Source organism: Blattabacterium cuenoti (genome assembly GCF_014251715.1).
Taxonomy (GTDB): Bacteria; Bacteroidota; Bacteroidia; order Flavobacteriales; family Blattabacteriaceae; genus Blattabacterium; species Blattabacterium cuenoti_M.
The window spans coordinates 495757-611099 of sequence record NZ_CP059198.1; the positions used below are offsets into that span (position 1 = coordinate 495757).

Genomic DNA, 115343 nt, shown 5'->3' on the forward strand with positions numbered 1-115343 from the left:
TTACCTTTAGAAAGAAAACCTGTAAAAACTATACATTTTTGGAATTATAATAGAAATCAAGCTTTTGATATAATAAAAAATCAAATTTCAAAGGGAAGACAAATATATGTTGTATATCCCACTATAAATAATTCTTCAAGAAGTAGAAATAAAAATTTAATAAAGGGATATCAAGAAATAAAAGAAAAATTTAAAAATTTAAAAATTGGAATTTTACATGGAGAAATGAATTGTCAAGAAAAAAATATGCAAATGAATCAATTTTTATGTGGAAAAACTAAAATTTTGATAGCTACTACAATCATAGAAGTGGGAGTAGATGTTCCTAATGCATCAGTAATTTTAATAGAAAATGCAGATTTTTTTGGATTATCTCAATTACATCAATTAAGAGGAAGAGTAGGAAGAGGAAAACATAAAAGCTATTGTATTATGATTACTGATCATAATAAAATAAGTACAGAAGGTTATTTTAGAATTAAAAAAATGTGTGATATTAATCAAGGGTTAGAAATAGCTAAAGAAGATCTTAAATTACGTGGTGGGGGAGATTTAATAGGAACTAAACAAAGTGGAAAAAATTATTTTCGTATTATAAATCTTATAAAGGATTATAAACTTATAAAAGATGTTTTTCCAATTGCTAAAATTTTTTTTAAAAAAAATCCTAATTATTTAAAATATACAAAATATATATATAAATATTACAAAAAATATAAATAATAAAAAACTAAATAAAAAGAAAGTTAATTTATATTTATGTCTTTAAATAGCAATCAACGTAAAATCATAGAAACCATTAATGGTCCTATCCTTGTTCTTGCTGGAGCAGGATCAGGAAAAACTCGTGTTATTACACATCGTATTGTTCATATGATTCAAAACGTAGGAATAAATCCTTCTAATATTTTAGCTTTAACTTTTACTAAAAAAGCTTCTATAGAAATGAAAAATCGTATTTCTAATATGTTAGATAAAAAGGATTTAGATAAAATTACATTGGGGACTTTTCATTCTATATTTTCTATAATTTTGAGAAAAGAATCTCATTGGATAGGATACAGATATAATTATTCTATTTATGATCATAAAGATTCAGAAAATGTGATTAAAAGAATATTAGAGGATATAAATTTTGATATATCCTTAAAACCTAAAGAAATAAGAATAAAAATATCTGAATACAAAAATAATTTATACAATAAAAATTTAAAAATTAAAAAATCAGAATGCTTTATTAAAATATATGAATCTTATATAAAACGTTGTTTTCAAGCAGATGCATTAGATTTTGATGATATTTTACTTAAAACTAATGATTTATTTTTTTATTTTCCAAAAATTCTTAAAAAATATCAAAAAAAATTTAAATATATATTAATTGATGAATATCAAGATACTAATTCATCTCAAAACTCTATTGTGAAATATTTAGCATCTTATCATAATAATATTTTTGTAGTAGGAGATGATTCTCAAAGTATTTATGCTTTTCGTGGCGCAAATATTTCAAATATTTTAAATTTTCATATTGATTATAATAATGCTAAAATTTTTCGTTTAGAACAAAATTATCGTTCCACAAATTATATAGTTCAGGCATCCAATAATATTATTTCTTTTAATAAAAATCAAATTTTTAAAAAAATATGGACAAAAAATGAAAAAGGAGAAAAATTAAAAATATATTGTGCTTTTTCTGAAAAAGAAGAAGCACAATATATTGCTTCTTTTATTCTTTCAATAAAAAAAAAAACAAAATTTGAGTATAAAAATTTTGCTATTCTATATAGAGCAAACATGCAATCGCATGTTATAGAATATGCTTTAAAAGAAAAAAATATTCCATATAAAATATATGGATCTATTTCATTTGAAAAAAGAAAAGAAATTAGAGATTTTTTGGCTTATTTAAGAGTTATTACTAATCCAAAAGATGAAGAATCTTTATTACGTATTATTAAAAAAATAAATACAAGAATTGTAAAAACTATATTAAACTTATCTAAAAAAATAGAAATTCAAATTTATGAAATTATAAAAAATATTGATAATTATCAATTTTCGTTGAGTATAAATAAAAATACAAAAAAACAATTTAACAAACTTTTTTTAAAAATAGAAAAATGGAGAACGAAACTGGGGAAAATAAATGCATATATAATAGCAAAAAAAGTTGTTAATTTTTTGTTAGAAATAGATTCAAAAAATTACAGTAATGAAGATTTTAAATATATACTTGATAATATCTTTCATTATGTACATGAACAAGAAAAATTAAAAAATGGAGATATTAGCTTATTTGGATTTTTGCAATATTTTTATTTGGAAATAAATGAAAATATTAATGAAAAAAATGAAGAAAATAAGGTTTCATTAATGACGGTTCATCTATCCAAAGGATTAGAATTTTCTATTGTTTTTATTGCAGGATTAGAAGAAAATTTATTTCCTGCAAAATCAAGTTTAGATGATCCATTACAAATAGAAGAAGAACGTCGTTTATTCTATGTCGCTTTAACCAGAGCACAAAAAATAGCTGTGCTAACTTATACAAAATATAGATATTTATGGGGGAAAAGAAAAGTAAATATTCCCAGTCGTTTTATTAATGAACTTAATAGAAATTTTATTGAAATAAAAAATAAAAATAATCTATGCTTAGAAAAAAAAATAATAAATTATTTCAATTAAAATTAGCTAAACTTATTTCTGTTTAATAAAATTACACTGGGTTCTTATGGAGGATTCAAAAAAAATTAAATTAAATTTTGGGTTACAAAAAATAATTTTTTTTGTAGCTATTGTTTTATTTTTTATTAAGTTAATAACTTGGTATATTACTTCTTCACTTTCTATATTTAGTGATGCAATAGAAAGTTTTATAAACATAATTAGTGGTTTTATAGGATTATGTAGTTTTTATATCTCTTCTTTACCTAAAGATAATAATCATCCATATGGTCATGGAAAAATAGAATTTATATCAACAGCAATAGAAGGATTTTTAATTTTTTTTGTTGGAATCACTATTTTTATAAACACTTTTATACGTGTTAAATATCATATGTATGGAATTTTTTTACCAAAATTAGATTATGGAATATTTTTAATGTCTTTTACTGCGATTATTAATTATTTTTTAGGTTTTTTAGCATGCAAAATAGGACATAAAAATGGGGCTTTGACGTTAATAGCCAGTGGAAAACATCTTAAAATAGACACTTATTCAACTTTAGGAATAGTTATAGGATTAATATTATTAAATATTACCAAATGTATATGGATTGATCCTATTATTTCTATTATTTTTTCATCCGTAATTTTGTATACAGGATTAAAATTATTAAGAAATGCGATAGCTGGAATTATGGATGAATACGATAAAAAACTTTTAAAAAAATTATCATTATATCTTAATGAAAAAAAAGATATTTATTGGATTGATCTTCATCATTTAAAAGTTATTAAATATGGAAGTGCTTTGCATGTTGATTGTCATCTAACTGTTCCATGGTTTTTTAATATAAAAGAAGCTAATCACGAAGTTAAAAAATTAACCCAATTTACTGAAGAAAAATTTGGATCTAAAGTAGAGTTATCTGTACATGTAGATGCTTGTTCCAATAATCATTGTATCTTTTGTTTAAATCATTTCTGTCAAGGAAGAAAAAAATTTTTTCCTAAAAAAATTTTTTGGACTTTAGATAAAATATCTAATTCCAAGAAGAATACCCCTATTAAGGTAGATTGACTTAAATATTATTAAAAAAAAATATAAAATGGAATATAACATTAATCGTTTAAAATTGGTAATCCCAGAATATGGAAGAAATATTCATAAAATGATAGATTATGCTATACAAATAAAAAATAGAAAAAAAAGAAATCGCTGTGCATGGGGCATTATAAAATTAATGACAGATTCTACTAATCCTAGATTTAATAAATCTATTCCTTATTTCCAGCATAAATTATGGAATCAATTATTTATTATGTCAAAATATCAATTGGACATAGATCCCCCTTTTCCAAAACCAAATCCAGAAAAAATACAAGTTAGTTATTTTAATAAAAAAATAGTGTATCCAGAATATTTAAATAATTTTAGATATTATGGTAAAATAATAAGAAACATGATTCATGTTGCAGTACATTGTAAAAATAAACAAAAAAAAGAAGGATTATTTTATGCTATAGCTAATACAATGAAAAAAAATTATTTAAGATGGAATAAAAATATAGTAGAAGATGATATTATATTTCAAGATTTAAAAAAACTTTCAAAAGGTAAAATTTGTTTAATTAATACAGATCCATTATTACAATGTTCTCATATTTTAAGATACAAAAAAAAAAATTTTTCTAGAATAGAAAAAAGTATGAAATGGGGATATTTAAAATAAAAGGAGGTTTCCCTTTAAAAGGAGAAATAAAACCACAAGGTTCTAAAAATGAATCTTTACAGGTTTTGTGTGCCGTATTATTAACTACAGAAAAATTAAGAATAAAAAATATTCCAGATATAGGAGATATTAAATGTTTGATGAAAATACTTAGAGATATAGGGGTTTTAATAAAAAAAAATGGGGTTGGAGATTATACTTTTCAAGCTAAAAATATTGATATTGAATATTTAAATACGAAAAAATTTAGAGAATATGGAAAATCAATTAGAGGCTCTATTATGATTGCTGGACCACTACTAACTAGATTTAGAAAAGTTTGTATACCTATTCCTGGAGGAGATAGGATAGGAAGAAGACGTTTAGATGCTCATTTAACAGGATTAAAATTATTAGGAAGTTATATATCTTATGATAAAGAATCTCAATATTTTGTTTTACATACAAAAAATAATAACAGTTTAATAGGAGAATATATTTTAATGGAAGAGGCTTCTATTACGGGAACAGCTAATGTAATTATGGCTGCAACCTTGGCTAAAGGAAAAACTACTGTTTACAATGCTGCTTGTGAACCATACATTCAACAATTATGCAAATTGTTAAAAAAAATGGGGGCAAAAATAAGAGGAATAGGATCTAATTTAATTCATATAACTGGAGTAAAAGAGTTAGGGAGTGCTACACATACTGTATTACCTGACATGGTTGAAATAGGAAGTTGGATAGGATTATCTGCTATTACTTGTTCAGAAATACGAATTAAAAATGTTAGTTGGGATAATTTAGGAATAATCCCAAATACATTCCAAAAAATGGGAATACAATTAGAAAAAGAAAAAGATGATATTTATATTCCATCAAAAAAATATTATGAAATTAAAAAATTATTAAATAATGCAATATTAACAATATCTGACGCTCCATGGCCTGGATTAACGCCAGATTTATTAAGTATTTTAACTGTAGTCGCTACTCAAGCTAAAGGAAGTATCTTAATTCATCAAAAAATGTTCGAAAGTAGATTATTTTTTGTAGATAAACTTATTGAAATGGGTGCGCAAATTATATTATGTGACCCTCATAGAGCTACTATTATTGGTTTAAATCATAAATCTCATCTTCGTGGAACTATATTAAATTCTCCAGATATAAGAGCTGGAATTTCTCTTCTTATAGCCGCTCTTTCTGCTCAAGGAACTAGTATAATAAAAAATATAGAACAAATAGATAGAGGATATGAAAATATAGATCAAAGATTACGTTTTTTAGGGGCAAAAATCGTAAGAATGGAATAAAAAAGTATTTTTTTTTAATTTTTTTAAAAAACCTACAATACTATTTTATACAAAATTTTTATAAAAATTGTTTCGTTTTTTTTTACATAAAACGGATAAATTTATGGAATAACTATATCAATAATTATTATTTTCTATAATGAAACAAAAACACAAAAATTTGTAATTTTAATGAATCTAAAGATTCAACCAAAAAAAAATAAATATTTTTTTTTCTGTATGAAAAACAAATAAGGTATTATTTATACTTTATAAATATAATAATATGAATAAAAATATAAAAATGATAAATTATGGAAAAATTTGAATACATAACCAAAGAAGGATTAAAAAAATTACAAAAAAAAATAGAAAGGTTAGAAAATATAGAACGTCCAAAAATATCTATGCAAATAGCAGAAGCTAGAGATAAAGGAGATCTTTCAGAAAATGCAGAATATGATGCAATAAAAGAAGCACAAGGATTTTTGGAAATGAATATAGCTAAATTAAAAAAAAAATTATCTAACGCACGTATTATAGACGGTTCGCAAATAAATAGAACTAGAGTTTCTATTCTTTCTACAGTAAGAGTGAAAAATCTAACTTATGGAGGAGAACAAATATATACTTTAGTACCAGAGGGAGAAGCTGATTTAAAATCAGGAAAAATTTCCATAAATACACCTATATCTACAGGATTATTAGGAAAACAAGTAGGACAAATTGCTCATATAAAGTTACCTAACAAAATGATACTTGATTATGAAATTTTAGAAATAGCGTTTAATGAATAATAACATTTTTCATAAAATAATAAAAAACGAGGTTTCTGCTTATAAAGTAGCAGAAAATTCTGATCATTTAGCTTTTTTAGATATTTATCCTATAAAAATAGGACATACTTTAGTAATACCAAAAAAAAGCAATAGAGATAAAATCTTTTCTCTTTCGGAAAAAGATTTTATCTCTATTATGTTTTTTACAAGAAAAGTAGCTATAGGTATAAAAAAAATAATTCCTTGTAATCGTATAGGAATATTTGTTATTGGATTTGAAATACCTCATGTTCACATTCACCTTATTCCTATGGATCAAGAAAGTGATGGAAATTTTTCAAAAAAAAGAATCGTTTTATCTGAAAAAAATTTTCAAATTTTATCTGAAAAAATAAAAAAAACTATAAAAATATAACTTGTTTTTAATGATTCCAATGAAATAAAATTTTTAATCCTTTTATTGTATGTAGTTTATCTTTAAAATGAATTTTTTTTGTTAAAGGGGTATATATATGAGATAATCCCCCAGTTGCAATAACAAAACAATTTGTTTTTAACTCTTTATTAACTCTATAGATCAACCCTTCTACCATACTTAAATATCCATATATAATTCCACTTTGAATACATGTTTCAGTATATTTTCCTAGTATATTGGGAGGTTTTTTTAATTCTATTTGTGACAATTGAGCTGTATTTCTAATTAACGCTGTTAAAGAACTATTTATTCCTGGAGCAATAATAATACCTTGAATAACACCATATTTATCAATACAAGTTAAGCTTAATGCTGTACCAAAATCTACAACTAAAGTTGTATTTTTATTATATAATGTATATGCAGCTATTGCATTAGCATATAAATCCGTTCCTAATTGATGAGAATCATGTTTAATAGAAGATGATGAGTATCTATCAACTATGATAGGTTTAATTTCATGTATTTCATATAAAGATTGTTCTACAATATTTGTTAAAGAAGGGACCACAGATCCAATGACGATATTATGTATTAATTTTGAAGAAATACCATACTGTTGATATATATTTCTAAATAATAAAACATATTCATCTAATGATCTATGTGGATTGCTATTAATAATCCATGAGTAATTACATTTTAAATTATAATTATTGTTAAATAGTCCAAAACGAATACTGTAATTTCCAATATTTATCGTTAACAACATGACTCACTTCATTCTTTAATAAGAAAAAACGTAATTTGAATTACAAATTTTTTTTACAATTTACTTGATATTTACATCATATATTTAGGTATATACATATATGGATTATAATAAAATAAATTTTAAAATAGAAGGGGAAGGAGTTCCAATAGTGTTATTACACGGATTTATGGAAAGCTTGGAAATTTGGAATGATATATATTCCGATATTACTAAAAAATATAAAGTACTTTCAATTGATTTTCCAGGTCATGGTAAAAGCATCTTTACTACTAAAAAAAATATTTTTACTATGGAAAGTATTGCAGAAATGGTTAAAATAATTATGGATAAAAAAAATATGCAAAAAGCTATTTTTGTAGGTCATTCTATGGGAGGATATGTAGCTTTAGCTCTTGCGGAAAAATATCCAGAAATTTTTTTAGGATTATGCTTGCTTCATTCTACAGCAGAATCAGATTCAATTGAAAAAAAAAAACATAGATTGCAATCAATTCAATTAGCAATAAAAAATTATCCTTTATTTGTATCCATAAGTATGAATAAATTATTTCATCCTAAAAAATTATATTCTTTGCAAGAAAAAATTACTTTTGTTAAAAAAATAGCTTTTTCTACTTCTATTAATAGTGTAATTTCTTTTTTAAAAGGAATGTTAATTAGAAAAAATAGAACTTTTTTGCTAAAAAATACTTCAATTCCTAAATTATATATAATTGGATTATACGATTTAATACTAGATGCAAAAAAAATTCGTGAAGAAGCAAAAAGTGGAAATAGTACTAATTTTATTGAAATAGATACAGGTCATATGGGGCATATAGAAAAACCAAAAAAAATAATAAAAATATTAGAAAATTTTATAGATTCTATTAGAAAATGAATAAACAAAAATTACGTGATAAATATTTTTCTTATAGGAAATCCATATCTAAAAAAAAAGTTATTCAAATGAGTCATGAAATTTTTTCCCAGATAAAAAATATATTTTTTATCTGGGAAAAAACATATTACCATATTTTTTTACCTATACAAGAGTATAAAGAAGTAGATACATTTATTATTATTGATTTTCTTTTAAAAAAAAAAATATATAACAATTCCCTATTCTAATTTTCATTCATTTACCATAGAAAATTGTTTTTTCAATAAAAATACTTTCTTAAAAAAGAATAAATATGGAATTTTAGAACCTATTTCTACGCACAAACATGTTATTTCTGCTTCTCTTATTGAAGTCATATTTATTCCACTATTAATATTTGATTTAAAAGGTTATCGCATAGGTTACGGTAAAGGTTTTTATGATAGATTTATTTCTTTATGCAGCAAAAATGTTATTAAAATAGGGTTAAGTTTTTTTCCTCCTATAAAAAAAATAATAAATATTCATAAAAACGATTTATCAATAGATATAGGAATTACAACCGATCATGTTTTTTTTTTGATAAAAAATTTAAAAAATAAAAACTTTGAATATATCCCAAATAACGATAAACATCATAATTAAACTTATTACTATAAATCCAAAAATAGTGCAACGTTCAATAATTTCTTCATTTATTTTCTTTTTTGTTATCATTTCTATTACAATAAATAATATATAACCTCCATCTAATGATGGAATGGGAAATAAATTTAAAAAAGCTAACCAAATGGATAAAGTTGCAGTTAAGGTCAAAAAAATATCCCAATTCCATTTAGAAGGAAATTCTTTAGCCATAGAAAAAAAACTTCCTATTTGTTTATAAGCTTTAGTTTCTATATGAAAAATATTTTTTAAAAAAAATATTTGATTTTTTAAAACATTCCAAGCTTTTTTTATTCCATGAGGAATACTTTCAAAAAAGGAATAATTTTTTTTTTCAAATAAAAAAATATAATCCAAATCCATAAAATTCTTTAAGTAAATCCCCAAAATTCCTTTTGAATTTATAAAAACTTTTTTTTGAATAAATTTTCCACTTCTATTGATGGACATAAAAATGTTCTCATTTTTATATTTTAATAAAAAATCTTTTAATTGATCGGAAAATAAAATTAATTCAGAATTGATAGCTAAGATTTCATCATTATTTTTTAATCCATATTTTTCAGCTTCAGAATTTTTAATTACGTAATTTATAATAGGAGGAACACGAGGTTTAATAAAAAAACTTAATTTCTTTTTATCAAAAAAAAATCTTTTTTTATTACTTAATGATAAATTAATAATTTTACCCATACGATCTACAGTAACGGAATTTCCAAAAATAATTGCTTTAGGTATCTCATTGAAGTATGGAACATATTTATTGTTAACAAATAAAATTTTGTCTCCATTCCTTAATCCTATTTCTTTTCCTAAAGAATCTACTTCGATCCCATATTTAACATTTTTTGTAGGAAGATAAGTTTCTCCATACTTGAATAATAAACAAGTAAAAATGAAAATAGATAATAATATGTTGAAAATAATTCCTCCAGAAATAATTAATAATCTTTTTATTGCTGATTTTGAACGAAATTCCCAATCTTTTACCTGATACGTATTTTTATCTGATCCATTTTTATCGTTTATCATCATTCCAGATATTTTAATATATCCTCCTAAAGGCAACCATCCTATTCCATAAATAGTATGTCCTATTTTTTTTTTAAAAATAGAAAACCAAGGATCAAAAAATAAAAAAAATTTTTCTACTCGAACTTTAAATATTTGAGCTAGAATAAAATGACCTAATTCATGAATAACGATTAATATAGAGATGCTAAGTAAAAATTGTATAGATCTAATCAAAATAGATGTCATTTATAATAATAAAAAAAGATAAATTTAAACCTTTATTTCATTTTTTTTAAAAAAATATAAATTTTGAATTTATCTAATCTTAAAAAAGGAGAAAAAGGAATTATTAAAGGATATAAAAATGATGATTTTCCTATTAAATTATTAGAATTAGGAGTATTGCCTGGAGTAGAATTTGAAATACTTTTTGTTTCCATTTTTTATGATCCATTATGTATAAGTTACGATCAATCTTGTTTAGCTTTACGTAAAAAAGAAGCTGAAAACATTATAATAGAACCTTATTCATGCAAAAAAAAACAATAAAATTAGCACTTATTGGAAATCCAAATGTAGGAAAAACTTCTTTATTTAATAAATTAACTGGATTAAATCAAAAAATAGGTAATTATTTAGGAGTTACAGTAGACAAAAAAATAGGATATTTTAATGATGATAATACATATTATCAAATTATAGATCTTCCTGGAACTTATAGCATTTATCCTTCATCTGATGATGAAGAAGTGGTTAGTAAATTACTAAACAATATAGATGATTTGGATTATCCAGACAAAATTATGGTAGTAGCAGATTCATCTAATATAAAAAAAAGTATTCTTTTATTAAGACAAATACAAGATTTAGGTTTTCCCGTTTTATTCATATTAAATATGTTGGATGAAGCAAAGAAAAAGGGAATATTCATTAATACAAAAAAATTAAAACAATTTCTTGCAACAGAAATTGTTTTAATAAATGCAAGAAAAGGTATAGGATTGGAAAAAATAAAAAAAGAAATAAAAAATTTAAATAAAAAAATAAAAAAAGTACATTTTTTCAATCCAGGATTACGTTATTCTATTGCTATTAATGATGTAAAAAATTATTACAAAGTAAATACTTATAAAGCTTGGTATTATTTAGCCTGTAATAGAAAATTTTTTAAAAAAAATTATTTACTAAAAATAAAAAATAAACACAATATTATATCCAAAAGATTACAAATAAAGGAAACATTAGATAGATATGAAGAAATAGGAGTAATTGTATCCAATACAGTTTATAAATTTATTTCTGAGAAAGAAAAAAATTATTTAGAATTTTATAAAAAAATAGATAATGCTTTAATTGTACATCCTTTTTGGGGATATTTTATTTTTTTATTTTTTTTATTTTTCATTTTTCAATGTGTGTTTTTTTGTTCAGAAATTTCTAAAAAATTCATAGAATTTTTTTTTTCTTTTATTAAAATAAAATTAGAAAATGTTTATCCAGGTCCTTTAAACCATTTTTTATTGCAAGGAATATTTCCTGGAATTATTACCATAATTACTTTTATTCCCCAAATTTTTATTTTATTATTTTTTATTCTTCTTATGGAAGAAAGTGGATACATAAGCAGAGTAATTTTTTTAATGGATAGAATCATGCGCCCTTTTGGATTAAATGGGAAAAGTGTAGTTCCTCTTATTTCTAGCATGTCTTGTTCCATTCCAGCAATAATGTCATCTAGACATATTGAAAATGCAAGAGTTCGTTTGATCACTATTTTATCTAGTCCTTTTATGACTTGTTCGGCTAGATTACCTGTTTATACTTTAATTATATCTATCATTATTCCTGATAAAAAATGGTATTTAATACAATTAAAAGGAATCGTTCTCATGGCTATGTATTTTTTAGGAGTGATATCTGCTTTAGGTATTTCAATGATTTTACACAAATTTTTGAAAAAAAATTATGAAAATTATCTTATAATGGAAATTCCTACCTATAAAATACCTCTATTTAGGAATATATTGATGAACCTATGGATTAATCTTAAATCATTTATTTTAAGCGCTGGAAAAATTATTTTTATTATTAATATAATAATATATGTTTTAGGTACTTATGGTCCGTCTTTTAATAAAAAAAAATTAAATAAAAACATTAAAAAATATATTAGTATAGAAAAAAAAAAATTATCTGAATCATATTTAGGTATCATTGGTAAAAAAATGGAACCTATTATTCATCCATTAGGATACGATTGGAAAATTGGAATTGGTTTGTTATCTTCTCTTGTAGCAAGAGAAGCTTTTGTTAGTACAATGGCTTCTGTCTATAGTATAGAAAAAAAAGAAAATTTTTTAAAAGAAAAAATGAAAAAAGAACTACATCATAGTACAAAAAAACCTGTTTATAATATAGCAACAGGAATTTCTTTACTATTTTTTTATGCATTTTCTATGCAATGCATGAGTACCTTATCCATAATAAAAAAGGAAACAAAATCTTGGAAATGGCCAATAATACAATTTATTTTCATGACTATACTAGCTTATAGTACTTCGTTTTTAACATATCAAATTTTAAAATAAAATGTGGCAATATTTAATAATAGGGATATTATTTTTGTATTCAGTTATTTATTTATTAAAAAAATTTTTTAATTTTTTTTTAAAAAAAAAATTTGTAAAAAAAAATGCCATTGTAAATTGTAGATAAGATTATATTCTGTTTTTCATTTTTTCATATATAGCATTTTTAAATAAATCAGATAAAGAAATACCTGCTACTTTTAATTGTTTTGGAAAAATGCTTTCTTTTGAAAGACCAGGAATCGTATTTATTTCTAAAAAGTAAGGGGTTTCATTAATAATTATATATTCTGCCCTTGATATTCCTGATAAATTTAAAATTTTATATACTTTTTTTGCTATTTTTTTTACTTTACTTTCTACATTTGGAAGTAATTTTGCTGGGGTAATTTCTTTAGATTTTCCAGAATATTTTGATTCAAAATCAAAAAAATCATTTTTACTAATTATTTCTGTTATAGGCAAAACAATAACTTCGTTTTTAAATGAAAAAACCCCTACAGAAACCTCTCTTCCTTTAAGAAAGGATTCTATAATAATTTCTTCATCTTCTTTAAAAGCTTTTTCTACTGCATTAAATAAATCTTTATCTTCATAAATTTTACTTATTCCTAAACTAGATCCAGATCGATTAGGTTTTACAAAACAAGGAAGACCTACTTTTTTTAAAATTTTGTCTTTACAAAAAATTTGATTTTTATTTATAAAAAAAGATGCAGCGGTATTAATACCAAAATATTTTAATAAAGTTAAACAATATTTTTTATTAAAAGTAATATTAGCATGATGAAAATGACATCCAGTATAAGGAATTTGTAATAATTCAAAATAAGCTTGTAAAATTCCATCTTCTCCTGGAGATCCATGAATTGCATTAAATATACAATCAAACTGTATATTTTTTATACCAAATTCCATACAAACAGTAAAATTATATTTATTGATAGGATACTCCTTATTTTTTTCATCTTTCATAAACCATCTTTCTTTAAAAAGATAAATACGATAAGGATCAAATTCTTTTCTGCATAAATTATCATAAACCACTTCTCCACTTTTTAGTGATACAATAGATTCTTTTGTGAATCCACCCATAATAACAGCAATTTTTTTCATGATTTATCTTTATTTTTATTGGTTTTAATGAATTTATTTTTTTGCTATGAACTATTCAAAATATTTTGTAATATTCATCATAAATTTATTAGTATCTATATTTATTTTATATAAGATCACTAAAATTGCATTAAAATGGGTGGAAAATTACACAAAACATGGATCTTATGTTGTAGTTCCAAATTTGCGCTATTTAACTTTATCTCAATCTATATCCATTTTGAAAAAATTAAGATTAAAATATGATATAGATACATCACGTTATGATCCTAATTTAAATCCAAACCAAATCATTTCTTTTTCTCCAGAAGCTGGAGATCATGTAAAAGAAGGAAGAACTATATATATACAGGTAAATTACCAATCTTATACAAATACTGTTTTACCCAATATTATAAATAAAAATAAACATGAAGCTCTCCAATTACTTCATGCTAATCATATAGCTATTAAAAAAATAAAATATATTAATGATCTTTCCAAAGATACAGTTTTAAAGGTTTTTTATAAAAAAAAATCAATTCAATCTGGATATATTTTTCCTTCTCATCAGGATGGAATCACTTTGATAATTGGAAAAGTATATGAAAAAAATAATTTGATAGTCCCCAATGTTATTGGAATGTCATTACATGATGCTACTTCTACTTTAAAAAATAAATTATTTCATGTAATTAATTTTTATTGTGATCATACAATAATAAATGATCCAGATAATAATGCAAAAGTATATCGTCAAAAACCTTATCCTGGAAAAATACAAGATAAAAATAAATCCATTGAACTTTGGTTAACTTCAAAAGAATTATTGGATAATTTAATACAAATAGAAGAAAAAAATTTTGAAAAAAAAACAGAAAAAAAAAATATAATATCTAATGAACAAACATAAATATCAAATTTTTTCAGATAAAAATCAAAAAGAAATTCGTATTGATAAATTTTTGAAAAAGTATATTCCAAATATCAGTAGGAATCAAATTCAAAAAATTTTTTTTTCAGAAAAAGTTTTAGTTAACCAATGTATTGTAAAAAAAAATTATAAAATCAAGCCTTTAGATTTTGTAGAAATAGAAATTATTACTACACCTAGTTTAGATCATTTAGAATATAAAAATATTATTGCAGAAAAAATAAATCTTGATATTATTCATGAAGATGAAGATGTAATCGTGGTAAATAAACCTGCAGGAATGGTAGTACATCCCGGTTTTGGAAATAAAAAAGGAACATTAATTCATGGAATTAAATATCATTTAATAAATTCTAATTTTAATAATTTCAATCTATATAGAGGGGGATTGGTCCACCGATTAGACAAAGATACATCTGGTTTATTAGTTTTAGCTAAAAATGAATATTCTCAAAAATGCTTATTTAAACAATTTCATTATAGAACTATAAAAAGAAAATATATAGCTTTAATATGGGGAAATTTATTGGAAGAAAAAGGAATCATTACTGGTTTTATTGGAAGAGATCCTAAAAATAGAAAAAGAATGACTATTTTTAAAAATGAAGAATGCAATAAAGGAAAACATTCAGTAACACACTACAAAGTATTAGAAAGATTTAAACATTTAACATATGTTTCTTGCAATATTAAAACAGGAAAAACACATCAAATTAGAGCTCATTTTAAATATTTAGGACATCCATTATTTCATGATTCTATTTATGGTGGAAATAAAATAATTAAAAAAAAATATTCTAATCAAAACATAAAATTTCTTAATTTTTGTCTAAAAATTTTACAAAGACAAGCTTTACACGCAATTTCTCTTTCTTTTATTCATCCAAAAAATGGAAAATGTCATTTTTATTGTCCAATTCCTGAAGATTTTAAAATAGTTCTACAAAACTGCAGAAATAAATTTTTACAACAAAATTCCATGTAATAAAATATAAGATGTAGAAAAATATATAATTAATCCTATAACATCCACTAGTGTAGCGACAAAAGGAGCAGAAGAACTAGCCGGATCTCCTCTAAATTTTTTTATTATAAAAGGTAACATAGATCCGCTAAATGTTCCCCATAATACAACTCCAATTAAAGATAAAAAAACTGTTAATCCTACTAATATCCAATGAGTTCCATAATTAAAAAAATTAATTTTATGCCAAGCTATAACACGTATAAAACCTGTAATTCCTAGAATACTACCTAAAAAAAAACCACAAACAATTTCTCTTTTCATCACTATCCACCAATCTTTTATTTTTACCTCTCCCAAAGCCATTGCTTGAATAATTATACTTGCGGCTTGAGCTCCACTATTTCCTCCACTTGAAACAACTAAAGGAATAAATAAAGCTAGTACCACTGCTTTCTCTATAACACTTGAAAATCTTTGCATAACTGTTGTTGTTAACATTTCTCCTATAAATAACAAAATTAACCATCCAGCTCTTTTTTTAATTAATTTATATAAAGGAACATTAAGATAAGATTGATTTAAGGGGTCAACTATTTTTTTAACATTTTCTTTTTCTCTATAATTTTCATTTAAAAACCATAAAATATCGTACATTTTTACTATTCCTAATAAAAAATTATTATCATCAATTACTGGAAGTGTAACTCTATTATTCATAGAAAATATTTTAAGAGTTTCTTTCTCTGTATCTGTAACATTTAAAGCGGCTGTATATTGTCCATTCATTAAATCAAATACTTTTGTTTTTGGATCTACTAACAAAAATTCTCGTATTTTTATATCATCTATCAATTTACCTTTTTGATCAATTATATATACAATTTCGAGAATATCACTATTTTTTACTTCTTTTCGAATATAATCCAAAACGTTTTGTACGCTCCAAGTTTTTTTAACGGCAATATAATATGGGATAATTATCCGACCTACACTATTTTCAGGATATCCTAAAGAAACTAAAATTCTACATTTTTCTTCAGTACTTAAATATTTAATTAAATCTTTTAAAATATTTTTTGGAATTTTATCTAAAAAAGAAACACGATCATCTTTTGACAAATTATTTAATAATTCCATTCTTTTAATCGAATACATTTCTTCCATTATTTTTTTTTTAATAGAAAAATCCAATAGTCTAAAAAGAGATATAGCCTTACATAATTTTAATAAACTAAATATTTTTACAACATCATTTTTATGATGATGAATGATTTTTAGTAAACTACTAATAGTTTGATTATTTAAAAATTTATCATTGTTAAAATAATCTGGATGTTCATTAAACATTTTTTCTTTTTTTTTGTAGAAACTTTTTTTTGAATATTTATATTTATAATTATTTGATTCTTTCTTTGTAGAAAGAATTAAAATTACGTAATAAAATCATTGTAATTTTTAAAAAAAAATGGAATATAATTTTCGTGAAATAGAAAAACGTTGGCAAACGTACTGGAAAAAAAATAATATTTTTCATACTAAGGAAAATAAAAAACAAAAATATTATATTTTGAATATGTTCCCTTATCCTTCTGGATCAGGTCTTCATGTAGGACATTGTTTAGGTTATATCACCTCAGATATTTATACTAGATACAAACGTGCAAAAGGATATAATGTTTTAAATCCTATAGGATTTGACTCTTTTGGATTACCTGCAGAACAATATGCGATACAAACTGGAAAACATCCTAATGATACTACTCGTGAAAATTCAAAAAAGTATAAAAATCAAATGAAAAAAATAGGGTTATCCTTTGACTGGAGTAGAGAATTTTGTACGAGTAATCCTACTTATTATCGTTGGACTCAATGGATGTTTGTTCAAATTTTTAATTCTTGGTATGATAAAGATTGTGAAAAAGCGAAATCTATAGATATTTTGATTGAAGAATTTAATAAGAATGGAAATTATTGTATACATGCAAGCACTTCCTATAAGGATAAATTTGATTCAAAAACATGGAAAAAATTAAGTTGTTATGAAAAAAAATCTATTCTTTTAGATTATCGTTTAGCTTATTTATGTAATAATATAGTTAATTGGTGTCCAGACTTAAATACCGTTTTAGCTAATGATGAAATAAAAAATGGAAAAAGTCAAAGAGGAGGATATCCAGTTTATAAAAAAAAAATGTTACAATGGCACATAAGAATTAGTGCATACGCTGAAAGACTTGTAGAAGGGTTAAAATTAATTGAATGTTCAAAATTTTTAAAAAAATTACAAATAAATTGGATAGGAAAATCTATGGGAGCTACTATTTTATTAGAAATAGTATATCCTATTAATAAAATAAAAAAAATTGAATTATTTATTTCTCGTCCAGAAATGATATTTGGAATGACTTTCATTATTTTATCTACAGATCATCCATTGATAGATAAAATCAGTATTTCACCACATAAAAAAAATGTTTTAGAATATCTTTCACAAGATTTTTCTGCATATGAAAAAAATACAAAAAATATTTCTGGTATTTTTACAGGAAACTATGTATTCCATCCTTTTATTAAAAACAAAAAAATTCCCATTTATATTAGTAATTTTTTTACCGTAGATCATCAAACCAAATCCATGATAGGAATTCCAGGAAATGAAAAAAAAAGTAAAAAATTTTCTCAAAAATTTGGTTTAGAAATTATTACTGTATTAAAAAAAATAAGTAAAAATAATGAAATATGTATTAATTCTGAATTTTTAAATAATTTAAATCGGAAACAAGCAAAAGAAAAAGTAATACAAATATTTATAACAAAAAAAATAGGAAAAGAGCAAACAAGTTACAAAATACGTGATGCTATTTTTTCTAGACAAAGATATTGGGGAGAACCAATTCCTATTTATTTTAAAAATAAAATTCCAAAAACAATTCCTAATGATAAACTTCCTATTATTCTTCCAAAAATAGATAATTATCATCCTATAAATGGGAAATCTCCATTAGATAGAGTAAAAAATTGGGCATGGGATGAAAAAAATATGAAAATAGTTTCAAATAAACTAATTGATTATAAACATGTATTTCCAATAGAAACTAATACCATGCCATCTTGGGCAGGATCTAGTTGGTATTTTCTTAGATATATGGATGTTCATAACCATGAATTTTTTCTTAATAAGAAAAAAGAAAATTATTGGAAAAATGTTAATTTATATATTGGAGGATCTGAACATAGTACAGGACATTTAATTTATGCAAGGTTTTGGCATAAATTTTTAAAAGATAGAGGATGGATAACGACTGAAGAACCTTTTCAAAAAATATTAAATCAAGGAATGATCCTAAGTTATTCTGCTACTATACTAAAAGTTATAGGAAAAAATATATTTGTATCTTCTGGATTAAAAGATCATAAAAACGAACATTTTTCATTTCAAGAAATATATATAGATCTTTTTTTCATAAAAAAAAATAATCAATTAGATATAGAAAAATTTAAAAAGTATAAACAAGAATTTTCAAACGCTACTTTTTTATTAGAAAAAGATGTTTTTTTTTGCAAAAGAAAATTGGAAAAAATGTCCAAATCCAAATATAATGTTATCAATCCTGATGATATTTCTGAAAAGTATGGAGCAGATATATTTAGACTTTATGAAATTTCTTTAGGTCCTATTACTCAATCTAAACCATGGGACGATGAAAAAATAAATGGAGTAAAAAATTTTATGAATAAATTTTGGAGGCTATTTCATAAAAATGGAGAGTTTAAAATAAGTGAAATCACTCCAACATTTCAAGAATTACACATTTTACATCATACTATAAAAAAAATACAAGATAAAATGCAATCTTTTTCTTGTAATACATGTATTAGTACATTTATGATTATTGTTAATAAATTAACTATGTTAAAATGCAATAAAAGAAAAATACTAGAAATTTTAGTTCAATTAATAGCTCCATTCGCTCCTCATATAGCTGAGGAATTATGGTATAAATTAGGAAAAAGAAAATCTATTATTTATTATTCTATACCTGCTTTTAATCCAAAGTATATGATAGAAAATAAAATAACATATCCGATTATGTTTAATGGAAAATTCAAATTTTTAGAAAAATTCGATTCTTCTATTGAAATAGAAAAAATAAAAAATAACATTTTAAATCATCCTAAAACAAAATTTTTTTTAAAAGAAAAAATTTTAAAAAAAATAATTATAATACCAAAAAAAATAATAAATATTTTATTTTAAAAAAGACAAATGATTTTATTTTATGTTCAAATGGATTAGATATTACATAAAATGTAGATTTGTATTCAATAAACATTTGTTTTTGTATTTTTTCTAAAGAAATATATAAAAACTTTTTTATGTCAAAAAACAACAAAAATAAAACTGGTGCATATAGTTTTTTTAATTGTATAAAAAAAAATTTTGATAAAGCTGCACGATTTATTTCTATTGAAAAAGGTCTTTTAGAACAAATAAAAGCTTGTAATGCTGTATATAGTATGCATTTTCCTGTAAAAATAGGAAAAGAAATAAAAGTTATTGAAGCGTACAGAGTTCAACATTCTCATCATAAATTACCTTGTAAAGGAGGAATTCGATATAGCATAAAAGTAAATCAAGATGAAGTTATGACTTTAGCTGCTTTAATGACTTATAAATGTGCTATAGTTGATGTTCCTTTCGGAGGAGCTAAAGGTGGAATTAAAATAGATCCACAAACTATGTCAGAAAAAAATATAGAGAAAATAACTCGTCGTTATACTTCTGAATTAATTAAAAAAAATTTTATTGGTCCAGGAATAGATGTTCCTGCTCCTGATTATGGAACTGGAGAGAGAGAAATGAGTTGGATTTTAGATACTTTTTTATCTATTAGTCCTGGAGATGTAGATGCATTAGCTTGTGTTACAGGAAAACCTATTTCTCAAGGAGGAGTTAGAGGAAGAAAAGAAGCTACAGGATTAGGAGTTTTTTATGGTATTAGAGAGTTATGTAGTATGAAAGAAGATATGTTTTCTGTAGGTCTTGATGTTGGATTAGTTGGAAAAAAAATAATCATACAAGGATTAGGAAACGTTGGATATCATGCTGCTACTTTTTTTCATGAAGCTGGGGCTATCATTGTCGCTTTAGCAGAAAGAGAAGGAGCTATTTACAATAAAAAAGGATTAAATGTTTCCAAAGTTATTCTACATTTAAAAAATACTGGATCTATATTAAATTTTCCAGAAGCAATAAATATTGAAAATACAGAAAATGCTTTAGAATTAGAATGTGATATTTTAATTCCAGCAGCATTAGAAAATGTAATACATAAGAACAATGTTAATCGTATTAAAGCTAAAATTATTGGAGAAGCTGCCAATGGTCCTATAACTCCAGAAGCAGATGAAATATTGGAAAAAAAAGGAGTAATTATACTTCCAGATATTTATTTAAATGCTGGAGGAGTAACTGTCTCTTATTTTGAATGGTTGAAAAATTTAAGTCATGTACGTTATGGACGCATGGAAAAAAGATTTAGTGAAAATATGAACGCAGAATTATTACAGGTCATAGAAAGGATTTGTAGTAAAAAAATATCAACAGAAAAAAAGAAAATTATATTGAGAGGAGCAAGAGAAATAGATTTAGTTCGTAGTGGATTAGAAGATACCATGATTAGTGGATTTCATAAAATCCGTAATTTGAAAAATTCATCAAAAATAGAAAACATGCGTACTGCAGCGTTTGTACTTGCTATAAATAAAATTATAGATTCTTATGAAAAATTAGGAATTTTTCCATAATATCATTTCCTTTTTCGATTTATAAAAAAATGCTAAAAAATATATTTTTGAATAAATATCTTTTTCATGAAGTACAAAAGATCATTATTGAAATTAAGCGGAGAAGCTCTTATGGGTAACAACGAATTTGGACTTCATTCTACTCGTCTTCAACAATATGCTGAAGAAGTTAAAAAAGTCGTAGATATGGGCGCTCAAGTTGCTATAGTTATTGGAGGAGGAAATATATTTAGAGGATTTTCTAGAATAAAGGAAAAAACCATAAATCGTATAGAAGGAGATTACATGGGAATGTTGGCTACCGTAATAAATGGAATAGCTTTTCAATCGTATTTAGAAAATATAGGAATATGCGCTTATATACAAACAGCTATTAAAATGGATCAAATAGCAGAACCGTTTGGGAAAGATAGAGCTATTCACCATTTAGAAAAAGGAAGAGTAGTGATATTTGTAGCCGGATTAGGAAATCCTTATTTTACAACAGACACTGCTGCTGTTTTACGTGCTATAGAAATAAAAGCTGATGTTTTATTAAAAGGAACTAGAGTGGATGGAATTTATACAACAGATCCAGAAAAAGATAAATATGCTAAAAAACTTAAAAATATATCTTTTGACATGGCATATAAAATGGGAATTAAAGTTATGGATCAAACTGCTTTTATTTTGGGAGACGAAAACGATTTGCCAATTATTATTTTTGATATTAATAGAAAAGGAAATTTCAAAAAAGTCATTTCTGGAGAGAAAATAGGAACTCTAGTTTTCAAAAAAAAATAAAATTATGGATGAATATAACGATATTTTTTTTTCTTGTAAAAAAGATATGGAAAAAATTTTTAAACAACTAAAAGAAGAAATTCATCGTGTTCGATTAGGTAGTAAATCTATAGCTTCTTTTTTAGGAAAAATACAAATAAAGTGTTATGGATCCTATTCCCCACTTATAGAAGTGTCCAATATTACCGTAATAGATCACATGAATATAACTATTCATCCTTGGGATTCTTCTCTTATTTCACATATAGATAAAGCTATTATAGATGCTAATCTTGGCTTCATGCCAACTAATAAAGGAGAATCTATTCATATACATATTCCCATAATTACGGAAGAAGAAAGAAAAAATTTTGTAAAAAAAATTAAATTACAAACAGAACATGCAAAAATACTCATAAGAAATGTAAGAAAAAAAAATAATCAACATATAAAAAAATTAAAAATATCTGAAGATTTTTTAAAATCAGGAGAAAACCGTATACAAAAAATAACGAGTGAATATATTCAAAAAATAGAATATTTTTTTCTTTGTAAAGAAAAAGAAATATTGAGAATATAAAAAAATGATAAAAAAATATTCAATTAAGGAATTATTAGATAGAGGAAAATTTTTTATAAATAAAAAAGTATTGGTTGAGGGATGGATTCGTTCTTTTCGTTATTCTATTTTCATTACTTTAAATGATGGATCTACAATTAAAAATTTACAAATCATTTTATCCAAAAAATTAGAAAAAAAAATAACAATTGGAACTTCAATTAAAGTTATAGGAATTATAAAAAAAAGTATTGGAAAAAAACAATACATAGAACTGCAATCTTTAAATATCACTATATATGGATATTCCGATCCATATTTTCTTCAAAAATCTATTTTGCAACCTAAAAAACATAGTTTGGAAAAACTTCGATCACAGTCTCACTTACGTTTTCGAACAAGCATTTTTAGCTGTGTCATGCGAATTCGTCATCATATAGCTTTTTGTATACATCAATATTTTCATGAAAATGGATTTTTTTACCTTCATACTCCAATTATTACTACTTCAAATTGTGAAGGTTCTGGAGAAATGTTTCAGATTACTACTATGGATTTAAAAAAAAATTCAATAGATTATACAAAAGATTTTTTTAAACGTAAAACCTATTTAAGTGTATCTGGACAATTAGAAGCAGAAACTGCTGCTTTAGGATTAGGAAAAGTATATACCTTTGGTCCTGTATTTCGTGCAGAAAATTCCAATACTTCACGACATTTATCTGAATTTTGGATGATAGAACCAGAAATTGCTTTTTATCATTTAGAAGAAAATATAAATTTAGCTGAAGATTTTTTAAAATATATTATAAAATATATTCTTGATAAAAGTATGGAAGATTTATCCTTTTTAAATGAAAATTTTAAAAAATATAAATGTAGTAAAAAGGAAACTAATTCACTTTCCCTTTTTGAAAGATTAGAACTTATTTTAAAATTTCCGTTTAAAAGGATTAGTTATACAGAAGTTATTAAAATTCTTGATAAAGAAGAAAAAAAACAAAATATAAAATTTTTTCATTCAATTATTTGGGGAATGAATTTACAATCGGAACATGAACAATATTTGGTAAATAAATATTTTAAAATTCCTGTAATTGTATTTGATTATCCTTCTTGTATTAAGGCTTTTTATATGCGTATAAATAATGATGGAAAAACTGTAAAAGCTATGGATATTTTATTACCAGAAATAGGAGAAGTTATTGGAGGTTCTCAAAGAGAAGAACGTTATGAAATATTATTACAACGCATAAAAGATACAAATACGGATAAAAATAAACTTTGGTGGTATTTAGATACACGTCGTTTTGGTTCTGTTCCTCATAGTGGATTTGGTTTGGGTTTTGATCGTTTAGTTCAATTTGTCACAGGTATGAATAATATTCGAGATGTTATTCCATATCCTAGAACTCCAAATAATGCAGAATTTTAAAACATATTATGTTAAAACAGCAGTTATTACAAAAAGGACAACATAAACTTTCTCCACAACAAATAAAATTAATGAAATTAGTTCAATTATCTACTTTAGATTTTGAGCAAAGAGTAAAACAAGAATTGGAAGAAAATCCAGCTTTAGAAGAAGATAATTGTTCTGATTTAGAAGAAAATATATCAGAAAATGATTTTGATGAAACAGAAGAACAAAATCAATCTATAGATATTGATGAAATAGATGAATATCTAAATGATGATGAATTGGAGGATTTTAAGAGTAATGTACAAAATCAAAATTTTTGTGAATATATTCCTATTATTTCTGGAATTTCTTTTCAAGAAAATCTAAAAAGTCAATTACATACTTTTCGTTTAAATAAAAAAGATTTTTTGATAGCAGATTTTATATTAGGGAATATCGATGATGATGGTTATATAAGAAGAAAAATAACATCTATAGTAGATGATATTCTTTTAATACTTGGAATATCTGTCACTACAGAAAAAATTGAAAAACTACTTTTAAATTATATACAAAAATTAGATCCTATAGGGGTAGGATCTAGAAATTTACAAGAATGTCTTCTAATTCAATTAGAAAAAAAAAAAATTAATAAAGAAATTTTCTTAGCAAAAAAAATTATACAATATAATTTTGAATCTTTTGTAAAAAAACATTATCATAAACTACAAAAAAAATTAGGAATAACAAAAAAAAATTTACGGAAGGCTATTTCTATAATAGAGAAATTAAATCCAAAACCAGGAAAAATTTATTCTGAAAATACTAAAAATTTAGATAACATTATTCCAGATTTCACTATTTGTATCTTAGACGAAAATTTAGAACTTACTTTAAATCAAAGAAATATTCCAGAATTAAAAGTTTCATCTTTATATTTAGATATGTTGAAATCTTATAAGTCTTCAAAAGAAAAAAATTTAAAAAAAAATGAAAATACTATTATTTTTTTAAAACAAAAAATAGATTCAGCTAAATGGTTTGTAGATGCTATTAAACAACGTCAAAATACGTTAATGTTAACGATGAATGCTATTATGAATTATCAAAAAGAATATTTTTTAACTGGAGATCCAGTTAAAATTAAACCTATGATTTTAAAAAATATTTCACAAAAAATTGGAGTTGGTATTTCTACCGTTTCACGTGTAGCTAATAGTAAATATGTAAATACACCATACGGTACTTTTTTGATTAAAAGTTTTTTTTCTGAAAAAATGATTAACAAAGAAGGAAAAGAAATTTCCTCTATAGAAATAAAAAAACTTTTAGGAGAATCTATTGCTAAAGAAAATAAAAAAAAACCTCTTACAGACGAAAAATTATCTAAAATACTAGAAAAAAAAGGCTATTTAATAGCTAGAAGAACTGTTGCTAAATATAGAGATCAAATGCATATTCCTGTTGCAAGAATGCGAAAAAATTTATAATTTTTTTATGATAATAGTTTTACAATTAGAAAATTCTTGGAGAGATAAAGTAGATAGTTCTCTACCATATCCAGATTTTTTTACTCCACCAAAAGGAAAACGAGGATCGGATTTAACAATATCATTAATAAATACCATTCCAGTATCTATTTTTCTAGATAATTTTTCTGCTTTTTCTAAATTTTTTGTCCAAATAGATACTCCTAATCCGTAACATGTATTGTTTACAATATCAGGAATATCTTCTTCTTTAGAAAAGACAGAAATGATTCCTATTGGCCCAAATATTTCTTCTTTTTTTACTATAAAATTATCATTTTCTATCCTTAATAAGGATGGAGAAAAAAAATTTCCATTTTTATTAGTTTCTAAACATATTTTACCTCCATTTAATATAATATCCTTATATTGTTGATATAATTTTTCAGATAAATCAGAACGAGAAATATAACCAATTTTAGTTGATTCATTATATAAATCATCTTTATGATATTTCTTCATTTCTTGAATGACTAAATCTATAAAATCATTTACAATAGATTCATCTACAATAAATCTTTTTGCTGAAATACATGTTTGTCCTGTATTATTTAATCTAGATTCCGTAGCTAATATTGCTGTATTTTTTATATTTTCAACATCTTTCATAACGACAAAAGCATCATTTCCTCCTAACTCTAAAACAGATTTTTTAATATATTTACCAGCTAACGCCCCTATAATACTTCCAGATAAAGAACTTCCTGTAAAGGAAACTCCTTGTACTACTGGATTAGCTATAACGGATTCTATTTTTGTGACATCAATTAATAGTACTTGAAATACTCCTTTAGGAAAACCAGATTCTATAAATATTTTTTCCAAAATAAGAGAACATCCTGCTGTATTAATAGCTGGTTTAATAAGAAGAACATTTCCTAACAATAAATTAGGAATAGTAGACCTTATAGTTTGCCAAATCGGATAATTCCAAGGCATGATTCCTAATATAGCGCCTATAGATTCAAATTTAATATAAGATTTATGATATTCAGAAGATATTTTTTTACAAAAAATGGATTCTTTTAATTCGCAATAATACTTGCATAAATTGATACTTTTATTTATTTCTGCACGAGATTGAGATATAGGTTTACCCATTTCTTGAGTAATCAAATATGCTATAATATCCATGGTTTTTTGCATACAAGAATATAATTTTTTTAAACATAAAACCTTATTATAAAATGAATAATTATTCCATTTTTTGTATGCATGAAATGCTACAGATAATTTATTATTAATCTCTTTTTCAGATAAAAAATAATAAGTATTTAAAATATTATTGTTAACAGGATTAATGGTTTGAAACATTTCATTTTTTTTTAAATTTTACTTTTTTCATTCAACCCTACAGAAATTTTAGCATTAAAAGCTATGGCATAAAATTTTATTTTTTTTAAAAATAAAAGTATGCCATTAGCTCTAATAGGAGATAAGAATGTTTGAAATCCTATTTCATAAATAAAATCGGCGTTTGAATAAATAATTTCAAAAGGAAAAAGTCCTGAATATACACGAATCATTAGGGCTGCCATTCCTCTAGGTAATAAAGCATCACTATCTGCGTTAAAAAAAACACGTAATCCTTTTAATTTAGCTTCTAACCAAACTCTAGATTGACAACCATTAATTAATTTATCTTTTGATCTAAATTTATCCGATTTTTTTGGTAATTTATTTCCCAAATCTATTAAATATTCATATTTTTCTTCCCAATTATTCAATATATAAAACTCTTTTTTTATTATTTCTTCTTTTTTCTGTAAAGTCATCTATAAATTTTTACACAAATATAGAAGAAATATATTCTTTTATGAAAAAGACTTATTTATAAGTTTTATTCTAGCCATTTTTGCTGCTTTTGTCATATTTTTAAGAGATTCCAATACTTCTTCCCATTTTCTAGTTTTTAATCCACAATCTGGATTAACCCAAATATTTTTTATAGGCAACTTTTTTGAAGCTTTTTTTATTAAATTAAAAATTTCTTCTACAGTAGGAATTCTTGGAGAATGAATGTCATATACTCCTGGACCTATTTCATTTGGATAAGAAAATATTGAAAAAGCTTGTAATAATTCCATTTTAGATCTAGAAGTTTCCATAGTAATAACATCTGCATCTAGATCAGCAATATGTTCAAAAATATCGTTAAATTCACTGTAACACATATGTGTATGTATTTGGGTTTCATCTTTTACTCCACTTGAAGAAAGACGAAAAGCTTTTATCGACCAATTAAAATAAAACTTCCAATCCTTTTTTTTTAAAGGTAATCCTTCTCTAATCGCTGGTTCATCTATTTGAATAATTTTAATTCCAGATTTTTCTAAAGATAAAACTTCTTCTCTCATAGCCCAAGCTATTTGATAGGCAGTATGATAAATAGGTTGATCATCTCTAACAAAAGACCATTGTAAAATAGTAACTGGTCCAGTTACCATTCCTTTCATTAATTTTTTTGTTTTCGATTGAGCAAAAGATATCCAATCAACAGTAATATTTCCATTACGGCTAACGTCTCCATAAATAATAGGAGGTTTCACACATCTGCTTCCATAACTTTGAACCCAACCATTTTCAGTAGATAGTATTCCTTTTAGTTTATATGAAAAATATTCTACCATATCAGTTCTTTCAAATTCTCCATGAACAAGAACGTCTAAATCTATTTTTTCTTGTTTTCTAATAACATCTACAATAAAAAATTTAATTTTTTTATAATATTCTTCTTTGCTTAATTCTTTTTTTCTAAACTTATTTCTCAAACTACGTATTTCTTTTGTTTGAGGAAAAGATCCTATAGTAGTAGTTGGAAAAATAGGAAGACAAAATTTTTTTTTCTGTTTTTTTTGACGAATAGAAAAAGAATTTTCTCTTTTTATGTCTTTATCTGTTATTTGTATAGCTCTTTCTTTTACTTTTTGATTATGAATAATAGAGGATTTTTTTGTTTTTTCTAATAAAAAAAAATTATTCGATAAAATATTTTTATTTCCTTTTATGATATTTTCTAAATCATTTAATTCATAAATTTTTTGTTTAGCAAAAGACATTCTATTTTTTACATCAATATGAATAGAATGTTCAGATTCTATATCTATCGGAACATGTAAAAGAGAACAATTTGGAGCTATCATCACACGATTCTCTCCTATAACTTCTATTGTTTTTTCAATTTTTTTAATAGAATTACTGTAATTATTTTTCCATATATTTCTTCCATCAATAATTCCTAATGATAATAACATTTTTGATTCTCTGAAAAAATTTAATATTTTTTTTAATTGATTTGAATCTTCGATCAAATCAATATGTAAAGCTTTTACAAAAAAATCTTTAAAAAGAGAGATATTTTCTGATATACCATCAAAATAAGAAGCTAATAATATATTTATTCCTAAACAAGATTTAGATATTTTTTTATAAGCATATTGAAAAGCTTCTTTTTCTTTATCAGACATATCTAAAACTAAAATAGGTTCATCTAATTGAATCCAATGAACTCCTTTATTTTTTAATTTATTGATGATTTGTATATAAACAGGAACAAGGTTTTCAATTAAATCCATTCTATGAAAATATTTGTTTTTCTCTTTTCCTAGAAATAAATAAGATATAGGTCCTATTAATACAGGTTTAATTTTTTTTATTAAATTCAACAATCTTTTTGATTCTTCAAATTCATCAAAAATTTTATTTGAATAAATAGAAAATTTTTGATTTTTATTAAATTCTGGAACTATATAATGATAATTAGTATTAAACCATTTAGTCATTTCCATAGCTTTTATATCCCATCCATTTTTTTGAAATCCTCTTGCCATAGAAAAATATAAATCAATATTATTCATAGGTATTGATAGATAAGATTCCGGTATTACCCCTAATAATAAGGACATATCTAGTACATGATCATAAAAACTGAAATCATTACATGGAATCAAATCTAAGTTCGCACGCTCTTGCATTTTCCAATTTTCTTTTCTTATTTTTTTTCCTACTTCAAACAAATTATTTGAATCAATTTTGTTTGACCAATAAGCTTCACAAGCTTTTTTTAACTCTCGTTGGATTCCTATGCGAGGATAACCTAAATTATGTTTCAGCATAAAAAAAATTTTTTTTTATTTTAATTTAAATCTATTCTAATTTCTATATATTTAATAATTGATACAAATATTCTAAAATTTTTTTGTCTACTATAGAAAAAATAACATTTCTTCTATTCATTACTATTTTAGCAGTTTCACAAACTCTATCAAAAGAAATTTTTTTACTATTTTGTATTCCTCCCAAAGAAAAAGAAGGAATATATCTAGGTGGAAATCCATATCCAAAAATATTAGTATTTACCCCAACTGTTGTTGCTGTATTAAATTGAGTATTTATTGCTGATTTTGAATGATCTCCCATTATAAGTCCAAAAAATTGGAGATTTATAGGAATAAAGTTTTTTTTTTCATAATTCCAAACTGTTATTTTTCGATAATCATTTCTTAAATTAGAAATGTTAGTCCCAGCACCTAAATTACACCAAGTCCCCAAAATAGCATTTCCTAAAAAGCCATCATGAGCTTTATTAGAATAGGAAAAAATTATGGAATTTATTATTTCTCCACCTACTTTACAAAAAGAACCAATACTCGTTCCTCCATATATTTTTGAACCTATATTTAATGTCGCTTTTTTTCCAATAGATACTGGTCCTCTTATTACAGATCCTTCCATTATATCAACTCCTTTTTCAATATATATTGGTCCTAATTGAGCATTTAATACTATATTATTTGCTATTATATCTTCCTCCAAAAAAATTTTTTCTTTGCAAAGAATATTATTATTTTTTCCCAATAAAGAAAAAGATTTTTTACCTTTTGTAAAAAACATGAAATCTTTTTTTAATACAGATTCATTATTTATAAAAATATCCCATGTATGTTGAATATGTACAATATTTTTAATATTATATATTTTTTTATAGTTTTTTTCTTTTAAAGAGATAATATTTTCTTTATAAGAGAAAAAACTTTTTTTTATAACTACAATTTTTTTTTTAAAAAAAATAGCCTCATTTTCTTTTAATGAAAGAATTATCTTTATTAACTCTTCATTTGGAAGAAATGAAGAATTGATTAATAAAATATTTGTGAAATACTCTTTTTTGACTAATGAATATTTTTTTGAAAGAAATGGTTGTGTAATAATATCTACTGCTTTTACTCCAATATATTTTTCCCACCTTTCTTTTATTGTAAATAATCCCAAACGAATTTCTGATACAGGTCTAGTTAACGTTATAGGAAATAAATTTTTCCATTCTATTCCATCATATAATATGAAATTCATATTAAAACATTTATATTAAAATTTTTTATATTTTTCATACTTTTTCTTAAACTTTTCTGCAGGTCCAGTTTTTCCTAAAAATCTTTTTTCTCCAGTAAAAAATGGATGAGAATAACTGGATATTTCCATTTTATATAACGGATAATCGCATCCATCTATTTGAATAAAATCTTTTGTTTTTACTGTAGATCTGCAAATAAAAATTTTTTCATTATTAATATCTTTAAAAACAACAGGTCTATAATTTTCTGGATGTATTTTTTTTTTCATAACAATATTTTTTTTTTGGAAAACGATAAATCATTCCATTTATATTCATTCCAGCTCCTAAAGAAGCCATTAATATGGTATCTCCTGGTTTTATTTCATGAGGAGGCATTCTACCTTGTATAATTAAATCTAATAAAGTAGGAACTGTAGCTACAGAAGAATTTCCAAATTTTTGTATAGTCATAGGCATGATTTTTTTATAAAAATCCTTACTTAAAGATGTCCAATTATACAATTTCAATAATCTTTTTAAGATAGCATAATCCATTTTTGCATTAGCTTGATGAATGATAATTTTTTTTATATCTTTTAAATGCAAATCAGCGTGATCAAGTATATTTTTTAACATATTTGGAACTTCTGTTAGTGCATATTCATAAATCCTTCTTCCATTCATTTTAATATTAACTAAAGACTTTTTATAATTAGGATTTAAAGAAGGACCATTAGTTAAATAATGTAACTCATCATTATTATTACATTGAGTATCATAATGTATAATTCCATTTTTTTCATTTTCTAAATATTCTATAGATGATAAAACAGCAGCTCCTGCTCCATCCGAAAAAATCATAGCATTTCTATCGTGTGGATCTATTACTTTTGATAAAGTTTCGGAACTGGTAATTAATATATTCTTAGCATATTTAGATCGTAATAATTGATCGGCAAGAATCATTCCTTCGATCCATCCTGGACAACCAAAAATCATATCATATGGCCTACATTTTTTATTTTTTATTTGAAGTTTATTTTTTACTCTAGCAGCTATAGAAGGCATAAAATCAGATTGATAAGAAACAGGATGAATATCTCCATAATTATGAGCTGATATAATATAATCTATTTTCTCTTTATTAATTTTAGAATTAATTAAAGCTCTTTTTGCTGCAATTGTCGCAATATCAGAATTCAATAAATCTTTATTTATATATCTTCTTTCCTCTATTTCTGTAATTTTTTGAAATTTTTCAATAATCTCTTCATTAGATTTTAAAATTTTTCCATTTTTATCGTAAAATTTATGTTTAAAAAAATGATCACTTTTTATAATTTTATTTGGTAAATAATGCCCAGTCCCTGTAATGATTGATCGAATCATTTTTATTAAATTAATAATAAAGTAAAAAATAAAATTTTTTAAAAGAATAAAATAACCATTTTTTCTTCATAATTTATGAAGTAAATTATCATGTTATGAATAAATATTCTCTTTCTTCAAGAGAAAAAAAAATAAAAAATATGTTTGATCATATTTCTTGTAAATATGATTTAATTAATCATATATTGTCTTTTGGAATAGATTTTTTTTGGAGAAAAAAAGTCATTCATTTACTAGATAAGTTTAGTGAAAAAAAAAAAGTTAAAAATATACTTGATTTGGCTACTGGAACTGGAGATTTAGCTATTTTATTGGCAAAAAAATTTGATCATGCTCGTATTATCGGATTGGATCCATCTAAAAACATGCTAAAAATAGCAGAAAAAAAAATAAAAAATAACAATTTTGAAAAAAGAGTAAAAGTAATTCAAGGATATTCTCAAAATATTCCATTTAAAAATGAAATTTTTGATATGGTTACTATTGCTTTTGGAATAAGAAATTTTCAATATATTCATCTTTCTCTTAGAGAAATATATAGAATACTGAAACCTTTAGGAATATTAGTAATATTAGAATTTTCTACCCCATCTAATTATTGTATAAAAAAAATATATCATTTTTATTCTCATTTTATAATGAATAAAATAGGAAATTTTTTATCAAAAAATAACTTTGCCTACAATTATTTAAATGAATCTGTTCAATCTTTTTCCTATTGTTATGAAAAAAAAATGAATAAACTATTAAAATATCATCAACTTACTTTAATATACATAAAGAAATTGACTTTTGAAATTGCTACTATTTACTTTTCAAAGAAAAATACTTGAAAAAGTTATTTTTTCTTCATATTCATCTATTCTAAATTTTTAACTAAAATTTTTTCATGATGATAAAGTATTTATCTGGATATTTTACCCCTTCTTTTCTTAAAAAAAGAATTAAAAATATAGAATTTTTTATGCGTTACCCAATAGAAATACAAAATAAATTGATTGGTCAATTGATTTTGTATGCAAAAAATACTGAATTTGGAAAAAAATATAGATTTCATGAAATAAAAAAATATCAACAATTTTCCGAAAGAATTCCTTTATGTAAATATGCAAATTTAAAATCTGTAATTAAAAGAATTAGAAAAGGAGAAAAAAATATATTGTGGCCAGGATCAGTGAAATGGTTCGCTAAATCTTCTGGTACTACAAATACAAGAAGTAAATACATTCCTGTTACTCCATCTTCTATGAATGAATGCCATTATAAAGCAGGAAAAGATATGTTATCTATTTATATACATAATCATCCAAAAACAAAAATATTTTTTGGAAAAGCTGTTCGTTTAGGAGGAAGTCACGAGTTATATAAAAATTATAATACATTTTATGGTGATTTATCTTCTATTTTAATAAAAAATATGCCTTTTTGGGCTGAATATATTTGTATTCCTAGAAAAAAAATAGCTTTGATGAGTGAATGGGAAAAAAAATTGGAAACTCTCATAAAAGAAACATGTGGGAAAGATGTTCGTATTTTATTGGGAGTTTGTTCTTGGTTATTAATATTTTTAAATAGATTATTAAAAAAATTTGATAAAAAAAAAATTAATGAAATATGGCCAAACATTGAAGTAATATTTCATGGAGGAGTAAGTTTGAATTCTTATATTCATCAATATAATAATTTATTCGAAAAATCTATTAATTATTATGATGTATATAGTGCCTCAGAAGGTTTTTTTGCTATTCAATATCAAAAAAATGTTAAAGATCTTTTGCTTTTATTAAATCATGGAATTTTTTATGAATTTATTCCAGTAGAAGAAATAGATAATATAAATCCAAAAATTTTATCCCTTGATAAGGTAGAATTAAATAAAAATTATGCACTAGTTATTTCTACTAACGCTGGACTATGGAGATATATAGTTGGAGATACAGTTAAGTTTACAAGTTTATCTCCATATAAAATTTCTATTTCAGGAAGAACAACACATTATATTAATTCTTTTGGCGAAGAATTAATTATTGAAAATGCAGAAAAAGCTTTAAATATAACTTGCTTAAAAACAGATTCTATTATTCATGAATATACGGCAGGACCCGTTTATATGAATAAAAAGAATTCTGGAGCTCATGAATGGATTATAGAATTTAAAAAACATCCAAAAAATTTATGCAATTTTAGAGATATTTTAGATAATGAATTAAAATACCTTAATTCAGATTATGAAATTAAACGATATAAAAATATGGTTTTAGGTCCTCCTATTATATATGTAGCTAGAAATGGTTTATTTTATGATTGGTTAAAAAAACATAAAAAATTAGGTGGACAAAACAAAATTCCTCGTTTATCTAATGATAGAAAGTATATAGATTCCATTCTTAATATGGAAAATCTAAAAAATAAATAAAAAATATTTTTAACTTTATAGTTTATGTTATCTGCAGAAAAAAAAAAAGAAATCTTCAAAAATTATGGAAAATCTGTTGATGATACAGGATCTTCTAAAGTACAAGTTGCTTTATTTACTTATCGTATTAATCATTTAAGCAATCATCTAAAAAATAATAAAAAAGATTTTAATACGGAAAGAGCTTTGGTAAAATTAGTAGGAAGAAGAAAAAAATTATTAAGATATATAGAAAAACGTGATATAAATAGTTATAAAAATATAATTAAACATTTAGGATTAAGAAAATGATCAAACTAATATATGCCATATATATATGACAGATATAGTAAAAGAAACCATATCTATGAAAGATGGTCGGACTATCGTTTTAGAAACAGGTTTATTAGCTAAACAAGCAGATGGATCTGCCATAGTCCGTGTAAAAGATACAATGCTATTAGCTACTGTTGTTATTTCCAACGAAATAAAAAATGAAACAAATTTTTTCCCTTTAACAGTAGATTATAGAGAAAAGTATTCTGCTGGTGGAAAAATTCCTGGGGGATTTATAAAAAGAGAAGGACGTCCTTCAAATGAAGAAATATTAACAATGAGATTGGTAGATCGTGTTATAAGACCAACATTTCCAGAATGGTTTAAAAAAGAAATACAAATTATGATTTCTTTATTATCATATGATCAAACAGTTTTACCAGATGGATTAGCTGGATTAGCTGCATCAACAGCTTTATCTGTAGCAGGAGTTCCTTTTCATGGGCCAATATCAGAAATACGTATTATTCGTTTAAAAGGAAAATTTATTATTAATCCTAGTTTAGATCAATTAAAAGAAGCAGATATTGATATGATCGTAGGAGCTTCTAGTAATTCTATTATTATGATAGAAGGAGAAATGAAGGAAATAAAAGAAAGTGAATTTTTGGAATCTATCATGATGGCTCATGAAGCTATTAAACCTCAAATAGAAGCTCAAATCCGTTTATCCAATAAATTATCATTATCAAAAAAATATCATTTTTTCGATGAAGATAAAGAATCAATAAATGAAAAAGAGAATGAATCTTTTAAAAAAAAACTTTTTTCCTTTTCATATGAAAAAATAGATAAAATTTATAGTAATTTTTTAGATAAAAAAACTAGATCTATTCAAGAAAAAATTATATTAAACAATTTCAAAAAAAATTATTTAACAGAAAAAGAAATTGAAAAAAAAGAAGTTATTATTGATCAATTTTATGAAAAAATAAAAAAGAAAGTAACCAGGAGTTTTCTTTTAAAAAAAGGAATTCGATTAGATGGAAGAACAAACAAACAAATTCGTTCAATATATAGTATTGTAGATTATTTACCAGGAGTACACGGTTCTGCTTTATTTTCAAGAGGAGAAACTCAATCTTTAACCACAGTAACATTAGGATCATCTTTAGATGCTAATAGAATTAATAATGTTATTATGGAAAATCAGGAAAAATTTTATTTACATTACAATTTTCCCCCTTTTTCAACAGGAGAAATTCGTTTTTTAAGAGGGGTCTCTAGACGTGAAGTAGGTCATGGTAATTTAGCTCAACGTGCATTAAAAAATGTTATACCTAATAATCCATATACGATTCGTGTAGTATCGGATATTTTAGAATCTAATGGATCTTCTTCTATGGCTACAGTTTGCGCATCTAGTTTAGCTTTAATGGATGCGGGCATTCCTATTAAAAATCCTGTTTCTGGCATTGCTATGGGATTGTTTATGGAAAATGAACAAAAAATCATTATATCAGATATAATAGGAGAGGAAGATCATTTTGGAGATATAGATTTAAAAATAACAGGAACAAAATATGGAATTACAGCTTGTCAAATGGATGTAAAAAAAATACAAGGATTAACATATGATCTTTTAAATGAAATTTTAATGCAAGCTTTAGAAGGTCGTATTTTTATTTTAAAAAAAATGCTAGAAACATTACCTAAATACAGAAAAAAAATGAAACCTAATACTCCAAAAATATATACTTTTAATATTCCAAAAGATTTTATTGGTTCAGTTATAGGAACTGGTGGAAAAGTCATTCAAGAAATACAATCGTGTACAAATACGAATATCTTAATTGAAGAAAAAGGGGAATTTGGTTATATTGAAATTATAGGAAAAGATGATCAAAAAATAGAAAAAGCTATTGATAGAATTAAACAAATAGCTTTTGTTCCTGAATTAGGAAAAGTTTATAAAGCAAAGGTAAAATCTATAAAAGATTTTGGAGCTTTTGTAGAAATATCTAAAGGAGTAGAAGGATTGCTACATATTTCAGAAATAGGATGGAAAAGATTAAAAAACATAAAAGAAGAATTGGATATAGGTGATATTATTGATGTAAAATTCATGGGTATGGATGAAAAAAATAAAAAAATGAAACTTTCTAGAAAAGTACTTTTACCTCGTCCAGGTAAAAAAAATGAAAATTAAAAAAAAAATATGAGACAACTAAAAATAACTAAACAAGTAACAAACCGTGAATCTGAATCGTTAGATAAATATCTTCATGAAATAGGTAAAATTCCATTATTAACACCAGAGGAGGAGGTTGAATATGCTCGTAGAGCAAGAGAAGGGGATGCTTCTGCTATAGATAAACTTGTAAATGCAAATTTACGTTTTGTTGTTTCTGTAGCTAAACAATATCAAAATCAAGGATTAAGTTTATGTGATTTAATTAATGAAGGAAATTTAGGATTGATAAAAGGAATATTACGTTTTGATGAAACTAGAGGATTTAAATGTATATCTTATGTTGTTTGGTGGATAAGACAAGCTATTTTACAGGCAATAGCTGAACAATCACGTTCTATAAGACAACCTACAAATAAATTAGCTTTACTTAACAAAATATTAAAAACTCTCGCCCTATTGGAGCAAGAATTACAAAGAACTCCTTCTGCAAGAGAAATAGCAGAGTATCTAAATATGAATGAAAAAGATGTAGAAGAATCTATAAAAAATTCAGGTAGACATGTTTCTATGGATGCTCCTTTAATAGAAGGAGAAGATTCAAATTTGTATGATTTAGTTAGATCTAATGAATCTCCTCGTCCAGATGAACATTTAGAAAAAGAATCTCTACGTAAAGATATAAAAAGAATTTTAGAAACTTTAAGTGAAAGAGAACGTCGTGTCATTATTTTACATTTTGGACTAAATGGATCACCACCAATGACTTTAGAAGAAGTCGGTCAATCTTGCGATTTAACAAGAGAACGTGTTAGACAAATAGAAAGCATAGCTTTGAAAAGATTAAAACATTCTTCTAGAAGCAAAATTCTTAAACCTTATTTAGGATAATAAACACGACCTCGAAGGGATTCGAACCCATACCCTTCTGATCCGTAGTCAGATGCTCTATCCAATTAAGCTACGAGGCCTATTAATTGTACAAATATACAGATTAGGATTGAACAATTTTTATAAATTTTTCTAGTTCAAGGGAAGAGTTTCCTATAAGACCTCCATCTATATCTTTTTGTAAAAAAAAATCTTTTGCATTATTTTCATTTATACTTCCTCCATACAAAATAGAAAGATTTATCCCGTATTTTTCTAAGAATAAAGAACGAATAAATTGATGCATTTTTTGAACTTGTTCAAAGGTAGCCGTTTTTCCTGTTCCAATAGCCCAAATGGGTTCATAAGCAATATAAAAAGATCTAATATCATTTAAAGAACAATGAAAAACAGTCTCTTTTAATTGATTTTTTACTACGTTAAATTGTTGATTTTTATTTCTTTCAATATCCGTTTCTCCTACACAAAAAATAATATGAAAACCATATTTTAATGCTATTTTTATTTTTTTTAGCAAAATATCATTTTTTTCATAAAAAAATTCTCTACGTTCGCTATGTCCTAATATAACTTTTTGTATTCCTATAGATTTTAACATAGAAACTGAGACTTCTCCTGTATATGAACCTTTTTCCATATAATGAATATTTTGAGCAGCAACATGTAAAATAGTTCCTTGCAAAATTTGATTTGAAATATGTAAAAAAGGAAAAGAAGGAGCAATAATTATTTCCTTATTATGATTTATTTTTTTTTCAAAAATAATTCTCAAAAAACTCCTAAGAAAAGAAGTTGTTTCATAAAAATCATGATTCATTTTCCAATTTGCAATAACGATCTTTTTTCTCATTTTATTTTTTTTAAAAAAATATTAAAATATAATTTTTTTATCAATAATTTTTTTTTAATAAAAAAATGGTTTTAGTTAACATTTTAAAACAAAATTTTTCTAATTTTTTTAATGAAATTTTTTTTTCATTTTTTTTCAAGTATAAAATTTTTTCAAAAATATAATTAATGGATTTATACTTAAAATTTTCATTTATATTTAAATTTTTTATTTTATCCAATTTTTTATTATAAATAAAAATAACATCATCATGTGATATAATGTTAAAATTTAATACAAAAAAAACATCTAATTTAATTAATATTATTATTATATAATTTATAATATCTATATATGTATCTGTAATTTTTTCTTCTTTTACTTTTTGAAATCCTTTAAACTGAATATTTTTTATTCTAACTACTTTTATTAAAATTTGATCTATAATAGAGGAAATTTTCAAAAATTTCCATGAAATATCATAATCTTTTAATTTTATTAAAAATAATTTTCTACATTTTTGAATAAAAAAATCAATAGAAGTATGATTCATCTCATTTTATTTAATTTATATGTTATAAAAATAGTTTTTTAATGATAATTAATTGTGCAGGTTCCTTATTACATTTTAAAGAACCAAAAGTTATGGGAATTATAAATTTAACCCCTGATTCTTTTTACGATGGAGGAAAATTTAATTCTGAATCTAATATATTACAACATGTAGAAACTTTATTAAATGAAGGATCTGATTTTATAGATATTGGAGGTTGTTCAACAAGGCCAGGTGCAAAATTAATTACAGAAGAGGAAGAAATAAAAAGAGTAATAAAACCTATTCGTTTCATTATAAAAAATTTTCCAAATACTAGAATATCCATAGACACTTTTCGTAGTAAAGTAGCAAAATTAGCTGTAGAAGAAGGGGTTGTGATGATAAATGATATATCAGGAGGAGAATTGGATAACAATATGTTTTCTTTGTTGGGAAGACTTAAAATACCATATATATTGAATCATATGAAAGGAATTCCTAAAAATATGCAAAAAAATCCATTTTATAGAAAAAATATCATTACAGAAATAAACAATTTTTTTTCTAAAAAAATTTACTATTTAAAAAAATATGGAATTCAAGATATTATTTTGGATCCTGGATTTGGTTTCGGAAAAACATTGAAACAAAATTTTCAATTATTAAAGCATTTACCTTTATTAGGATTTAAAGATCATTTAATTTTAGTGGGAATTTCTAGAAAATCTATAATAAAAGATCTTTTAAATGTTTCTCCCAAAGAATCCCTACATGCCACTTCTCTCATTCATACCATAGCACTTTTGAATGGGTCTAAATTATTACGTGTACATGACGTAAAAGAAGCTATAGAATGCATTAAATTAGTACAATATTATAGAAAAATTTTCTAATTCACTAATACTTATTTTTTTGTGCATCAAGCATTTTTTTTATACTTATTAAAAATTTCTTTCATTGATATTTTAGATATATTTTTAGTAACTATTATTTTTTCCCAGGTATATAGACTGGTTTATAATACCGCTGCTTTAAATATTTTTTACGGAATCATTGCTACTTTTATTTTCTGGAAAATAGTAGAGATCTATGAAATGAAACTTCTTAGTATAGTTATTAGTGCTTTTTTCAAAGGAGGTTTTTTGGCTTTAATTATTGTATTTCAACCAGAAATTAGAAAATTTCTTCTTATAGTAGGAAGTAGATTTTTTTTTAAAAAGTTTATTTTTTTTATTTTCAGAAAATCAGTAGTTTCTATAAAAGCTGAAACTATAGATAGCATAGTAAAAGCTTGTGCTATTTTTTCAGGAGATAAAACAGGAATTTTAATAGTGATTCAATTACATCAAGATTTAAAAGAATTTATACAAAATGGAGATGAGATGAACGCTAAAGTTAACGTTCCTATTCTAGAAAGTATTTTTTATAAAAACAGTCCTTTACATGATGGAGCCGTTGTAGTTATAGAAGATAGAATAGTAAAAACAAGAGCAATTCTTCCTGTATCTTATAATAAAGAAATTCCATCTCGTCTAGGATTACGTCATAGAGCTGCTATTGGTTTATCAGAAAAAACAGATGCTATCTGTATTGTTATTTCTGAAGAAACAGGTTATATATCTTATATTAAAGATCAAAAAAGAACTGTAATTCACAATATTAATAACTTGAAAATGAAACTTGAAGAACAATTACTTTAGTTATGAATATTAAAAATATATATCAACTATACACCATTTCTTCCGGAATAGAAATAAATAGTAAAAAAGTAAAAAAGGGATCTATTTTTATAGCTTTAAAAGGAAAGAATTTTGATGGAAATGAATTTGCCTATGAAGCTATTTCAAATGGCGCTATATTAGCTATAGTGGATAATAAAAAATTTACATTATGTAAAAAAATTATTTTTGTAGATAATACATTATTTTTTTTACAAAAATTAGCCATGTATCATAGATATAAATTGCATCATATCCCTATTATTGCCATTACAGGAAGTAATGGAAAAACTACCACTAAAGAACTAACTACAGCTATACTTTCTAAAAAGTATCAAAAGGTTCATTATACTAAAAATAATTTTAATAATCATATAGGAATTCCATTAACAATACTTTCTATGCCTATGGATACACAAATATCAGTTATGGAAATTGGAGCAAATCATGAAAAAGAAATAGAAAAAATGTGTTCTATTATTAATCCAGATTATGGAACTATAACTAATTTTGGAAAAGCACATTTAGAGGGATTCAAAAGTATAGAAGGGATTATTCGTGGAAAATTAGAATTATATAATTTTTTAAAAAAAAACAAAAAAATAGCATTTATTAATGGAGATGATTCGATTCAATTATCTAATAGCATGGGAATGCGAAGATATATTTTTTCAGAAAAAAAAGAAAAAAAATCAGACGTTAAATTTAAATACTTATGGAAAAAAAATAATTTAAAATCTATTTTATATTTTAAAAATATAAAAATAAGTTCATCATTAATAGGTAATTATAATTTATATAATATAGCAGTTTCTGTTTCTATTGGTATTTATTTTAAAGTTTCTTTAGAAGATATAAAAAAAGCAATAGAAGAATACATTCCCAATAATCACCGTTCTCAAATTTTGATAAAAAAAAATATAAAAATCATTATAGATTGCTATAATGCGAATCCTACTAGTATGATAGAAGCACTTACTTTTTTTAATGATAATGTTAAAGGAAATAAAATGGTTATATTGGGAGATATGTTGGAATTAGGATTATTTTCTAATCATGAACATGAAAAAATAATTTCCTTTATAGAAAAAAGCAACATTAATATAGCATATTTCATTGGAAATATATTTTTTCATATTCATTCTCATATAAATCATAAAATAAAAAAATTTTTAAATAAAAAAAATTTTATTGAATGGGTAGAAAAATATTCTATTCAAAAAACTGATTATGTTCTTATTAAAGGATCAAGAAAAGGTTCTTTAGAGAACCTTATTTATTTAATATAATTATTATTTGTAGATTGAATCTTAAAGATTAAATTTGTATACGATAACTTCATAAAATTTTTTCTTATGAAAGAAATTACCACGGAAACCTATCTTAAGTGGTTTAAGGATATGTCTTTTTGGAGAAAATTTGAGGACAAATGTCGTTCCCTATATTTGAAACAAAAAATTAGAGGATTTCTCCATTTATACAATGGACAAGAAGCTATTCCTGCTGGATTAACTTATGCAATGGATATGTCTAAAGATAAGATTATAACTGCCTATAGATGTCATATTTTACCCATTTCTATGGGAGTAGATCCAAAAAAAGTTATGGCAGAACTTTTAGGTAAAAAAACAGGAACATCTCATGGTATGGGAGGGTCTATGCATATTTTTAGTAAAAAATATCGTTTTTATGGAGGGCATGGAATTGTAGGTGGACAAATTCCATTAGGAGCTGGAATTGCTTTTGCTGATAAATATTTCAATAGAGGGGCAGTAACTTTAACTATTATGGGAGACGGAGCTGTAAGACAAGGATCCTTACATGAAACATTTAATATGGCTATGATATGGAAACTTCCTGTTGTATTTATATGTGAAAATAATAAGTATGCTATGGGGACATCTGTAAGAAGAAGCACTAATATAGAAGAAATATATAAAATAGGTTCATCATATGGAATGCCTTCTTTTCCTGTAGATGGCATGGATCCTGAAAAAATAGCAAAAGTTGCTTATGTAGCGATAGAAAAAGCTAGAAAAGGAGAAGGGGCCACTTTTTTAGATATTAAAACATATAGATATAGAGGACATTCTATGTCAGATGCAGAATCTTATCGCAGTAAAGAAGAAGTTCATTTTTATAAAAAAATGGACCCTATTTTGAAATTAAAAAATATTATTTTACATAAAAAATTGGAAACTCTAGAAAATTTAAATTTTATAGAAAATAAAGTTAAAAAAAAAGTAGAATCCTGTGTAGAATTTGCAGAAAAATCTGATTATCCTTCTTTAGATGAAATGTATAATGTTGTTTATAACGAAAAAAATTATCCTTTTTTAGATAAAATTATACCTTCGTAAAAATAAAAAAAAATAAATAATGGCAGAAATAATATCGATGCCCCAATTGAGTGATACAATGGAAGAGGGCACTGTAATTAAATGGAATAAAAAAATAGGAGATGAAGTTTCAGAAGGAGATATTTTAGCTGAAATAGAAACGGATAAAGCAACTCAAGATTTTGAAATTGATGTTAATGGAATTTTACTTTTTATTGGAGTAAAAGAAGGGGAAAAAACACGTGTAAATGATATATTAGCGATTATAGGAGAAAAAGGGGAGGATATTAGTCATATCATTTCGAAATCAAAAAAACAAGAACAAAAAAAAATTAATAAAGAAGTAAAAGAAATAAATAAGGATAATAAAGATAGAATCTATATCTCACCTTTAGCAAAAAAAATGGCTATAAGTAAAGGAATTTCTATCCATAATATAAAAGGAAGCGGAGAATATGGAAGGATTATTAAAAAAGATATTGAATCTTATGAAAAAATAAAATTTAAAGAAGATTTTGTAAATAAAAAAAATGCTCATTCTTCTATGAGAAAAAGAATAGCAAAACATTTAACTTTTTCTAAATTTACAGCTCCACATTATTATTTATTTAGTGAAATTTGTATGGATAAATTGATTGAATTAAGAAAAAATTTAAATGATAAACTTTCTTTAGAAGAAAGAATATCATTTAATGATTTGATAATAAAATCCGTAGCTCAATCTTTAAAAAAAAATTCTAATATGAATGTATCTTGGAATGAAGAAGAAGTTTTATTTCATTCATCCATTAACATTGGAATTGCAGTAGCGGTTAAAGATGGATTAATAGTACCAGTTATTAAAAATGCCGATAAAAAATCATTATTGCAAATTTCAAAAGAAATAAAAAATAAAGTATTACGTTCAAAATCAAAAAAAATACAACCAGAAGAAATAGAAAATAGTACTTTTACAGTTTCTAATTTGGGAATGTATGGAATAGAATCTTTTACTTCTATTATTAATACACCTAATTCATCTATTTTATCTGTAGGATCTATTATGGAACGACCAATTATAAAAAATTCTAAAATAGAAATAGGAAATATTATGAAAATTACTTTATCTTGTGATCATAGAATAATAGATGGAGCTATAGCAAGTTTATATATTCATTCGCTTAGAAAATTGTTAGAAGATCCTATTACTATCTTATTTTAATTTTTTATGATTTTTTTTATCCATGAAAATAAAATAGGGAAGGCAAAAAATATAGAAATAATTAACAAAGAAAATATTCCTTCGGATGTAAAAAAACTAGATTTCTTTTCAAAAGAAGAAAAAACAAGTTTTATTCCTAGAACAATGATGATAAAAAAGGCATAATTTTTCAATTTTGGAAATTTTTCCATTAATTTAATAAAAAATTTTGCCATTAATCTCATTGTTAAAATTCCTATAAATACACCTAGAAAAATTAATATAAAGTTCTCTGATAGAGCAACGGAAACGAATATGTTATCTATAGAAAAAGCTAAATCCATTATTTCTATCAAAAAAATTACTTTCCAAAAAGAATCTTGTTTTTTTACATTTTTTGATAAAAAACTCTTTTTTTTAAAAAAATGGTTGAATCCTACAAAAATTAAATATAATCCCCCTAATGGTTTTAACCACCATATTTTAATTAATATAGAAGCAAAAAATAGACATAATCCTCTGAAAAAATAAGCTCCAATTATTCCATATTTTATAGCTTTTTTCCTATCCTCTTTTCTTATATTCATAATCATAGAAGCTAACATAGCTGCATTATCTATAGATAAAATACTTTCTATAAAAAAAAGATTTCCTATAATAGCAATAGATAAAAAAGGATGATTAATTATTTCTGTAATATATTTTACGATATTCATTTTTAAAAGCTTTGTAGAGCCATTAAATTACTATAAGATCCTTTTTTTGAAATCAAAGTTTTATGTTTTCCTTCTTCTATAATTTTTCCTTTTTCTAACACAATAATATGATCTGCATTTTGTATAATAGTAGAAGATAATCGGTGAGCGATCACCAGAGATGTTTTATTTTTTATCATTTGATTTAACGTTTTTTGAACTTCTATCTCTGATTCCGTATCTAAAGAGGAAGTAGCTTCATCTAAAATCATGATTGGAGGATTTTTTAATACAGCTCTAGCTATGCTTATTCTTTGTTTTTGTCCTAAAGATAATTTATTACCATTGTATCCAATAATAGTATCGTACCCTTTTGGAAGTCTTTTTATAAAATAATGTGCATTTGCAATTTTAGCTGCTTTAATAACAGAGTTAGCAGATATTTTTTTTTCTATTCCTAATCCTAATGCTATATTGTTAAAAACTGAATCATGAAAAAGAACCGGTTCTTGGGTAATCATTACCAATAATTTTCTATAATCTTTAATTCTTAAATATTTAAGATTAATTCCATCAATAGTTATTTCCCCAGATTTAACATCATAAAAATTGGCTAATAAATTAGCAATAGTAGATTTTCCACTTCCAGATCTTCCTACTAAAGCTATTGTTTTACCTTTTTCTAAAGAAAAATTCAAATTTTTAATTAATCCAACATTGTTGTATGTAAAAGAGACATTACGAAATAAAATTTTATTTTGAAAACGAAAAATAGATTTTGATCTTATTTTTTCATTTGAAAAACATTTAGTATTCAATATTTCTACAATACGTTCCGCAGATGCACTACCTTTTTGAATATTAGATATAGAATTTACTAAATTTTTTGCTGGATTTATTATTTGAAAAAATAGACCTATAAAAGGAAAAAGTATTTCCGGAGCCATCCCTTTTTTTTCCAAAAAAAGTTTTCCTCCATACCAAATGATTAAAATCATAGTAATAAAAACTAAAAATTCACTCATTGGAGATGCTAATTCTTTTTTTCTACTTACACGAGAAGAAAGTATCTTTTGATATTCAGATACTTGTTCAAAACGTTTTTGCATTTTATTTTCAGCATGAAAAATATTGATAGTTTTAATAGAATTTAAGGTTTCTTCTATAATAGAAAATAATTTTCCCAATTGATTTTTAGCTCCTCTGGCATCTTTTTTGAAACTATTTCCTATAATAGATATTAAAGTTCCCATCAAAGGAAGTAATAAAAAAGCAAATAATGTCAATTGATTACTCATCAAAAACAAAGTCAATAAATAAAAAGAAAGCATTATGGGAGAACTAATTAAATTTGCTAAAGAATTAACGATAGATATTTCTATTTCATTAACATCATTAGATAATCTAGACATCAAATCTCCATTTTTTTTATTTGAAAAAAAAATTATGGGTAAAGACAATATTTTCCTATGAAAATCATTTCTAATATTTCTAACAATAGAAGTTCTTATTCCTATTAAAAAATATTCTGCTAAATATCTAAAAATATTTCGAATTAAAAAAAGTAAAATAATAAAAATACAAAATATGGCCAAAGTGTTTATTTTTCCATATTTATATGATAATATTTTTATATAATCGTGAATATATTTTATAATAAAATTAAAATAACCATTAAAAGAATTAAAGAATATTGTTTCATTTTTTTTATCAGGAACTTCCAGCAAAATGCTTAATACAGGTGATATAGATAAGATAGATATAACTGAAAATAAAGAATATAAAAAATTACATGATATATTTATGATGTAATAATATTTATAGGGTTTTGAATAAGAAAAAATTTTTTTAAGTGCATTCATTGAATAAACAAAGGTAGTTATAAAATTTTTTAATCTAAATTTCATAATTTCATATTTATTAGCAAATAAAATAAAATGCGTATAAGGAACTTTTTTACAGTTTTTGTAACCATAATATTGACCACAATTTGTTTATATTATATACTTTCTAGTATATATTTTTTTGATACAAAATTATTAAAAAATAATAAAAAAACTTTAAATCTAGGTTTAGATTTAAAAGGAGGAATTAGTATGATTTTAGATATATCCGAAAAAGATTTATTGAAAAAACTTTCTGAAAATTCCAAAAATTATATCTTTCTAAAAGCATTAGAAAATGCAGATAAGAAAAAAAAAGAGAATCCCAATATAGATTACTTATCTTATTTTATTAATGATATTAATAATAAAAAAATTAATTTATCATCTCCTAATTTATTTGGAAATAGATCAAATATAGAAAATATTGATTTGAATAGTTCAAATACAGAAGTAGAAAAATTTATTAGAAAAAAAATAGAATCCTCTATTATTTCTACTCAGAATATTTTAATATCTAGAATAGATCAATTTGGAATAATACAACCAAATATACAAAGAATAAAGAATTCTAATAGAATTTTAATAGAATTATCTGGAATAAAAAATATAGATAGAATAAAAAATATTTTAGAAAAAAAAGCAAAATTACATTTTTTTGAAACTTATAATTTTAACGAAATTTTCCCATATTTTAATGTTATTAATAATTTTTTTAATAAAAAATTAAATAATAACATTAAAAAAAAATCTTTTATAGATATTTTGAATATTTCTTATATAAAGGATACAAATACAATAGGATTAGTTCATAAAAAATATAAAAAAATAATTTCTGAATTTTTGAATTCAACGGAGGCTACAAATGCTTTACCATATAATTTACATAACATAAAATTTTTATGGGGACATAAAAGCGTTTCTAACGATGATTTTTTTACACTTTTTGCTGTAAAAAAAAATGATGAAGAAATGTCATCTTCTTTGACAGGAGATATGGTTACTCGTGCTTATAAATCTTTTGGTTCTTTTGATGAAATATCCATAAATATAAAAATGAATCAAGAAGGAACTAAAAAATGGAAAATATTTACTGAAAAAAATATTGGTAGAGGGATAGCAATAGTACTTGATGATTTAGTTTATACATGTCCTGTAGTAAAATCTGTTATACCAAATGGTATATCTCAAATATCTGGACGTTTTTCTATACAAGAATCTAATGATTTGGTAAATGTATTAAATGCAGGAGAATTACCTACTTCTGTAAAAATTGTTCAAACTTCAATTGTAGGACCTTCTTTGGGAAAAGAATCGATTCAAAAAGGTGTAAAATCTTTTTTAATAGCTTTATTTTTTGTTTTTTTTTGGATGATTTTTTATTATTTAATTCCAGGATTGTATGCTAATATTGTTTTAATTTTTAATATAATATTTATTTTTGGTGTTCTTATTTCCATAAATGCTGTATTAACTTTTCCTGGAATTGCAGGAGTAATATTAACATTAGCAATATCCATGGATGGTCATATTCTTATTTATGAAAGAATTAAGGAAAATATAAAAAATAAAATCCCCATTACAACATCTATTAATGATAGTTATACATTTAAGGGAGCTTTATCGTCTATTCTAGATGGACAAATTACTACTTTATTATGTGGAATTATTTTATTCTATTTCGGAATAGGACCAATTAGAGGATTTTCTACAACTTTAATTATTGGGATCATCATTTCTGTATTTACTTCAACTTGTTTAGGAAGGCTATTTTTAGAATGGCATTTAAAAAAAAATCCAAATATTATTTTTTATAATAAAATATTTGTTTTTATCTTTCATAAGATTATGAATATACAATGGGATTTTTTATCCAAAAGAAAATGGTTTTACATGATTTCTTCTGCTCTTTTAATTATTAGTATATATTCAATAATTTTTAAAGGATTAAATTTAGGATTAGATTTTGTTGGAGGACGTTCTTATGTAATTATTTTTGATCGTAAAATAATTCCTGAAAAAATTTCGGAAATTTTATCAAAAACATTTATAGAAAACAATAAACCTTCATTTCCACATGTCAAAACATTTGGACAAAAAAATAAACTAAAAATAGTGACTAAATACAAAATATGGGAAGAAAATAATAAAGTAGACGAAGAAATATTGAAAAAAATGTTTTTTGCTTTGAAAAATTATTTTCCTATTGATTTTAATGATTTTAAAAATATAAAAAAAAACAAATATTTAGGTCTTTTATCTTCTGAAAAAGTAGGCCCTTTAATAGCTAAAAAATTGATTTATAAATCTTTTATTTCTATTATAATTTCTTTAATAGGAATATTTTTTTACATCTTTATAAGATTCAAAAAATGGCAATTTGGATTAGGAGCTGTAGTATCTCTTATACATGATTCCATCATTGTACTTGGAATATTTTCTTTTTTTCAAAAAAAATTTCCAATTATGGAAATTGATCAAAATTTTATAGCGGCATTATTGACTATAATAGGTTACTCTATTAATGATACAGTGATAGTTTATGATAAAATTAGAAAAATTTCGGTAAAAAAAATATTTACAAAAAATGTTGTTAATAATGGAATTTCTAATTCTATTAGTAGAACTATAAATACTTCATTTCTTACTTTATTAGTAATTTCTATACTTTTATTATTTGGAGGTCTTGCTATTCGTAGTTTTATGTTTGCTTTATTTATTGGAGTAAGTATTGGAACTTATTCCTCCATATTTATAGCTCCATCTATAGTATATGATTGTTGTAAAATAAAAATATAGAAAAATGAAAAATTTTTTGTTTATTAGTATTGAAGAAAGCTTTTTTATTATTTTTGTAGCGATACTCATATTTGGTCCTAAAAAAATACCGGATATAGCTCGTGGTTTAGGAGAAGGAATACGATATTTTAAAAATGCTAAAGAAAAAATTAAAAATGAAATTATAATGCAAAATAATATCAATAAACCTATTAAAGATAAAAAAATAAAGAAAAATATACCTCCTTATTCTATAAAACGAAATAATAATTAATAATTTTTTCTATAATCTTTTATTTTAGATTTTTCTATTAAAACATCTCCTAATTTTTCTAAAATATTTTTGCTTAAAAAAGAATTTAAAAGTTCTCTTTCATAAGAAATAGAAGAAGGATTCTTATATGTATATGTACTAAAACGTTTTAATGGTCTTATAAAAAAAACACCACTGTTACCTAATATAGGATTAGAAGTTTCATATAATTTTGAAGAAAAAGCATACCCCACTATTTTTGGTTCTTTGCAATTATTTATGATAGAATTATAGAAATTTATTTTATAAAATTTATTTATTTTTTTAGAAAAATGTAAAGCTATATTTTCCAAATTTTTATGAATTAATTCATTTTTTATTATTTTATTAAAATAAATTTTTAATTTATTATTAATTAAATATGGAGTTAAATTATTTTTTATTTTTTCAATAGAAATTCCTTTTTTTTGAATTTTAGATAAAATTACTATAATATAATCTTTATTTGCAGTAGAAAAAATTTTTATATCTCCCTTTTTTCTATTTTTTTCATAAGACCAATTGATAATTTTTTTATCTAATTCCGTATTTAATCCATTAATATTCCATTGATTATTTTTTACTTCTTCTAAAAAAATTGTTTCATATCTTTTTTTTCTTGCATTGTTAATAAATGTATTTAAATTAGAATTTTTATTTTTTTCCACAAATTTAACAATATTTTTATGAAACATTTTTTCCGTTTTTTTTGATGGAAAAAGTGTTTTTATTATTATAGCAAACTGATAAACAGGTTTAATATCTTTTTTATTATCTATTTTTATAATATGATAACCAAATTTAGTTTCAGTAATCCCTATCATTCCTATTTTATTTTCTGAAGAAAAAATATCAAATTTTCCTGGAAAATTTTGTTCTCCATATTTCATCCATCCTAAACTACCTTTATTTATTTTAGCATTCATAAAATCATCAGATTTTTTTTCAACTAAATAATTGAATCTATTAGGATTTTTTTTAATAGTATTATATATTTTTTTAGCTATTTTTTCAGCTTCTTTTTTGGTTCTACTATTATAATAACGTATAGCTTCTTTATGAGAAATTAATATATGACTGGATAAAACAGAATTATGTATCATTTTTTTTCCTGTTAATTTAGCCATGATATAAATGTTATTTTCTTTCACTGGACCAAACATACTTCCAATACTATTATTGTTTTTTACAAAATTTTGAAAAATAGGAGGAAGGTTTTTTTTTAAATAAAAATTAGAATCAAAAGGTTTTTCAGATTGATTAGAAACAATTATAGAATGATGATTGGAATCTTTAAATTTATAAAATAATTTTTTCATTTTATAATCCATATTTTTCTCATCAAACAATGAAGGATGAGAACGAAAAATAACGAAACTCAAACTCCTTAAATCTTCTTTTTTATAAAGAAATTTATTTTTTTTAATATAATTACAAATATCATTATTACTTATAGAATTATATTTTTTTTCTATTTCGGAATAAGGGATAAAAATATAATCAATGATAGAAAAAAAATTTTTATTTTTATAATTTAATTCAGCTTCTATAGAAGAAGTATTAAATCCATACATTAACATTTCTACATATTTTCTTGCGATAATCCTTTTTTTAATGTTATTTTTTTCATAATCCCAAATATTTTTTTCCTCTTCTATTTGAGGCGTTATAGATGTTACATTTCTAGATAATTTTTCTAAATTTTTCAAATATAATTGGAATTTTTTTATATCCATTTTCCCCTTTTTATCTTGAAAATCTATAATTTTACTATATATAGATTGTTTTTTAATAGCATTCCAAAAATCTTTTTTTGTATTTTGTATTCCTAATTTTACTGCCTGTTGATTTAATACTTTTTCATTAACTAATAATTTCCAAGCATCATTTTTTAAATAAAAATCAGGTTCTTCTTCACGAAATCGTTTCAAAAATTGAAAACAATCAAGATATTCTTTTACAGAAATATTCTCTCCATTTACTTTTCCTATTACATTTGAATTTTTATAAAAAAATTTTAATAAAAAGTTAGGATCTAATATGAAAAAAATTAAAGAAATTCCTATAAATAAGAAAATAAACCATGTATTTTTTCTAATTTTTTCTAAAAAACTCATTTTATAAATTTTTTTGAAGAAAAACTTCTTCTATTTTATTTTTAGATACTTTTTTTATTTCAATATAAAAATTTTTATTAATGATAATTATTTCTCCATATTTTGGAATATTTCCTGTGTAAGTAACGATAAGACCTCCTAAAGTTTCGTATTTTTCAGATTTAGGAAGATCTATATTATATTTAGCATTAATAAAATCAATTTCTAAACGTGCAGAAAATAAAAATTTTTTATCATTTAATTTTTTATCCAATAAAATATTCTCATCATGTTCATCTTTTATATCTCCAATAAATTCTTCCAAAATATCTTCTATGGTTATCATTCCTGCAGTTCCTCCATATTCATCTAAAACTATAGCTATGCTTCTTTTTTTTCTAATTAAAAGATCCATTATTTCTCTAACAGGAGTCGTTACATAAACCAATTCAACGGATCTAATTATAGATTCAATATTTTTTGGTTTTTTTAATAATTCTAAATAATGAATGTATCCAATAATATTATCTATATTATCTTGATAAATTACTATTTTAGATAACCCTTTTTCTGTGAATAAGTTACGAATATTATCCATAGAAAAAAATCTTATATTAGAAGAAATAATTTCTTTTCTAGGAACCATACATTCTCGCGCTTTTTTTTCAGAAAAATCCAAAGCTTTGTGAAAAATTTCAATTTCAAATTCAACGAATCCTTTCTCTTTTACATCGTTTTCTATATTTTCTGATAAAAAATAAATTAAATCTTCTTTATCAAAAATTTTTTTTTTATTATTTTCCTTTTCTCCTAAAATTTTCAAAAAAACATTAGATATCCAAATAACTGAATTTGTAATAGGAGAAAAAATTTTGCATATAATATATGCAGGTACAATAAATAAACTCAATAATTCGTTAGAATATACACTAAATATTATTTTAGGAATAAATTCTCCCATAATTAAAATAACAGTAGCAGAAAAAACCGTTTCTAAAAAAAAAATCCATAAAGAATTATCAAAAAATTCTTTTGGTAGAATAGAAAAAAATAATTTTCCCATATAAATACCATATATAACTAAAGAGATCGTATTCCCTATCAACATTGTTGTTATGAATTTTTTAGGATCATTAATACTCTTAGAAAGAAGTTTAGAACGAAATGAATCTTTTTTCTTTTCTAATTCTATTTGAAATAAACTAGAAGAAATTAAGGCCATTTCCATTCCAGAAAAAAAAGCAGATATAAGTATAGTGATAAAAACTATACTAATATAAAAAATCATACAATTTTATTATATTGGAAAAATACCGCTAATATTTTTTAATTTAATTTTTTTTAAATCATCAGAAGCTTCTATTCCATTGATAGCATGTAAAATTGTCCCATCTGAATTATATATAGTTGTATATTTTCTATTAAATATCTTTTTTTGTTTTTTGTTCCAAAATATTTCTTCTGTTTTCAAAAAATATCCTTTAGGATTCATAATTTTTATGTTTCCTTTAATATGATAAAGTATTTTACCAATTGATTTAACCCAATTTGCCCTAAGATAAGTATATTTATTAGAGTTTCTTTCATAAAGAAATATAGAAACACCATTTGGAAATAAAGTGTAAAAAGTATATTCTTTTATAATAGGTGAATAAATAATAAATTTCAATAATCCTTTTTCTTTAAATAAAAGACTCGTTTTAATAAAAATTTTTTTAGGAATTTTTATTGTATTTTTTTTTATAAAATATTTTTTTTTTTTGCAAGAAAAAAGAAAAAAAAACAATAAAAAAAATATGATGATAAAATTTTTTGATTTATTACTTATTATTTTATTTATTGTACTTTTGTTAATTGTTTATCTTATTTAAGGTATCTTAGCTCAGTTGGTAGAGCAAAGGACTGAAAATCCTTGTGTCCCCGGTTCGATTCCGGGAGATACCATTATATCCCTAGTTCTTTTTTGACTTCTTCGGTAATATCTCCTCCTTTATTAACAATAACTCCTTTTCCAGGACTACAATCATCAACTCTTATAATATTTTTATCTTTATTTATTACTTTATTAATTGCATTTTCTATCTTTTTATATATAGGATTTAATAATTTATTTTGTTGATTTGTCAAATCATCTGCTGCAATTTTTTGATATGCATGAGCTCTTGCTTGCAAAATTTCTAATTCTTTTTTTAAAATGGGATTTTTATTTTTTTTAAATTTTTCTGCTTTTTTATGAAATTCCTTTGCTAATTTATCTAAAATATTTTCATGCATTTTACTAATTTTATCTAACTCCTTTTGAGCAATAGAAAATTCTGGCATTTTTTCTATAAGAACCATACTATTCAGACAAACTATTTTTTGATAACATTCTTTAGAAAAAGAAAAAAATGAATATCCAAATAAAAAGAAAAATAATAAAAAATAAAAAATTGTATTTTTTTTCATATGATTTTTGTGTTTATTAGATTACAAATCTTTTCCTACAATAAAATGTGTTTTCCATCTATATTTCATTTGATCAATTATATCTATAGGATATCCAAAATCTATTCCTATAATTCCTATTGGTATCCAAAAAAAACGAAATCCAAATCCAAAAGATTTATTCATTATTAGTGGATTATAATTTTTATAAGAATCACTTAAATTTCCTCCTTCTATAAAAAAAGTTGTCCAAATTTTAAATTTGGAAAAATCTTTAATCAAATAACGCATTTCTAAAACAAATTTGTTGTAAATCACCCCTCCGTAATTTGGAATATTATATTTAAAATTTTTTGTATTAGGAGAATATCCCCTTAACGGAATATGATCTATATTTTCTGATCCCAATGACCTATTTTGCACTCCACCCATATAAAACTTTTGAAAAGAAAATAATTCTTTTGAATTATTATATTGTCCTAAATATCCAAATTCTCCTCCTACTTTAAATACCATGTTTTTTATAATTTTTTTATACCAAAAAAAAATTATTTTAAACTTAAAATACTCCATCCATTTCATTTTATTTTCTTCATTTTGTTTTATAATCATAGAGTATGGAAGAGTAAATAGACTGTTCAATTGTATTTTTGAACCTCTAAATGGAAAAATAATATCTGGCTCAGTAGAAACTCTTTGCAATGAAATTAAATAACTAAGATTATTGAATTTACGTTTATTAAATAAATGAGATGAAATATCTCTTTTGTAAGAAAATTTTTCATAATCTATAGATGCTAAAATACTAGAATAAGGATCTAAAAAAGTTAAAAACTTGTTAAAGTTAATAGAAGTTGCTATTTTTTCAAATAATTGTTTTTCTTCATGTAATATTTTAGTGTTCTTATATATTTGAGAAAAAAAATAAAAATCATCCTCATTCTCATTTTTTATTTTTTTTCTTGAATAAGATCCCTTCAAAGTAAGGGATGTTGGATTTTTTTTTTCGATCCAATATATCCAAGGTTCTGTAAAAGAAAAACCATATGAGGCAAAATCTTTTCCTAATTGACTAAAAATAATTAATTTTTGTCCATCTCCTTGAGGAATAGGATTCCATGAATTCCATTTAAAAAAATTTTTAAAAGAAAAGTTCCCAAAATTTAATTTAAAATTTCCAATAATTTTTTTCATATCTTTTCCTCCAAATCCACCATATAACTGAAATTCATTAGTATTTTTCTCTACAATATGCCATACTATATCTACAAAATTATTTTTTTTATTCGGTTTTATTTCATAATACACTTTTTCAAAAAGATTCAAATCCTCCAAATGTAATAAACTATATCTTATTTTTTTAGGAGAGAAAATATCTCTTGGATAAATTTTTAATTCTCTTCTAATAATATGATCCTTAGTTATTGAATTCCCTAATATATTTACTTTATTTATATATACAGGATGATTTTCTTCTATTTGTATTTCTAAATCAATTTTATTATCTATTATTTTTTTTTCTATAGGTATTATATTAACGAATAAATAACCTAAATCTAAATAATTAGATAGAATACTGTTAGTAAAAACAGTATTAAAAATATTTTTTTGGATTCCAATTTTATTATAAATATCTCCTTTTTTGTAAGAAAAAATTTTATTTAAATAATCTTTTTTTAATTTTTTATTTCCTAAAATATTAATATTTCCTAAATAATATTTATTACCTTCAATTATTTTTATTTTTATTCCATAATTTCCAGAATTTTTTTTCCACACAGAATCCAAAAATACTTGAACGTCCATAAATCCCATAGATAAATATTTATCTATAATATTTTTTAAATCTTTTTTTATATTTTCTTCTACAAAAGAAGGATTTCCTATTATAGGAATGTAAAAACTTTTTTTAATTGTAATCATGAGATTTAACAATTCTTTATTACTAATCATTTTATTTCCTTCAAAAAATATTTCTTCTATTCCTATTTTATTTCCTTTATCAACATGTATAGATAATATATTTTTATTATCTTTTTTAGTTATTTCATTTTTTATATTAATTTCATGAAATCCTTTATTTTTATAATATTCTTGAATTTTATTTTTTATAGTTTGAATTAAATCTCCAGAAATTTTTTCTCCTTTTTTTATTTTTTTTATATTCAAAAATTGATCTTTTCTAATTCCTTTTACTTTTATTTCATCAATTTCTATCAAATCTTCTAATTCAAAAAATAAATCAATTTCATCTTTATATATATTTTTTTTATATACAGATATATCTTTAAAAAGATTGCTATTCCATAATTTTTTAATAGCTATCTGTATTCCATAAGTATCAACTAATTCTCCAGTAGAAATTCCAGATAAATTAGAAATAAAACGATTATCATATTTTGTTTTTCCCATAATATGAATATTCTTTACAATAAAATTTGATTTTTTTTGATTTTGTTTAGGTAAATCAAAATATTCATTTTTATTGAATGAGTATACCTGTTGGATTTGCATTATCATTAATAAATAAAAAATGCTCTTGAGAAAGATATTTTTTTTCATAAATACAAAAAGTTATTCTACGTTTCCAAAACGACGTTTTCTTTTTTGATAATTTATTATAGCTTTGAAAAAATCTTTTTTACGAAAATCAGGCCACAAAATATTTGTAAAATACAATTCTGCATAAGCAGATTGCCAAAGTAAAAAATTACTAATACGTTGTTCTCCACTAGTTCTGATAATTAAATCTACATCTGGTAAATCTTTAGTATATAAATTTTTTTGAAAAAAAGTAAAATCTATATCTTTTAATGAGAATAATCCTTGACAGACTTTTTTAGTAATATTTTTTGTTGCTCTTAAAATTTCTTCTCTTCCACTATAACTTAATGCTAAAATCAAAGTTCCAGATGTATTATGTTTTGTTTTTTTTATGAAAAAAAACAGTTCTTTTTGAATTATTTCAGAAAATTTTTCTATTTCTCCTATAGTGATAATTTTTACGTTTTTTTCATGAATTTCTTTTAAATGAATTTTTAAATTAGTATGAAACAAACGCATTAATCCATCTATTTCTTTTTTAGGCCTTTTCCAATTTTCAGAGGAAAATACATATAAAGTCATATAAGGAATTCCTAATTCTTTACATCCATTTATTGTATCTCTTACAGATTGTATTGCTTTTTCATGCCCAAATGTTCTTAATTTCCCTCTTTTTTCTGCCCAACGACCATTTCCATCCATTATCACAGCTACATGATGAGGTATATTATTATAATCTATTTCTTCTAGTAATTTTTTCATAAAAACATCTTTTACAAAGATATAAATTTCATATTCAATTTCTTTTATCCATTCCCCATAAAAGTTTTTCTCGTAATGTTTTATAATAAGTATTCTTTCTTTCTTGAATCATATATATATAAAAAGGAGCTTTTTGTATGTACAATTCATTATCCTTATTTAAAGAAGTCAATCTAGTATCCATAGATAAAGAATAAGATTTAACACGACTATGTATTTTTAAATGAACTTTTTTATGATCCGATATAATTAATGGACGTGAAAATAAATTATGTGGAGAGATAGGAGTAAGTACAAAATTATTGTTATCCGGACTAATAATAGGTCCACCGCAACTTAAAGAATATCCAGTAGATCCAGTTGGAGTAGAAATAATTAATCCATCTGCCCAATAAGAAGTCAAAAATTCATTATCAATGTAAGCATCTATAGTAATCATAGAAACGGTTTCTTTGCGAATAATTACGATTTCATTTAATGCAAAATTAAAAAACTGATGATGATCCATAATGGAAGTTTTCAAACTTAATAAGCTTCTAGGGATTAAAAGAAATTTTTTATTGAAAATTTGATCTATTTTTTTAATAAAAACATCTTTATTGAAAGTAGCTAAAAAACCTAAATTTCCTGTATTTACTCCAACTATAGGAATTCCAGAATCTCTTATTAATGTTATAGCGGATAAAATCGTACCATCTCCTCCAAAAGTAAACATTAAACTAAAATCTTTAGTTAATTCTTTGTAATGAGAAAATACAGGAAAATCCAGATTTTTAAATTCCTTAAAAGAAGATAAAATATGTAAAAATGATTTTTCAATATGAATTTCTATTGAATGACTAGATGCATAGCCTATGAACTGATTTAAATATGAAATATTATTTGCTACAAATTTTTGTCCATATACGGCTATTTTCATTTTGATTTTTTCACAATAAACTAAAAAAAAATTACGAATTTATATAATAAATGTACAAAAAAGATTAATTAATTTTTTTTTTTAATTAAATTTGTTTTTATGAAAAGGAAAGAAATATGAAAAAATCTTTATTTCCTGCTAAAATATTATTATTTGGAGAATATGGAGTTATAAAAAATTCTAGTGGTCTTTCCATTCCTCATAATTTTTATAAAGGAACTTTAAAATTTCATTCTAAATTTAATTTAGATATATTATCCTCTAATTATGAAATTAAAAAATATTATAATTTTTTATACATTCTAGAAAAAAAAAACAAATCTTAACAAGATTAAATTTAAAAAAATTACATAAAGATATACAAAATGGAATATCCTTTCATTCAAATATACCACAAAGATATGGTATAGGAAGTTCTGGAGCATTAGTTGCGGCTATTTATGATAAATATGCAAAAAATAAATGTCATGAAAATATAGTTTTTTTAAAAAAAATATTTAGTCAAATGGAATCTTTTTTTCATGGAAAAAGTTCCGGAATAGATCCTTTAATTTGTTATTTAAATTTACCTATACTTATTCGTTCAGAAACAGATATTTCTACTATAGTACTTCCAAAAAAAAATAAGGGGGAAGGTGCTATTTTTTTATTAAATTCGGGTATTCCTAGTAAAACGGCTTCTATGATAAAAATTTTTTTTGGAAAATTAAAATACCATAATTTTAAAAAAATTTTAAAAGAAGAATTTATAAAATATAATGAAAAATGTATTGAAGCTTTTTTAAAAGAAGATTTCAAAATTTTGTTAAAAAATGTAAAAAGACTCTCTATTTGGGTATTTCATCATTTTCGTCCCATGATACCAAAAAATTTTTGTAAAATATGGGAAGAAGGAATATTCCATAATCTTCATTATTTTAAATTGTGTGGTTCTGGAGGGGGAGGTTTTATTTTAGGATTTACTTCAAATTATGATTTATCCAAAAAAAGATTAAAAAAATATACAATGGAAGTCCTTTTTCGTTTTTAATTTTCATAAAAATGCATGATAACAATAAAATTAGATTAAACCAGTACTTATCTCATGCAGGGATTTCTTCCAGAAGAAAAGCAGATAAACTTATTCAATCTGGTGTTATAGAAGTTAATGGGATCCCTATTAATAAATTAGGAACTACTATTAATACAAATGATATTGTTACATTTAATGGATCAAAAATTAAAACTAAAAATAAAATTTATATACTACTTAATAAACCCAAAGGATTTATTACCTCAACACAGGATGAATTTAATAGGAAAACAGTAATGAATTTAATTTCAAATTATTCTGAATATAAAATTTTTCCTGTAGGTAGACTAGATTATTCTACTACGGGTGTATTATTACTTACTAACGATGGATATTTATCTGAAAAATTAACTCATCCAAAATATAAAATAAAAAAAATATATCATGTACTCTTAAATAAAAAAATTAAAAACGAAGATTTGGAAAAAATTAGAAAAGGAAAAATATATTTAAGAGAAGGAAAAGTAAAAGTTATTTTTGTAAATAAAATTGATACAAAAAATCAAGTAAAAATTGGATTATATATGGGTTGGAATAGAATTATTAAAAGAATTTTTAAAAAATTAAATTATCAAGTTATTCGATTGGATAGAGTATATTTCGGAGGATTCTCTAAAAAATATATTAAAAAAATAGGAAGCTGGTGTTTTTTTAATGAAAAAGAAGTAAAAAATATTATACAAAAAGAATTATGAAAAAAATAACCATTATTAATGGTCCAAATTTAAATCTTTTAGGAAAAAGAGAACCAGAATTATACGGAAGTGAAAACTTTTTGGACTATCTCAATAAATTAAAAAAAAAAAAACATTTTATAATGTGGAAATACTTTATTATCAAAATAATAGTGAGGGAAAAATTATAGATTTTTTACATTCTATAGAATTTAAATCGGATGGAATTATATTGAATGCAGGGGCTTATACTCATACTTCCATAGGGATTGCTGATGCTATAAAATCTATAAACACTCCAGTTATAGAAGTTCATATTTCTAATGTATATTCCAGAGAATCTTTTAGAAAAAAATCATTTATTTCTTCTGTTTGTAAAGGAACAATTTTTGGATTTGGATTAAAATCTTATGAATTAGGAATAATTAGTTTTTGTTTATAACAAATGAATTTTTTTAAATTTTATATAAAAAATTTTCATGATTAAAATCAAATTTAGAAAGCCACTTTTCTAATATTTTTATAAATTTTTTTGGATGTTCCATCATAGGAACATGTCCACATTTATCTATCCAATGTAATTCCGAATGAGGTAATAATTTATGAAATTCTTTTGCTACTTCTGGAGGCGTTACATGATCTTGTTTTCCCCATATCAAACAAATAGGTTGTTGAATAACAGATAAATCTTTAGACATATTATATTTCATTGCACTTTTAGCAATATATAAAGTTTTAATTACCTTTTTTTTATCATTTACAATATCAAATACTTCATCTACTAATTTTTTAGTTGCTATATTTGGATCATAAAATACTTCTTGTGATTTTTTTCTAATATATTCGTAGTTTTCTCTTTTAGGAAAAACAGATCCAAAAGTTTTTTCATACAATCCTGAACTTCCTGTCAAAACTACAGAATGTACTAAATCTATCCTTTTTTTTGCAATAATTAAAGCAATATGTCCTCCAAGAGAATTTCCTATTAAAGTAGCTTTTTTAATTCCTATTTCTATTAAAAATTGGATAATATATTTAGATAAACTATAAATATTTGTAAAAAGTAAAGGCATTTTATAAAGAGGTAATGAAGGAATGATTACTTTATAACCTTTATTTGGAAAAAAATCGAAAAGAGCCTTAAAATTACTTAATCCTCCCATCAATCCGTGAAGCAATATCAAAGGATGTCCTTTTCCTTTTTTAATATGGGGATACTTTTTTTTTTTATTCTTAAGATTAAGAAACATAACATATTTTCTTTACGATGTATTTTTTGAACATTGTTTTTGAACAAGAAAATAAGCCGCCTTTGCAGCCATTTCTTCTGATTTTTTTTTGGAAGTTCCTCTTCCTTCAGTTTGTATTCCACATTCTGATACTGTAAATTCAGATAAATAAATAATTATATTTTTATTTTTTTTTTCTCCTTCTCTAAAAGTTTTAAAATTTATTAAAAATTTATTTTTCTGAGACCATTCAATAATCCATACTTTATAGCTAAAAATTTCATTTTGTAATTTTGTAATATTTACATGAGTCTGTAATATTTTTTTATGTACAAAATCTTTACATCCTTGATATCCTATTTCTAAATAAATAAATCCTATTAAAGCTTCTAGTGTATTCCCCAATATATTATCAGATATAACAGGTTTATTAAAAAAAATATCTGTCAGAGTTAATTTTTTAAAAATTTCATTTAAATTTCTTCTACATACTATTTTAGATCGTATTTGAGTTAACTCACCTTCTTTTTTTTCAGGAAGTTTTTCGCATAAAAAATGCGATATTATAGAATTTAATACAGCGTCTCCCAAAAACTCTAATCTTTGAAAAGAAATAGAATAATTTTGATTTAAATTTCCTTTTTTTGCAGAAAAACTATATACAAATACTTCTTTTAAAAATTTTGTATTTTTTGGAAAAAATCCTAATATTTTTATTAATTTTTGAATCAAAATATAATTTTCATTTTTTTTTAAATTAAAAAACATTTTTTTTTTTGAATAAAATACAAACATTATGTCCTCCAAAACCAAAAGTATTACATATACTAATTTGTACTTTTTTTCTTATAGCTTTATTGGGAATAAAGTTAATTTTTGTATCTATATTTTTATCTATATGAAACAAGTTTATGGTTGGAGGAATAATTCCTTTTGTTAAAGGAAGTATAGAAGCTATAGCTTCTATTGCTCCAGCTGCACCTAATAAATGACCTGTCATAGATTTTGTAGAATTAATATATATATTATATATTTTTTCATGAAAAACTTTTTGAATAGCTTTTACTTCTGCAATATCTCCCAATTTTGTAGAAGTTCCATGAGAATTAATATGATCAACATCTTGATATTTAATTTTTGCATCTTTTATAGCCGCTTCCATAGCTAAAATAATACCTTTTCCTTCTGGATGAGGAGCCGTTATGTGATAAGCATCTCCAGACATGCCAACTCCTCCTATTTCAGCATATATATAAGCTCCTCTTTCTTTAGCATGTTTATATTCTTCAAGAACAAGACATCCTGCGCCCTCTCCCAAAACAAATCCATCTCTATCCTCATCAAAAGGACGTGAAGCTGTTTTATAATCTTTATTTCTAGTAGATAAAGCATGTAAAGCATTAAAACCACCAACTCCACTTTGTGTTATAGCAGCTTCAGATCCACCTGTTACCATAATATCAGCTTTTCCTAAACATATTAAATGATAAGCATCTACTATGGCATTAGAAGAAGATGCGCAAGAAGATACGGTAGCGTAATTTGGTCCATGAAGTCCATAATTCATAGAAATAAAACCAGCAGTAATATCTATGAGCATTTTAGGAATAAAAAATGGACTAAATCTAGGAAGTTTTCCTCCATTTACATAATCTGAAATAGATTCTTCTAAATTTAAAAGACCTCCAATTCCAGATGCCCAAATAACTCCAATTCTTTCTCTTTTTTCTTTAGAAAAATTAATTCCACTATTTTTTATAGCTTCTTCAGAAGCTACAATTCCATATTGCGCACAAGGATCTAATTTTTTTCTTTCTTTTTTACTAAAAAAAAGACTTGGATCATAATTTTTTAATTCACAAGCAAATTTAGTCTTATATTTTTTAGTATCAAAATAAGTAATAGGAGCACAACCATTTTTTCCGCTAATAAGAGAAATCCAATATTCTTCAACATTATTTCCTATAGGAGTAATAGATCCAATTCCAGTAATTACTACTTTTTTCAAATCCTCCATATCATTTCATTCATCCATAAAAAAATATTTTTTTAATTAATTAGGTTTTTCAATATTATTTTTATCTCTTAAAAGATCTTCTATAGACTGTATAGCTTCGCCTACTGTTGTTATTTTTTCTGCTTTATCATCAGAAATACTAATATTAAATTCTTTTTCAAATTCCATAATAAGTTCTACTATATCTAAGGAATCTGCTCCTAAATCATTGATAAAACTAGCAGTAGGAATAATTTCGCTTTTATCTACACTTAATTTTTCTACAATAAGAGCCTTTACTTTGGATGCTATATCATACATTGTCTCATAATTTTTATGGTACAAAATTAGTAAACTTTTATAAATCATATATAAATTTGCAATATGCAGAAATATATAAAATAGAATATATGATTCCTTTTTCTTTAAAAAATTACGGAATATTTAATTCTTCCGAAAATTGTCAGTTATCTCCTAATGAATTACAAAATATAATTATTAAAAAAAAAATGGGAGTAGAAACAAAATCAGGAGTTTTAGCAATAAAGACTGGCTCATTCACTGGAAGATCTCCCAAAGATAGATTTATAGTAAAAGATGTCATTACAAAAAAACAAGTTTGGTGGGATAAAAAATTTAATCAATCTTTTGATCCAGAAAAATTTGATCATTTGTATAAAAAAATAGTTAAGTATTTATCTGGAAAAACATTATACATTAGAGATGGATATCTTTGTTCTGATAAACGTTATCAATTCAATATTCGTTCTATCAGTGAATATCCATGGTCTGATCTATTTGTACATAATCTTTTCTTAAGATTTTCAAAAATTGAATTTGGAAAAATTTTACCAGATTGGTTATTATTTTGTGCTCCAGGTTTTAAATCTGATCCTATAAAAGATGGAACAAATCAAAAAAACTTTTCTATACTAAATTTTTCTAAAAAAATAGTTTTAATTGGAGGATCAGGATATACAGGAGAAATAAAAAAATCAATATTTTCTGTACTAAATTTTATACTTCCTATATATAAAAATGTGTTCCCAATGCATTGCGCTGCAAATATAGGAAAATATAAAAAAGATACAGCCCTTTTTTTTGGGTTATCTGGGACTGGAAAAACTACTATATCTAATGATCCCAATAGAAATTTAATAGGAGATGATGAACATGGCTGGACTTGTGATAACATTATTTTTAATTTTGAAGGAGGATGTTATGCAAAAGTATTGGGTATTTCTAGAAAAAAAGAACCTATGATTTATCACGCTATAAAAAAAGGAGCTATGTTGGAAAATGTTCTTTTCAAAAAAGAAACTCAAGAAGTAGATTTTCTAGATGATTCTATTACCCAAAATATGAGAATAAGCTATCCTATTCATTTCGTAAATAATATTGAAAAAAAATTATTATCTTCTAATATTAAGAACATTTTTTTTCTAACATATGATGCTTTTGGAGTTTTACCTCCTATAGCAAAATTGAATCGATCACAATCTTCTTATTATTTTTTGTTAGGATATACTTCTAAAGTAGCTGGAACAGAACTTAATATAAAAAAACCACAAGCTACTTTTTCTTCATGTTTTGGAGCTCCATTCATGCCTTTACATCCTGTAAAATACACCAATATGCTAATAAAAAAATTAGATAATACAGAAATAAATGTATGGATGGTCAATACAGGATTAATATCAGGAGAATATTCATCTGGATATAGGATACAATTAAATGATACTAGAAAAATAGTGCAAAGTGCTTTAAACGGTTTACTATTAAAAGTCCCTTATGAAAAAGATCCAGTTTTCAATTTTTTAATACCAAAATATTGTCCAGGGGTATCTTCTTCCATATTGAATCCAAAAAATTTATGGAAAAACAAAAAAATGTATAGAATTCAAGTGAAAATACTTGCAAAAAAATTTATCAATCATTTTGAAATGTATAGAAAATATACGGATAAAAATATTTCATCTGGAGAACCTATTTTATAAAATAGGTTCTCCCTCATTTTTTTTAAGGTATTTAGCGATATATTTTCCTAGAATATCAAATTCTACATTTACAATATCTCCTACTTTCATAAAATGAAGGTTAGTTTTTTTATAAGTATAAGGAATAATAGAAACACTAAATACATTTTTTTTACATGTTATAATAGTAAGACTAACTCCATTGATAGCAATAGATCCTTTTTCTATAACTAGATTATTAAATTTTTTTTTAAGTTTAAAAAAAAATAACCAACTTCCATTTTTATTTTCTATTTTTTTTATTTTAGCAGTTGTATCTACATGTCCTTGCACTATGTGTCCATCAAATCTTTCATGCATCATTAATCCTCTTTCTAAATTAACTTCATCTTTAATTTTTAAAAAATTTAAATTAGTACATAGTAAAGTTTCTTCAGAAGCTATGACTGAATAAGTTTTTTTATTTATATCTATAATAGTAAAACATATTCCATTATGACAAATGCTTTGGGGAATTTTTATTTTATATAAAAATGGATTATTAAAAGTAATATAAAGATTTTTTTTTTCACGATTTAGTTTATGTACTTTTGTTGTACATTCTATAATTCCAGTAAACATAATTATTTATAATTTTTTTAAAATTAAATGAATTACAGGAAAAAAAAAATTAAAGTAGGATTTACTACAGGTGATATTAACGGAATAGGAATAGAAATTTTTTTAAAAGTATGTAGTAAAAAAAGACTTTTAGATTTTTTTACCCCAATATTATTCGGATCTACTAAATTATGTTCTTATTATAAGAAAATATTAAATATGGAGATCAATCATATTAAAGAAATAAAAAAATTTAAAGAAATTGTAGATCATAAAATTAATGTTTTTAACATATGGAAAGAAGATATTAAATTTGAATCTATAAAAATAAATAATCCAGATTCAGGAAAATATCCTATTACATCTTTAAAAAAAGCTGTAAAAGCTTTAAAAGAAGAAAAAATAGATGTTCTTGTTACAGCTCCCGTAAATAAAAAATGTATGAATTTAAAAAATTTTTCATTTTTTGGACACACGGAATATTTACAAAATATTTTAGAAGGTGAATCTTTGATGATAATGATTCACAATCTTTTAAAAGTAGCTTTAGTAACTAATCATTTACCTTTAAAAAAAGTTAGTTCAGAATTAAACGTAAAAAAAATAATAAAATCAATAAAAATTTTACGTCAATCTCTTATTATTGATTTTACTATAGAAAAACCTAAAATTGCAGTTTTAGGATGTAATCCTCATTCCAGTGATAATGGATTAATAGGAGATGAAGAAAAAACAAAAATAAAACCAGCCATTGATAATTTATTTCAAAAACAAGGATGGTTAGTTTTTGGCCCTTATTCTTCAGATAGTTTTTTTGGAAATCAAAATTATCGTAATTTTGATGCAATTTTAGCTATGTATCACGATCAAGGATTAATACCCTTTAAAACATTAACTTTTAATCAAGGAGTTAACTTTACAGCAGGTCTTTCTCACATACGAACATCTCCTGATCATGGAGTAGCTTATGATATAGCTAAAAAAGGAATTGCCAATGAAAATTCTTTTGAAGAAGCTATTTTTAGCGCTATAAAAATATTTAAAAATAGAAAAGAGTATATGAAACTTATTTCTTCTAAATTATTGTAAAATAACAATAACTGAATTTTTTTTTACTTTTAAAAATCCACCTTTTATTTTAATTTTTTTTTCAAAATTTTTTAAAAATAATTTTATGATCCCATCGCCTAATACAGAAATAAAAGGAGCATGATTTTCTAAAACTTGAAAATATCCATTCAATCCAGGAGCTATAATAGAAATTATATTTCCTTTAAATAAAATGTTATTACAATTAATAATTTCTATTTGCATAAAAAATTATGTTGATAATATTTTTTTTCCAGTTTCTATCACTTGTTCAATGGTTCCTTTTAAATTAAAAGCTATTTCTGGTATATGATCCAGCTCTCCATCTATTATCATATTGAATCCTTTTATAGTATCCTCAATTTTTACGAATTCTCCTTCAATCCCTGTAAACTGTTTTGCAACATGAAACGGTTGAGATAAAAAACGTTGAACACGTCTGGCTCTATAAACTATTAATTTATCTTCTTCACTTAATTCTTCTATTCCTAAAATAACTATAATATCTTGCAACGAATTATATTTTTGCAAAATTTTTTTAACACGTTGTGCGCAATTATAATGACTTTCGTTTATTATATCTGGAGATAAAATACGTGAAGTGGAATCTAAAGGATCTACTGCAGGATAAATACCTAAAGATGCTATTTTTCTAGAAAGAACTGTCGTTGCATCTAAATGCGAAAATGTAATAGCAGGAGCAGGATCTGTTAAATCATCTGCAGGAACATAAACTGCTTGGACTGAAGTAATGGATCCTTTTTTTGTAGAAGTAATCCTTTCCTGCATGGATCCCATTTCAGAAGATAAAGTTGGTTGATATCCTACAGATGAAGGAATTCTTCCTAATAAAGCTGAAACTTCAGATCCTGCTTGAGTAAAACGAAATATATTATCTATAAAAAACAATACATCTTGTCCTTTTTTTTCTCCTAAAAATTGATCTCTATAATATTCAGCCAATGTTAATCCAGATAAAGCTACTCTAGCTCTAGCTCCAGGAGGTTCATTCATTTGTCCAAAAACAAAAACGGCTTTAGATTCCTTTACAGCTTCTTTATCTACTTTAGAAATATCCCAATGTCCTTTTTTCATAGATTTCATAAAAGAATCTCCATATTTTATAATTCCAGATTCTAACATTTCTCTTAATAAATCATTTCCTTCCCTAGACCTTTCTCCTACTCCTGCAAAAACTGATCTTCCTCCATGTCCTTTTGCTACATTATTTATTAATTCTTGTATTAATACAGTTTTTCCTACTCCTGCTCCTCCAAATAGTCCTATTTTTCCTCCTTTTGGATAAGGTTCTATCAAATCAATGACTTTAATTCCTGTATACAAAATTTCTGTATCTGTTGATAAATCTTGAAATGTTGGAGGATCACTGTGAATAGGTCTAGTTATAGACCTATCTATATCCCCTAATCCATCGATGCAATTCCCCAAAACATTAAAAACTCTTCCATTAATAGATATACCTACAGGTACACTAATTGGTTTATCTAAAGCTTCAACTTCTTGACCTCTTTGTAATCCATCTGTTGTTTCCATAGAAATACAACGAACATTTTTATCTCCAATATGTTGTTGTACTTCCAATACTATTTTATTTTTTTTGGATAATTTTACTTCCAATGCATCATAAATTTTAGGAAGATAAGACCCATTTTGAAAAGAAACATCAATTATTGGTCCTATAATTTGAGTAATGATTCCCTTTATTTTTTTTTTATGCATCATGCAATTCTTTTTTTTTGAATTTATTCAAATCCATATATATCTTTGTATAGTGTAAATGTAAAAGAAAAAAATAGAAAAAATTTTGAAAATTTATTCATTTATTGATGAATTTTCTTCTTTTTATCCATGTGCATTAACGCTTGGATTTTTTGATGGAGTTCATATAGGGCATCAAAAAATTATTCAAAATTTAATTTTTGAATCTAAAAAATATTCAACCGTTTTGCTAACTTTTCATCCTCATCCAAAGGAAATTTTGAATCCAAATAAAAAATTTTTTTATTTAAATTCTCTTCATGAAAGAATAGATCATTTGAAAAAAACAGGAATAGAACATTTAATCATTCATCCTTTTACTATTAATTTTTCAAAATTAAGTACAAAAGATTTTTTTAAAAAAATTTTGAATCCTAAATTTAGGATTCAAAAAATTATCACTGGATATGATTCTCATATTGGAAAAAATAGAGATGATTTTTATGATAAATTAAAAAAACTATCTCATGGTTATGGATTAAAAATTGGAAAAGTAAATCCTTATAAATTTAATAGAAAAATAGTTAGTTCTACTAATATCAGAGAATCTCTTTTATTAGGAAATATACAATGGGCAAATAAAGCTTTGGGATATTTTTATACTTTATCTGGTCATGTCATAAAAGGAAAAGGCATAGGAAGAATTATAAGTTTCCCAACGGCAAATTTACAAATAGATGAAAATAAATTAATTCCAAAAAAGGGAGTTTATGCAGTTAAAATTAATTTTTTAGATAAAATTTATCAGGGAATGTTAAATATTGGAGTTAATCCTACTATTAATAAAAAAAATCAAAAAATTAAGATAGAAGTACATATTTTTGATTTTATTAAAAATATTTATGGTAAAAAAATAGATATTTTCATGATTCATATTATTCGCGAGGAAAAGAGGTTTAATACACTTAAAGAATTAAAAATTCAAATTAATAAAGATAAAATAAATATACAAAAATTTTTCTCTTTTGAAAAAAAAAATTGATCAAATAATTAAATTCTTATTACATAAAATAGATTTAAATCAAAAATTCATATTTATATCAAAAAATTATGCTGTTATAGAATATATTGAAAATAAATATAAATCAAAATTTATATCAAAAACTGTATTTTTTACAATAGAAAAATTTTTAGAAGAAATTTCTAATTTGAAAATTTTAGATAAATCTTCCATACTTATTTATTTTTTTTCTCTTTTAAAAAAAGAAGATTTTTTAGATAAAAAAATTAATAATTTTTTTAATTGGGGTCCTAAAATATTAAATGATTTTCAAGATTTATACTTTAGTATGGTAGATATTGAACACTTTTTTTCTTCTATGATTTCTACAGAAAAAATTACAAAGTGGAACCCTAATATTTTTAAACAAGAAAAAAATTTTTTTTGGGAGAATATTCATAAATATTATTATATTTTGCAATCCCAACTTTTAAAAAAAGGAGGAGCTTCTACAGGTCTTATTTTTAAAGAAACTATTACTCGTTTAAGTTTTTTTTTATCTAAAAATTCAAATACAAAAATTGTATTATTTAAAGACTTTATATTCAATGAATGTGAAAAAAAATTTTTTCAAAAAATAATTCAATATAATAAAAATCAAGTATTAGTCTATGATTTATTAAATATTAATAATATAAAATCAATTGATTCTTATCAATTTAATAATTTAAAAATAATTGGAGTTTCAAAAGAAATAGAACAAGTAAAAATTGTAGAAAATATAATATTTAAACTAATTAAAAAAGGAAAAAAAATTTATAAAATCCTTCTTATTCCAGGAAATAACTCTTTGATTATTCCTTTATTATGTTCTATGAAAAAATTAGGAATTAATACATCTCTAAACATAGATTATTCTTTCAAAAATATTCCTATTTATTATACTTTTTATTCTATATTTCAATTTTTATTGAAAAAAGATAAATTCAAAAAATTCACTAAAAAAGATGTAATAAGAGTATTATCAAATGGATATATTAAAAAATTTTTTTTTAAAAAAAATTCTTTACTAAAAAAATTAAAAACAGAAAATGATTCAGATTTTATTTCAGAAAATATAATAAAAAAATATTTTTTAAAAAATGATTTATGGATTATTTTTCAAATTCCAACTCATAATATTAAAATTATTTTTTTAAGTATTATTAGTTTTATTAGAAAATTTAAAAAAAAATTACTTTCTAAAAATAAAAATAAACATTTTTTGGAATTAAAATTTATTTCTAAACTAGAGGATTACATGCAAAAAATAAAAATAATAGTTAGAAAAAAAGAAAACTTATTTTCCGGAATACATGATATATATAACATATATGAACAATTTTCTAATACAGAAAGTATACGATATATACGTAAAAATACTAGAGGATTATATATAACAGGTTTTATAGATATTTTTATTGAAAATTTTGATGCAATAATCATAACTTCTTTTAATGAAGGAGTTATTCCTCCTAAAAATAAAAATGATTCTTTTATACCCTTTGATATTCGAAAAAAATTACACATAAATTATAAAAATGATGATTTTTATTTTTATCACTTTATAAGAATTTATCAATCTTCAAAAAAAACATATTTAATATATAAAAATCATCCAGATGAAATAAATTCTGGAGAAAAAAGTCGTTTTATACATAAAATGGAAATAAATTCAAAAATAGAGAACATAAACAATATTTCTAATATTTCTAAAAATTTCAAAACAATTCCTATTGTAATAAAAAAAACAAAATCCATAATTAAGCGTTTACATGAATTAACAACTAAAGGGTTATCTCCTTCTTCTATTAATTTATATAATTATAATCCTCTTTTATTTTATTATAAAAAAATACTTAAGTTAAATGATCCAGAAGAAATTTCCTTTAAACAAAAAATAGGAAAAATGATTCACAAAATATTAAAAATTTTATATAATCCTATAAAAGGAAATTTTATAACTATTGATTGTATTCATACAATGAGAAAAATTTATAAAAATACCATAAAAAAAGTTCTTTTAGGAAAACAAAAAGTTATTGAAGGAAATAATATTTTATTTTATTCCATAATAAAAACTTATATAGAAAATTTTATTTCATGGGATGAAAAATTTGTTAAAAACGGACATAAAATTTTTCTAAAAGAAATAGAATGTAAAATTTCTACCAGATTAAATATTGAATCAATACAAGTAAACTTACATGGGATTATTGATCGTATAGATGAATGTAACGGAATTACGCGCATACTAGATTACAAAATAGGATTTTCCAAAATAAAAAAAATGAATGTTTCTTTAAAAAATATTGAAAATATTTTTAATAATCCAAATTATGCTAATATCATGCAATTACTTATTTATGTTTATTTATGGTTTGAATCCTCTATTTTTCTTGGAAAGAAAAAAAAACCTCCTATTATAGAAATTGTTTCTCCTGAAAAATATGGAAATTTTTTAGAAATACCTATAATTTTTTTTCATAAAAAAAAAATAAATATAACGTATGAAAATTACATAAAAAACTTTCTTCCATTTCTTATTAAAAAAATTTATGAAATATTAAATCCAAAAATACCAATTATAGAAAAAATTTATTGATTTTTAATATATTTTTCTATGTAATTCCCTACTTCTTCAGTAGTAGAAGAAATTTTTTTATCAATAATATCTTGGGTACATATTTGTTTTTTAATGGAATTTTTTACAGCTTTTTCTAATATATTTTTCTCTTTATCCATTCCAAAATATTCTAACATCATAGATCCTGAAAGAATACAACCTAAAGGATTTGCTATATTTTTACCTTTTGCTTGAGGATAAGATCCATGTATAGGTTCAAACATAGATTTATTATCTCCTATAGAAGCAGAAGGCAATAATCCTAAAGAACTTGTAATTACACTGGATTCATCTGAAAGAATATCACCAAACATATTATCCGTTAGTATTACATCAAATCTTTTAGGATTCATAATAATTTGCATTGCTGCATTATCTATATATAAAAAATCTAGATTAACTTCTGGATAATCTAATGCCATTTTTATAATAATTTCTCTCCATAATCTAGAGGTTTCTAATACATTAGCTTTATCTACTAATGTTACTTTCTTTTTTCGAGAAATTGCTGCTCTAAAAGCCATTTCTCCAATTCTTTCAATTTCTTTTTTAGAATAAATACAATAATCATAAGCTTCTTCTTCATTTTTTGAACGACCTTTTTTACCAAAATAAATTCCTCCTGTTAATTCACGATATATTACAAAATCAACTTCATTTAATAATTCTTTTTTTATAGGGGATTTATTTATTTCTGAATAAATAACTATAGGACGAATATTACAATATAAATTCATTTTTTTTCTAAGTTCTAACAATCCATCTTCAGGTCTTATTCCTTTAGTATTATGATCATATTTTGGATCACCTATACAACCAAATAAAACAGCATCTGATTTTAAACAAGTATCTATAGTTTCTTTTGGCATAGGAGTTCCAAATTTTTCTATAGCTATAGATCCTGCTATAGTTTTTTTAAAATAAAAATTATGACCATATTTTTTAGCGATCAAATTTAAAATTTTTATTGTTTGTTTCATCACCTCAGGCCCTATTCCATCTCCTTCTATTACAGAAATATTTTTTTTCATATTTTTTAATAAAATGTTCTTCTATTTTTTTCAAAAATTTCAATATCTTCTTTTATGGAAACTAAAAAATCTATATCATCATAACCATTTAAAAAACAATTTTTTTTATATGGATGTATGTAAAATTTTTCAAATTCTCCTGTTTTTAATATGGTAACCTTTTGATGAATTAAATCAATTTTTATTTCTGTTTTAGGATAAGTTTCAACTATGTTAAATAATTTTTTTAAAAAAAATTCGGATACTTCTACAGTAAGTAACCCATTATTCAATGCATTTTCTTTAAAAATATCAGAAAAAAAACTAGTTATTATAACTCTAAATCCATAATCAAAAATAGCCCACGTTGCATGTTCACGACTAGAACCACAACCAAAATTTTTTCCAGATAAAAGAATTTTTCCAAAAAAATTAGAATTATTTAATATAAAATTTTCATTTAATGATCCATCTTTTTTATAACGCCAATCTATAAAAAGATTTTTTACACATTCTTTACGTTTAATTTCTTTTAAAAAACGAGCAGGAATAATTTGATCTGTATCTATATTTTCTATAGCTAATGGAATAGCTTGGCTAATTAACATTGTAAATTTTTTCATGAATATATTTATTTATGTCCACAATTATACCTTCAATAGCTATAATAGCAGCTGTCAAAGGACTGGTTAATAAAGTACGTGATCCTGTCCCCTGTCTACCTTCAAAATTTCTATTAGATGTAGAAATACAATATTCTCCTGAAGGTATTTTATCTTCATTCATTCCCAAACAAGCAGAACATCCCGGTTGTCTAAATTCAAATCCGGAATCTATAAAAATTTTATCTAAACCTTCTTCTTTAGCTTGTTGAACAACTTTATTTGATCCAGGTACTATCATCACTCTTACATTATCAGCTTTTTTTTTACCTTTTACTATAGAAGCTACTAATCTTAAATCTTCTATTCTAGAATTTGTGCAACTTCCTATAAAAATGTAATTAATAATTTTTCCTATTAAATATTCTCCTGGAGAAAAACCCATATAATTTAAAGATTTACAATTATTTGTATTTGGAATAGGTTTAGATATTTTGATTGCCATTCCCGGAGTTGTCCCATAGGTTATCATAGGTTCAATGTCTTCAGCATGTAAAATATATTCTTTATCAAATACTGTATTTTTATCTGTTTTTAAAAAATTACAATATTCCTCTTTTGATTTTTTGAATAAAGAATTTTTGCATTTTTTAATATAATCAAAAGTAATTTGATCTGGAGCAATTAATCCTCCTTTTGCTCCCATTTCAATACTCATATTACAAATAGTCATTCTACCTTCCATACTCATTTTTTGAATAACAGAACCAGTGTATTCTACAAAATGACCAATTCCTGCATCTACTCCTAATTTTGAAATTATATATAAGATTACATCTTTTGGAGTAACTCCTTTCCTTAAATTTCCATTTAATTGTATTTTCATTTGTTTAGGCTTAGATAACAATAAACATTGACTAGCCATAACCATAGCTACCTGACTTGTTCCAATTCCAAAAGCAATACAACCAAAAGCTCCGTGAGTTGAAGTATGACTATCCCCACAAACTATTGTCATTCCAGGTAAGGTATAACCTAATTCAGGCCCTATTACATGAACTATTCCATTATTTGGATGACCTAATTTATACAATGATGTAATTCCAAACTTTTTACAATTACTTGTAAGCAAATTAATTTGCTTTCTAGATAAAGGATCAGAAACAGGTAAATGTTGATTTATTGTAGGAACGTTATGATCCGCCGTGGCTACAATTTTTTTTGGTCTAAAAATAGAAAAATTTCTTTTTTTTAATTCTATAAAAGCCTGAGGGCTTGTAACTTCATGTATATAATGTCTATCAATATAAATAACAAATATTCCATTTTCTAATTTTTTTACAATGTGTAATTCCCAAATTTTATCAAATAATGATTTTTGCATTTTTATACAACATTTATTCTTCTACTACTACCCGTATTTGTAGAAGTAGAATGCAATATTTTTTTATTTTTTTTATTAAAATTATATTTTTTTAATATTATTTTTAATTCTTTATCATTAATTTCTTTATTTTTATCTGCATATTTTAAAAAAATTTTATAAACCAAGTCTAAAGAATTTTTACTTAAAAAATGGCCCAATTTATTATAACGATAAGCCAAAGCTGCTCTTCCACTTCTAGCTGTTAAAATAATTGAAGACTGATCTATTCCAACATCTTCAGGATTGATACTTTCATAAGTCTCTCTTTTTTTTATAACTCCATCTTGATGTATTCCAGAAGAATGAGAAAAAGCATTCATTCCTACAATAGCTTTATTTGCTTGCACTTTCATTCCTGTGCATTTAGATACTAAATTACTTGTAGAATAAATAAGTTTCGTATCGATATTAGTAAATAAATTTAAATGGGAATTTTGTTTTATGATCATAACTATCTCTTCTAAAGAAGTATTTCCAGCTCTTTCTCCAATTCCATTAATAGTACATTCAACTTGCTGTGCTCCATTTATTATACCTGATAAAGAATTAGCTGTAGCTAATCCTAAATCATTATGACAATGAGTTGATAATGTAATTTTATGAATTCCTTTCACATTTTCTTTTAAAAAACGTATTTTTTCACCATATTCTTCTGGTAAACAATATCCTGTAGTATCAGGAATATTAATTACCGTAGCACCATATTTTATTACATTTTCACAAATTTTTGACAAAAATTTGTTTTCGGTTCGTCCTGCATCTTCTGCATAAAATTCCACATCTTCTACGAATTTTTTTGCATACTTTACTGCATTTATAGCTCTTTCTATAATTTTTTCCGGAGTAGTATTAAATTTATAACGTATATGACAATTGGAAGTTCCTATCCCAGTATGAATTCTAGGTATTTTAGCTCCTTTTAATGCTTTTGCAGCTATTTCTATATCTTTTTCTACAGCTCTAGATAATGCACAAACTACAGTTTTAAAAACTGATTTACAAATTTCTTGAACAGATTTATAATCTCCTGGACTTGAAGTAGGAAATCCTGCTTCAATCACATCTACTCCTAAAGCTTCTAATTTTTTAGCTATTTTTACTTTTTCTTTAGTATTTAATTTACATCCTGGAACCTGTTCTCCATCTCGCAAAGTCGTATCCAAAATTTGGATCTTTTTCTTTTCCATACTCTTATATTGTTTTATAATATCAAAACTATTTTTTCCAAAAAGAAAATAGAAACAAATTATTTAAATACTTACAATGTCTAATTACTGAATTAATTTTATATTTTTCTATTTATCAAATGGAATATCATTCTACGATTACAATGTCTAATTATAATAATTATAAGAAAAAATCAGATAACCTTTTTCTATTAATTCAAACTTTATCTAGATCTGAAAAAAGAAATTTTAAACTTTATGCTAGACGAATAAAACGAAATAAATGCGCTAAGTTTATGAAACTTTTTGAAATAATGAGTCAAATGAATTGTTATGAAGAAAAAAAAATATTAAAAAATACACCTATAAGTAAAATACAGTTATCCAATATAAAAGCTCATTTATATAAACAAATTTTAATTAGTCTTAAGTTGCTACATGCTGAAAAAAATCATGATATACAAATACGTGAATATTTAGATTTTTCTAAAATTTTATATAATAAAGGGTTATATATACAAAGTTTAAAATTTTTAGAAAAAGCAAAAATTATCGCTAGATATTATGAATATAATACTATTCTTTTAGAACTAGTTGAGTTTGAAAAAATGATAGAATCTCAACATATAACCAGAAGTCTTTATTCAAGATCAGGAGAATTATACGCAGAATCTAAAGAATTAATTGAAAGAATTCAATGTCACAATGCTTTATCTAATCTTTCTTTAGAACTATATGGGTTGTATTTAAAAGTGGGATATGTAAGAAATGAAAAAGATAAAATATTTATAGAAACATATTTTCGTACCAATCTTCCAAAATTTGATTTTGATAAACTTAGTTTTTACGAAAAATTATTTTTATATCAAGCTAAAGTATGGTATCATTATATTAGACAGGATTTTATTATGTGCTATAGATCATCTTATAAATGGGTACAATTATTTCAAAACCATGTAAAAGAAAAAAAAATAGCTTCCGTAAGCTATTTAAAAGGATATCATTATTTGTTAGATACCTTATTTTACTTAAATCATTATTCAAAATTTACTGATGTTTTTAAAAAATTTGAAAAAGAAGTTAAAAATGGAGAAATTTTGATCAATGGAAATACTAGAATATTAATTTTTATGTATACATATACTAATCGTATTAATAAACATTATATGGAAGGAAGTTTTTCAGAAGGAGTTAAAAAAGTAATTCCATCATTATTCATAGATTTTAAAAAAATTTATAATCATTTGGATTCTCATTATATAATGGTTCTTTATTACAAAATTGCTTGTTTATATTTTGGAAGTGGAGATAATGAAAATACTATTCGGTATTTATCAAAAATTATAGAAAATAAAAAAAAAAATTTACGACAAGACTTACAATGTTTTGCTAGACTCTTACATTTAATTGCCTGTTATGAAAGTGGATTAGATGAAAATATGGATCAAAAAATTAAATCTGCATATAGATTTTTTATTCAAATGGATGATTGGTATATTGTACAAAAAAAAATTATTCATTTTTTTAAAAATTTAGGAAATGTATATCCACATCAAATTAAAGGTCAATTTAAAAAATTAAGAGATAAATTAATTAAATATTATGATCATCCTTATGAAAAAAGAACTTTTCTATATTTGGATATTATTTCTTGGTTGAATTCTAAAATAGAAAATAAATCCGTAGAAGTAATTATAAAAGAAAAGTTTATAAAAACCAATCATTAATTTAAAACATAATATATTTTGAAAATATGAATCATAAAATATGAAAAAAAAAAATTAATAAAAGCTTTTAATAAAAAAAAATTGGAAATATTATCATATTCAATTATTGAATAAAAAAAAATAAAAATACTAAAAAATAACTTTATCATACTACATACCATATAAATACATACAAAAAATGTAGATTTTATATTTTTTATAAAAAAATATAAAAATAAAAAAAAGCTATTTATAGGCAATAAAAAAATATATATTTTTAATACGTAAAAAAAATCTTTTTCAAAAAAAAGATAAATGAAAATTATGTGGATAAAACTAAAAAAACAAGTAAATAAATTATATTTTATTATTTTTTTTATCATGATGAATAAAATAAATTGAAAAATATTACTTTATTTTTAACATGAAAAATATCATGGAAGAACTCTCATGGAGAGGTTTAATAAAAAATAAAGTTCCTGGTATAGAAAATCAATTAAAAAAACCTACGACTATGTATATAGGTTTTGATCCTACATCTGATTCTCTTCATTTAGGAAGTTTACTCCCTATTATTATGTTGATTCATTTTCAAAAAATGGGACATAAAACATTAGTATTAATTGGTGGAGCAACAGGGTTAATAGGGGATCCATCTGGAAAATGTAATAGTAGAATTTTGCTTGATAAAAAAAATTTACATAATAATGCAGAATCTATAAAAATACAAATATCCAAACTTATGAGTTTTTTTTCAGAAAAAACAGAATTATTAAATAATTTTGATTGGTTAAAAAATATTTCTTTTTTAGAATTTATTCGTAAAATAGGAAAACATTTTACTGTAAATTATATAATATCTAAAAATTCTGTAAAAAATAGAATTAATAAAAAAGACGGAATTTCCTTTATGGAATTCTCTTATACTCTTATACAAGGATATGATTTTTATTATTTAAATCAAGTAAAAAATTGTTTACTCCAAATTGGAGGATCTGATCAATGGGGAAATATAATCACAGGAATAGAATTAATTAAAAAAAAAACAGGGAAAATAGCATATGGATTCACTTTTCCTTTAATAACAAAACCTAATGGTATAAAATTTGGAAAAAGTGAAAAAGGTGAAAATATATGGCTAGATAAAAATAAAACATCTCCATATAAATTCTATCAATTTTGGATGAATATTTCCGATTTTGAAATTGAAAAATACATAAAAATATATACTTTTTTTTCTAAAAAAAAAATTGAAAAATTGATTTTTCAACACAAAAAAAATCCAAGTAAAAGATTATTGCAAAAAAAATTAGCTTATGAAATAACAAAATGGGTTCATGGAAATAAAATTTCCAAAGAAATAATAAAAATTACACATATTTTATTCCAAAAAAAAAATGGAAATTTGCAATTATTGGATGATAAAACTTTTGTTTCTATATATGATCACATTCCACATATCCTTTTTCCACATGAAAAATTTGAAAAAGGAATTTTTTTATTAGATTTTTTAAAAAAAAGTGGTTTTTTTACATCTAAAAATGAAGCAAATAGAGCTTTAAAAGCTAATTCTATTTTTTTAAATAAAATCATAACAAAAAAAAACATACTGTTAAAAAAAGAAAATATTATAGGTAAAAAGTATATTTTGTTACAATTTGGAAAAAAAGAATTTTTTATGATAAAAATTGAGTAAATTCAATATCCAAAATATTTCAATCTTTTGTAATCGTATCGCCAATTTAGACAAACTTTTACATTGAATTCTAATTTTATTTTTTTCCTGAAAAAGGATTCTATGCTCTTAATGGAAAAAAATTTCAATTTTTTCAACGTCAATCCTTTTTTCCCAATTAATATTCCTTTTTGAGAGTCTCGTTCTACATATATAGAAGAATATATATGTATTAAAGTTTTTTCTTCTTTAAAAAACTCCGTATTTATTTCTACGGAATAAGGAATCTCTTTTTTATAGAGAAAAAATATTTTTTCTCTAATTATTTCATTTACAAAAAAACGTTCAGATTTATTACTTAAAAATTCTTTAGGATAATAAGGTGGATGTTCAGATAACAAAGTTTTAATTTTATACATTAATAAATCTTGATTAATTTTTTTTAATGCAGATATTGGTAATATTTCTGAATTAGGAAATAATTTATGCCAATAATTTATTGTATCATATAAAATATGATATTTCATTTGAATTTTATCAATTTTATTAATCAATATAATAATAGGAACATCTTTAATGTTATACAACATGGGAAAATGGTATAGTTTACCTATTTCTGTTATGAATAAAATAATATCTGCATCCTCTAATGATTCTTCTACATACTGCATCATGATCTTCTGCATAGGATAAGTAGGAGAGATCACTCCTGGAGTATCAGAAAAAATAATTTGTAGATCACATTTATTAAAAATTCCCAATATTCTATGACGAGTAGTTTGTGGTTTATGTGTTATAATAGAAAGCTTTTCTCCAATAAGAGAATTCATCAATGTAGATTTACCTACATTAGGCGCTCCTATGATATTTACGAAACCAGATTTATGAAACGATAGAGACACTATTATCTAATTCTAATTTTTCTGATTGTCTAAATACAATTCCTTGTTCTTTGAAAAAATCTATTAAAATACTATGATTTTTCTGTATTTTCCCTTTAAGTATTTCTTTAGAAAGATTATTTAATATATCATGTTGAATAACTCTTTTTAAAGGTCTAGCTCCAAAATGAGGATCATATCCTTTTTCTGATAAATATTCTATAGCTTCATTAGTAGATTCTATACGAATATTTTTTTTATTAGATAATAATTCTCCTAATTTTTTCATTTGTAATTTTACAATATTTTTAATTTCTTTTCTAGAAAGAGGTTGAAATAAAATAATTTCATCAATACGATTAATAAATTCAGGTTTTACAATATTTTTTAACAAATCTATTAAAGCTTTTTTTGTAGCTTCCATTCTATTATAAGATATTTTTTGGTCTAAATTATCCTGAATAATATCCGATCCTATATTAGATGTCATAATAACAATGGTATTTGTAAAATTAACTGTTCTACCTTTATTATCTGTTAATCTACCATCATCCAAAACCTGCAATAGAATATTAAAAACATCTGAATGAGCTTTTTCTATTTCATCTAATAAAATAACACTATAAGGACGTCTACGTATAGCTTCTGTTAATTGACCACTTTCATCATATCCTATATATCCAGGAGGAGCTCCTATAAGCTTACTAACAGAATTACGTTCTTGATATTCGCTCATATCTATACGAACCATGTTATTTTCATTATCAAATAAATATTCTGCTAACGTTTTAGCAAGTTCTGTTTTTCCTACTCCTGTACTTCCCATAAAAAGAAAAGACCCTATAGGTTTTTTTTCATCTTGCAATCCAGCTTTAGAACGACGTATAGCATCTGCTATGGATTGAATAGCATCATTTTGTCCTATAATTCTTCTATGTAATTCTTTTTCCAAAAACAATAATTTTTCTTTTTCATTTTGCAACATTTTAGTAATTGGAATAGCTGTCCATTTAGATACCACTTTAGCTATATCCTCTCTAGATACTTCTTCTTGTATCATTTTTTTACCCTTATATTCTTGTTTTTTTAATTCATTTTCAAATACTTTAACTTTATTTTCTTCTTCTTTTATTTTACCATATCTTAATTCTGCTACTTTTCCATAATCTCCTAATCTTTCTGCTTGTTCTGATTCAAACTTATAACTTTCTATCTTATCTTTAGCTTTTTGTATTCCTTCAACTAAATTTTTTTCATTTTCCCATTGATCTTGTAATTGTATTTTTTCTTCATTAAATTTAGTTAATTCCTTTTTTAAAGGAATTAACTGAATTTCATCATTTTCTCTTTTTAATGCTTCTATTTGTATTTCCATATGCATTATTTTTCTATGTAAAACATCTAATTTTTCTGGTTTTGAATTAATTTCCATTCTTAGACTTGAAGCGGCTTCATCTACCAAATCAATTGCTTTATCTGGTAAAAATCGTTCATTAATATAACGTTTAGATAATTCTACAGCAGCTATTATAGCTTCATCTTTTATTCTTACTTTATGATGACTTTCATATTTTTCTTTAATTCCACGTAATATAGATATAGCATCCGTTACAGAAGGTTCATCTACATATACTTGTTGAAATCTTCTTTCTAAAGCTTTATCTATTCTAAAATATCTTTGATATTCATTTAAAGTTGTTGCGCCTATAGCTCTCAGTTCTCCTTTTGCTAATGCTGGTTTTAAAATATTTGCTGCATCCATAGAACCTTCTCCACCTCCTGCTCCTACTAAAGTATGTATTTCATCAATAAATAAAATAATTTCTCCATCTGAATAGGTAACCTCTTTTACTACAGCTTTAAGACGTTCTTCAAATTCTCCTTTGTATTTAGCACCTGCAATTAAAGAAGCCATATCTAAAGAAAAAACTTGTTTATTTTTTAAATTATCAGGAATATCCCTACTAATAATACGATGGGCTAATCCTTCAGCTATAGCTGTTTTCCCTACTCCTGGCTCTCCAATTAAAATTGGATTATTTTTCGTTCTTCTAGATAATATTTGTAATACTCTACGTATTTCTTCATCACGACCAATAACAGGGTCTAATTTCCCTTTATAAGCCCATTCATTAAGATTTTTTGCATATTTACCTAAAGCAGTATACGTTTTTGTATAAAAAATTCCATTTCCGCTTTTTTTTCTAATGGCATCAATGATTTTTTTTATTTTATTTTCCGTAATCCCATAATCTTTTAATAATTGCGAAGTTTGATCATAGCTCATAAAAATTCCGTAAAAAATATGTTCTATAGAAATAAATTCATCTTTTAATGTTTTAGCATAATCTTCCGATAAATTCAACATTTTTGTAACATGAGAACTAAAATGTTGGGTTAAAGGGGCACTTATTTTTTTTGGATAAGAAGAAATAATACGATCTAATCCTATTTTTATTGATTGATCATTAATTTCTAATTTATTTAAAATAAAAGGAATTATATTTTCTTCTATATTTAAAATTGATTTCAAAATATGTGCATTTTCAATAGATTGTTGATTATTTATCAACGCAATATGTTGTGCCTCTTGTATAATTTTTTGAAACTTAATAGTAAATCTATTATAATTCATACCTAAAAATAAAATTTTTATTTTAGTTCCCAATTTATAGTAAAAAAAAATTAAAAGTAATATAATTTTTTTACTAATTATTTTTAAAATATTTATTTTAGCTTTATGATGAAAAAAGAAGAAATTCAATCTATTTCGGAAAGAATTCATAAAATATATGATATTCTAAAAATTGATAAAATACAAATACATCTTGATAAAAAACAAGAAAAAATATCAAATCCTAATTTTTGGAAAAATTATAAAGAATCTCAAAATTTTATAAAACATATGCATGATATGAAAACATGCATCAAGGATTTTACAAAGCTCAAGAACGCTTTTGAAGAATTAGAAGTAATATATACTCTTTCTAAAGAAGAAAATTTAGAAAAGGAATTAAAAATACAATTACGTGAAACTAGAAACCTTCTTTCAAATATAGAATTCAAAAATCTATTTCCAGAAAAAGAAGATTCTTTTAATGCTATATTGCAAATTTCTTCTGGGGCAGGAGGAACTGAAAGTTGTGATTGGACTTCTATATTAATGAGAATGTATCTTATGTGGTCTGAAAAAAAAAATTTTTTTGCAAAAAAAATTCATTCTATATCTGGAGATGTTACTGGAATTAAATCTGTTACTATAGAAATAGATGGACTTTATGCTTTTGGATACTTAAAAGGAGAAAATGGAGTACACAGATTAATACGTATATCTCCATTTGACAGTAATTCAAAACGTCATACTTCTTTTTCCTCTGTTTATGTTTATCCTATGATAGATAATAATCTTGATATAAAAATTAAACCATATGATATTCAATGGGAAACATTTCGTTCTAGTGGGGCTGGAGGACAAAATGTAAATAAAGTAGAAACAGGTGTTAGACTACGTCATCATCCTACAGGAATAACAATAGAAAATACAGAATATCGTTCACAAATACAAAATAGACAAAAAGCTTTACAACTTTTAAAATCAAGATTATTTAATCTAGAAATGATGAAAAGAAATGAAAAAAAAGAAAAAATAGAATCTAAAAAAAAAAAAATAGAATGGGGATCTCAAATACGAAATTATATTATGCATCCTTATAAATTAGTAAAAGATTTAAGAACAGGTTATGAAACTTCACAAATTCAATCAGTAATGAATGGAGAAATAGATATTTTTTTAAAAAAATTTTTAATTTATAAAAAAAAAAGTATTTAAAAAATTATCTTTTTCATTAATTTTTATTCAATGAAAATTCGTTATTCTGATCTAATAGATCAAACTTTTGATTTTCCTACTGAGGAATTTTCTATTAAAAATAATCTTTTAGAATTTCATGGTATTCCACTAATGAATCTTATACAAAAATATGGAACTCCATTAAAATTTACATATTTACCAAAAATATCCCAAAATATAAAAAAAACTAGAAAATGGTTTAAAAAAGCAATTGATTCTAATCAATATAATAACAAATATACTTACTGTTATTGCACAAAAAGTTCTCATTTTTCTTTTGTATTAGAAGAAGCTTTGAAAAATAACATTAGTATTGAAACTTCATATGCATATGATATAGAAATTGTAAAAAATCTTTACAAAAAAGGGAAAACCAATAAAAATATTGAAGTAATATGCAATGGATTTAAAACTAAAAATTATATTGAAAATATATCAGAACTCATTAATAACGGTTTTACCAATACAATTCCTATTTTAGATAATTCAGATGAATTAGAAAAACTTAGTTTAGTTATAAATTTTCCCTTTAAATTAGGAATACGCATTGCTTCTGAAGAAGAACCTAAATTTGAATTTTATACTTCTAGATTAGGAATAGGATATAAAGATATCATAGTTTTTTATTTAAATAAAATAAAAAACAATCCTAAAGTAGAATTAAAAATGTTACATTTTTTCATTAATACAGGAATAAAAGATACTGCTTATTATTGGAACGAACTTTTCAAATGTTTGCATATTTATGCTATTTTAAAAAAAATAGAACCAAAATTAGATATCCTAAATATAGGAGGAGGATTTCCTATTAAAACATCTATGTCTTTTAAGTATGATTATGAATATATGGCTAACGAAATTGTTTATCAAATAAAAAAATTTTGTCAAAAAGAAAATATATCAGAACCACATATATATACTGAATTTGGAGCTTATACAGTAGGAGAAAGTGGAGGAATTTTATATAAAATACTTAGTCAAAAACGCCAAAATGATAGAGAAAAATGGAATATGATAGATAGCTCTTTTATGACGACTCTTCCTGATACTTGGGCTATAAGTAGAAGATTTATTATGATGGCAATTAATCATTGGAATGATTGTTATGAGAGAGTTTTTTTAGGAGGATTAACATGTGATAGTGATGATTATTATAATTCTGAACAACATATGAATGCAATATATCTCCCATGTTTTCAAAAAAATACTCCACTTTATATTGGATTTTTTAATACTGGAGCTTATCAAGATACAATTAGTGGTTATGGAGGAGTTCATCATTGTTTAATTCCTCAACCTATTCATATATTAATAAATCATGACAATAAAAATAATTTGGTTTATAAAATATTTCGTAATTCACAGAGTCCTGAAGAAATATTAAAAATATTAGGTTATTGAAAACTTTTGCAGAAATATCTGAAAAATATGCAACACTAGAAAAATCTAAAATAGTACTAATTCCTGTTCCATATGATAATACTCAAACATGGAAAAAAGGTTCTAAAAAAGGCCCTAAAGCTTTTTTATCTGCATCAAAACATATGGAATTATATGATATCGAAACTGATTCAGAAGTATATAAAAGAGGAATTTATCTTTCTTCCCCTATTGTAAATTCTTCAATTTCTTCTAAAAAAATGATACAAAAAGTATACAATGAAACAAAAAAATACCTTTTTAAAAAAAAATTTGTTACCCTAATAGGAGGAGATCATTCTATATCAATAGGAAGTATTCGAGCTTTTGGAGAAAAATATCCAAATTTAAGTATCCTTCATATGGATGCACATGCAGATTTACGTCCTGTATATAAAAAAAATCCGTATAGTCATGCTTGTTCCATGCATGAAGCATCAAAAAAATATCCTTTAATCCAAATAGGAATTCGTAGTATGGATCTACTAGAAAAAAAATATTTTCAAAAAGGAAACGTTTTTTATATGCAAGAAATACAAAAAAATGATTTTTGGATGCAAAAAGCTATTCATAAATTATCAAAAAATGTATTTATCAGTATAGATATAGATGTTTTTGATCCAAGCATAGCACCTTCTACAGGAACTCCAGAACCAGGTGGATTATTATGGTATTCTACTTTAAAATTTTTTAAAAAAGTTTTTAAAAAAAAGAAAATTATAGGATTTGATATTGTTGAACTATTGCCAAATAAAAAAGAATCTTCTACAGATTTTTTAGCTGTAAAACTTTTTTATAAATTATTATCATATAAATATGAACTAATTACAACATCATTCGTATGAATCAGAAAAAAATAATTATAGCTATAGATGGATATTCTTCGTCTGGGAAAAGCACTTTAGCAAAAGCTATTTCTAAAAAATTAAAATATAAATATATAGATACAGGAGCTATGTATAGAGCTATAGCTTTATTAGCTATTAGAGAAAAAATTTTTAATAGTAATTTATGGAATGTACAAAATTTTATACATATTTTGAAACACATAAATTTAAAATTTAAATGGAACAAAAAATTAAATACAACGGATATTTATTTAAATGAAGAAAATATACAATCTGAAATTAGATCTTTGAAAGTAACAAAAAAAGTAAGTTTTATAGCTCAAATACCTGAAATTCGTGAAAAATTAACTATTATGCAGAGAAATATTGGAAAATATAAAGGAATTGTTATGGATGGAAGAGATATAGGAAATTATGTTTTTCCTAAATCAGAATTGAAAATATTCATGAAAGGATCTATAGAAGTTCGTTCTTATAGAAGATATGAAGATCTTAAAAAAAAAGGAGAAAACATTTCTTATGAAGAAGTAAAAAAAAATATTATTTATAGAGATTTAATGGATACTTCTCGTAAAATATCTCCATTAAAAAAATCTGTAGATTCTATAGAAATAAATAATACGTTCATGAGCATAGAGAAACAATTAAATTTAATTTTTCAATTAATAAAAAAAAATCATCATAATATATGAAATTATTAAATGGAAAAATAGCTATAGTAACAGGAGGTTCAGGAGATATAGGAAAATCTATAGTAAAAACTTTTTCACAACATGGAGCTAATGTTATTTTTACATTTTTTTCCTCAAAAAAAGAAGCAACAAAATTAGTTTCGGAACTTTCAGATTCCGTAGAAGCATATAAAATTGATCTTTCAAATTTCAATTCTTCTGAAAATTTAATTAAAAAAGTTATAAAAAAATACGGAAATATAGATATTTTAGTAAATAATGCAGGTGTTATAAAAGATAATTTTTTACTTAAAATATCTAAAAAAGATTGGGATTATGTAATAAAAACTAATCTATATTCTGTTTTCAATTTAACAAAATATGCTATTTATCCTATGATGAAACAAAAAAAAGGAAGTATTATTAATATGAGTTCCGTTATAGGATTAACAGGTAATACTGGACAATCCAATTATGCCGCATCTAAAGCAGGAATTATTGGATTTACTAAATCAATAGCTAGAGAATTAGGAAAAAGAAATATTCGTTGTAATGCTATAGCTCCTGGCTATATTACTACAAAAATGAATTCTCATTTTTCATCTAAAATGAAAGATAATTGGATAAAAAATATTTCATTAAAAAGACCAGGAACTCCACAAGATATAGCTAATTGCACTTTATTTCTTGCATCAGATTTATCTAATTATATTACTGGTTCTGTATTAAATGTTAATGGAGGCTTAATTTAAACAATCACAATGTATTCTAATAAAAAAATTGTGCAAAGTTTAGGTGAAATTTTAAAAGCAAAATCTATATTTAATATCATCATATCTCCAGGATCTAGAAATGCTCCCATCATCATACATTTTACACTAAATAAAATTTTTAAAACTTACAGCATTGTGGATGAACGTTGTGCAGGTTTTTTTGCATTAGGTATTTCTCAACAAATAAGAAAACCTGTAGTTATTAGTTGTACTTCAGGATCTTCTGTTGTTAATTTTTATCCAGCAGTTACAGAAGCTTTCTATCAAAAAATACCACTTATTTTGATTACTGCTGACCGTCCGAAAGAAATTACAGATATTTTTGAAGGACAATCCATTCATCAAGAAAATATTTTTCAAAACCATGTAGAAACATCTGTACAACTAACAGAAGATGAATCTAAATTAGGTCTATGGTATAATGATAGATTAATTAATGAATCTATCAATAAATGCATTATTAAAAATAAACCTATACATATTAATATTCCTTTTTCAGAACCACTTTATAAAACTACAAATCATTTACAAGTAAATCCTAAAATAATAAAAACTATACCTGTAAAAAATTATATTGAAATCCCTAAATTTTATGAAAAAGAACAATATATATGGAATAGATCTAAAAAGAAAATGATTTTACTAGGATTGCATTATCCAGAAAAAAATATGGAAAAATTTTTAAGAAAATTAAGTTTAGATCCTTCTATTGTTGTTTTGACAGAAACTACATCTCATATTTTTGGAAAATTTTTTTTTTCAAGTATAGATCAACTTATTTTTAGTATGACTATTAAAAAATGGAAAAATTTTAAACCTCATATTCTATTAACTGTAGGAGTCAATATAATATCTAAAAAGATAAAGTTCTTTTTAAGAAAAATTCCTCCACTATATCATTGGCATATAGGAGATAATTATGATAATTATCCGGATACTTATTATAAATTAACCACTTATTGGCCTATAAATCCAGAATCATTTTTTAAAATTTTTTCTAATTCTGTTCAGATTCATAGATCTACTTCCGATTACAGATTTCAATGGGAAAAATTAAGAAAAAAAATAATACAAAAACATAATTTTTTTTTAAAAAAAGAAAAAAGTTTTTCAGATCTAAAAGTTCTTTTTTTTGTATTTAAAAACATTCCTAACAATTCTATATTACAATTAGGAAATAGTATGATAATAAGATATTATCAACTTTTTTATAAAAGAAAATATTCTATTCAATCTTATTGTAATAGAGGTACATCAGGAATAGATGGATGTGTTTCTACTGCTATAGGTTCTGCGGTTTGTAGCAAAAAAATTGTAACATTAATTATTGGAGATATAAGTTTTTTTTATGACAGTAATGCTTTATGGAACAATTATATTCCAAATAATTTCCGGATTATACTTATCAATAATAGAGGAGGAAATATTTTTAGATTTATTTCAAAAATAAAATTACCTAAAAAAATATTTAATTTTTTTGAAACAAAACATATTTTTTCTGCAAAAAAAATATGTGAAATGTATAATTGGAAATATAAAAAAGTGTATAATCAATATACTTTGAAAAATAGTTTATCCTTTTTTTGGAAAAAAACAGATAATCCTTATCTATTGGAGATAGATACTCATAAATGCAAAAATGCAGAAATTTTGAAAAAATATCTATCTTATTTATCCTGATTTATAAAACAAATATCCCATAAAGCTTTAATTCTAGCAAAAATTTCTCTAAGTTGTATTTTACTGTCAAAAGATAAACTTTTAGCATTAAATCCAATAACATCTAATCCTAAACAATTTCCAATAAAAATAGCTCTTTCATTATGAAATTTTTGAGATATAATCGTAAACTTTTTTTTATGAAAATTTTTATATACCCTATAAATGGAATGTAAAGTATTAATTCCATAAAAATCTTCATATATAAAATGAGAAGGAATTCCTTTTTTTATTAATTCTTTTTTCATCATTTTTGGTTCATTATAATTTTTTTTTCTATTATCTCCACTTACAATGATGTAACGTATTTTTTTATGATAAAAAAGGGAATAAGCTGCATCTATTCTATACTTAAAGTAAGCATTAATCCCTCCTCCATGTAAATATTTTGAAGTTCCCAAAACTACACCAAATGTATTATATGGAACAGAATCAATACAATCATAACTTTTTCTAACTGACCATAAACTTATTCCAAGATAACAAAAAATAATAAATAAAATTATAATAAAAAATATGCGTTTTATTTTTAACTAACAAAATCGTTTTTTCTAAAAAAAATCATCCTCTATCTCTATCACCCATTCTCCTTGTTCCAAAAAAAACTCTGCTTGTTTCAATTTAATATTTTTAGTTTCTCCTGTAATTAAATGTCGAATATTAATTTTATTATTTCTTCCTAATTTTTTTCCATCTTTTCCTTTCATAAAAAAATCCATTTTTACATTATTTTTTGGAATGCATAAAATATCACCTCTATTAATAGTAGATTTAAATAAAAAAGAAACAATTTTTTTGTTAATATCATAAACTTTTTCTTGAAATAAATGAAAAGCATTTTGTTTATAAACGATTAGAGGATCTTTTTGTTCAAAAACAGCATTTTGCACAGAAAATCTCAAACTATCCATTTCACGTAAATGTTCTTTCCATTTTTTATCCATAAAATATAATATAGTCTTTTTTTCAAACATTGATAATAAAGACTTTCCTTTAGTATTATAAAATTCTTTCAAATCAGATATAGAAACTATATTTTGATTTCCATCTGTTAAAATAACTTGTATATTATAAAATTCCTTATTTTTTACAAAAATTTTAGATAGAATAGGAACGATATCTTGATCAATCATTTTTTCCTTCTTTTTTTCATAAAAAATTATAACAAAATCATGAAGTTTGTTGATAAAAATACGTTCTTTATAAGATAAAAATTCCCTTTCTAAAAAGGGAATTTTTATATCAAAAATTTGAATAAATTCATATTCCAAATTTTTAAAATCGTTTAGATATTTATTGACACTAATCATAGTATCTAATAATAAATACACCATATTAGAAATATCTAAACTTAATTCTCTACCGCATAATGCATTTTTACGTTTTTTATAAATAAATTCTCTTTGTTTATTAATAACATCATCATAGTCCAAAAGACGTTTTCGCATACTAAAATTATTCTCTTCTATTTTTTTTTGTGCTTTTTCAATAGATTTTGTTAATAAAGGATGTTGTATAATATCTCCTTCTTTATGTCCAAATCTATCCATTAATTTAGAAAGTCTTTCTGAGTCTATAAATAAACGAATTAAATTATCTTCTAAGGATACATAAAATTGAGAACTACCTGGATCTCCTTGACGTCCAGATCTACCTCTTAGTTGGTTATCTACTCTTCTAGAATCATGTCTTTCTGTTCCTAAAACGGATAACCCTCCATTTTTTATAACTTCCTTAGAAAGTTTAATATCTGTTCCACGACCTGCCATATTAGTTGCAATTGTTACAGATCCAGGAAACCCTGCTTTCGCTATTATTTCAGCCTCTTTTTCATGCAATTTAGCATTCAAAACATTATGTGGTATTTTTCTAAATTTTAAAGCCCTACTTAAAAATTCTGAAATTTCAACAGAAGTAGTGCCAACAAGAATAGGACGTTTTTCATGTATAGATAAATGAATAATTTTTTCTATGATTGCATTATATTTTTCTCTTTTTGTTTTAAAAACAAGATCTTGTAAATCCTTTCTTTGTATAGTTTTATCTGTAGGGATAACTACTACATCTAATTTATAAATGTGCCAAAATTCTCCAGATTCTGTTTCGGCTGTTCCCGTCATCCCAGATATTTTTTTATACATTCTAAAATAATTTTGTAAAGTGATTGTAGCAAAGGTTTGACTAGAAGATTCTATTTCTACATGTTCTTTTGCTTCTATAGCTTGATGCAATCCATCAGAATAACGTCTTCCTTCCATAAGACGACCAGTTTGTTCATCTACTATTTTAACTTTACCTCCTAAAATAACATAATCTACATCTCTTTCAAACAAAGTGAAAGCTTTAAGAAGCTGATTAATAGTATGAATTCGTTGTGATTTAATAGAATAATTTTTCAAAAGTTTTTCTTTTTCTTTGATTTCTTTTTCTTTAGAAAAATTTTTTTTCTCTAACTCAAAAAGTTCCATATTTACATCTGGCAAAACAAAAAAGCCTACATCTTCTACATTTTTAGACAAAAATTCAATTCCTTTATCTGTTAGTTCAACAGTATTATTTTTTTCATCAATAACAAAATAAAGATCTTTATCTACTTTATACATTTCCCTTCCATAATCTTGTAAATATTGACCTTCAGTTTTTTGTAAAATTAAACGAATATTATCTTCACTCAAAAATTTAATTAAGGATTTTTTCTTTGGTAAGCCACGATGTGCTTGAAATAATTTGAATCCCCCTAATTTTTTTTCTCCATTTTTTATTAACTTTTTTGCTTCTTGTAAAAAGCTATTAACTTCTATATTTTGTTCATTTACAATAAATTCTACTTTTTCTTTAAATAATTTGAACTCCTCTTTGTTATCTTTTTTAGAATCCACAGTCCCAGATATTACTAAAGGAGTACGCGCTTCATCTATCAAAACAGAATCTATTTCATCTATAATAGCATAATTCAATTCTCTTTGAACTAATTCTTCTTTAGAACAGGCCATATTATCTCGTAAATAATCAAAACCAAATTCATTATTGGTTCCATAAGTTACATCTGCTTGATAAGCTTTTTTACGCATTTTTACATCAGTAGATGAATAATTGTCAATGCAATCAACTTCTAATCCATGAAATTCCATTAAAGGAGCCATCCAATTCATATCTCTTCTAGATAAATAATTGTTTACTGTAACAATATGTACTCCTCTACCAGATAAAGCATTCAAATAAGCAGATAAAGTTGCTACAAAAGTTTTTCCTTCTCCTGTAGCCATTTCAGCTATCTTACCCTGATGTAAAACAATTCCTCCCATGAGCTGAACATCATAATGTACCATATCCCAAATTATAAATTTTCCATATGCATCCCATTTATTTTTCCAAATAGCTTTATCTTTATATAAAATAATATAAGATTTTGTTTTTGATAATTCTTGATCAAAAAAAGTAGATTTTACTACAAGTTCTTTTTTTTCTTTGAAACGCTTTGCCGTTTCTTTAATTAAAGAAAAAGCTTTAGGCAAAAGATTAATTAATACTTTTTGTTCTATTTTATAACATTCTTCTTGAAGATTTTCTATACTTGAGTATATTTTTTCCAATACACTAACAGAACAAAATTTATTTTGTATTTCTTCCAATAATTTTTTTTCTTCCTCGTTAAATTTTTTCGTTGATTTTTGTATAATTTTTTTGAAAATTTTAGTTTGATTTCTTAATTCATCATCGGATAATAAAGATATTTTTTTTTCTTCTTTTTTGATTTGAATTAAAAATTTTCTAACCTCTTTAAGATCTCTATCATTTTTATTGATAAATAATTTATTTAATATCTTTCTAATAAAATTCATTCAAATAAAAAATAATTTAAAGTTCATATTCATCTCTATTCCAATAAAAATCTTCGTCATCACGTGGATAATCTGCCCATATATCTTCTATAGATTCAAAAATCTCTCCTTCTCCATTTTCTAATTGTTGAAGATTTTCAACTACTTCTAGAGGGGCTCCAGTACGAATAGCAAAATCGATCAATTCTTCTTTTGTTGCAGGCCAAGGCGCATCTTCTAAATGAGAAGCTAATTCTAAAGTCCAATACATATATGTATGATATTTTCTATATTTGATATATATTAAAAGATGATATTTTTATATATTTGATTTTCAAAAATTAATGAACTTTTTCATAAAATTACAAGATAAAATTAGTGAATTTAAATTACAAATAAATTACATGAAAAAGTTTCCAAGAATTGTATTCATAGGTTCTACTTATTTTTCTCTTCATTCTTTAAAAGAATTATATATGAAACAATATAATATAGTAGGAATCATTACTAGCCCTGATAATATAAAAAAAAATTTTTTTTCTCCTATAAAAATATATGCATTGGAAAATAATATTCCTTTTTTACAACCAAAAAATCTTCTAGAAGATTCTTTTTTGAGAAATCTGAAAAGATGGAATGCCGATATACAAATTGTTGTTTCTTTTAGAATTTTACCTAAAAAAGTATGGAACTTACCAAAAATGGGATCTTTTAATTTACATGCATCGATACTACCACAATATAGAGGGGCTGCCCCTATTAATTGGGCTATTATTAATGGAGAAAATAAAACAGGATTGACTACTTTTTTTATAGAAAAAAAAATAGATTCAGGAAAAATTATTTTGCAAAAAGAAATAAAAATAGGAAAAGAGGAAACTGCTGGGGAACTAGAAAGTAAACTAAAAAATATTAGTGGATTTATGGTCATAAAAACTTTAGAAAATATTATCAATAATAAAATAAAACCTATAAATAAAAAAAATATTCATTCTTCTTTATTAAAATATGCCCCAAAAATATACACTAAAGATTGTAGAATTCAATGGGTAAATACTTCTATAGAATCTATTTATAATAAAATAAGAGGTTTAAGTCCTAATCCGACGGCATGGACATTATTATTTTTTAATAAAAAAAAATTTGTTAGATTCAAAATTTTTTTTGTTAAAAAAATACAAAAAATACATAATTTTCCAGTTGGTTCTATATTGACATCATCACATGATATGAAAATATATGTTAATGGGGGTTTAATATCCATTATAGAAGGACAAATAGAGGGAAAAAAAAGAATGAATATAAAAAATTTAATTCATGGGATTCAAATAAGAAAAAATCTTTTTGTTCGTTAAAAAAAAATATTTTTTCTTATAATAGAGTTATTTATCCTTTATAAATATTTTATATTTGTTATCGTTAATTATAAGATTTTTTTATAGTTAATTAAAATTAAATTAATTATATAAATTCATGAACAAAACAGAATTGGTTAATTCAATAGCTGAAAAAACTGGAATAACAAAAATAAAAGCTAAAAATGTTACAGATGCATTTATTGAAACAGTAATTGAATCTTTAAAAAAAGGAGATAAGGTTACCCTAGTAGGATTCGGAACCTTTTCTGTTGTAGAAAGACATCCTAGAAACGGAGTAAATCCTAGAACAGGAAAAAAAATATATATTCCAGGAAAAAAAGTTGCTAAATTTAAAATAGGAGCGGAATTAACAAAATTGTAAATTTTATAAAGAGATAAAGTTAAAATAAACTTTATCTCTTTTTTATGGAGATAATCTATATAAAATCCACTTTTTTTCTTTATTCAAACTATAAACTAGTCGATCATGAAGTCTATGGGGTTGTCCTTGCCAAAATTCCATTTTATAAGGTTTAATAATATATCCTCCCCAATAAAAAGGACGTTTTATCGTAGTTTTTTTATCAAAAAAATTATTCCATTTTTTGTATTGTTCTAGTAAATATTTTTTAGATAAAATAGTACAGCTTTGTTTAGAAGCCCAACATCCAATCTGATGTTCTTTAGGTCTATTATGGAAATATTCATCTGATTTTTTTCTTTTTATTTTCGATGTTATTCCTTTAATAATAATTTGTCTTTCTGTTTTTTTCCAAAAAAAAGAAATACACACATTTGGAATGTTTTGAATAGCTTTAGCTTTCAAACTATAATAGTTTGTGTAAAAAATAAATCCTTTTTTGGAATATTCTTTTAACAAAACTACTCTAATTTCTGGACCTCCATCTTTACCTATAGTGGAAATAGACATTGCGTTAATTTCTTCATTATTTTTGTTTTTTTCATTAAGAAATTTTTCTTGTTCAAACCAATCATGAAATAATTGAAAAGGTTCTTTTGGAACTTCAGATTCTAATAATTCTTTATTAGAATAATTTTTTCTATAATCACTTAAATCAAAAGTAATCATCTTTTATTTTTTTAATATAAAATTACTATTTACTAAAAATATGCCTAACTTTATTTTTTTTTAAACATTATTGGCGTGATAGCTCAGTTGGTTAGAGCGTTGGATTCATAACCCAGAGGTCGGGGGTTCAAATCCCCCTCACGCTATTTAAAAATACAAAAATAGATATATGTATTTTTTTGTTTCTAGCTATCCACTATTACAAAAATTAGATGCACTATATAAAATAATGAATAGCTCAAATTCTTATTTTACTTTTTTCATTATAGAAGATCAATTAAAAATAATGGTAGCATATGATTCAGAAAATATAATCAATACATATATAAAAATATATGTTAAAAAATACACAAAAGAAAAAGTAACTATATCTACTAAATTTATGATAGATATTTTGACTACATTTCAAAATGAAACACTTTTTATAAAAAAAAAAAATAATGTACTTAATATTTATTCTAAACAAGGAACTTATGAAGTTCCAATTTTATTTCATAAAAATTTAATAAATATTTTTTCTAAACATATTTCCATATGGAATTCATACTCTATAAAATTTACTTTATTTTCAAATATCCTTTTAAAAATACTGAATAGAACTTTATTTGCTGTTGGAGATAAACAATTTAAACCAATATTAAATGGAGTTTTTTTTAAATTTTCTCCTTATGAAGCAAATTTTGTAGCTACAGATAGTTTTCGTCTTGTAAAATATACTATAAAGTCCCTTAAATTAACCCAATATATCGAATTTACCATTTCAAAAAAATCTCTTAATATAATTAAGAGAATTTTAAAAAATGAAAAAAAAAGTAATATTATTATTGAATATAAAAAAATAAATATAATTTTTCATTTTAAAAATCATATTTTTTCATGTCCATTAATTAATGGAAAATATCCTGATTATAATTCTATGATCCCAAATAATAATAATTTGGATTTTTCTTTTATAATTAATAGACTTTTATTATTAAATTATATTAGAAGAATATCTCTTTTTTCAAAGAAAAAAAGAAATTTTATTCATTTTCATTATTATAAAAATAAATTAAAAATTTATGAACAAAATCCTATTCATCATAATCACAATTATAATTTGAAAATTAAGTATAAACCTATTTATGATGATAAAAAAAAAATAGAAAATATTAAAATGGGATTTAATTCTCAATTTTTAATTGAAATTTTATCATCTATAAATGATAATTTAATTTATTTTGAACTATATCATTCAAATAAAATAGGGATTTTAAGACCTTTTTATAAAGGAAATAATAAAAAAAAAGAATCAATTTTGATATTGATTATGTCTACAATAACAATATGAAAGTATCATACAATTGGATAAAAAAATATATTTCTATTGAAATAAATGTGGAGAAACTATCCAATATATTAACGGATATAGGATTACCAGTAAAAAACATAAAAAAGATATTCACTGATATAGAAGAAGATTATGTTCTAGATGTAGAAATAACACCTAATCGGACAGATGCTATGAGTCATTATGGAATTGCACGTGATTTGTACGTTTTTTTAAAATTTAGAGGATATAAAGTAGATTTACACAAACCAATAATAATTAATACTAAAAAACATCATCATAAAGAATATGATGTTCAAATTTGTATAAAGGAAAATAAAAAGTGTATAAGATATTCTGGAATATCCATTTCTAAAATAAAAATTGAGCCTTCTCCATATTGGTTAATTTCTATATTGAAATCTATAGGAATAAAAACAATAAATAATGTTATAGATATCATTCATTTTGTGATGCATGAATTAGGTCAACCTATCCATGTTTTTGATATGGATCAAATAGAAGAACATAAAATTATAATAAAAAATGCGGAAAAAAATACAAAATTAAAATATGCAGATAACAGAATAATAAAACTGGATAAAGAAGATTTAATAATTTATGATACAATAAAACCATTATCTATAGCTGGAATTATAAATAGTATTAAATCCAATATTCATGTAAATACTAAAAATATTTTTTTAGGAAGTGCTTGTTTAAATCCTGTTATTATACGATTAATTGGAAAAAAACATTTCATAAAAACAGAAGAACAATGTCTTTTGGAAAGAGGAATAGACCCTAACCTAACTATATTCGCTTTGCAAAGAACAGTTTTTCTTATAAAAAGTATAATGAAAAAAAAAATATATTCCAATATTATTGATGTTTATCCTAATCCTATATCTCCTTCCATAATTAAGCTTCGTTATAGTAAAATTATAAATGTTCTAGGAAAAAAAATTTCTAAAATAAAAATTAAAAAAATTTTATCATTACTAGAAATTGTGATCCATTCAGAAAACGAAAAATATTTATTTGTTGTTGTTCCTCTTTATAGAATAGATGTTAAAAGAGAAATAGATCTTATAGAAGAAATATTGCGTATTTATGGGATTAATAAAATTAAAATATCTGATCAATTAAAAATATCTCCATTCCCTAATTTTTTTTATAAAACAGAATATGAAATACAAAAAAAACTTTTCGAGCAATTAGTTTCTTATGGATTTCAAGAAATTATTTCTTATACAATGAGAAATGAAGATAAAAATTCATCTTTACTAAATTCTTTTTTTAAAAGAAAAGTAATTAGGATTTTTAATCCTGTTAACAACAATTATAAATTTATGCGTTCTAGCTTATTATTTGGTATTTTAGATTGTATAGAATATAATCACAATAGAATGAACTATAATATAAAATTTTTTGAAAAAGGAAAAATATATTATAAAGAAAATAATAAATTTTTAGAAAAAACATTTATTGGAATTGCCTTATTATCAGAAATAGATAAAAAATGTATTTCCCCTATAGATTCTCCTTTTTTTTATTTAAAAGGAATTGTAGAACAAATTTTTCAAAAAAGCGGAATTTTAGATTATACTCAAATATTTTATAAACATCCTTTATTGGAAAATAGTATTTCTATATTATATAACAATAAAAATCTAGTTTATTTAGGAAAATTTCAAAATAATATTTTTAAAAAAAAGGAAATATTTTATGCGGAAATAGATTGGGAATATTTAATTTCTATTATTCAAGAAAAAAAAATAATTTATGTTCCATTTTCTAAATATCCTACTTCAAGAAGAGATTTATCTTTATTAGTTGATAAAACTATTTCTTTTGAAAAAATAAATCAATTTATAAAAAAAAAAGAAAATAATATAATAAAAAAAATTAAAGTATATGATTACTATGAAAGTAAAAATTTTCCAAAATCAAAAAAATCTTATACTATTAGTTTCTTTTTTGAAAGTAAAGAAGGAACATTGACTGATAAAATTATTAACAATTCAATGAAAAAAATAGAATTTTTTTTAAAAAAAAAATTAAAAGCTGAAATAAGAAATTATATTAAATAAGATAATTTTTTTAAAATTTTTTCCAATCCGGTTTCTTTTTCTATTATTTTGGATATTTCTTTGATATGAATTCTTTTTTGTAGCATGCTATCTCTGTCTCTAATTGTTACTGTATCTGTATCTATAGTTTTATAATCTACAGTAAAACATAATGGGGTTCCTATAGCATCTTGTCTTCGATATAATCTACCAATAGATTCTTTTTGATCGTAAAATAATTTATGATTAATTTTCACATTATTGAATATTTTTTTTGCAATTTCTGGCAATCCGTCTTTCTTAACTAATGGAAATATAGCCCCTTTGATAGGGGATAAATAATAAGGAAGTTTTAGGACTATACGAATATTTCCATTTTTTAATTTTTCCTTTTTAAGAGAAGAATAAAATATAGCTAAAAAAAGACGATCTAAACCTAAAGATGTTTCTATTACATAAGGAATATAGTTTTTTTTAAAATCAAAAATTCTTAATTTTTTTTTTGAAAAAAACTCATGATTTTTCAAATCAAAATCTCTACGAGAATGTATCCCTTCTATTTCTTGAAATCCAAAAGGAAAATGGTATTCTATATCTGAACCTGCACTAGCATAATGCGCTAGATGATCATGGTCATGTTCACATAATTTATAATTTTTTTTATCTTCTAAATTAAATATTAAATGCCATTTGAATCGTATATTTTTCCAATATTCATACCATTTTATCTCTTCTTTAGGTAAAATGAAAAATTGCATTTCCATTTGCTCAAATTCTCGCATTCTAAATATAAATTTTCTTGCAATAATTTCATTTCTAAAAGATTTTCCTATTTGAGCTATTCCAAATGGAATTTTCATCCTATTAGATTGTTTAACATTTTGAAAATTAGAAAATATACCTTGTGCTGTTTCAGGACGAAGATATAAATTTCTTTTATTTTTAATTTGAAACATCATATTAAAATGACGTATTTCTGTCCAATTTTTTGTTTTGTAAATAGGATCACAAATCTCTAATTCATCAATTAAAATTTTAATATCAAATAGATCCTTTTTTTTTAAAGATTGATATAAACGAGATAATATCTCTTCTTTTTTTTTAGGATTTTTAAAAAAATTTTTTTCTATATGTTCTTTAATTAAAACATCAGGACGATATCTTTTTTTAGAGTCTTTATTATCAATTAATAATTCGTTAAATTCATCAACATGTCCAGATGCTTTCCAAACATCAGAATGCATAAGTATAGATGAGTCTATCCCTACTATATTTTCATGTAGTTGAGTCATTGATTTCCACCAAAATTCTTTAATATTATTTTTTAATTCTACTCCATATGGGCCATAGTCATAAACCGCATTTAATCCTCCATAAATTTCACTAGAAGGAAAAATAAAACCATAAATTTTAGCATGAGAAACTAAAAAATCAAAAAATAAACCAGTTTTTTTCATTAATTTAATAATTACATAAGGATAAATACCTTTCTAAATCTAATGCTGCCATACATCCAGTTCCAGCAGAGGTAATAGCTTGTCTATAATTAGGATCTTGTACATCCCCCGAAGCAAATACTCCTGGTTTATTAGTAATAGTACTTCCTTTTTTTACAATAATATATCCTCTTTCATCTAAATCCAATTCTTTTTTAAAAATTTCTGTATTAGGAATATGACCTATTGCAATGAACAACCCACTAATCAAAAGTGTACTACTTGTTTTATTTTTATGGTTAAATATTTTTATACCTTCCAAAAAATTATCTCCAATAATTTCTGTAATTTTAGAAGAAAATAAAATACTTATATTATTTTTTTTTGAAATATGATATTGTAAAATTTTGGATGCTTTTAAATAATCTTTTCTAACTATTAAATATACTTTTTTACAAATTTTTGCTAAATAGTTTACCTCTTCTAAAGCGCTATCTCCACCTCCTATTACTGCAACATCTTTTTCTTTATGAAAGAACCCATCACAAGTAGCACAAAAAGAGACTCCTAATCCCATAAATTTTTTTTCTTTCTCTATTTCTAGAAATTTAGGACGAGACCCTGTAGCTATAATAATTCCTATGCTTTCTACATATTCTTCTTTTTTTTCCAAAAAAATACGATGGATTCCTCCTTTTTTATTGGATAAAGAAACGTTAATTACGGATTTATTTATGATTTTAGTATTAAAACGTTCTGCTTGTATTTTACAATTTTCCATAAAATTTTTTCCACTAATTCCTGAAGGGAATCCAAGATAATTATCAATACGAGTAGTAGTGGTCAATTGTCCACCTGGTTGAAATCCTAAAAAAATAATAGGATTTAAATCAGCTCTTGCTGCATATATAGCGGAAGAATACCCTGCAGGTCCAGATCCAATAATGACACATTTCTGTATTTGTTTTTTAAACAACATAAAAATATTTTTTCTTATAAATTATTTTTTATAATTTTTAACTCATTTTAATTATTTTATTCTTGTATATTTTTAACCTTTTTATAAAAAAATATTTACATTGTAATCAAATAAAAAATAGAACTTATATATTTTGTACAATTAGAAAAAAATTCTATTTATTTAATCATGAGGAAGTAACTCGTCAGTATATTATTTTTTTATTAAAAAAAATAAAAAATTACAAAAATTCTAACATATGGGTAGAATACCCTTTTCAAATAAATAAATTAAATAAAAGATTGGATATCCTAGTTCAATTTAATCATATACCACATATACTTATTGAATGCAAATCTCCTAAAATTCCTATTACACAAAAAACTTTTGATCAAATTTCCATATATAATAGTGTTATAAAAGCTCCATTTTTAATGGTAAGCAATGGAATTAAAAATTTTATTTTTAAAGTAGATAAGCATAAAAAAAAGTTTTTTTTTATAAAAAAAATTCCTTAATTAAATAGAGTCCATGTATTCAATAATATCTACTAATTTAGTAGAATATCCTACTTCATTATCATACCATGATACTATTTTTATAAAATTTGAATTTAACATGATACTAGAATTTGCATCAAAAATTGAAATTCTTTTATCTCCTATAAAATCTGATGAAACAACAGATTCTTCTGTATATCCTAAAATACCTTTTAATGTTGTTTCAGATGCATTTTTCATACATAATTTAATTTTATTATAATCCGTGCTATTTATCAAGCAAACAGTAAAATCCAATACAGATACATTTGGAATAGGAACTCTAAAAGCCATCCCTGTTAATTTTCCATTTAAATTTGGTATAATTTTTCCTACTGCATTAGCCGCACCCGTAGATGCAGGAATAATATTATTTAATGAAGATCGACCACCTCTCCAATCTCTAGAAGAAATAGAATCAACCACTTTTTGAGTAGCAGTAGAAGCATGTATAGTAGTCATCAATCCCTTTAATATACCAAAATTATCATTTAGTACTTTCACTATTGGAGACAAACAATTTGTAGTACAAGAAGCATTCGATACAATATTTTGATTTTTATTCATTTTTTGATGATTTACTCCCATGACAAACATAGGAATATCATCTTTAGGAGGTGCAGATAAAATAACTTTTTTAGCTCCTGATTTTAAATGAGCAGTCGCTAAATTTTTTGTTAAAAAAAGTCCAGTAGATTCTACAACATATTTTACATTTAGATCTTTCCATTTTAATCTATTAGGATCTTTTTCATTAGTGACTTTAATACGTTTTTCATTTAATACTAAATAATTTTCATCTTCAATACTAATATTCCCTTTAAAACTACCATGAACTGAATCGTATTTTAATATATAAGCTAAATATTCTATAGATACTAAATCATTAATAGCCACTACTTCAATAGTATCTCTATTCAAAGCAGATAATAAAACCAGTTTTCCTATTCTACCAACACCATTTATTCCTATTTTAATAGACATATTAAATAATTTTTTATTTATTTATTTTGCAAAATTAACTTTTAACTTTTAAAAACGTTATAAAAGCAGATGACGGAATTTCAACTTTTCCTATTTGACGCATTTTTTTCTTTCCTTTTTTTTGTTTTTCTAAAAGTTTTTTTTTTCTAGAAATATCTCCTCCATAACATTTATCAATTACATTTTTTCTAAAAGCTTTAATAGTTTCTCTTGCTATAATTTTTCCAGATACAGAAACTTGAATAGGAATGCAAAATTGATGTTTTGGAATTAAAATAGCTAATTTTTGACATATTTTTTTTGCCAATAAAAAAACTTTATTTTTATGAACTAAAAGAGATAAAGGTTCTATTTTTTCATGATTAATCAATACAGTAATTTTTTTTAAATCTGAATTTTTATAACCAATAAAATTATAATCAAAAGAAGCATATCCTCTGGAAATTGTTTTTAATTTATCATAAAAATCAAATACAATTTCAGATAAAGGCATTTCAAATGTAACTTTAATTCTACCAGAATTCAAATAATTTTGATTTTTAATCATGATTCCACGTTTATCAATACATAAAGATATAACACTTCCTATGTAAATATCTTTAGTAATAATAGAAACTAAAACATAAGGTTCTTCTATTTTTTTAAATTTTTTCATTTCTGGAAAATCTGAAGGATTATTAATCAAAATAACTTGATCATTTTTCATATAAACTTTATAAGAAACACTAGGAATAGTAATAATAACAGAGACTCCATATTCTCGTTCTAAACGATCTTTCACTACTTCCATATGAAGCAATCCTAAAAAACCACAATGAAACCCAAATCCTAAAGCAGGAGAAGATTCACTACTAAAAGAAAGTGCCGCATCATTCAACTGCAATTTTTCTATAGAAGAGCGTAATTCTTCATATTTATCAGAATCAATTGGATAAATACTTGCAAAAACCATAGGTTTAACCTCTTCAAATCTTTCTATAGCTTTAATAGACGGATTTTCCGCATCCGTAATTGTATCTCCAACTTTTACTTCATAAGTATTTTTTATTCCAGAGACAACATATCCTACATCACCAGTATAAATTTTATTTTTAGAAATACGTTTTAATTTTAGTGTTCCTATTTCATGAGCATAATAAACTTTTTTTGTAGACATAAACCTAAGTTTTTGTCCTTTTCGTATACAACCATTTTTTACTCTAAAAAAAGCTTCAATTCCTGTAAATGGGTTATATAAAGAATCAAAAATAATAGCTTGTAATGGTTCTTTTGGATCTCCTTTTGGAGAAGGAATCCGTGTTACAATTTGATCTAAAATATTATAAATTCCTAGTCCATTTTTAGCACTTACAGGAATAATATCTTCCATTTTACATTTTACTAATTCCATTATCTCTCTCTTCACTTCTTCAAAAATGGAATCAGATAAATCAATTTTATTTAAAATTGGAATAATAACAAGATTTTTTTTTAATGCTAAAGAAAGATTAGATATCGTTTGTGCTTGCACACTTTTAGTACAATCTACAACAAGTAAAGCTCCTTCACAAGCTGCAATAGAACGAGATACTTCATAAGAAAAGTCTACATGTCCAGGGGTATCTATTAGATTAAGAATGTATATTTTATCTTTATATTTATATTCCATTTGAACAGCGTGACTTTTTATAGTTATTCCACGTTCTCTCTCCAAATCCATATCATCTAATAACTGATTTCGTTTTTTTTCCGAAACAGTTTTTGTAAATTCTAATAAACGATCTGCTAATGTACTTTTTCCGTGATCTATATGTGCAATGATACAGAAATTACGAATATAACGAATCATGATACATGATAATTTTATTAATTAAATAATAACCTTGAAGGGAGTCGAACCCATACCATAGGACTCGGAATCCTATATTCTATCCTAATTTAAACTACAAGGTTTAATTAAATGAAATGATAGGATTAATTTTTATTATTGAATAAATTCATAGTTTTTTGTAATCCATTTGTTACAAAAGAAAATACTATTTTTATTCCTGTATGTAATTGAGAAAATAAATAATCTATTTCCTCATTTTTCCAATTTCCTAATACATAATTTACTCTATTTTTAAAACGATTTTCAATACCAAAACGAAGACGTGCATAATGAGATGTTCCTATTTCTTTTTCTATGCTTTTTAATCCATTATGTCCTCCACTTCCCCCTTTTTCTTTTAAACGAAAAACTCCAAAATTAAGATAAATATCATCGGATATTACAAGAATATTTTTTAACAAAATTTTTTTTTTTTCATCCAATATTGAACAGATTTACCACTATGGTTAACATAAGTAGAAGGTTTTAAAAAAAAAATTAATTTATTATCATAATTTAGTTCTGAAATAAATCCTAATTTTTTTTTTGAAAAAGAAAAAAAATATTTTTTAGAAATTTTATCTAAAATTAAAAATCCAAGATTATGTCTTGTTTTTTCGTATAAATAACCTGGATTTCCCAATCCAATTATTAAAAATTTTTCCATTTTTTTTAAAAAATTCATTATATCAACGAATAACATCATAAACTGTACTTCCAATCTCTGCTGGAGATTGCACTATATGTATTCCACTTTTTTCCATTATGTTCATTTTTTCTTGCGCAGTTTCTATTTTTTTTTCTATAATAGCTCCAGCATGTCCCATAGTTCTTCCTTTAGGAGCTGTTTTTCCTGCTATGAAACTTATGACTGGTTTTTTATTTTTTAATTTTTTTATCCATTCAGTCGCTTCAATCTCCAATATTCCTCCTATTTCTCCAATCATTACAATCCCTTCCGTTTCTAAATCCTCTAAAAATAATTCAATAACGTCCCTTACGTTCATCCCAATAATAGAATCTCCTCCTATTCCAACCGCTGTCGAAATACCATAACCAGATTTTACAATTTGATCTGCAGCTTCATAAGTAAGGGTTCCGGATCTAGAAATTATTCCTATTTTTCCTTTTTTTCTAAAAACTGAATTAGGCATAATTCCTACTTTTGATTCTTCTGGAGAAATAATTCCAGGACAATTAGGACCTATTAATCTAGATTTTTTTCCTTTTAAAAAATGTTTAATTCGAATCATATCGGAAACAGGAATTCCTTCGGTTATACATACAATGATTTCAATATTCATTGAAATAGATTCTAAAATGGCATCTGAAGCAAAAGAAGAAGGAACAAAAATTACACTTACATTTCCTCCTGTATTCTTAACTGCTTCTTCTACAGTATTAAAAATAGGAACACCTAAATAAATTTTTCCTCCCTTTCCTGGAGTGATTCCTCCCACTATATTAGTTCCAAAATTTATCATTTGTTCTGTATGAAATAATCCTTCTTTTCCCGTTAATCCTTGTACAATAACTTTAATATTTTTATCTATTAAAATACTCATAATCTTTTTTAATTTTGTTTAAAATTTTTTATACTATAGAATTCTTTCTATATAAGATTTATGTTCTGTATTTATTCTCACAAGTTCTCCGATATTTATAAAAGAAGGGACCAATAATTTAGTTCCTGTTTCTAAAACAGCAATTTTATTGGTTTTATTAACTGTATCTCCTTTTTTTACAAATTCTGTGTTTTTCACTTTTAAAATAACAGTAGATGGCATTTTTAATAATAAAAAAATTTTTTCTTTTTCTTTTTTAATATGAAAAAAAATTGTTATTTTCATGCCTTCTTTTAAAAATTCTATATTTTTTATCAATTTTTTTTCTACTATTTGTATTTGTTCATAAGTTATTTCATTCATAAAATGAAAAAAATTTTTTTCCTTATATAAATATCTATAAAAATTAGATTCTACTTTTATTTCTTTCAGTTTATGTTTTGATGAAAAATTATTATTTAAAAGATGTCCTGTTCCCAGATGTTTTAATTTAGTTCTTATAAAAGCATATCCCTTTCCCGGTTTTACATGAAGAAAATCAATTATTTTATATACTTCTTTATTCCATTGTATATGCATCCCTTTTCGAATATTCATTTGAATTAAATTTTTTTTTTAAAATTCATCGTTAGTTTTTAACTATTTTTGCCATAACTTCTGCTTCCACTACAAGTTTATTATTTACATAACCTTTTCCTTGCATATGAACAATTCCTCTTTTTATAGACTCTAACAAGTCTACTTTAAAAATAATTATATCACCAGGAACTATTTTATGTTTAAATTTTACTTTATCTATTTTTAAAAAATAGGTAGAATATAATTCTGGATTATTTAGTTTTTTTAACACTAGTATGCCTCCTACTTGTGCTATGGCTTCTATTTGCAAAACGCCCGGCATGATGGGTTCATTTGGGAAATGTCCCATAAAAAAATATTCATTCATAGTGACGTTTTTTACTCCTATAATGCTATTTTCTGTAATATTTATAATTTTATCTACCAAAAGAAATGGAGGTTTATGAGGTAAAATATTCATAATGTTTTTTATATCCAATATTGGTTTTTTTGATAAATCAAATTCAGGAATATTTTTATTTTTACATGTTTTAATTTTTTTTAAAAACTCTTTTAAAAATTGCATAATAATGCAATTATCTGGTTTATTAAAAATTAATTTTCCTTTTAATTTAGCTCCTATTAAAGTTAAAAAACCTATAATATCTAAAAGAATATGTTTAGCTATTTCATTAGATTTTTTATAGGATAAAACAGAAAATTTTGATTTTTTTTCAAATTTTTTTTTAAAAAAAGGACATAAAATTTTTGAATTTGCTATTTCTATTTTAAATTGATTTAAATGTTTTAAAACAGCATTTTGTGCATGCATTGATTTAGAATCGAAATCTATCATAATCATTATTTCAAATTTTTTAGCAGGTATAGCTATAATTTCTCCTCCTGTTTTTGCATTTTTAAAATACATGATTTCTGTTATAGAATAATATTTTTTTTGGGCATTTTGTTCTATAATTCCCACTTTTTCAATCGCTTCTACAAAAAATTTAGAAGAACCATCCATTATAGGGATTTCAATATTATCTAATTCTATGATAACATTATCTAAATCCATTCCAGTAAGAGCTGCAAGAAGATGTTCAATTGTATAAATTCTAAATCCATTTTTTTCTAAAAAAATACCTTTATCTATTGTTTTTTTTAAAAAAAAAGAAAAATGTGCCTCAATACAAGGTTTTTCTTTTATATCTGTTCTAATAAAAATAAATCCAGTATGTTCTGGAGCCGGTTTAAAAGTAATTGTCACTTTTTTTTTAGTATAGAAACCGAATCCTTGTAAGGATATTTTTTTTGCAATGGTTTTTTGCTTTTCAAGCATATATATATAATTAATTTCTATTAAAAACAATATTATCTTACATAAGATGAATACTTCATATCTTTTATAAACTATATTACATAAATTATGAGTTTTTCAAGACGTCTTACTTTTTTTTTTATAGGAGTTTTTATTGGTATTTTTATTCTATTATTTTATACTTTTAAAAAAAGATTGAATATAAAAAAGAAAAAAATAGAAAAAAAAAATTTTTTTTATAATTTTAAAAAAAAACATCAGAATTTTGTATGAAAAGAACTTATCAACCTTCCAATAGAAAAAAAGTGAATGTTCATGGGTTCATGAAACGAATGAATACCAAGACAGGTCGTATAATTTTATCTAAAAGAAGAAAAAAAGGAAGAAAAAAATTAACCGTTTCTAATTTTAAAAAATGAAATTAAAAAATTTTTCAAAATTCTATGTCTCCTATTTTTGGAAATTTTTTAGAAAAAAATTGTTTACCTGGAAGATCTTCATAAGCAAAAAAATGGGATAAATCCCCTATATCAACTACTTTTTGAATAAAAGAGAGGCTTCCTTTTTTTAAATTAAATTTTTCAAAATTCATAATACCTATATCTATAAGATACTTATTTCCATTTTTTTGTATTTGAACTTTTCTATATATTTTATCTAATAAAATATTTTTATTTTTTGGAATAGAAAAATAATATTTATAATTTTTTTCAAAATATTTTTCTTTAGAAGAAAGAAAATAAAATCCTGTAAGAATAGAGATTGTATTATATTTTCTAATTAACTCTTTTTGAATATCTTTAATATAATTTCCAGCTTCAAATAAAACACAAGGATAACCTAATTGTTGGAACTTATCTCCAGTTGCGGTAGGATACCATTCATCAGAAAATCTTCCTATTGATCCTATTTCAGGTAAAATATTTTTAAGTTCTTTTGTCATAAAATATATGATACCCATAGATTTTTTTTTACTAGTCGTAGTAACATTTTTTTTTATAGAAGGAGATAAAAAAGATAAAATTGCAGGATTAAAACATTTTTCTCCAACATTATAAATACTTCTTTGATCATGTAGATTAAATAAAATATGAGGATTATTTTTATTTATTTCTCGGAATAAAACCTGTATTTCTGGAGATTGTAAACGAACAGCATCTCTATTTAAATCAATATTTATAGCATTTCTTCTTTGAAATTTTTCAGATCCATCAGGATTTAACATCGGAACAAATAAAATAGTTAAATTTTTGAATAAAAATTTAACAAAATTATAGTCTATATTTTTTGAAAAAAAATGAAGAATATCAAAAATTGATTTTGTTCCTGTAGTTTCATTTCCATGCATCTGAGACCAAATAAATACTTTTATTTTCCCTATTCCCCATTTTATTTTGAAAATTTTTCTCTTTTCCACAGATAATCCAATAGTAGTAATTGAACATATATTTTTATATTTATCTATAAGTTCCAATAATTTAGTATACCTAAAAATTCTTGTAGCACTAATACTTTTATCTTTAAAAAATTTATAATGATGAAATATGGATTTAATATCAAAAATTAACATAATTCTAATTTTTTTTATACTTTTTTATTAAAAATTGTTTTATCTTTCAATAATTTCAAAAAAAATGAAAAAAAATTTTATTTTACTTTTACGAAGTATCTATAAAAAAATATAAAAAATTGTATTTTAATAAATAAAAATAACAATGTAGGAATTATTAATATTTATTATGAAGAATTATTTTAAAATAAATTACATCAAAGCTATTTTATTAATAATAGCATTTACTGCTTTAAATTTTTTTAATGCAATTTTTAAAAAACTATTAATTTCTATTAATTTACCAGAAAATATGATATTTTCAATATCATATACTCTTCCTTTTATTTTTTTATTTGTTTTTATTTCTCATCAAGCTCAAAAAAAAAATCTCATCATAGACTTATCTATGAAATTATCTCCATGGTATATTTATCTGATTATTTTTTCTATGATGTTTTGTATGATTATTATCAATGAATATCTTTCTTCATTAGTTCCTAGAGACGGGCCTATATTAGGTAATATGTATAAAGAAATTGAAGAATTCTTAAAAGAAGAAATTAAAAATCCAATTCCTTTTTTTTCCACTACCGTATTATTAGCTCCTATATGTGAAGAGGTTCTTTTTAGAGGTATTATTTTAAATGGAATGTTAAAAAATAAAATACATCCAATTAAAGCTATTTTATTTTCTTCCTTTTTATTTGGATTAACTCATATGAATCCATGGCAATTTGTAGGTGGTATTGTGATTGGAAGTTTTATAGGATTTATTTATTTTGTAACATCTTCTATCATGAACTGCATTTTGTTACATATTTTTAATAATGCGTTTGCTGTATTTGCCATGTTTTTTTTCATAAAAAATGAAGATATTTTTTCACAAAAAATGAGCTTAAATTTTTGGTTATTATTAACAATAGTTTTTACTATCACAATTAGTGGTTGTATTTTTCTATTAAAAAAAAGAAGAAAAATATGAATAATTTTATAAAAAATCAGATTTATTATCTTTAATAGATATATAAATAATTTCCATATTTAATTTATTAATATGGAAATTTTTTTTAAAAAAAAACGCTTTTCTAAAAAAAAATTAAAAAACTAATTATGTTTATAATTTATAGAAATTTTTAATAATGAATAAGCCTTCATTAACTATTTTAGGTTGTCATTCTTCCATACCTACAAATAAATTTCATCCTACTGCTCAAATATTATATATGAAAGGATTTTCCTTTCTAATTGATTGTGGAGAAGGGACTCAAGTTCAATTAAGAAAAGCAAAAATAAAATTTAATAGAATAATACATATATTCATATCTCATTTACATGGAGATCATTTTTTTGGACTGATTGGATTACTATCTACATTTCATTTATTAGGAAGAGAAAAATCAATCAATATTTACGCCCCAAAAGGCTTAAAAGAAATTATAGACATTCATTTTAAGTGGTCTTCTACTAAACTTAAATATTGCATAGATCACATAGAGTTGTCATCCAAAAAATTTGAAAAAATAATGGAAAATGAGAAAATAGAAGTTTTTTCCATCCCATTAAAACACAGAATTTATACCAACGGATTTCTTTTTAAAGAAAAACTTAGCAATAGAAAATTAAATATGGAAGAAATTAAAAAAATACCTAATATTCAAATTAAAGACTATAAAAATTTAAAATTTGGAAAAGATTTTAAAATCGATAGTGGAAAAATTATTCCTAATAAAAAATTAACATTTGATCCTCCTAAAATATCATCTTATGCTTTTTGTTCAGATACTTCCTTTTACTTACCTATCATTGACCATATAAAATATGTTGATTTATTATATCACGAATCTACTTTTTTAAAAACAGAAGAAAAAAGAGCTATAAATACAGGACATTCTACAGCAAATCAAGCGGCTTATATAGCAAAAAAAGCTAAAGTGAAAAAATTATTATTAGGACACTATTCTAACCGATTTCCTAATATTAAAGAATTTGAAAAAGAAGCTAAAGAGATATTTTTTAATGTTGAAGCTTCAGAAGCTTTAAAAACATATTATTTATAATCTAAAATCATACGACTAATTCTTTTAGAAGAATAAAAAGAAATCAATATCCCTATTATCAAAATAATACTTGTTACCATACAAGAATCTACCATTGTAATTTTTATAGGAAAAGGAATTTTATTTCCTATTTTAAAAATTTTGTATCGATACTGTATGGTCGAAATTACATATGCTGTAAATAACCCACTATAACATCCTAAAATAGTAATTATACAACCCATATATAAAAAAATGGTCTTTATTCTATATAAAGAAAATCCAATACTCCATAATGTAAAGAGTTCTTTTATTTTATCTAATTGCAAAATGAAAATGACATTAAATAAATTGAATCCAGTGATAAATGTCATTAAACTAAATAAAAAATATATGAATATTTTTTCTGTATTAAGAACTTTATAAAAAATTTTTTCTTTTTCTATTCGCGTTTTTATATTAAATTTTGATCCAAATTTTTTAAATAAAATTTTTTTTATTTCGTTAATGTCTGCTTTTTCATTAATTTTTATTTCTAATGTAGAAAAAACTTTTTTTTTAATGATTTTTTGAAGATCAGATAAATTACAAAATAAATATTTTATATCCATTTTTTTACTAAACAAAAATATACCTTTTATAAAAATTTTTTTTTGTATAAAAAATGGAATAAAAGTATTTTTTTTTTTTTCTGTATAAAAAAAAAATATTTTATCAGGCATATTCATGTTATGAAATAATATTGGAAAATAATATGCAATAGAATTCCATCCTACATATATATTCAGATGATCAGGATAGTAATCTTTTGTTAAATCTATTTTTTTGAATTTTTCCATAACTTTTTCATATTCTGTATCCACTGCTTTTAAAGAAATAAAATATTCCTTATTTTTATAATGTAAAAAAACTTTTTTTTCCATAGTTTTAGAAATAGCGATAATTCCTTTTATAGATTTTATTTTTTTTTTTATAGTATTATTATCTATAAAACAATTTTTTTCATTATAAAAAGAAATGGTTATATCAGGATAATTAATTTGATAAAATTTTTTATTTAAGTTTTCTAATCCAGAAAAAACAAATAAAATTATGGATAAAGAAAATGTGGATATATGTAGAGATAAAACAGATAAAAAAACAATAACATGAACAATGTTAATTTTTTTTTTAGAAAAAAAATAACGTATAGCTATATAAAATTCCGTTTTCAAAAACTATTCAATTTTAATATACGAAAATCTATTTTTGGGATTTTTTTTACACGATATCTAAGTTTTTTTGAAAGTACCTTTCTGAAAAATAAAGATTTAGAACGAATATATTTTAAAATATTTTTATCTAAAAAAGGATACATCCTAATATATACTTTTATTATATTCATATCAGAAGTTATGCACACTTTAATCAAAGTAACTAAAAAATTTTCGTAATTTTTATTATTACGAACTTCTTCATTAAGTATTTCTGCTATTTCTATAGAAAATATTGAGGATAATTTTTCATTTTTCATTAAACTAATTTTTTTTAATTAACGATGAAAATAACAGAAAAAATTACAAAAAATTTGTAATAAAAAAAATAATGTTGTTAAATTGCAACATTATTCTATTTTTTTTTAGGTCCCATAGCTCAGTTGGTTAGAGCATCTGACTCATAATCAGGGAGTCGCTGGTTCAAATCCAGCTGGGACCATTTTTTTGTAACCGGGGAGGGATTCGAACCCACAACTTACAGTTTAGGAAACTGTTGTTCTATCCTAATTGAACTACCCAGTCTTATATTTTTCAATATAAACAACAGATCTATTTTTTTTT

General features: G+C 23.5%; 102 protein-coding genes, 6 tRNA genes and 3 pseudogenes (2 of these 111 only partly in view). 57 read left to right on the top strand and 54 right to left on the bottom strand.

The window, feature by feature from the left end; all coding sequences use genetic code 11:
• From recG to H0H59_RS02495, 7 genes are all read left to right on the top strand, one after another.
• A protein-coding gene (recG, locus tag H0H59_RS02465) for an ATP-dependent DNA helicase RecG (protein WP_185862040.1) crosses the window boundary here: on the top strand, positions 1-723 show its 3' portion. Its footprint begins 1341 nt before the window's first position; the window shows 723 of its 2064 coding nt (coding positions 1342-2064); its start codon lies off the left edge, out of view; its stop codon occupies positions 721-723.
• Positions 724-759: 36 nt separating this feature from the next.
• Positions 760-2694 (top strand): ATP-dependent helicase, encoded by a 1935-nt coding sequence (locus H0H59_RS02470; RefSeq protein ID WP_185862041.1) that lies wholly within the window; start codon positions 760-762, stop codon positions 2692-2694.
• A gap of 46 nt (positions 2695-2740) precedes the next feature.
• Entirely contained in the window at positions 2741-3754 is a 1014-nt protein-coding gene (locus H0H59_RS02475; protein WP_185862042.1) for a cation diffusion facilitator family transporter, read from the top strand.
• A 28-nt stretch (positions 3755-3782) separates the two neighbouring features.
• Complete coding sequence (locus tag H0H59_RS02480) at positions 3783-4406, top strand: DUF4290 domain-containing protein (protein WP_185862043.1); 624 nt, start codon at positions 3783-3785, stop codon at positions 4404-4406.
• Positions 4388-5704, top strand: coding sequence for a UDP-N-acetylglucosamine 1-carboxyvinyltransferase (gene murA / locus H0H59_RS02485; protein ID WP_185862044.1), 1317 nt, complete (start codon positions 4388-4390; stop codon positions 5702-5704). Before H0H59_RS02480 ends, murA begins: the two co-directional genes overlap by 19 nt.
• Before the next feature lie 293 nt (positions 5705-5997).
• Complete coding sequence (gene greA / locus H0H59_RS02490; protein WP_185862045.1) at positions 5998-6480, top strand: transcription elongation factor GreA; 483 nt, start codon at positions 5998-6000, stop codon at positions 6478-6480.
• The gene (locus H0H59_RS02495) at positions 6473-6877 is read left to right on the top strand and encodes an HIT family protein (RefSeq protein ID WP_185862046.1); all 405 of its coding nucleotides are present in this window, start codon (positions 6473-6475) and stop codon (positions 6875-6877) included. The genes greA and H0H59_RS02495 overlap by 8 nt, the downstream gene beginning before the upstream one ends.
• A gap of 7 nt (positions 6878-6884) precedes the next feature.
• On the opposite strand, the gene H0H59_RS02500 is transcribed toward H0H59_RS02495, so the two are convergent.
• Entirely contained in the window at positions 6885-7652 is a 768-nt protein-coding gene (locus H0H59_RS02500; protein ID WP_185862047.1) for a type III pantothenate kinase, read from the bottom strand.
• Between the two features lie 100 nt (positions 7653-7752).
• Between H0H59_RS02500 and H0H59_RS02505 the strand changes: the two genes are divergently transcribed.
• Complete coding sequence (locus tag H0H59_RS02505; protein ID WP_185862048.1) at positions 7753-8535, top strand: alpha/beta hydrolase; 783 nt, start codon at positions 7753-7755, stop codon at positions 8533-8535.
• A gap of 233 nt (positions 8536-8768) precedes the next feature.
• Here the strand turns inward: H0H59_RS02505 and H0H59_RS03105 are convergent, their stop codons facing one another.
• Positions 8769-8894, bottom strand: a complete 126-nt coding sequence (locus H0H59_RS03105) for a hypothetical protein (protein ID WP_262887139.1) — start codon at positions 8892-8894, stop codon at positions 8769-8771.
• On the opposite strand from H0H59_RS03105, the gene H0H59_RS03080 reads away from it, so the two are divergent.
• A complete protein-coding gene (locus H0H59_RS03080) occupies positions 8848-9162 on the top strand; it encodes a 5-formyltetrahydrofolate cyclo-ligase (protein ID WP_238785037.1) in 315 nt (104 codons plus the stop codon). The genes H0H59_RS03105 and H0H59_RS03080 overlap by 47 nt on opposite strands.
• Here H0H59_RS03080 and rseP read toward each other — a convergent pair.
• Positions 9109-10443 carry an RIP metalloprotease RseP gene (gene rseP / locus H0H59_RS02515; RefSeq protein WP_185862049.1) on the bottom strand — a complete coding sequence of 445 codons (1335 nt, stop codon included), beginning with the start codon at positions 10441-10443 and terminating at the stop codon, positions 9109-9111. The genes H0H59_RS03080 and rseP overlap by 54 nt on opposite strands.
• Positions 10444-10506: 63 nt before the next feature.
• Here rseP and H0H59_RS02520 point away from each other — a divergent pair, with 63 nt between their 5' ends.
• Both H0H59_RS02520 and feoB read left to right on the top strand, forming a co-directional pair.
• Positions 10507-10746, top strand: coding sequence for a FeoA family protein (locus H0H59_RS02520; protein ID WP_185862050.1), 240 nt, complete (start codon positions 10507-10509; stop codon positions 10744-10746).
• Positions 10728-12785: a ferrous iron transport protein B gene (gene feoB / locus H0H59_RS02525; RefSeq protein ID WP_185862051.1), complete on the top strand. Its 2058-nt coding sequence runs from the start codon at positions 10728-10730 to the stop codon at positions 12783-12785. Before H0H59_RS02520 ends, feoB begins: the two co-directional genes overlap by 19 nt.
• A 129-nt stretch (positions 12786-12914) precedes the next feature.
• On the opposite strand, the gene H0H59_RS02530 is transcribed toward feoB, so the two are convergent.
• On the bottom strand, positions 12915-13901 hold the full coding sequence (locus tag H0H59_RS02530) for a D-alanine--D-alanine ligase (RefSeq protein WP_185862052.1): 987 nt from the start codon (positions 13899-13901) through the stop codon (positions 12915-12917).
• A 46-nt stretch (positions 13902-13947) separates the two neighbouring features.
• Here H0H59_RS02530 and H0H59_RS02535 point away from each other — a divergent pair, with 46 nt between their 5' ends.
• Both H0H59_RS02535 and H0H59_RS02540 read left to right on the top strand, forming a co-directional pair.
• Positions 13948-14793: a PASTA domain-containing protein gene (locus H0H59_RS02535; protein WP_185862053.1), complete on the top strand. Its 846-nt coding sequence runs from the start codon at positions 13948-13950 to the stop codon at positions 14791-14793.
• On the top strand, positions 14780-15799 hold the full coding sequence (locus H0H59_RS02540) for an RluA family pseudouridine synthase (protein ID WP_185862054.1): 1020 nt from the start codon (positions 14780-14782) through the stop codon (positions 15797-15799). Before H0H59_RS02535 ends, H0H59_RS02540 begins: the two co-directional genes overlap by 14 nt.
• Here the strand turns inward: H0H59_RS02540 and mgtE are convergent.
• Positions 15779-17128, bottom strand: a complete 1350-nt coding sequence (gene mgtE, locus H0H59_RS02545; protein ID WP_185862055.1) for a magnesium transporter — start codon at positions 17126-17128, stop codon at positions 15779-15781. The genes H0H59_RS02540 and mgtE overlap by 21 nt on opposite strands.
• A 118-nt stretch (positions 17129-17246) precedes the next feature.
• Between mgtE and leuS the strand changes: the two genes are divergently transcribed.
• The 6 genes from leuS to rpoN all read left to right on the top strand — a co-directional run bounded on the left by leuS (position 17247) and on the right by rpoN (position 25802).
• Positions 17247-20039 carry a leucine--tRNA ligase gene (gene leuS, locus H0H59_RS02550; protein ID WP_185862056.1) on the top strand — a complete coding sequence of 931 codons (2793 nt, stop codon included), beginning with the start codon at positions 17247-17249 and terminating at the stop codon, positions 20037-20039.
• A gap of 119 nt (positions 20040-20158) precedes the next feature.
• A complete protein-coding gene (locus H0H59_RS02555) occupies positions 20159-21589 on the top strand; it encodes a Glu/Leu/Phe/Val family dehydrogenase (RefSeq protein ID WP_185862057.1) in 1431 nt (476 codons plus the stop codon).
• Between the two features lie 66 nt (positions 21590-21655).
• Positions 21656-22372 (top strand): UMP kinase, encoded by a 717-nt coding sequence (pyrH, locus tag H0H59_RS02560; RefSeq protein WP_185862058.1) that lies wholly within the window; start codon positions 21656-21658, stop codon positions 22370-22372.
• 4 nt (positions 22373-22376) lie between these two features.
• Positions 22377-22931, top strand: coding sequence for a ribosome recycling factor (frr, locus tag H0H59_RS02565; protein ID WP_185862059.1), 555 nt, complete (start codon positions 22377-22379; stop codon positions 22929-22931).
• Positions 22932-22935: 4 nt separating this feature from the next.
• Entirely contained in the window at positions 22936-24345 is a 1410-nt protein-coding gene (gene asnS / locus H0H59_RS02570; RefSeq protein WP_185862060.1) for an asparagine--tRNA ligase, read from the top strand.
• A gap of 8 nt (positions 24346-24353) precedes the next feature.
• Positions 24354-25802, top strand: a complete 1449-nt coding sequence (rpoN, locus tag H0H59_RS02575; protein WP_185862061.1) for an RNA polymerase factor sigma-54 — start codon at positions 24354-24356, stop codon at positions 25800-25802.
• Here the strand turns inward: rpoN and H0H59_RS02580 are convergent.
• From H0H59_RS02580 to H0H59_RS02605, 6 genes are read right to left on the bottom strand one after another with little or no spacing between them, the layout of a single operon-like run.
• A complete protein-coding gene (locus H0H59_RS02580) occupies positions 25797-27155 on the bottom strand; it encodes an aldehyde dehydrogenase family protein (RefSeq protein ID WP_185862062.1) in 1359 nt (452 codons plus the stop codon). The two genes, rpoN and H0H59_RS02580, sit on opposite strands and share 6 nt — an antisense overlap.
• An 11-nt stretch (positions 27156-27166) precedes the next feature.
• On the bottom strand, positions 27167-27616 hold the full coding sequence (locus H0H59_RS02585; RefSeq protein ID WP_185862063.1) for a SufE family protein: 450 nt from the start codon (positions 27614-27616) through the stop codon (positions 27167-27169).
• A gap of 39 nt (positions 27617-27655) precedes the next feature.
• Positions 27656-29956, bottom strand: coding sequence for a 5-methyltetrahydropteroyltriglutamate--homocysteine S-methyltransferase (metE, locus tag H0H59_RS02590; protein ID WP_185862064.1), 2301 nt, complete (start codon positions 29954-29956; stop codon positions 27656-27658).
• Positions 29957-29999: 43 nt separating this feature from the next.
• Positions 30000-31193, bottom strand: a complete 1194-nt coding sequence (locus H0H59_RS02595; protein ID WP_185862065.1) for a putative sugar nucleotidyl transferase — start codon at positions 31191-31193, stop codon at positions 30000-30002.
• Positions 31194-31208: 15 nt separating this feature from the next.
• The gene (locus H0H59_RS02600; protein WP_185862066.1) at positions 31209-31463 is read right to left on the bottom strand and encodes a type B 50S ribosomal protein L31; all 255 of its coding nucleotides are present in this window, start codon (positions 31461-31463) and stop codon (positions 31209-31211) included.
• A complete protein-coding gene (locus H0H59_RS02605; protein WP_185862067.1) occupies positions 31432-32565 on the bottom strand; it encodes a 3-oxoacyl-ACP synthase III family protein in 1134 nt (377 codons plus the stop codon). Before H0H59_RS02605 ends, H0H59_RS02600 begins: the two co-directional genes overlap by 32 nt.
• A 95-nt stretch (positions 32566-32660) precedes the next feature.
• On the opposite strand from H0H59_RS02605, the gene ubiE reads away from it, so the two are divergent.
• The 5 genes from ubiE to H0H59_RS02630 are packed head-to-tail and all read left to right on the top strand — an operon-like array spanning position 32661 to position 38318.
• A complete protein-coding gene (gene ubiE / locus H0H59_RS02610; protein WP_185862068.1) occupies positions 32661-33398 on the top strand; it encodes a bifunctional demethylmenaquinone methyltransferase/2-methoxy-6-polyprenyl-1,4-benzoquinol methylase UbiE in 738 nt (245 codons plus the stop codon).
• 59 nt (positions 33399-33457) lie between these two features.
• Positions 33458-34981, top strand: a complete 1524-nt coding sequence (locus tag H0H59_RS02615; protein WP_185862069.1) for a GH3 auxin-responsive promoter family protein — start codon at positions 33458-33460, stop codon at positions 34979-34981.
• A 24-nt stretch (positions 34982-35005) separates the two neighbouring features.
• Complete coding sequence (gene rpsO, locus H0H59_RS02620; protein WP_185862070.1) at positions 35006-35272, top strand: 30S ribosomal protein S15; 267 nt, start codon at positions 35006-35008, stop codon at positions 35270-35272.
• A gap of 25 nt (positions 35273-35297) precedes the next feature.
• Entirely contained in the window at positions 35298-37445 is a 2148-nt protein-coding gene (locus tag H0H59_RS02625) for a polyribonucleotide nucleotidyltransferase (RefSeq protein ID WP_185862071.1), read from the top strand.
• A 9-nt stretch (positions 37446-37454) separates the two neighbouring features.
• Positions 37455-38318: a sigma-70 family RNA polymerase sigma factor gene (locus H0H59_RS02630; protein ID WP_185862072.1), complete on the top strand. Its 864-nt coding sequence runs from the start codon at positions 37455-37457 to the stop codon at positions 38316-38318.
• 6 nt (positions 38319-38324) lie between these two features.
• On the opposite strand, the gene H0H59_RS02635 is transcribed toward H0H59_RS02630, so the two are convergent.
• The 3 genes from H0H59_RS02635 to H0H59_RS02645 all read right to left on the bottom strand — a co-directional run bounded on the left by H0H59_RS02635 (position 38325) and on the right by H0H59_RS02645 (position 39700).
• A tRNA-Arg gene (locus H0H59_RS02635) sits at positions 38325-38398 on the bottom strand.
• A gap of 23 nt (positions 38399-38421) precedes the next feature.
• Positions 38422-39168 (bottom strand): triose-phosphate isomerase, encoded by a 747-nt coding sequence (tpiA, locus tag H0H59_RS02640; RefSeq protein ID WP_185862073.1) that lies wholly within the window; start codon positions 39166-39168, stop codon positions 38422-38424.
• Between the two features lie 40 nt (positions 39169-39208).
• A complete protein-coding gene (locus tag H0H59_RS02645) occupies positions 39209-39700 on the bottom strand; it encodes a nucleotide modification associated domain-containing protein (protein ID WP_185862074.1) in 492 nt (163 codons plus the stop codon).
• A gap of 41 nt (positions 39701-39741) precedes the next feature.
• On the opposite strand from H0H59_RS02645, the gene folP reads away from it, so the two are divergent.
• The 5 genes from folP to H0H59_RS02670 all read left to right on the top strand — a co-directional run bounded on the left by folP (position 39742) and on the right by H0H59_RS02670 (position 44940).
• Complete coding sequence (folP, locus tag H0H59_RS02650) at positions 39742-40575, top strand: dihydropteroate synthase (RefSeq protein ID WP_185862075.1); 834 nt, start codon at positions 39742-39744, stop codon at positions 40573-40575.
• A gap of 21 nt (positions 40576-40596) precedes the next feature.
• Positions 40597-41382 (top strand): diadenylate cyclase, encoded by a 786-nt coding sequence (locus tag H0H59_RS02655; RefSeq protein ID WP_185862076.1) that lies wholly within the window; start codon positions 40597-40599, stop codon positions 41380-41382.
• A gap of 2 nt (positions 41383-41384) precedes the next feature.
• Positions 41385-42689: a UDP-N-acetylmuramoyl-tripeptide--D-alanyl-D-alanine ligase gene (locus tag H0H59_RS02660; protein WP_185862077.1), complete on the top strand. Its 1305-nt coding sequence runs from the start codon at positions 41385-41387 to the stop codon at positions 42687-42689.
• 66 nt (positions 42690-42755) lie between these two features.
• Positions 42756-43760 carry a pyruvate dehydrogenase (acetyl-transferring) E1 component subunit alpha gene (gene pdhA / locus H0H59_RS02665; RefSeq protein WP_185862078.1) on the top strand — a complete coding sequence of 335 codons (1005 nt, stop codon included), beginning with the start codon at positions 42756-42758 and terminating at the stop codon, positions 43758-43760.
• 19 nt (positions 43761-43779) lie between these two features.
• Complete coding sequence (locus tag H0H59_RS02670) at positions 43780-44940, top strand: dihydrolipoamide acetyltransferase family protein (RefSeq protein ID WP_185862079.1); 1161 nt, start codon at positions 43780-43782, stop codon at positions 44938-44940.
• On the opposite strand, the gene H0H59_RS02675 is transcribed toward H0H59_RS02670, so the two are convergent.
• Together H0H59_RS02675 and H0H59_RS02680 are read right to left on the bottom strand one after the other, a co-directional pair.
• The gene (locus H0H59_RS02675) at positions 44937-45635 is read right to left on the bottom strand and encodes a TerC family protein (RefSeq protein WP_185862080.1); all 699 of its coding nucleotides are present in this window, start codon (positions 45633-45635) and stop codon (positions 44937-44939) included. The genes H0H59_RS02670 and H0H59_RS02675 overlap by 4 nt on opposite strands.
• A 2-nt stretch (positions 45636-45637) precedes the next feature.
• Positions 45638-47476: an ABC transporter ATP-binding protein gene (locus H0H59_RS02680; RefSeq protein WP_185862434.1), complete on the bottom strand. Its 1839-nt coding sequence runs from the start codon at positions 47474-47476 to the stop codon at positions 45638-45640.
• A 75-nt stretch (positions 47477-47551) separates the two neighbouring features.
• On the opposite strand from H0H59_RS02680, the gene secD reads away from it, so the two are divergent.
• Together secD and H0H59_RS02690 are read left to right on the top strand one after the other, a co-directional pair.
• Positions 47552-50296, top strand: a complete 2745-nt coding sequence (secD, locus tag H0H59_RS02685) for a protein translocase subunit SecD (protein ID WP_185862081.1) — start codon at positions 47552-47554, stop codon at positions 50294-50296.
• A gap of 4 nt (positions 50297-50300) precedes the next feature.
• Positions 50301-50549, top strand: coding sequence for a Sec-independent protein translocase subunit TatA/TatB (locus tag H0H59_RS02690; protein ID WP_185862082.1), 249 nt, complete (start codon positions 50301-50303; stop codon positions 50547-50549).
• On the opposite strand, the gene H0H59_RS02695 is transcribed toward H0H59_RS02690, so the two are convergent.
• From H0H59_RS02695 to H0H59_RS02705, 3 genes are read right to left on the bottom strand one after another with little or no spacing between them, the layout of a single operon-like run.
• Positions 50546-52684 carry a SurA N-terminal domain-containing protein gene (locus tag H0H59_RS02695; protein ID WP_185862083.1) on the bottom strand — a complete coding sequence of 713 codons (2139 nt, stop codon included), beginning with the start codon at positions 52682-52684 and terminating at the stop codon, positions 50546-50548. The two genes, H0H59_RS02690 and H0H59_RS02695, sit on opposite strands and share 4 nt — an antisense overlap.
• 1 nt (position 52685) lies before the next feature.
• A complete protein-coding gene (locus tag H0H59_RS02700; RefSeq protein ID WP_185862084.1) occupies positions 52686-53951 on the bottom strand; it encodes a hemolysin family protein in 1266 nt (421 codons plus the stop codon).
• A 9-nt stretch (positions 53952-53960) separates the two neighbouring features.
• Positions 53961-54449, bottom strand: a complete 489-nt coding sequence (locus tag H0H59_RS02705; protein WP_185862085.1) for a hypothetical protein — start codon at positions 54447-54449, stop codon at positions 53961-53963.
• Between the two features lie 85 nt (positions 54450-54534).
• On the opposite strand from H0H59_RS02705, the gene H0H59_RS02710 reads away from it, so the two are divergent.
• Positions 54535-54607, top strand: a tRNA-Phe gene (locus H0H59_RS02710).
• On the opposite strand, the gene H0H59_RS02715 is transcribed toward H0H59_RS02710, so the two are convergent.
• Genes H0H59_RS02715 through H0H59_RS02730 form a run of 4 tightly spaced genes read right to left on the bottom strand, consistent with a single transcriptional unit; the run spans position 54608 to position 59315 of the window.
• Positions 54608-55111 (bottom strand): OmpH family outer membrane protein, encoded by a 504-nt coding sequence (locus H0H59_RS02715; RefSeq protein WP_185862086.1) that lies wholly within the window; start codon positions 55109-55111, stop codon positions 54608-54610.
• 21 nt (positions 55112-55132) lie between these two features.
• The gene (locus H0H59_RS02720; protein ID WP_238785013.1) at positions 55133-57604 is read right to left on the bottom strand and encodes a BamA/OMP85 family outer membrane protein; all 2472 of its coding nucleotides are present in this window, start codon (positions 57602-57604) and stop codon (positions 55133-55135) included.
• A 60-nt stretch (positions 57605-57664) separates the two neighbouring features.
• Entirely contained in the window at positions 57665-58396 is a 732-nt protein-coding gene (locus H0H59_RS02725) for an isoprenyl transferase (RefSeq protein WP_185862088.1), read from the bottom strand.
• 34 nt (positions 58397-58430) lie between these two features.
• On the bottom strand, positions 58431-59315 hold the full coding sequence (locus tag H0H59_RS02730) for an NAD kinase (protein ID WP_185862089.1): 885 nt from the start codon (positions 59313-59315) through the stop codon (positions 58431-58433).
• Positions 59316-59431: 116 nt separating this feature from the next.
• On the opposite strand from H0H59_RS02730, the pseudogene H0H59_RS02735 reads away from it, so the two are divergent.
• The 3 genes and pseudogenes from H0H59_RS02735 to aroQ all read left to right on the top strand — a co-directional run bounded on the left by H0H59_RS02735 (position 59432) and on the right by aroQ (position 61503).
• A pseudogene (locus H0H59_RS02735) lies at positions 59432-60345 on the top strand (mevalonate kinase family protein).
• Between the two features lie 11 nt (positions 60346-60356).
• Entirely contained in the window at positions 60357-61082 is a 726-nt protein-coding gene (locus tag H0H59_RS02740) for a pseudouridine synthase (RefSeq protein WP_185862090.1), read from the top strand.
• A pseudogene (aroQ, locus tag H0H59_RS02745) lies at positions 61079-61503 on the top strand (type II 3-dehydroquinate dehydratase). Before H0H59_RS02740 ends, aroQ begins: the two are co-directional and overlap by 4 nt.
• Positions 61504-61516: 13 nt before the next feature.
• On the opposite strand, the gene H0H59_RS02750 reads toward aroQ, so the two are convergent.
• From H0H59_RS02750 to H0H59_RS02765, 4 genes are read right to left on the bottom strand one after another with little or no spacing between them, the layout of a single operon-like run.
• The gene (locus tag H0H59_RS02750; RefSeq protein ID WP_185862091.1) at positions 61517-62311 is read right to left on the bottom strand and encodes an alpha/beta fold hydrolase; all 795 of its coding nucleotides are present in this window, start codon (positions 62309-62311) and stop codon (positions 61517-61519) included.
• Positions 62312-62323: 12 nt separating this feature from the next.
• Positions 62324-63058: a ribonuclease III family protein gene (locus tag H0H59_RS02755; protein ID WP_185862092.1), complete on the bottom strand. Its 735-nt coding sequence runs from the start codon at positions 63056-63058 to the stop codon at positions 62324-62326.
• Positions 63048-64307, bottom strand: coding sequence for a beta-ketoacyl-ACP synthase II (gene fabF / locus H0H59_RS02760; RefSeq protein ID WP_185862093.1), 1260 nt, complete (start codon positions 64305-64307; stop codon positions 63048-63050). Before fabF ends, H0H59_RS02755 begins: the two co-directional genes overlap by 11 nt.
• 36 nt (positions 64308-64343) lie before the next feature.
• Positions 64344-64607: an acyl carrier protein gene (locus H0H59_RS02765; RefSeq protein ID WP_185862094.1), complete on the bottom strand. Its 264-nt coding sequence runs from the start codon at positions 64605-64607 to the stop codon at positions 64344-64346.
• Between the two features lie 89 nt (positions 64608-64696).
• Between H0H59_RS02765 and H0H59_RS02770 the strand changes: the two genes are divergently transcribed.
• Positions 64697-66283 carry a phosphoenolpyruvate carboxykinase (ATP) gene (locus H0H59_RS02770; RefSeq protein WP_185862435.1) on the top strand — a complete coding sequence of 529 codons (1587 nt, stop codon included), beginning with the start codon at positions 64697-64699 and terminating at the stop codon, positions 66281-66283.
• Here H0H59_RS02770 and H0H59_RS02775 read toward each other — a convergent pair.
• Positions 66278-66883, bottom strand: a complete 606-nt coding sequence (locus H0H59_RS02775) for a riboflavin synthase (protein WP_185862095.1) — start codon at positions 66881-66883, stop codon at positions 66278-66280. The genes H0H59_RS02770 and H0H59_RS02775 overlap by 6 nt on opposite strands.
• A 27-nt stretch (positions 66884-66910) precedes the next feature.
• Here H0H59_RS02775 and pdxA point away from each other — a divergent pair, with 27 nt between their 5' ends.
• Complete coding sequence (gene pdxA, locus H0H59_RS02780; protein ID WP_185862096.1) at positions 66911-67951, top strand: 4-hydroxythreonine-4-phosphate dehydrogenase PdxA; 1041 nt, start codon at positions 66911-66913, stop codon at positions 67949-67951.
• On the opposite strand, the gene H0H59_RS02785 is transcribed toward pdxA, so the two are convergent.
• The gene (locus H0H59_RS02785) at positions 67943-68176 is read right to left on the bottom strand and encodes a F0F1 ATP synthase subunit epsilon (protein WP_185862097.1); all 234 of its coding nucleotides are present in this window, start codon (positions 68174-68176) and stop codon (positions 67943-67945) included. The two genes, pdxA and H0H59_RS02785, sit on opposite strands and share 9 nt — an antisense overlap.
• A 6-nt stretch (positions 68177-68182) precedes the next feature.
• The gene (atpD, locus tag H0H59_RS02790; protein ID WP_185862436.1) at positions 68183-69691 is read right to left on the bottom strand and encodes a F0F1 ATP synthase subunit beta; all 1509 of its coding nucleotides are present in this window, start codon (positions 69689-69691) and stop codon (positions 68183-68185) included.
• 85 nt (positions 69692-69776) lie between these two features.
• Here atpD and H0H59_RS02795 point away from each other — a divergent pair, with 85 nt between their 5' ends.
• Positions 69777-70712 (top strand): bifunctional riboflavin kinase/FAD synthetase, encoded by a 936-nt coding sequence (locus H0H59_RS02795; RefSeq protein ID WP_185862098.1) that lies wholly within the window; start codon positions 69777-69779, stop codon positions 70710-70712.
• Complete coding sequence (locus H0H59_RS02800; RefSeq protein ID WP_185862099.1) at positions 70696-73314, top strand: PD-(D/E)XK nuclease family protein; 2619 nt, start codon at positions 70696-70698, stop codon at positions 73312-73314. The genes H0H59_RS02795 and H0H59_RS02800 overlap by 17 nt, the downstream gene beginning before the upstream one ends.
• On the opposite strand, the gene leuB is transcribed toward H0H59_RS02800, so the two are convergent.
• The 4 genes from leuB to H0H59_RS02820 are packed head-to-tail and all read right to left on the bottom strand — an operon-like array spanning position 73308 to position 77560.
• Positions 73308-74366, bottom strand: coding sequence for a 3-isopropylmalate dehydrogenase (gene leuB / locus H0H59_RS02805; protein ID WP_185862100.1), 1059 nt, complete (start codon positions 74364-74366; stop codon positions 73308-73310). The genes H0H59_RS02800 and leuB overlap by 7 nt on opposite strands.
• A gap of 5 nt (positions 74367-74371) precedes the next feature.
• Positions 74372-74968, bottom strand: coding sequence for a 3-isopropylmalate dehydratase small subunit (leuD, locus tag H0H59_RS02810; RefSeq protein WP_185862101.1), 597 nt, complete (start codon positions 74966-74968; stop codon positions 74372-74374).
• On the bottom strand, positions 74943-76331 hold the full coding sequence (gene leuC, locus H0H59_RS02815) for a 3-isopropylmalate dehydratase large subunit (RefSeq protein WP_185862102.1): 1389 nt from the start codon (positions 76329-76331) through the stop codon (positions 74943-74945). The genes leuD and leuC overlap by 26 nt, the downstream gene beginning before the upstream one ends.
• Positions 76332-76333: 2 nt before the next feature.
• On the bottom strand, positions 76334-77560 hold the full coding sequence (locus H0H59_RS02820) for a 2-isopropylmalate synthase (protein ID WP_185862103.1): 1227 nt from the start codon (positions 77558-77560) through the stop codon (positions 76334-76336).
• A 119-nt stretch (positions 77561-77679) separates the two neighbouring features.
• On the opposite strand from H0H59_RS02820, the gene H0H59_RS02825 reads away from it, so the two are divergent.
• On the top strand, positions 77680-79266 hold the full coding sequence (locus H0H59_RS02825; RefSeq protein WP_238785014.1) for a hypothetical protein: 1587 nt from the start codon (positions 77680-77682) through the stop codon (positions 79264-79266).
• A gap of 403 nt (positions 79267-79669) precedes the next feature.
• On the top strand, positions 79670-80941 hold the full coding sequence (tyrS, locus tag H0H59_RS02830; RefSeq protein ID WP_185862104.1) for a tyrosine--tRNA ligase: 1272 nt from the start codon (positions 79670-79672) through the stop codon (positions 80939-80941).
• 2 nt (positions 80942-80943) lie between these two features.
• On the opposite strand, the gene era is transcribed toward tyrS, so the two are convergent.
• Together era and H0H59_RS02840 are read right to left on the bottom strand one after the other, a co-directional pair.
• On the bottom strand, positions 80944-81750 hold the full coding sequence (gene era / locus H0H59_RS02835) for a GTPase Era (RefSeq protein WP_238785038.1): 807 nt from the start codon (positions 81748-81750) through the stop codon (positions 80944-80946).
• Positions 81751-81802: 52 nt separating this feature from the next.
• A complete protein-coding gene (locus H0H59_RS02840) occupies positions 81803-84436 on the bottom strand; it encodes an ATP-dependent Clp protease ATP-binding subunit (RefSeq protein WP_185862106.1) in 2634 nt (877 codons plus the stop codon).
• 105 nt (positions 84437-84541) lie between these two features.
• Between H0H59_RS02840 and prfB the strand changes: the two genes are divergently transcribed.
• The 6 genes from prfB to menD are packed head-to-tail and all read left to right on the top strand — an operon-like array spanning position 84542 to position 91042.
• Entirely contained in the window at positions 84542-85630 is a 1089-nt protein-coding gene (gene prfB / locus H0H59_RS02845; protein WP_185862107.1) for a peptide chain release factor 2, read from the top strand.
• Positions 85631-85660: 30 nt separating this feature from the next.
• Positions 85661-87052 (top strand): type III PLP-dependent enzyme domain-containing protein, encoded by a 1392-nt coding sequence (locus H0H59_RS02850; RefSeq protein ID WP_185862108.1) that lies wholly within the window; start codon positions 85661-85663, stop codon positions 87050-87052.
• Positions 87049-87915 (top strand): agmatinase, encoded by an 867-nt coding sequence (gene speB, locus H0H59_RS02855; RefSeq protein WP_185862109.1) that lies wholly within the window; start codon positions 87049-87051, stop codon positions 87913-87915. The genes H0H59_RS02850 and speB overlap by 4 nt, the downstream gene beginning before the upstream one ends.
• Positions 87912-88610: a (d)CMP kinase gene (cmk, locus tag H0H59_RS02860; protein WP_185862110.1), complete on the top strand. Its 699-nt coding sequence runs from the start codon at positions 87912-87914 to the stop codon at positions 88608-88610. Before speB ends, cmk begins: the two co-directional genes overlap by 4 nt.
• Entirely contained in the window at positions 88607-89341 is a 735-nt protein-coding gene (fabG, locus tag H0H59_RS02865; protein WP_185862111.1) for a 3-oxoacyl-[acyl-carrier-protein] reductase, read from the top strand. Before cmk ends, fabG begins: the two co-directional genes overlap by 4 nt.
• Before the next feature lie 30 nt (positions 89342-89371).
• Complete coding sequence (gene menD, locus H0H59_RS02870; RefSeq protein WP_238785015.1) at positions 89372-91042, top strand: 2-succinyl-5-enolpyruvyl-6-hydroxy-3-cyclohexene-1-carboxylic-acid synthase; 1671 nt, start codon at positions 89372-89374, stop codon at positions 91040-91042.
• Here menD and H0H59_RS02875 read toward each other — a convergent pair.
• The 3 genes from H0H59_RS02875 to H0H59_RS02885 all read right to left on the bottom strand — a co-directional run bounded on the left by H0H59_RS02875 (position 91030) and on the right by H0H59_RS02885 (position 95173).
• Positions 91030-91482, bottom strand: a complete 453-nt coding sequence (locus H0H59_RS02875) for a SanA/YdcF family protein (protein WP_238785016.1) — start codon at positions 91480-91482, stop codon at positions 91030-91032. The genes menD and H0H59_RS02875 overlap by 13 nt on opposite strands.
• Before the next feature lie 150 nt (positions 91483-91632).
• Positions 91633-94923, bottom strand: coding sequence for a preprotein translocase subunit SecA (secA, locus tag H0H59_RS02880; protein WP_185862113.1), 3291 nt, complete (start codon positions 94921-94923; stop codon positions 91633-91635).
• A 16-nt stretch (positions 94924-94939) separates the two neighbouring features.
• Positions 94940-95173: a DUF2795 domain-containing protein gene (locus H0H59_RS02885; RefSeq protein WP_012840601.1), complete on the bottom strand. Its 234-nt coding sequence runs from the start codon at positions 95171-95173 to the stop codon at positions 94940-94942.
• Positions 95174-95246: 73 nt separating this feature from the next.
• Here H0H59_RS02885 and fmt point away from each other — a divergent pair, with 73 nt between their 5' ends.
• Together fmt and H0H59_RS02895 are read left to right on the top strand one after the other, a co-directional pair.
• Complete coding sequence (fmt, locus tag H0H59_RS02890) at positions 95247-96257, top strand: methionyl-tRNA formyltransferase (RefSeq protein ID WP_238785017.1); 1011 nt, start codon at positions 95247-95249, stop codon at positions 96255-96257.
• Positions 96258-96375: 118 nt separating this feature from the next.
• Positions 96376-96642, top strand: a complete 267-nt coding sequence (locus H0H59_RS02895; protein WP_185862114.1) for an HU family DNA-binding protein — start codon at positions 96376-96378, stop codon at positions 96640-96642.
• 42 nt (positions 96643-96684) lie between these two features.
• On the opposite strand, the gene pdxH is transcribed toward H0H59_RS02895, so the two are convergent.
• On the bottom strand, positions 96685-97347 hold the full coding sequence (gene pdxH / locus H0H59_RS02900; protein ID WP_185862440.1) for a pyridoxamine 5'-phosphate oxidase: 663 nt from the start codon (positions 97345-97347) through the stop codon (positions 96685-96687).
• Positions 97348-97422: 75 nt separating this feature from the next.
• Here pdxH and H0H59_RS02905 point away from each other — a divergent pair.
• The 3 genes from H0H59_RS02905 (at position 97423) to pheT (ending at position 100752) form a co-directional block, all read left to right on the top strand.
• Positions 97423-97496: transfer RNA gene (locus H0H59_RS02905), tRNA-Met, on the top strand.
• Positions 97497-97519: 23 nt separating this feature from the next.
• Complete coding sequence (gene dnaN, locus H0H59_RS02910; protein WP_185862115.1) at positions 97520-98680, top strand: DNA polymerase III subunit beta; 1161 nt, start codon at positions 97520-97522, stop codon at positions 98678-98680.
• The gene (pheT, locus tag H0H59_RS02915) at positions 98677-100752 is read left to right on the top strand and encodes a phenylalanine--tRNA ligase subunit beta (RefSeq protein WP_185862116.1); all 2076 of its coding nucleotides are present in this window, start codon (positions 98677-98679) and stop codon (positions 100750-100752) included. The genes dnaN and pheT overlap by 4 nt, the downstream gene beginning before the upstream one ends.
• Here the strand turns inward: pheT and H0H59_RS02920 are convergent.
• The gene (locus H0H59_RS02920) at positions 100740-102188 is read right to left on the bottom strand and encodes a glycine--tRNA ligase (protein ID WP_185862117.1); all 1449 of its coding nucleotides are present in this window, start codon (positions 102186-102188) and stop codon (positions 100740-100742) included. The two genes, pheT and H0H59_RS02920, sit on opposite strands and share 13 nt — an antisense overlap.
• Before the next feature lie 4 nt (positions 102189-102192).
• Positions 102193-103146: a thioredoxin-disulfide reductase gene (gene trxB, locus H0H59_RS02925; RefSeq protein ID WP_185862118.1), complete on the bottom strand. Its 954-nt coding sequence runs from the start codon at positions 103144-103146 to the stop codon at positions 102193-102195.
• A gap of 62 nt (positions 103147-103208) precedes the next feature.
• On the opposite strand from trxB, the gene H0H59_RS02930 reads away from it, so the two are divergent.
• The gene (locus H0H59_RS02930) at positions 103209-103643 is read left to right on the top strand and encodes a type I restriction enzyme HsdR N-terminal domain-containing protein (protein ID WP_185862119.1); all 435 of its coding nucleotides are present in this window, start codon (positions 103209-103211) and stop codon (positions 103641-103643) included.
• Here H0H59_RS02930 and gap read toward each other — a convergent pair whose 3' ends face one another.
• From gap to fabZ, 7 genes and pseudogenes are all read right to left on the bottom strand, one after another.
• A complete protein-coding gene (gene gap, locus H0H59_RS02935; protein ID WP_185862120.1) occupies positions 103644-104648 on the bottom strand; it encodes a type I glyceraldehyde-3-phosphate dehydrogenase in 1005 nt (334 codons plus the stop codon).
• A gap of 34 nt (positions 104649-104682) precedes the next feature.
• Positions 104683-106473, bottom strand: coding sequence for a translation elongation factor 4 (lepA, locus tag H0H59_RS02940; protein WP_185862441.1), 1791 nt, complete (start codon positions 106471-106473; stop codon positions 104683-104685).
• Positions 106474-106505: 32 nt separating this feature from the next.
• Positions 106506-106580 (bottom strand) — tRNA-Arg (locus tag H0H59_RS02945).
• Positions 106581-106601: 21 nt separating this feature from the next.
• Positions 106602-107182: pseudogene (pth, locus tag H0H59_RS03130) on the bottom strand (aminoacyl-tRNA hydrolase).
• A 4-nt stretch (positions 107183-107186) separates the two neighbouring features.
• A complete protein-coding gene (gene sucD, locus H0H59_RS02955; RefSeq protein ID WP_185862121.1) occupies positions 107187-108062 on the bottom strand; it encodes a succinate--CoA ligase subunit alpha in 876 nt (291 codons plus the stop codon).
• Between the two features lie 33 nt (positions 108063-108095).
• On the bottom strand, positions 108096-108659 hold the full coding sequence (locus H0H59_RS02960; protein WP_185862122.1) for an elongation factor P: 564 nt from the start codon (positions 108657-108659) through the stop codon (positions 108096-108098).
• 31 nt (positions 108660-108690) lie between these two features.
• Entirely contained in the window at positions 108691-109959 is a 1269-nt protein-coding gene (gene fabZ, locus H0H59_RS02965) for a 3-hydroxyacyl-ACP dehydratase FabZ (RefSeq protein WP_185862123.1), read from the bottom strand.
• Between the two features lie 248 nt (positions 109960-110207).
• Between fabZ and rpmH the strand changes: the two genes are divergently transcribed.
• Positions 110208-110357 (top strand): 50S ribosomal protein L34, encoded by a 150-nt coding sequence (gene rpmH / locus H0H59_RS02970; protein WP_185862124.1) that lies wholly within the window; start codon positions 110208-110210, stop codon positions 110355-110357.
• Between the two features lie 14 nt (positions 110358-110371).
• Here rpmH and H0H59_RS02975 read toward each other — a convergent pair whose 3' ends face one another.
• On the bottom strand, positions 110372-111508 hold the full coding sequence (locus H0H59_RS02975) for a M14 family zinc carboxypeptidase (protein ID WP_185862125.1): 1137 nt from the start codon (positions 111506-111508) through the stop codon (positions 110372-110374).
• A 169-nt stretch (positions 111509-111677) separates the two neighbouring features.
• On the opposite strand from H0H59_RS02975, the gene H0H59_RS02980 reads away from it, so the two are divergent.
• Both H0H59_RS02980 and H0H59_RS02985 read left to right on the top strand, forming a co-directional pair.
• Positions 111678-112472, top strand: a complete 795-nt coding sequence (locus tag H0H59_RS02980; protein ID WP_185862126.1) for a CPBP family intramembrane glutamic endopeptidase — start codon at positions 111678-111680, stop codon at positions 112470-112472.
• A gap of 157 nt (positions 112473-112629) precedes the next feature.
• The gene (locus H0H59_RS02985; protein ID WP_185862127.1) at positions 112630-113547 is read left to right on the top strand and encodes a ribonuclease Z; all 918 of its coding nucleotides are present in this window, start codon (positions 112630-112632) and stop codon (positions 113545-113547) included.
• On the opposite strand, the gene H0H59_RS02990 is transcribed toward H0H59_RS02985, so the two are convergent.
• Both H0H59_RS02990 and H0H59_RS02995 read right to left on the bottom strand, forming a co-directional pair.
• Complete coding sequence (locus H0H59_RS02990) at positions 113538-114740, bottom strand: ABC transporter permease (protein ID WP_185862128.1); 1203 nt, start codon at positions 114738-114740, stop codon at positions 113538-113540. The two genes, H0H59_RS02985 and H0H59_RS02990, sit on opposite strands and share 10 nt — an antisense overlap.
• Positions 114737-115039 carry a ribosome-binding factor A gene (locus tag H0H59_RS02995; protein WP_185862129.1) on the bottom strand — a complete coding sequence of 101 codons (303 nt, stop codon included), beginning with the start codon at positions 115037-115039 and terminating at the stop codon, positions 114737-114739. Before H0H59_RS02995 ends, H0H59_RS02990 begins: the two co-directional genes overlap by 4 nt.
• A 108-nt stretch (positions 115040-115147) precedes the next feature.
• Between H0H59_RS02995 and H0H59_RS03000 the strand changes: the two genes are divergently transcribed.
• Positions 115148-115221 (top strand) — tRNA-Ile (locus H0H59_RS03000).
• Positions 115222-115229: 8 nt separating this feature from the next.
• On the opposite strand, the gene H0H59_RS03005 is transcribed toward H0H59_RS03000, so the two are convergent.
• A tRNA-Arg gene (locus tag H0H59_RS03005) sits at positions 115230-115304 on the bottom strand.
• On the bottom strand, positions 115295-115343 hold the 3' portion of the coding sequence (gene rpmA / locus H0H59_RS03010) for a 50S ribosomal protein L27 (RefSeq protein WP_185862130.1). 215 nt of this gene lie beyond the right edge of the window; only the last 49 of its 264 coding nucleotides appear in the window; its start codon lies off the right edge, out of view; its stop codon occupies positions 115295-115297. Before rpmA ends, H0H59_RS03005 begins: the two co-directional genes overlap by 10 nt.

Excerpts from the sequence above, each read along its gene's own strand:
- H0H59_RS02995 (WP_185862129.1), bottom strand. The coding sequence starts at position 115,039 with ATGAAAAATGAAAAATTATCCTCAATATTTTCTATAGAAATAGCAGAA.
- H0H59_RS02920 (WP_185862117.1), bottom strand. The coding sequence starts at position 102,188 with ATGAAAAAAACTGGTTTATTTTTTGATTTTTTAGTTTCTCATGCTAAA.
- H0H59_RS02690 (WP_185862082.1), top strand. The coding sequence starts at position 50,301 with ATGAAAAATTTTTTGTTTATTAGTATTGAAGAAAGCTTTTTTATTATT.
- H0H59_RS02555 (WP_185862057.1), top strand. The coding sequence starts at position 20,159 with ATGTCAAAAAACAACAAAAATAAAACTGGTGCATATAGTTTTTTTAAT.
- H0H59_RS02720 (WP_238785013.1), bottom strand. The coding sequence starts at position 57,604 with ATGCAAATCCAACAGGTATACTCATTCAATAAAAATGAATATTTTGAT.
- fabZ (WP_185862123.1), bottom strand. The coding sequence starts at position 109,959 with ATGCTTGAAAAGCAAAAAACCATTGCAAAAAAAATATCCTTACAAGGA.
- rpsO (WP_185862070.1), top strand. The coding sequence starts at position 35,006 with ATGTTATCTGCAGAAAAAAAAAAAGAAATCTTCAAAAATTATGGAAAA.
- leuD (WP_185862101.1), bottom strand. The coding sequence starts at position 74,968 with ATGAAAAAATTTACAATGTTAATTAGCCAAGCTATTCCATTAGCTATA.
- H0H59_RS02765 (WP_185862094.1), bottom strand. The coding sequence starts at position 64,607 with ATGTATGATATAGCATCCAAAGTAAAGGCTCTTATTGTAGAAAAATTA.
- H0H59_RS02770 (WP_185862435.1), top strand. The coding sequence starts at position 64,697 with ATGATTCCTTTTTCTTTAAAAAATTACGGAATATTTAATTCTTCCGAA.
- fabF (WP_185862093.1), bottom strand. The coding sequence starts at position 64,307 with ATGGAGGATTTGAAAAAAGTAGTAATTACTGGAATTGGATCTATTACT.
- H0H59_RS02495 (WP_185862046.1), top strand. The coding sequence starts at position 6,473 with ATGAATAATAACATTTTTCATAAAATAATAAAAAACGAGGTTTCTGCT.
- pheT (WP_185862116.1), top strand. The coding sequence starts at position 98,677 with ATGAAAGTATCATACAATTGGATAAAAAAATATATTTCTATTGAAATA.
- sucD (WP_185862121.1), bottom strand. The coding sequence starts at position 108,062 with ATGAGTATTTTAATAGATAAAAATATTAAAGTTATTGTACAAGGATTA.
- H0H59_RS02595 (WP_185862065.1), bottom strand. The coding sequence starts at position 31,193 with ATGAATTTCATATTATATGATGGAATAGAATGGAAAAATTTATTTCCT.
- leuS (WP_185862056.1), top strand. The coding sequence starts at position 17,247 with ATGGAATATAATTTTCGTGAAATAGAAAAACGTTGGCAAACGTACTGG.
- feoB (WP_185862051.1), top strand. The coding sequence starts at position 10,728 with ATGCAAAAAAAAACAATAAAATTAGCACTTATTGGAAATCCAAATGTA.
- prfB (WP_185862107.1), top strand. The coding sequence starts at position 84,542 with ATGATGAAAAAAGAAGAAATTCAATCTATTTCGGAAAGAATTCATAAA.
- H0H59_RS02540 (WP_185862054.1), top strand. The coding sequence starts at position 14,780 with ATGAACAAACATAAATATCAAATTTTTTCAGATAAAAATCAAAAAGAA.
- leuB (WP_185862100.1), bottom strand. The coding sequence starts at position 74,366 with ATGAAAAAAAATATTTCTGTAATAGAAGGAGATGGAATAGGGCCTGAG.
- murA (WP_185862044.1), top strand. The coding sequence starts at position 4,388 with ATGGGGATATTTAAAATAAAAGGAGGTTTCCCTTTAAAAGGAGAAATA.
- H0H59_RS02840 (WP_185862106.1), bottom strand. The coding sequence starts at position 84,436 with ATGAATTATAATAGATTTACTATTAAGTTTCAAAAAATTATACAAGAG.
- dnaN (WP_185862115.1), top strand. The coding sequence starts at position 97,520 with ATGTATTTTTTTGTTTCTAGCTATCCACTATTACAAAAATTAGATGCA.
- greA (WP_185862045.1), top strand. The coding sequence starts at position 5,998 with ATGGAAAAATTTGAATACATAACCAAAGAAGGATTAAAAAAATTACAA.
- H0H59_RS02505 (WP_185862048.1), top strand. The coding sequence starts at position 7,753 with ATGGATTATAATAAAATAAATTTTAAAATAGAAGGGGAAGGAGTTCCA.
- tpiA (WP_185862073.1), bottom strand. The coding sequence starts at position 39,168 with ATGAGAAAAAAGATCGTTATTGCAAATTGGAAAATGAATCATGATTTT.
- H0H59_RS02585 (WP_185862063.1), bottom strand. The coding sequence starts at position 27,616 with ATGACTTTACAGAAAAAAGAAGAAATAATAAAAAAAGAGTTTTATATA.
- H0H59_RS02975 (WP_185862125.1), bottom strand. The coding sequence starts at position 111,508 with ATGTTAATTTTTGATATTAAATCCATATTTCATCATTATAAATTTTTT.
- H0H59_RS02750 (WP_185862091.1), bottom strand. The coding sequence starts at position 62,311 with ATGTTTCTTAATCTTAAGAATAAAAAAAAAAAGTATCCCCATATTAAA.
- era (WP_238785038.1), bottom strand. The coding sequence starts at position 81,750 with ATGAATTCTCTTATTGGAGAAAAGCTTTCTATTATAACACATAAACCA.
- cmk (WP_185862110.1), top strand. The coding sequence starts at position 87,912 with ATGAATCAGAAAAAAATAATTATAGCTATAGATGGATATTCTTCGTCT.
- H0H59_RS02725 (WP_185862088.1), bottom strand. The coding sequence starts at position 58,396 with ATGAAAAAATTACTAGAAGAAATAGATTATAATAATATACCTCATCAT.
- H0H59_RS02675 (WP_185862080.1), bottom strand. The coding sequence starts at position 45,635 with ATGAATATCGTAAAATATATTACAGAAATAATTAATCATCCTTTTTTA.
- H0H59_RS02755 (WP_185862092.1), bottom strand. The coding sequence starts at position 63,058 with ATGTTTTTTAATTTAAAAAAAAATGAAAATTATATTTTGATTCAAAAA.
- pyrH (WP_185862058.1), top strand. The coding sequence starts at position 21,656 with ATGAAGTACAAAAGATCATTATTGAAATTAAGCGGAGAAGCTCTTATG.
- H0H59_RS02740 (WP_185862090.1), top strand. The coding sequence starts at position 60,357 with ATGCATGATAACAATAAAATTAGATTAAACCAGTACTTATCTCATGCA.
- rpmH (WP_185862124.1), top strand. The coding sequence starts at position 110,208 with ATGAAAAGAACTTATCAACCTTCCAATAGAAAAAAAGTGAATGTTCAT.
- H0H59_RS02850 (WP_185862108.1), top strand. The coding sequence starts at position 85,661 with ATGAAAATTCGTTATTCTGATCTAATAGATCAAACTTTTGATTTTCCT.
- H0H59_RS02625 (WP_185862071.1), top strand. The coding sequence starts at position 35,298 with ATGACAGATATAGTAAAAGAAACCATATCTATGAAAGATGGTCGGACT.
- metE (WP_185862064.1), bottom strand. The coding sequence starts at position 29,956 with ATGCTGAAACATAATTTAGGTTATCCTCGCATAGGAATCCAACGAGAG.
- H0H59_RS02700 (WP_185862084.1), bottom strand. The coding sequence starts at position 53,951 with ATGATTTTTTATATTAGTATAGTTTTTATCACTATACTTATATCTGCT.
- fmt (WP_238785017.1), top strand. The coding sequence starts at position 95,247 with ATGAACTTTTTCATAAAATTACAAGATAAAATTAGTGAATTTAAATTA.
- H0H59_RS02580 (WP_185862062.1), bottom strand. The coding sequence starts at position 27,155 with ATGTTTCAAACCATTAATCCTGTTAACAATAATATTTTAAATACTTAT.
- H0H59_RS02605 (WP_185862067.1), bottom strand. The coding sequence starts at position 32,565 with ATGATTCGATCAATCATTACAGGGACTGGGCATTATTTACCAAATAAA.
- asnS (WP_185862060.1), top strand. The coding sequence starts at position 22,936 with ATGATAAAAAAATATTCAATTAAGGAATTATTAGATAGAGGAAAATTT.
- H0H59_RS02885 (WP_012840601.1), bottom strand. The coding sequence starts at position 95,173 with ATGTATTGGACTTTAGAATTAGCTTCTCATTTAGAAGATGCGCCTTGG.
- H0H59_RS02680 (WP_185862434.1), bottom strand. The coding sequence starts at position 47,476 with ATGAATGCACTTAAAAAAATTTTTTCTTATTCAAAACCCTATAAATAT.
- H0H59_RS02960 (WP_185862122.1), bottom strand. The coding sequence starts at position 108,659 with ATGAATATTCGAAAAGGGATGCATATACAATGGAATAAAGAAGTATAT.
- H0H59_RS02615 (WP_185862069.1), top strand. The coding sequence starts at position 33,458 with ATGATAAAGTATTTATCTGGATATTTTACCCCTTCTTTTCTTAAAAAA.
- H0H59_RS02480 (WP_185862043.1), top strand. The coding sequence starts at position 3,783 with ATGGAATATAACATTAATCGTTTAAAATTGGTAATCCCAGAATATGGA.
- H0H59_RS02715 (WP_185862086.1), bottom strand. The coding sequence starts at position 55,111 with ATGAAAAAAAATACAATTTTTTATTTTTTATTATTTTTCTTTTTATTT.
- H0H59_RS02475 (WP_185862042.1), top strand. The coding sequence starts at position 2,741 with ATGGAGGATTCAAAAAAAATTAAATTAAATTTTGGGTTACAAAAAATA.
- H0H59_RS02630 (WP_185862072.1), top strand. The coding sequence starts at position 37,455 with ATGAGACAACTAAAAATAACTAAACAAGTAACAAACCGTGAATCTGAA.
- H0H59_RS02730 (WP_185862089.1), bottom strand. The coding sequence starts at position 59,315 with ATGAAAATAGCCGTATATGGACAAAAATTTGTAGCAAATAATATTTCA.
- H0H59_RS02895 (WP_185862114.1), top strand. The coding sequence starts at position 96,376 with ATGAACAAAACAGAATTGGTTAATTCAATAGCTGAAAAAACTGGAATA.
- atpD (WP_185862436.1), bottom strand. The coding sequence starts at position 69,691 with ATGCATAAAAAAAAAATAAAGGGAATCATTACTCAAATTATAGGACCA.
- H0H59_RS03105 (WP_262887139.1), bottom strand. The coding sequence starts at position 8,894 with ATGACTTCAATAAGAGAAGCAGAAATAACATGTTTGTGCGTAGAAATA.
- ubiE (WP_185862068.1), top strand. The coding sequence starts at position 32,661 with ATGAATAAATATTCTCTTTCTTCAAGAGAAAAAAAAATAAAAAATATG.
- H0H59_RS02600 (WP_185862066.1), bottom strand. The coding sequence starts at position 31,463 with ATGAAAAAAAAAATACATCCAGAAAATTATAGACCTGTTGTTTTTAAA.
- H0H59_RS02645 (WP_185862074.1), bottom strand. The coding sequence starts at position 39,700 with ATGAATCATACTTCTATTGATTTTTTTATTCAAAAATGTAGAAAATTA.
- mgtE (WP_185862055.1), bottom strand. The coding sequence starts at position 17,128 with ATGTTTAATGAACATCCAGATTATTTTAACAATGATAAATTTTTAAAT.
- pdhA (WP_185862078.1), top strand. The coding sequence starts at position 42,756 with ATGAAAGAAATTACCACGGAAACCTATCTTAAGTGGTTTAAGGATATG.
- H0H59_RS02660 (WP_185862077.1), top strand. The coding sequence starts at position 41,385 with ATGAATATTAAAAATATATATCAACTATACACCATTTCTTCCGGAATA.
- pdxA (WP_185862096.1), top strand. The coding sequence starts at position 66,911 with ATGAATTACAGGAAAAAAAAAATTAAAGTAGGATTTACTACAGGTGAT.
- gap (WP_185862120.1), bottom strand. The coding sequence starts at position 104,648 with ATGTCTATTAAAATAGGAATAAATGGTGTTGGTAGAATAGGAAAACTG.
- folP (WP_185862075.1), top strand. The coding sequence starts at position 39,742 with ATGATAATTAATTGTGCAGGTTCCTTATTACATTTTAAAGAACCAAAA.
- H0H59_RS02670 (WP_185862079.1), top strand. The coding sequence starts at position 43,780 with ATGGCAGAAATAATATCGATGCCCCAATTGAGTGATACAATGGAAGAG.
- H0H59_RS02695 (WP_185862083.1), bottom strand. The coding sequence starts at position 52,684 with ATGAGTTTTTTAGAAAAAATTAGAAAAAATACATGGTTTATTTTCTTA.
- rseP (WP_185862049.1), bottom strand. The coding sequence starts at position 10,443 with ATGACATCTATTTTGATTAGATCTATACAATTTTTACTTAGCATCTCT.
- H0H59_RS02530 (WP_185862052.1), bottom strand. The coding sequence starts at position 13,901 with ATGAAAAAAATTGCTGTTATTATGGGTGGATTCACAAAAGAATCTATT.
- frr (WP_185862059.1), top strand. The coding sequence starts at position 22,377 with ATGGATGAATATAACGATATTTTTTTTTCTTGTAAAAAAGATATGGAA.
- H0H59_RS02775 (WP_185862095.1), bottom strand. The coding sequence starts at position 66,883 with ATGTTTACTGGAATTATAGAATGTACAACAAAAGTACATAAACTAAAT.
- H0H59_RS02785 (WP_185862097.1), bottom strand. The coding sequence starts at position 68,176 with ATGCAAATAGAAATTATTAATTGTAATAACATTTTATTTAAAGGAAAT.
- trxB (WP_185862118.1), bottom strand. The coding sequence starts at position 103,146 with ATGTTGTTTAAAAAACAAATACAGAAATGTGTCATTATTGGATCTGGA.
- secD (WP_185862081.1), top strand. The coding sequence starts at position 47,552 with ATGCGTATAAGGAACTTTTTTACAGTTTTTGTAACCATAATATTGACC.
- H0H59_RS02985 (WP_185862127.1), top strand. The coding sequence starts at position 112,630 with ATGAATAAGCCTTCATTAACTATTTTAGGTTGTCATTCTTCCATACCT.
- H0H59_RS02470 (WP_185862041.1), top strand. The coding sequence starts at position 760 with ATGTCTTTAAATAGCAATCAACGTAAAATCATAGAAACCATTAATGGT.
- leuC (WP_185862102.1), bottom strand. The coding sequence starts at position 76,331 with ATGCAAAAATCATTATTTGATAAAATTTGGGAATTACACATTGTAAAA.
- H0H59_RS02535 (WP_185862053.1), top strand. The coding sequence starts at position 13,948 with ATGAACTATTCAAAATATTTTGTAATATTCATCATAAATTTATTAGTA.
- H0H59_RS02500 (WP_185862047.1), bottom strand. The coding sequence starts at position 7,652 with ATGTTGTTAACGATAAATATTGGAAATTACAGTATTCGTTTTGGACTA.
- H0H59_RS02820 (WP_185862103.1), bottom strand. The coding sequence starts at position 77,560 with ATGGAAAAGAAAAAGATCCAAATTTTGGATACGACTTTGCGAGATGGA.
- tyrS (WP_185862104.1), top strand. The coding sequence starts at position 79,670 with ATGAAAAATATCATGGAAGAACTCTCATGGAGAGGTTTAATAAAAAAT.
- H0H59_RS02980 (WP_185862126.1), top strand. The coding sequence starts at position 111,678 with ATGAAGAATTATTTTAAAATAAATTACATCAAAGCTATTTTATTAATA.
- H0H59_RS02825 (WP_238785014.1), top strand. The coding sequence starts at position 77,680 with ATGGAATATCATTCTACGATTACAATGTCTAATTATAATAATTATAAG.
- rpoN (WP_185862061.1), top strand. The coding sequence starts at position 24,354 with ATGTTAAAACAGCAGTTATTACAAAAAGGACAACATAAACTTTCTCCA.
- secA (WP_185862113.1), bottom strand. The coding sequence starts at position 94,923 with ATGAATTTTATTAGAAAGATATTAAATAAATTATTTATCAATAAAAAT.
- fabG (WP_185862111.1), top strand. The coding sequence starts at position 88,607 with ATGAAATTATTAAATGGAAAAATAGCTATAGTAACAGGAGGTTCAGGA.